This is a genomic window from Sphingomonas chungangi, from assembly GCF_013778325.1.
Lineage (GTDB): Bacteria > Pseudomonadota > Alphaproteobacteria > Sphingomonadales > Sphingomonadaceae > Solisphingomonas > Solisphingomonas chungangi.
In genome coordinates this window covers 1-114,413 of record NZ_JACEIB010000001.1, presented here as the reverse complement: position 1 = coordinate 114,413, position 114,413 = coordinate 1, and the positions used below count along the sequence as shown (strand labels likewise).

102 protein-coding genes (1 of these 102 running past the window's edge) are annotated in these 114,413 nt (G+C 67.2%); 53 read left to right on the top strand and 49 right to left on the bottom strand.

Annotated elements, in window-relative coordinates:
- The 7 genes from HZF05_RS00500 to HZF05_RS00470 form a co-directional block, all read left to right on the top strand.
- On the top strand, nt 1-2,231 hold the 3' portion of the coding sequence (locus tag HZF05_RS00500; protein ID WP_160364681.1) for a VirB4 family type IV secretion/conjugal transfer ATPase. It extends 169 nt beyond the left edge of the window; only the last 2,231 of its 2,400 coding nucleotides appear in the window; its start codon lies off the left edge, out of view; it ends in the stop codon at nt 2,229-2,231.
- A complete protein-coding gene (locus HZF05_RS00495) occupies nt 2,228-3,424 on the top strand; it encodes a type IV secretion system protein (RefSeq protein WP_160364680.1) in 1,197 nt (398 codons plus the stop codon). Before HZF05_RS00500 ends, HZF05_RS00495 begins: the two co-directional genes overlap by 4 nt.
- Nucleotides 3,421-4,182, top strand: coding sequence for a TrbG/VirB9 family P-type conjugative transfer protein (locus HZF05_RS00490; protein WP_160364679.1), 762 nt, complete (start codon nt 3,421-3,423; stop codon nt 4,180-4,182). The genes HZF05_RS00495 and HZF05_RS00490 overlap by 4 nt, the downstream gene beginning before the upstream one ends.
- Nucleotides 4,179-5,243, top strand: a complete 1,065-nt coding sequence (locus HZF05_RS00485) for a TrbI/VirB10 family protein (RefSeq protein ID WP_160364678.1) — start codon at nt 4,179-4,181, stop codon at nt 5,241-5,243. The genes HZF05_RS00490 and HZF05_RS00485 overlap by 4 nt, the downstream gene beginning before the upstream one ends.
- Nucleotides 5,243-6,226, top strand: coding sequence for a P-type DNA transfer ATPase VirB11 (gene virB11 / locus HZF05_RS00480; protein ID WP_160364677.1), 984 nt, complete (start codon nt 5,243-5,245; stop codon nt 6,224-6,226). Before HZF05_RS00485 ends, virB11 begins: the two co-directional genes overlap by 1 nt.
- A 104-nt stretch (nt 6,227-6,330) precedes the next feature.
- Entirely contained in the window at nt 6,331-6,786 is a 456-nt protein-coding gene (locus HZF05_RS00475) for a hypothetical protein (protein WP_181638757.1), read from the top strand.
- Between the two features lie 126 nt (nt 6,787-6,912).
- A complete protein-coding gene (locus tag HZF05_RS00470) occupies nt 6,913-8,070 on the top strand; it encodes a glycosyltransferase (RefSeq protein ID WP_343046797.1) in 1,158 nt (385 codons plus the stop codon).
- Nucleotides 8,071-8,420: 350 nt separating this feature from the next.
- Here the strand turns inward: HZF05_RS00470 and HZF05_RS00465 are convergent, their stop codons facing one another.
- From HZF05_RS00465 to gyrB, 4 genes are all read right to left on the bottom strand, one after another.
- Nucleotides 8,421-10,718: a TonB-dependent receptor gene (locus HZF05_RS00465; RefSeq protein ID WP_160364674.1), complete on the bottom strand. Its 2,298-nt coding sequence runs from the start codon at nt 10,716-10,718 to the stop codon at nt 8,421-8,423.
- A 5-nt stretch (nt 10,719-10,723) separates the two neighbouring features.
- The gene (locus tag HZF05_RS00460) at nt 10,724-11,671 is read right to left on the bottom strand and encodes a FecR family protein (protein WP_160364673.1); all 948 of its coding nucleotides are present in this window, start codon (nt 11,669-11,671) and stop codon (nt 10,724-10,726) included.
- Nucleotides 11,668-12,198: an RNA polymerase sigma factor gene (locus HZF05_RS00455; protein ID WP_160364672.1), complete on the bottom strand. Its 531-nt coding sequence runs from the start codon at nt 12,196-12,198 to the stop codon at nt 11,668-11,670. Before HZF05_RS00455 ends, HZF05_RS00460 begins: the two co-directional genes overlap by 4 nt.
- 681 nt (nt 12,199-12,879) lie before the next feature.
- Entirely contained in the window at nt 12,880-15,336 is a 2,457-nt protein-coding gene (gene gyrB, locus HZF05_RS00450; RefSeq protein WP_160364671.1) for a DNA topoisomerase (ATP-hydrolyzing) subunit B, read from the bottom strand.
- Nucleotides 15,337-15,443: 107 nt separating this feature from the next.
- Here gyrB and HZF05_RS00445 point away from each other — a divergent pair, with 107 nt between their 5' ends.
- Nucleotides 15,444-16,853: a M20/M25/M40 family metallo-hydrolase gene (locus HZF05_RS00445; protein ID WP_160364670.1), complete on the top strand. Its 1,410-nt coding sequence runs from the start codon at nt 15,444-15,446 to the stop codon at nt 16,851-16,853.
- 3 nt (nt 16,854-16,856) lie between these two features.
- On the opposite strand, the gene HZF05_RS00440 is transcribed toward HZF05_RS00445, so the two are convergent.
- Nucleotides 16,857-17,111: a hypothetical protein gene (locus tag HZF05_RS00440; RefSeq protein ID WP_160364669.1), complete on the bottom strand. Its 255-nt coding sequence runs from the start codon at nt 17,109-17,111 to the stop codon at nt 16,857-16,859.
- A 116-nt stretch (nt 17,112-17,227) separates the two neighbouring features.
- Here HZF05_RS00440 and HZF05_RS00435 point away from each other — a divergent pair, with 116 nt between their 5' ends.
- Nucleotides 17,228-17,779 (top strand): 2'-5' RNA ligase family protein, encoded by a 552-nt coding sequence (locus HZF05_RS00435; RefSeq protein ID WP_160364668.1) that lies wholly within the window; start codon nt 17,228-17,230, stop codon nt 17,777-17,779.
- A gap of 57 nt (nt 17,780-17,836) precedes the next feature.
- Here HZF05_RS00435 and HZF05_RS00430 read toward each other — a convergent pair whose 3' ends face one another.
- The 6 genes from HZF05_RS00430 to HZF05_RS22070 all read right to left on the bottom strand — a co-directional run bounded on the left by HZF05_RS00430 (nt 17,837) and on the right by HZF05_RS22070 (nt 22,445).
- Nucleotides 17,837-18,628 carry an OmpA family protein gene (locus HZF05_RS00430; RefSeq protein WP_160364667.1) on the bottom strand — a complete coding sequence of 264 codons (792 nt, stop codon included), beginning with the start codon at nt 18,626-18,628 and terminating at the stop codon, nt 17,837-17,839.
- A gap of 82 nt (nt 18,629-18,710) precedes the next feature.
- Nucleotides 18,711-20,324, bottom strand: a complete 1,614-nt coding sequence (locus tag HZF05_RS00425; RefSeq protein ID WP_160364666.1) for a phytoene desaturase family protein — start codon at nt 20,322-20,324, stop codon at nt 18,711-18,713.
- A 127-nt stretch (nt 20,325-20,451) separates the two neighbouring features.
- Nucleotides 20,452-21,624, bottom strand: coding sequence for an aromatic ring-hydroxylating oxygenase subunit alpha (locus HZF05_RS00420; protein ID WP_160364665.1), 1,173 nt, complete (start codon nt 21,622-21,624; stop codon nt 20,452-20,454).
- 61 nt (nt 21,625-21,685) lie between these two features.
- The gene (locus tag HZF05_RS00415; protein ID WP_160364664.1) at nt 21,686-22,045 is read right to left on the bottom strand and encodes a ribose-phosphate pyrophosphokinase; all 360 of its coding nucleotides are present in this window, start codon (nt 22,043-22,045) and stop codon (nt 21,686-21,688) included.
- Nucleotides 22,046-22,098: 53 nt separating this feature from the next.
- The gene (locus HZF05_RS00410; RefSeq protein WP_160364663.1) at nt 22,099-22,287 is read right to left on the bottom strand and encodes a PspC domain-containing protein; all 189 of its coding nucleotides are present in this window, start codon (nt 22,285-22,287) and stop codon (nt 22,099-22,101) included.
- 23 nt (nt 22,288-22,310) lie between these two features.
- The gene (locus HZF05_RS22070; protein ID WP_281367324.1) at nt 22,311-22,445 is read right to left on the bottom strand and encodes a hypothetical protein; all 135 of its coding nucleotides are present in this window, start codon (nt 22,443-22,445) and stop codon (nt 22,311-22,313) included.
- Between the two features lie 250 nt (nt 22,446-22,695).
- Between HZF05_RS22070 and HZF05_RS00405 the strand changes: the two genes are divergently transcribed.
- Nucleotides 22,696-24,525: an ABCB family ABC transporter ATP-binding protein/permease gene (locus tag HZF05_RS00405; RefSeq protein ID WP_160364662.1), complete on the top strand. Its 1,830-nt coding sequence runs from the start codon at nt 22,696-22,698 to the stop codon at nt 24,523-24,525.
- A 64-nt stretch (nt 24,526-24,589) separates the two neighbouring features.
- On the top strand, nt 24,590-25,594 hold the full coding sequence (locus tag HZF05_RS00400) for an aspartyl protease family protein (RefSeq protein WP_160364661.1): 1,005 nt from the start codon (nt 24,590-24,592) through the stop codon (nt 25,592-25,594).
- Here the strand turns inward: HZF05_RS00400 and HZF05_RS00395 are convergent, their stop codons facing one another.
- Nucleotides 25,595-26,110, bottom strand: coding sequence for a thioredoxin family protein (locus tag HZF05_RS00395; protein WP_160364660.1), 516 nt, complete (start codon nt 26,108-26,110; stop codon nt 25,595-25,597).
- A 112-nt stretch (nt 26,111-26,222) separates the two neighbouring features.
- Here HZF05_RS00395 and recQ point away from each other — a divergent pair, with 112 nt between their 5' ends.
- Complete coding sequence (gene recQ / locus HZF05_RS00390; RefSeq protein WP_160364659.1) at nt 26,223-27,989, top strand: DNA helicase RecQ; 1,767 nt, start codon at nt 26,223-26,225, stop codon at nt 27,987-27,989.
- Here recQ and HZF05_RS00385 read toward each other — a convergent pair.
- Complete coding sequence (locus HZF05_RS00385) at nt 27,986-28,282, bottom strand: hypothetical protein (protein ID WP_160364658.1); 297 nt, start codon at nt 28,280-28,282, stop codon at nt 27,986-27,988. The genes recQ and HZF05_RS00385 overlap by 4 nt on opposite strands.
- A gap of 81 nt (nt 28,283-28,363) precedes the next feature.
- Here HZF05_RS00385 and HZF05_RS00380 point away from each other — a divergent pair, with 81 nt between their 5' ends.
- A complete protein-coding gene (locus HZF05_RS00380) occupies nt 28,364-28,789 on the top strand; it encodes a protein tyrosine phosphatase family protein (protein ID WP_160364657.1) in 426 nt (141 codons plus the stop codon).
- A 195-nt stretch (nt 28,790-28,984) separates the two neighbouring features.
- Here HZF05_RS00380 and HZF05_RS00375 read toward each other — a convergent pair whose 3' ends face one another.
- Both HZF05_RS00375 and HZF05_RS00370 read right to left on the bottom strand, forming a co-directional pair.
- Complete coding sequence (locus HZF05_RS00375) at nt 28,985-30,460, bottom strand: ammonium transporter (protein ID WP_160364656.1); 1,476 nt, start codon at nt 30,458-30,460, stop codon at nt 28,985-28,987.
- A 14-nt stretch (nt 30,461-30,474) separates the two neighbouring features.
- Nucleotides 30,475-30,813, bottom strand: a complete 339-nt coding sequence (locus tag HZF05_RS00370) for a P-II family nitrogen regulator (RefSeq protein ID WP_160364655.1) — start codon at nt 30,811-30,813, stop codon at nt 30,475-30,477.
- A 191-nt stretch (nt 30,814-31,004) separates the two neighbouring features.
- Here HZF05_RS00370 and HZF05_RS22065 point away from each other — a divergent pair, with 191 nt between their 5' ends.
- On the top strand, nt 31,005-31,136 hold the full coding sequence (locus HZF05_RS22065) for a hypothetical protein (RefSeq protein ID WP_281367322.1): 132 nt from the start codon (nt 31,005-31,007) through the stop codon (nt 31,134-31,136).
- Here HZF05_RS22065 and HZF05_RS00365 read toward each other — a convergent pair.
- The 4 genes from HZF05_RS00365 to HZF05_RS00350 are packed head-to-tail and all read right to left on the bottom strand — an operon-like array spanning nt 31,133 to nt 33,189.
- Nucleotides 31,133-31,336 carry a putative signal transducing protein gene (locus HZF05_RS00365; RefSeq protein WP_160364654.1) on the bottom strand — a complete coding sequence of 68 codons (204 nt, stop codon included), beginning with the start codon at nt 31,334-31,336 and terminating at the stop codon, nt 31,133-31,135. The genes HZF05_RS22065 and HZF05_RS00365 overlap by 4 nt on opposite strands.
- Nucleotides 31,336-32,766 (bottom strand): metalloprotease TldD, encoded by a 1,431-nt coding sequence (gene tldD / locus HZF05_RS00360; protein WP_160364653.1) that lies wholly within the window; start codon nt 32,764-32,766, stop codon nt 31,336-31,338. The genes HZF05_RS00365 and tldD overlap by 1 nt, the downstream gene beginning before the upstream one ends.
- A 39-nt stretch (nt 32,767-32,805) precedes the next feature.
- A complete protein-coding gene (locus HZF05_RS00355; RefSeq protein WP_160364652.1) occupies nt 32,806-33,021 on the bottom strand; it encodes a zinc-finger domain-containing protein in 216 nt (71 codons plus the stop codon).
- Between the two features lie 24 nt (nt 33,022-33,045).
- A complete protein-coding gene (locus HZF05_RS00350; protein ID WP_160364651.1) occupies nt 33,046-33,189 on the bottom strand; it encodes a hypothetical protein in 144 nt (47 codons plus the stop codon).
- Nucleotides 33,190-33,326: 137 nt separating this feature from the next.
- On the opposite strand from HZF05_RS00350, the gene HZF05_RS00345 reads away from it, so the two are divergent.
- Both HZF05_RS00345 and nadB read left to right on the top strand, forming a co-directional pair.
- A complete protein-coding gene (locus tag HZF05_RS00345; protein ID WP_160364650.1) occupies nt 33,327-34,253 on the top strand; it encodes an ABC transporter ATP-binding protein in 927 nt (308 codons plus the stop codon).
- A 1-nt stretch (nt 34,254) separates the two neighbouring features.
- Nucleotides 34,255-35,850: an L-aspartate oxidase gene (nadB, locus tag HZF05_RS00340; RefSeq protein WP_160364649.1), complete on the top strand. Its 1,596-nt coding sequence runs from the start codon at nt 34,255-34,257 to the stop codon at nt 35,848-35,850.
- A 6-nt stretch (nt 35,851-35,856) separates the two neighbouring features.
- On the opposite strand, the gene HZF05_RS00335 is transcribed toward nadB, so the two are convergent.
- Nucleotides 35,857-36,531: a hypothetical protein gene (locus HZF05_RS00335; protein ID WP_181638756.1), complete on the bottom strand. Its 675-nt coding sequence runs from the start codon at nt 36,529-36,531 to the stop codon at nt 35,857-35,859.
- Nucleotides 36,532-36,722: 191 nt separating this feature from the next.
- On the opposite strand from HZF05_RS00335, the gene polA reads away from it, so the two are divergent.
- Genes polA through HZF05_RS00320 form a run of 3 tightly spaced genes read left to right on the top strand, consistent with a single transcriptional unit; the run spans nt 36,723 to nt 41,556 of the window.
- Nucleotides 36,723-39,542 carry a DNA polymerase I gene (gene polA / locus HZF05_RS00330; RefSeq protein WP_160364647.1) on the top strand — a complete coding sequence of 940 codons (2,820 nt, stop codon included), beginning with the start codon at nt 36,723-36,725 and terminating at the stop codon, nt 39,540-39,542.
- A 53-nt stretch (nt 39,543-39,595) separates the two neighbouring features.
- A complete protein-coding gene (locus HZF05_RS00325; protein WP_160364646.1) occupies nt 39,596-40,012 on the top strand; it encodes a hypothetical protein in 417 nt (138 codons plus the stop codon).
- Nucleotides 40,009-41,556, top strand: coding sequence for a lipopolysaccharide biosynthesis protein (locus HZF05_RS00320; RefSeq protein ID WP_160364645.1), 1,548 nt, complete (start codon nt 40,009-40,011; stop codon nt 41,554-41,556). Before HZF05_RS00325 ends, HZF05_RS00320 begins: the two co-directional genes overlap by 4 nt.
- 108 nt (nt 41,557-41,664) lie before the next feature.
- Here HZF05_RS00320 and purH read toward each other — a convergent pair whose 3' ends face one another.
- Genes purH through HZF05_RS00300 form a run of 4 tightly spaced genes read right to left on the bottom strand, consistent with a single transcriptional unit; the run spans nt 41,665 to nt 47,014 of the window.
- Entirely contained in the window at nt 41,665-43,254 is a 1,590-nt protein-coding gene (gene purH, locus HZF05_RS00315; RefSeq protein WP_160364644.1) for a bifunctional phosphoribosylaminoimidazolecarboxamide formyltransferase/IMP cyclohydrolase, read from the bottom strand.
- Nucleotides 43,255-43,267: 13 nt separating this feature from the next.
- Nucleotides 43,268-45,019: a heparinase II/III family protein gene (locus tag HZF05_RS00310; protein WP_160364643.1), complete on the bottom strand. Its 1,752-nt coding sequence runs from the start codon at nt 45,017-45,019 to the stop codon at nt 43,268-43,270.
- Nucleotides 45,020-45,021: 2 nt separating this feature from the next.
- Entirely contained in the window at nt 45,022-45,684 is a 663-nt protein-coding gene (gene rpe, locus HZF05_RS00305; RefSeq protein ID WP_425505596.1) for a ribulose-phosphate 3-epimerase, read from the bottom strand.
- A gap of 34 nt (nt 45,685-45,718) precedes the next feature.
- Entirely contained in the window at nt 45,719-47,014 is a 1,296-nt protein-coding gene (locus HZF05_RS00300; protein WP_160364642.1) for an RsmB/NOP family class I SAM-dependent RNA methyltransferase, read from the bottom strand.
- Here HZF05_RS00300 and HZF05_RS00295 point away from each other — a divergent pair.
- A complete protein-coding gene (locus tag HZF05_RS00295) occupies nt 47,013-47,195 on the top strand; it encodes a DUF1674 domain-containing protein (protein WP_160364641.1) in 183 nt (60 codons plus the stop codon). The two genes, HZF05_RS00300 and HZF05_RS00295, sit on opposite strands and share 2 nt — an antisense overlap.
- Here the strand turns inward: HZF05_RS00295 and HZF05_RS00290 are convergent, their stop codons facing one another.
- Nucleotides 47,196-48,182, bottom strand: coding sequence for an NAD(P)H-dependent glycerol-3-phosphate dehydrogenase (locus HZF05_RS00290; RefSeq protein ID WP_160364640.1), 987 nt, complete (start codon nt 48,180-48,182; stop codon nt 47,196-47,198).
- The gene (tsaD, locus tag HZF05_RS00285) at nt 48,179-49,213 is read right to left on the bottom strand and encodes a tRNA (adenosine(37)-N6)-threonylcarbamoyltransferase complex transferase subunit TsaD (protein WP_160364639.1); all 1,035 of its coding nucleotides are present in this window, start codon (nt 49,211-49,213) and stop codon (nt 48,179-48,181) included. The genes HZF05_RS00290 and tsaD overlap by 4 nt, the downstream gene beginning before the upstream one ends.
- Nucleotides 49,214-49,258: 45 nt before the next feature.
- Between tsaD and hemC the strand changes: the two genes are divergently transcribed.
- The 8 genes from hemC (at nt 49,259) to HZF05_RS00245 (ending at nt 57,755) form a co-directional block, all read left to right on the top strand.
- A complete protein-coding gene (hemC, locus tag HZF05_RS00280; protein ID WP_160364638.1) occupies nt 49,259-50,161 on the top strand; it encodes a hydroxymethylbilane synthase in 903 nt (300 codons plus the stop codon).
- Nucleotides 50,158-50,829, top strand: coding sequence for a uroporphyrinogen-III synthase (locus HZF05_RS00275; RefSeq protein WP_220129645.1), 672 nt, complete (start codon nt 50,158-50,160; stop codon nt 50,827-50,829). The genes hemC and HZF05_RS00275 overlap by 4 nt, the downstream gene beginning before the upstream one ends.
- 17 nt (nt 50,830-50,846) lie before the next feature.
- Complete coding sequence (locus HZF05_RS00270; protein WP_160364637.1) at nt 50,847-51,785, top strand: hypothetical protein; 939 nt, start codon at nt 50,847-50,849, stop codon at nt 51,783-51,785.
- 68 nt (nt 51,786-51,853) lie between these two features.
- Complete coding sequence (locus HZF05_RS00265; protein WP_246331441.1) at nt 51,854-53,254, top strand: glycosyl transferase family protein; 1,401 nt, start codon at nt 51,854-51,856, stop codon at nt 53,252-53,254.
- Nucleotides 53,251-54,312 carry a hypothetical protein gene (locus HZF05_RS00260; protein ID WP_160364636.1) on the top strand — a complete coding sequence of 354 codons (1,062 nt, stop codon included), beginning with the start codon at nt 53,251-53,253 and terminating at the stop codon, nt 54,310-54,312. The genes HZF05_RS00265 and HZF05_RS00260 overlap by 4 nt, the downstream gene beginning before the upstream one ends.
- 33 nt (nt 54,313-54,345) lie before the next feature.
- The gene (locus HZF05_RS00255) at nt 54,346-55,260 is read left to right on the top strand and encodes a sulfite exporter TauE/SafE family protein (RefSeq protein WP_160364635.1); all 915 of its coding nucleotides are present in this window, start codon (nt 54,346-54,348) and stop codon (nt 55,258-55,260) included.
- Complete coding sequence (locus HZF05_RS00250; protein ID WP_160364634.1) at nt 55,257-56,009, top strand: TIGR02186 family protein; 753 nt, start codon at nt 55,257-55,259, stop codon at nt 56,007-56,009. The genes HZF05_RS00255 and HZF05_RS00250 overlap by 4 nt, the downstream gene beginning before the upstream one ends.
- Before the next feature lie 69 nt (nt 56,010-56,078).
- Nucleotides 56,079-57,755, top strand: a complete 1,677-nt coding sequence (locus HZF05_RS00245; protein ID WP_160364633.1) for an ATP-binding protein — start codon at nt 56,079-56,081, stop codon at nt 57,753-57,755.
- A gap of 148 nt (nt 57,756-57,903) precedes the next feature.
- Here HZF05_RS00245 and HZF05_RS00240 read toward each other — a convergent pair whose 3' ends face one another.
- Nucleotides 57,904-59,346, bottom strand: coding sequence for a M23 family metallopeptidase (locus HZF05_RS00240; RefSeq protein WP_246331440.1), 1,443 nt, complete (start codon nt 59,344-59,346; stop codon nt 57,904-57,906).
- 225 nt (nt 59,347-59,571) lie between these two features.
- On the opposite strand from HZF05_RS00240, the gene HZF05_RS00235 reads away from it, so the two are divergent.
- The 6 genes from HZF05_RS00235 (at nt 59,572) to HZF05_RS00210 (ending at nt 65,247) form a co-directional block, all read left to right on the top strand.
- The gene (locus HZF05_RS00235) at nt 59,572-62,121 is read left to right on the top strand and encodes a helicase-related protein (protein WP_160364631.1); all 2,550 of its coding nucleotides are present in this window, start codon (nt 59,572-59,574) and stop codon (nt 62,119-62,121) included.
- Nucleotides 62,114-62,377, top strand: a complete 264-nt coding sequence (locus tag HZF05_RS00230; protein WP_160364630.1) for an RNA-binding S4 domain-containing protein — start codon at nt 62,114-62,116, stop codon at nt 62,375-62,377. The genes HZF05_RS00235 and HZF05_RS00230 overlap by 8 nt, the downstream gene beginning before the upstream one ends.
- A 189-nt stretch (nt 62,378-62,566) precedes the next feature.
- Nucleotides 62,567-62,905, top strand: coding sequence for a ferredoxin FdxA (gene fdxA, locus HZF05_RS00225; protein ID WP_160364629.1), 339 nt, complete (start codon nt 62,567-62,569; stop codon nt 62,903-62,905).
- 231 nt (nt 62,906-63,136) lie between these two features.
- Nucleotides 63,137-63,655 (top strand): CarD family transcriptional regulator, encoded by a 519-nt coding sequence (locus HZF05_RS00220; RefSeq protein WP_022690932.1) that lies wholly within the window; start codon nt 63,137-63,139, stop codon nt 63,653-63,655.
- Between the two features lie 183 nt (nt 63,656-63,838).
- Nucleotides 63,839-64,519, top strand: coding sequence for a head GIN domain-containing protein (locus HZF05_RS00215; RefSeq protein ID WP_160364628.1), 681 nt, complete (start codon nt 63,839-63,841; stop codon nt 64,517-64,519).
- Nucleotides 64,520-64,530: 11 nt separating this feature from the next.
- Nucleotides 64,531-65,247, top strand: coding sequence for a head GIN domain-containing protein (locus HZF05_RS00210; RefSeq protein ID WP_160364627.1), 717 nt, complete (start codon nt 64,531-64,533; stop codon nt 65,245-65,247).
- Nucleotides 65,248-65,250: 3 nt separating this feature from the next.
- Here HZF05_RS00210 and HZF05_RS00205 read toward each other — a convergent pair whose 3' ends face one another.
- Together HZF05_RS00205 and mgtE are read right to left on the bottom strand one after the other, a co-directional pair.
- Complete coding sequence (locus HZF05_RS00205; RefSeq protein WP_160364626.1) at nt 65,251-65,658, bottom strand: DUF1489 family protein; 408 nt, start codon at nt 65,656-65,658, stop codon at nt 65,251-65,253.
- A gap of 40 nt (nt 65,659-65,698) precedes the next feature.
- Nucleotides 65,699-67,114, bottom strand: coding sequence for a magnesium transporter (gene mgtE / locus HZF05_RS00200; RefSeq protein WP_160364625.1), 1,416 nt, complete (start codon nt 67,112-67,114; stop codon nt 65,699-65,701).
- Between the two features lie 108 nt (nt 67,115-67,222).
- On the opposite strand from mgtE, the gene HZF05_RS00195 reads away from it, so the two are divergent.
- Nucleotides 67,223-68,269, top strand: a complete 1,047-nt coding sequence (locus HZF05_RS00195) for an LLM class flavin-dependent oxidoreductase (protein ID WP_160364624.1) — start codon at nt 67,223-67,225, stop codon at nt 68,267-68,269.
- Nucleotides 68,270-68,301: 32 nt separating this feature from the next.
- Entirely contained in the window at nt 68,302-68,796 is a 495-nt protein-coding gene (locus tag HZF05_RS00190; RefSeq protein ID WP_160364623.1) for a peptidylprolyl isomerase, read from the top strand.
- Between the two features lie 102 nt (nt 68,797-68,898).
- Here the strand turns inward: HZF05_RS00190 and HZF05_RS00185 are convergent, their stop codons facing one another.
- Nucleotides 68,899-69,780 carry a LysR substrate-binding domain-containing protein gene (locus HZF05_RS00185; protein ID WP_181638780.1) on the bottom strand — a complete coding sequence of 294 codons (882 nt, stop codon included), beginning with the start codon at nt 69,778-69,780 and terminating at the stop codon, nt 68,899-68,901.
- A 322-nt stretch (nt 69,781-70,102) separates the two neighbouring features.
- Here HZF05_RS00185 and HZF05_RS00180 point away from each other — a divergent pair, with 322 nt between their 5' ends.
- On the top strand, nt 70,103-72,403 hold the full coding sequence (locus HZF05_RS00180; protein WP_160364622.1) for a CDC48 family AAA ATPase: 2,301 nt from the start codon (nt 70,103-70,105) through the stop codon (nt 72,401-72,403).
- A 4-nt stretch (nt 72,404-72,407) separates the two neighbouring features.
- Here the strand turns inward: HZF05_RS00180 and HZF05_RS00175 are convergent, their stop codons facing one another.
- On the bottom strand, nt 72,408-72,743 hold the full coding sequence (locus HZF05_RS00175; protein ID WP_160364621.1) for an antibiotic biosynthesis monooxygenase family protein: 336 nt from the start codon (nt 72,741-72,743) through the stop codon (nt 72,408-72,410).
- A gap of 188 nt (nt 72,744-72,931) precedes the next feature.
- Here HZF05_RS00175 and HZF05_RS00170 point away from each other — a divergent pair, with 188 nt between their 5' ends.
- Complete coding sequence (locus HZF05_RS00170) at nt 72,932-73,543, top strand: class I SAM-dependent methyltransferase (protein ID WP_160364620.1); 612 nt, start codon at nt 72,932-72,934, stop codon at nt 73,541-73,543.
- A gap of 3 nt (nt 73,544-73,546) precedes the next feature.
- Here the strand turns inward: HZF05_RS00170 and HZF05_RS00165 are convergent, their stop codons facing one another.
- The gene (locus HZF05_RS00165; protein WP_160364619.1) at nt 73,547-74,731 is read right to left on the bottom strand and encodes a phospholipase D-like domain-containing protein; all 1,185 of its coding nucleotides are present in this window, start codon (nt 74,729-74,731) and stop codon (nt 73,547-73,549) included.
- Between the two features lie 124 nt (nt 74,732-74,855).
- Between HZF05_RS00165 and rpoZ the strand changes: the two genes are divergently transcribed.
- Nucleotides 74,856-75,197, top strand: coding sequence for a DNA-directed RNA polymerase subunit omega (gene rpoZ / locus HZF05_RS00160; RefSeq protein WP_160364618.1), 342 nt, complete (start codon nt 74,856-74,858; stop codon nt 75,195-75,197).
- Between the two features lie 4 nt (nt 75,198-75,201).
- Here the strand turns inward: rpoZ and HZF05_RS00155 are convergent, their stop codons facing one another.
- Nucleotides 75,202-75,705 carry a winged helix-turn-helix transcriptional regulator gene (locus tag HZF05_RS00155; RefSeq protein WP_160364617.1) on the bottom strand — a complete coding sequence of 168 codons (504 nt, stop codon included), beginning with the start codon at nt 75,703-75,705 and terminating at the stop codon, nt 75,202-75,204.
- 144 nt (nt 75,706-75,849) lie between these two features.
- Between HZF05_RS00155 and HZF05_RS00150 the strand changes: the two genes are divergently transcribed.
- The gene (locus HZF05_RS00150; RefSeq protein ID WP_160364616.1) at nt 75,850-77,973 is read left to right on the top strand and encodes a RelA/SpoT family protein; all 2,124 of its coding nucleotides are present in this window, start codon (nt 75,850-75,852) and stop codon (nt 77,971-77,973) included.
- Here the strand turns inward: HZF05_RS00150 and HZF05_RS00145 are convergent.
- The 7 genes from HZF05_RS00145 to HZF05_RS00115 form a co-directional block, all read right to left on the bottom strand.
- Nucleotides 77,970-78,281 (bottom strand): DUF952 domain-containing protein, encoded by a 312-nt coding sequence (locus HZF05_RS00145; RefSeq protein WP_160364615.1) that lies wholly within the window; start codon nt 78,279-78,281, stop codon nt 77,970-77,972. The two genes, HZF05_RS00150 and HZF05_RS00145, sit on opposite strands and share 4 nt — an antisense overlap.
- Entirely contained in the window at nt 78,278-79,243 is a 966-nt protein-coding gene (locus HZF05_RS00140; protein ID WP_160364614.1) for a cation diffusion facilitator family transporter, read from the bottom strand. Before HZF05_RS00140 ends, HZF05_RS00145 begins: the two co-directional genes overlap by 4 nt.
- Before the next feature lie 59 nt (nt 79,244-79,302).
- The gene (gene edd, locus HZF05_RS00135; RefSeq protein ID WP_160364613.1) at nt 79,303-81,132 is read right to left on the bottom strand and encodes a phosphogluconate dehydratase; all 1,830 of its coding nucleotides are present in this window, start codon (nt 81,130-81,132) and stop codon (nt 79,303-79,305) included.
- Complete coding sequence (pgl, locus tag HZF05_RS00130) at nt 81,129-81,827, bottom strand: 6-phosphogluconolactonase (RefSeq protein WP_160364612.1); 699 nt, start codon at nt 81,825-81,827, stop codon at nt 81,129-81,131. Before pgl ends, edd begins: the two co-directional genes overlap by 4 nt.
- On the bottom strand, nt 81,820-83,313 hold the full coding sequence (zwf, locus tag HZF05_RS00125; protein WP_160364611.1) for a glucose-6-phosphate dehydrogenase: 1,494 nt from the start codon (nt 83,311-83,313) through the stop codon (nt 81,820-81,822). The genes pgl and zwf overlap by 8 nt, the downstream gene beginning before the upstream one ends.
- Before the next feature lie 104 nt (nt 83,314-83,417).
- Nucleotides 83,418-85,136 (bottom strand): M20/M25/M40 family metallo-hydrolase, encoded by a 1,719-nt coding sequence (locus tag HZF05_RS00120; protein ID WP_160364610.1) that lies wholly within the window; start codon nt 85,134-85,136, stop codon nt 83,418-83,420.
- Nucleotides 85,072-86,589, bottom strand: a complete 1,518-nt coding sequence (locus tag HZF05_RS00115; RefSeq protein ID WP_160364609.1) for a S10 family peptidase — start codon at nt 86,587-86,589, stop codon at nt 85,072-85,074. The genes HZF05_RS00120 and HZF05_RS00115 overlap by 65 nt, the downstream gene beginning before the upstream one ends.
- A gap of 166 nt (nt 86,590-86,755) precedes the next feature.
- Between HZF05_RS00115 and HZF05_RS00110 the strand changes: the two genes are divergently transcribed.
- Both HZF05_RS00110 and HZF05_RS00105 read left to right on the top strand, forming a co-directional pair.
- A complete protein-coding gene (locus tag HZF05_RS00110; protein ID WP_160364608.1) occupies nt 86,756-88,540 on the top strand; it encodes an autotransporter domain-containing protein in 1,785 nt (594 codons plus the stop codon).
- Nucleotides 88,541-88,609: 69 nt separating this feature from the next.
- On the top strand, nt 88,610-89,131 hold the full coding sequence (locus tag HZF05_RS00105; RefSeq protein WP_160364607.1) for a methylated-DNA--[protein]-cysteine S-methyltransferase: 522 nt from the start codon (nt 88,610-88,612) through the stop codon (nt 89,129-89,131).
- Here HZF05_RS00105 and HZF05_RS00100 read toward each other — a convergent pair.
- The gene (locus HZF05_RS00100) at nt 89,122-90,015 is read right to left on the bottom strand and encodes an SDR family oxidoreductase (protein ID WP_160364606.1); all 894 of its coding nucleotides are present in this window, start codon (nt 90,013-90,015) and stop codon (nt 89,122-89,124) included. The genes HZF05_RS00105 and HZF05_RS00100 overlap by 10 nt on opposite strands.
- A 96-nt stretch (nt 90,016-90,111) precedes the next feature.
- Here HZF05_RS00100 and HZF05_RS00095 point away from each other — a divergent pair, with 96 nt between their 5' ends.
- The 5 genes from HZF05_RS00095 (at nt 90,112) to HZF05_RS00075 (ending at nt 96,323) form a co-directional block, all read left to right on the top strand.
- Entirely contained in the window at nt 90,112-90,978 is an 867-nt protein-coding gene (locus tag HZF05_RS00095) for a helix-turn-helix transcriptional regulator (protein WP_160364605.1), read from the top strand.
- A gap of 527 nt (nt 90,979-91,505) precedes the next feature.
- Nucleotides 91,506-93,557, top strand: coding sequence for an FUSC family protein (locus HZF05_RS00090; protein ID WP_160364604.1), 2,052 nt, complete (start codon nt 91,506-91,508; stop codon nt 93,555-93,557).
- A complete protein-coding gene (locus tag HZF05_RS00085; protein WP_160364603.1) occupies nt 93,557-93,802 on the top strand; it encodes a DUF1656 domain-containing protein in 246 nt (81 codons plus the stop codon). Before HZF05_RS00090 ends, HZF05_RS00085 begins: the two co-directional genes overlap by 1 nt.
- On the top strand, nt 93,799-94,863 hold the full coding sequence (locus tag HZF05_RS00080; protein ID WP_160364602.1) for an HlyD family secretion protein: 1,065 nt from the start codon (nt 93,799-93,801) through the stop codon (nt 94,861-94,863). The genes HZF05_RS00085 and HZF05_RS00080 overlap by 4 nt, the downstream gene beginning before the upstream one ends.
- Nucleotides 94,860-96,323, top strand: coding sequence for an efflux transporter outer membrane subunit (locus HZF05_RS00075; RefSeq protein ID WP_160364601.1), 1,464 nt, complete (start codon nt 94,860-94,862; stop codon nt 96,321-96,323). The genes HZF05_RS00080 and HZF05_RS00075 overlap by 4 nt, the downstream gene beginning before the upstream one ends.
- A 236-nt stretch (nt 96,324-96,559) precedes the next feature.
- Here HZF05_RS00075 and HZF05_RS00070 read toward each other — a convergent pair whose 3' ends face one another.
- The 5 genes from HZF05_RS00070 to HZF05_RS00050 form a co-directional block, all read right to left on the bottom strand.
- Nucleotides 96,560-97,960 (bottom strand): aldehyde dehydrogenase family protein, encoded by a 1,401-nt coding sequence (locus tag HZF05_RS00070; RefSeq protein WP_160364600.1) that lies wholly within the window; start codon nt 97,958-97,960, stop codon nt 96,560-96,562.
- A 102-nt stretch (nt 97,961-98,062) separates the two neighbouring features.
- On the bottom strand, nt 98,063-99,364 hold the full coding sequence (locus HZF05_RS00065) for a cytochrome P450 (RefSeq protein ID WP_160364599.1): 1,302 nt from the start codon (nt 99,362-99,364) through the stop codon (nt 98,063-98,065).
- A gap of 154 nt (nt 99,365-99,518) precedes the next feature.
- Entirely contained in the window at nt 99,519-100,283 is a 765-nt protein-coding gene (locus HZF05_RS00060) for a MerR family transcriptional regulator (protein ID WP_220129643.1), read from the bottom strand.
- 83 nt (nt 100,284-100,366) lie between these two features.
- A complete protein-coding gene (locus HZF05_RS00055) occupies nt 100,367-101,413 on the bottom strand; it encodes an aromatic ring-hydroxylating oxygenase subunit alpha (RefSeq protein WP_160364597.1) in 1,047 nt (348 codons plus the stop codon).
- A 150-nt stretch (nt 101,414-101,563) separates the two neighbouring features.
- Nucleotides 101,564-102,343 carry an SDR family NAD(P)-dependent oxidoreductase gene (locus HZF05_RS00050; protein ID WP_160364596.1) on the bottom strand — a complete coding sequence of 260 codons (780 nt, stop codon included), beginning with the start codon at nt 102,341-102,343 and terminating at the stop codon, nt 101,564-101,566.
- Between the two features lie 237 nt (nt 102,344-102,580).
- Between HZF05_RS00050 and HZF05_RS00045 the strand changes: the two genes are divergently transcribed.
- From HZF05_RS00045 to HZF05_RS00025, 5 genes are all read left to right on the top strand, one after another.
- Entirely contained in the window at nt 102,581-103,897 is a 1,317-nt protein-coding gene (locus tag HZF05_RS00045) for a Rieske 2Fe-2S domain-containing protein (RefSeq protein ID WP_246331438.1), read from the top strand.
- A gap of 151 nt (nt 103,898-104,048) precedes the next feature.
- The gene (locus HZF05_RS00040) at nt 104,049-104,981 is read left to right on the top strand and encodes a PDR/VanB family oxidoreductase (RefSeq protein ID WP_160364595.1); all 933 of its coding nucleotides are present in this window, start codon (nt 104,049-104,051) and stop codon (nt 104,979-104,981) included.
- Between the two features lie 158 nt (nt 104,982-105,139).
- Complete coding sequence (locus HZF05_RS00035) at nt 105,140-106,492, top strand: MFS transporter (protein ID WP_343046796.1); 1,353 nt, start codon at nt 105,140-105,142, stop codon at nt 106,490-106,492.
- A 14-nt stretch (nt 106,493-106,506) separates the two neighbouring features.
- Nucleotides 106,507-108,135 (top strand): GMC family oxidoreductase, encoded by a 1,629-nt coding sequence (locus HZF05_RS00030; protein WP_160364594.1) that lies wholly within the window; start codon nt 106,507-106,509, stop codon nt 108,133-108,135.
- A 20-nt stretch (nt 108,136-108,155) separates the two neighbouring features.
- On the top strand, nt 108,156-109,643 hold the full coding sequence (locus HZF05_RS00025; RefSeq protein WP_220129641.1) for an aldehyde dehydrogenase family protein: 1,488 nt from the start codon (nt 108,156-108,158) through the stop codon (nt 109,641-109,643).
- 3 nt (nt 109,644-109,646) lie between these two features.
- On the opposite strand, the gene HZF05_RS00020 is transcribed toward HZF05_RS00025, so the two are convergent.
- Nucleotides 109,647-110,870, bottom strand: a complete 1,224-nt coding sequence (locus tag HZF05_RS00020; protein WP_160364592.1) for a LysR family transcriptional regulator — start codon at nt 110,868-110,870, stop codon at nt 109,647-109,649.
- A gap of 140 nt (nt 110,871-111,010) precedes the next feature.
- On the opposite strand from HZF05_RS00020, the gene HZF05_RS00015 reads away from it, so the two are divergent.
- Nucleotides 111,011-112,147: an acyl-CoA dehydrogenase family protein gene (locus HZF05_RS00015; RefSeq protein ID WP_160364591.1), complete on the top strand. Its 1,137-nt coding sequence runs from the start codon at nt 111,011-111,013 to the stop codon at nt 112,145-112,147.
- Between the two features lie 54 nt (nt 112,148-112,201).
- Here HZF05_RS00015 and HZF05_RS00010 read toward each other — a convergent pair whose 3' ends face one another.
- A complete protein-coding gene (locus HZF05_RS00010) occupies nt 112,202-113,389 on the bottom strand; it encodes a CaiB/BaiF CoA transferase family protein (RefSeq protein ID WP_343046795.1) in 1,188 nt (395 codons plus the stop codon).
- A 110-nt stretch (nt 113,390-113,499) separates the two neighbouring features.
- Nucleotides 113,500-114,243 (bottom strand): FadR/GntR family transcriptional regulator, encoded by a 744-nt coding sequence (locus tag HZF05_RS00005; RefSeq protein WP_160364590.1) that lies wholly within the window; start codon nt 114,241-114,243, stop codon nt 113,500-113,502.
- Between the last annotated feature and the right edge of the window lie 170 nt (nt 114,244-114,413).

Below are 114,413 nucleotides of genomic sequence, written 5' to 3'. Positions count from 1 at the left end.
CGCTCGATCATCACCTCGCCGTGCGCGAGACGATGCTGCGTTCGGTGCTCGATGCGCGCTTCGTGGTGTATCACCATGTCGTGCGTCGCCGGGTGCGGGTGACGCTAGACGGCGCGCCCGAGGAACCGTTCGCGGCGTTGCTCAACGATCGCTGGCAGCACCGGCTCGACACCCGCCGCCTGTTCGTCAACGAGCAGGTGCTGACCATCGTCCGTCGCCCCGCGCGCGGCAAGACCGGCTGGCCGGACAAGATCAGGCGCCTGATGGCCGGCAAGGATGCCGAGCCCGACACCGCCGACATCCGCGCGCTCGACGCCGCCGCGACCGCGCTGGTCGCCGCGCTTGAGGCTTATGGCGCACGCCAGCTTGGCACCTATCAGGGCGTCGGCGGCCTCTGCTCCGAGCTGCTGGAGATCCTCTCGGCCATCTACAATGGAGAGATGCGGCCGGTGCTGCTGCCGCCCGAGGGCACCGATCTCGGCCACCATATCCCCTATGCGCGCGTCAGCTTCGGCCTCGACGCGATCGAGACGGCGCAAGCCGGCGGCCGTAACTTCGCCGGCATGCTCTCGGTCAAGGAATATCCCGACGCCACCCGCGCCGGCTTGATCGACAACATCCTGCGCCTGCCGCACGAGCTGGTGCTGACCGAGAGCTTCGCGCCTGCCGATCGCCAGATCGCGCGCGAGCGGATCGATCTCGCCATCCGCCGCCTCCGCTCCGCCGACGAGGAAGCGGGTGCCGAGCGCCGCGAGATGCTCGCCGCACGCGACGCGCTGGGGGCCGGGCAGGCCGGCTTCGGCGACCATCACCTCTCGCTGCTGGTCCGCGCCGACGACCTGACCCAGCTGGACGGCGCGATGGCATCGGCCGGCGCGGCGCTCGCCGACATGGGCGCGATCGCGGTGCGCGAGGACGTCAACATGGAGCCGGCCTTCTGGGGCCAGTTCCCCGGCAACGAGGCCTATCTCGTCCGCCGTGCGCTGATCTCCACGGCCAATGCGGCGGGCTTCCTGTCGCTCCACGGCATGCCCTTCGGCAAGCCCGACGGCAACCATTGGGGCCCGGCCGCGACCGTCTTCGAGACGACCAGCGCGACTCCCTATTTCTTCAACTTCCACGAGGGCGACCTCGGCAATTTCACCGTCATCGGCCCGTCGGGCTCGGGCAAGACGGTGGTGCTCAATTTCCTCGCCGCCCAAGCGCAGAAGTTCGCGCCGCGCACCATCCTGTTCGACAAGGATCGCGGCGCCGAAATCTTCCTGCGCGCCTGCGGTGGCCATTATGCGCAGCTGCAGCCGGGCCAGCCGACCGGCTTCAACCCGCTGGCGCTGCCCGATACCCCGGTCAACCGCGCTTTCCTGCGTGACTGGCTCGGCGTGATGCTGGCGGCAGAGGGGCCGGACGAGCTGGCCGCCGTCGCGTCGGCAGTCGATGCCTGCATGGAGGCCGATCCCGGCTTCCGCCGCCTGCGCTATTTCCGCGAGCTACTGAGCGGGTCTCGCCGGCCCGAGGCGGGCGACCTCGCCTCGCGCCTCGATCCCTGGATCAACGCGGGCGAGCATGCCTGGCTGTTCGACAATGCCGTGGACGCACTCGATCTCGACGCCCGCACGCTCGGCTTCGACATGACGGCTTTGCTCGACAGCTCGACCTTGCGCACGCCGACTATGCTCTACCTCTTCCACCGCGTCGACGAGCGGCTGGACGGCGAGCCGACCGTGATCCTGATCGACGAGGGCTGGAAGGCGCTCGACGATCCGGTCTTCGCCGCGCGCATCCGCGACTGGCTGAAGACGCTGCGCAAGAGGAACGCGCTGGTCGGTTTCGCCACGCAATCGGCGCGCGACGCGCTCGACAGCCGCATTGCGGCGGCGATCGTCGAGCAGACCGCGACGATGATCTTCACCCCCAATCCGCGCGCCCGGCCCGAGGATTATTGCGAAGGCTTCGGCCTTTCCGAGCATGAGCTGGAGCTGATCCGCCAGCTGCCCGCGCACAGCCGCTGCTTCCTCGTCCGCCATGCCAATCATTCGGTGGTGGCACGGCTCGATCTGGCGGGCGAGCCCGATCTGCTGACCGTCCTGTCCGGCCGCGAGGCGAGCGTGCGCAAGCTCGATCGCCTGCGCGAGGAACTGGGCGATGCGCCCGCCGCCTGGTTCGAGGCGCTGACCGGCACGCCATGGCCCGTCACCGGCGACGAGCCGGCTTATTCGGAAGCGGCCGAGTGAACGCCTGCCCCGCCCTCGACATCGAGACCGGCGGCCTCGCGCAGGCGCTGCGCGCGATCGACTGCCGCACCGGCGAGGGCACCCAGATCGCCTTCGGTCGGCTGTTCGGCGATCACGGCGCGCTGATCCCGGCGCTGACCATCCTGTTGACACTGTACGTGGCAATCTTCGCCATCGGCCTGCTCACGGGCCGCTCGCGGCTCGGCATCGGCACGCTCACGCCCCGCATGCTGACGCTGGGCATGGTGCTGACCTTCGCGACCTCCTGGCTCGCCTATCAGAACGTGATCTGGACGCTGGCGGTCGGCGCGCCGGACCAGCTCGCGACGATCATCGCCGGCACCCACGGATCAGCGACGGCGGCCTTCGCCGACAAGCTCGATGTCGTGTTCCAGGCGATCGCCGACAGCACCCACCAGCAGACCCCCGCCGTTGCCACCTCGGCCGTCGGCGCCACTGCCAACGGCGCGTCGTCCACCGGCGTCTCGATCCTGTCCCCACAGGGTATGATGTGGATTTCCGGGCTGATGCTGCTGGTCGGCACGGTCGGGGTGCTGGTCACAGCCAAGGTGGCGCTGGCAGCACTGCTGGCGCTGGGGCCGGTGTTCATCACGCTCGCCATCTTCCCGGCGACGCGCGGCCTGTTCGAGGGCTGGCTGAAGGCGGTGGTGTCGAGCGCGCTGATCCCGCTCTTCACCGTGCTGATCGGCGGCGCGGCGCTGACCCTGATCACCCCGCTGATCCGCGACGCGCTGATGGATTCGACCGAGGTCGCCAGCAAGAGTGCGACTGCCCTGTTCCTCGCCGCCTGCGTCTATACCGCGCTGATGGTCATGGTGGCGCGCGTCGCGGGCGCGCTCGTCGCCGGATGGCGCATACCCTTCCTCCACGCCGAGGCGGCGACGTCTCCGGCGACATCGCAGCCGCCCGTCACAATCCTGCCTCCGATCGTGCCCGGTGCCGCCGGTGCGCGACCGACGAGCGAACGCGTGCGCGGCATGCTGGCCGCCCTGCCCCCATCCGAAAGCACTGCATTGGCCCCCGTTGCCGGCACCTCGCGCGCGCAGACCGTGGTGATGGGCATGGCACCCGCCGCCCCCCTCCCGCCGCCGCGCACCGACCGCCGCCTCGACGGTGTCGGCAGCGGCTTCCGCGCCCGTCCCGAGACACCCGCCAAGGCCCGCTTGTCATGACCCGTTTCCTGATCCTCACGGCGTTACTCGCGACGCCCGCTCTCGCCAGGGACCCGCGCATCGCGACGCGCCTCTACAATCCCAGCGATATCGTGACGGTGCACGGCCATACCGGCATCCAGTCGACCATCGAGTTCGGCGCGGACGAGCATATCGACAACATCGCGGTCGGCGATTCCGCCAACTGGCAGGTGACGCCGAACAAGCATGCCAGCCTCGTCTTCGTGAAACCGATGCAGCCGACCGCGCGCACCAACATGACGGTGGTGACCGATCGGCGCACCTATCTGTTCGATCTCGTCGCGACGCCGATGGGCGCCCCGCTCTACGTGATGCGCTTCACCTATCCGCCCGAGCCCAGGCCGGTGGTGGCGATCACGCCGGTGCCCGCACCGGCTCTGCCCGCAGCGCAGGTGGCCGAGAAGGCGCCCGAGGCGACGCCGGCCGATCTCCATTTCGACTGGGCGACGAGCGGATCGAAGCAGCTGCTGCCGATGCGCGCCTTTGACGACGGCAAGTCGACCTGGCTCGCCTGGCCCAAGGATGCGGCGATGCCCGCCATCCTCCAGCGCGAGCCCAATGGCGACGAAGGCCCGGTCAACTACCGCGTGCAGGGCGACTATGTGGTGGTGGACGGCGTGCCGCCGCAGCTCGTGCTGCGCCAGGGCAAGCTGATGGCGACGCTCACGCCCGCACCCCATCCGGCGTCCGACGCCGCGCCGCCCGCCGGCGCCCAGACCGCGAGTGCCCGGCCATGAGCACCACCACCCGCCAGCCGATCCTGCTGCGCCCAATCGAGGACAGCGATCCCCGCATCCTCGCCGAGCCGCGTGAGCTGCAACTTGCCAGCCGCAACGCCTATCCGCTGGTGGCACAGCAGGGCAGGAAATCGGACTCGCTGGGGCTTGCCGCCGGTGCCGGGATCGCGCTGTTGCTCGGCGGCGTGACATTCTGGTCGATGAGCGCACATCGCGCGCCGTCACCCGAGCCGCAAACCGTCACGGCGCCCGTGGTAGCGCCGCTTCCCGCGCCGATGGTTCCGCAGCGGCCGGTCGCCGTCCCGTTGCCGGTCGCGCCGCCAGCCGTTTCGGCGCCCGCGATCGCAGCAGCCGCCTCGCCGGCGTTGGTTTTCGATAATTCGCAGGCGCCCGCCTCACCCGCCGCGACGACGACGCCGGTGCCCGGCAAGACGGCGGATGGCAAGCAGCTCACCGGTGACGACAACGACCAGTTCGCGTTGCGCGTCGGCGGCTCATCCGATGTCGCGACCGCCGAGCCGATGACCTCGCCGTCCGACACGATCGCGCAGGGCACGCTGATCCCGGCCGTGCTGGAAACCGCGATCGACACCGATCTGCCCGGCTATGTCCGCGCCGTGGTAAGCCGCGACGTCAAATCCTTCGATGGCGCCAAGGTCCTGATCCCACGCTCCTCGCGGCTCGTCGGCCAGTACAAGTCCGGCCTCGCTGCCGGGCAGACGCGTGCCTATGTGATCTGGTCGCGGCTGATCCGGCCGGACGGCGTGTCGGTCGCGCTGGGATCTCCGGCGGTGGATTTCACCGGCGAGTCCGGCCTCTCCGGCAAGGTGGACAGCCATTTCTTCAAGCGCTTCAGTTCGGCGGTGCTGCTCTCGGTGGTCGGCGGCCTCTCCTCGATCGCAGGCAACGCCTCGGTGATCGTCTCGGGCGGGCAGAGCGCCGCCTCGGTCGCCGCCCAGCGCGACACCAGCATCGCGCCGACCGTGAAGGTGCCGCAGGGCCAGCCGATCCGCGTCTTCACGGCGCGCGACCTCGATTTCTCGTCCGCCACGGCCGGGTGATGGGGGCGATCGAGGCACTGCCGGCAAGCAACGGGGGCGGCGTCTATCTCGATGCCTATCTGGCGCCGCTGAAGCCCTGGCTGTCGTGCGAGGCTGTCACAGAAATCCTCGTCAATCGGCCCGGCGAAATCTGGGTGGAGGCGGCCGGCACGGGCATGAGCCGCTACGATCTGCCCGCGCTCGACGACCGCCATCTCCAGCGTCTGGCCGAGCAGATCGCACGGATCAGCCATCAGGGCGTCAACCGCGAGCGCCCCCTGCTTTCGGCCGTGCTGCCGGACGGCGCGCGCGTGCAGTTCGTGGCCCCGTCGGCCACGCGCGCCCACTGGGGCATGGCTATCCGCCGGCACCGACTCGTCGATCTCCCGCTCTCGGCCTACGATCACGGCCCTCTGTCGAGCGATACCGAGCGCGCGCCGATGCCCGATCCGCAGACCGATCCTGTCGGCTTCCTGTCACGCGCGGTACGCGAGCGGCTGACCATCCTGATCTCGGGCGGTACGTCGAGCGGCAAGACCACCTTCCTCAACGCGCTGCTGCGTGAGGTGCCGGCGGACGAGCGTATCGTCCTGATCGAGGACACGCCCGAAATCCGCCTGCGCCATGCCAACGGCCTGGGACTCGTCGCCGTGAAGGGCGAGCTGGGCGAGGCGCGCGTCGGCACCGACGACCTGCTGCAGGCCGCGCTGCGCCTGCGGCCGGACCGCATCGTCGTGGGCGAGCTGCGCGGCCGCGAGACCGTCAGCTTCCTGCGCGCGATCAACACCGGCCATCCCGGCTCCTTCTCGACGATCCACGCCAGCTCGCCGGCGGGCGCGCTCGAGCAGCTGGTGCTGATGGTCATGCAGGCGGGTCTCGGCCTGGGGCGGCAGGACACGCTCGCTTACGCCCGATCGATGATCGATGTGATCGTGCAGCTGGGCCGGTCGGACGGCCGGCGCGGCATCACCGCGATAGAATGGATTGCGCGCGAGCGACCGTAGCCGAAATCAAGTCGGAATCTTCACCCCTCGCTACGACGGCCTGAATATATCCGGGCCACCTGCATGGAGCCGGAAGGTACCAATCCCCGCGACCGTCGGCGCGTTTGCGATCGCAACCAGACGGCACCTGCGACGACGACGGCGCCTGCGTCGAGGGCAGTGGCGAGGATTTGAATGAGTTGTTCTACCGCCAGCAGAACGCGCGATTCCGGGGCATGGAGGGCCAAGCCTCCTATGCGCTGCTGAAGCACGGCGACAGCCGCTTCGAGATCAACGCTCTCGGCAATTATACCCGCGCGACGCTGGACCAAGACGGCAACGTGTCGCGCATCGTGCCCTATCGCCTGGGCGGCCGCTTCATCTGGAAGAGCGGGATGCTCGATGCGAAGCTGCTCTACCTCCATGTCGGCAGGCAGGACAAATACGGCGCGTTCGACACGCCGACGCCGCTCGATCGATGCGCAGCAGGTCCAATCCGAACGTCCAGCTCGCGATCGTCGGCCGGAACCTGGCCAACGACGTCCCGCGCGCGGCGACCGCACTCCACAAGGACGAGGTGATCATGCCAGGCCGCAACGTCCGCTTCGTGATCCGCTTCGCCAACTTCTGATGCTCTTCGCCGCCGTGCCCCCGGGCGCGGTGGCGGACTGACTGCGGACAACTGCACCGGGCGGCGTCTTCCGGTCGTGACTGGCGAAACCCTTGCTCTCTCGCCGTGGACCGACGGCAGCCCGCATGCACGGCCAGCGCCGCCCGCCGCCCGCATCGCGATCGTGTTCCAGGACTTTGCCGCTGGCGGCACCGAGCGGATCATGATCCGCCTGGCGAATCGGTGGGCGCGCAGCCGTGAGGTGATGATCCTGTGCGGGTCCGAACAGGGGCCTGCTCGATCGCTGGTTTCGCCCGATGTTGCCGTCATCGAAGTCTCCCCGGCGGTTCCGAGATCGATCACGTCGCGCTGGAAGATGGGCCGCAGGATGCAGCCCCTCCTTCAGGGCTGGCGACCGGACGTGATCGTCGGCCCCGGCAATCACGTTCTTCCGATTTTCCTGGCGGCCGGTCCCTCGATCGCGCCGGTCATATGCAAGCTTAGCAATCCGATCGACCTCCGGGGTTTAAGCATCGTGCCGCCCGCATTGCACGCCCTCGTCCGCCGCCGGGCATGCGTGCCCCTGGCGCGGATCGTCGCAATGAGCCCGGCGCTTCGCGACGAGGCAGCCCGCTACCTGAACACCGATCGCGTGAGCGTTGTCGGCGAGCCGATCCTGTCCGATCTTCCGCAGACGCGACGCCGTCGGCTGTCAACGAACCTGCGGCTGATCTTCGCCGGCCGCCTCGTGGCGCAGAAGAACGTCGCCCTGGCATTGCGGACGCTGGCGGCTCTTCCGCACGACATCAGCCTCACCATCGTCGGCGACGGCCCGGATCGCGCGCGGCTCGAGGCGATGAGCCGCAGGCTCGGACTGGCGGGGCGTGTAGTCTTCACCGGAATGGTGCCCGACATTCGGCCTTATCTGGAAGGAAGCGATCTGTTCCTGCTCCCCTCGCGCTTCGAAGGCTATCCGGCGGTCGTGATCGAAGCGCTGGCCGCCGGCTTGCCGGTGATCACGACGCCAAGCTCGCCCGCCATGCGGGAAATCCTGATCGATCACTCGTTCGGGCGCATCGTGCCAGCCGATCCGATCGCGCTCGCGACCGCCATCATGGCTCATGAAGGATGCGATGGCCCTGATCCCTGCCTGCTTCGGCCGCTTCTGGAACGACATCTTCTTCCGGCAAGCTCAGAATGCTGGCTGGAAATCCTGGATGCCGTCGCGTTCGACCATAAGGCCCGGCCGGAATGACCATGTCGTCCCGCAGGAGCACCTGGCATAAAAGACCGGCTTTTCGCCAAGTTCGACGGCTTCAGGCGCCTTCCAGATGGCTGGAGTGGCTGCGCCTGTGGTGGGACGGGCTCGACTAGTGGATACTACCCGCCCCCATTGGGGGCCGCTGCGGATTCCATCGCTTCGCGCCGTCTCCCTCCCATGAACGGACATCCATCCCGTGATACGATAGGTCATCGCAATCGTGCAACCAGACCACTTTCGCGCTTCGGTTGGGGAAACGGAAGCCCGTTCATGTTCAGCGTAGGACGATGGTTGATCTGGGCGCAGCGCCATTGCGTGGTCTGCGAAGATGCCGCGCGTCCCGATCAGAACCCCGTGGACAGGCCGAGCCGGAAAGTTCTCGGCCGGAAGGGCGTGATCTGGGTGCCGCCCGCGAGCTGAAACGGGTTGCCCAGCGCGAACTGATTGCGCCCGTCGTCGAGAAGGTTCGACGCATCGAGCGAAACACTATACCGCCCGCAATCCCATCGGACGCCGGCGTTGGTCGCGACATAATGTCCCTGCGGAAAGTCGAGGGCGGTGCCGACACCGAGCTTCGATCCGCCGACATATCGAAGCGCGCCATAGAAACTCAGGCTGTCGGCCTTGCCCAAAGGAATCCGGAGATTGGCGCTCGCCCGAAACCCGAGATCATCGACGTTGGGCAGTGAGGCATCTTTCTCGCCCGCAAAGCCCGGTGCCGGCCGGTAAAGCGTGCTATCGTTCAGGAAAAGCCCGCTTTCGATATCGAGGTCGCGCCAGGGACGCCACTGAACCGAGGCTTCAAGCCCGACGACCCGGCCATTGCCGACATTGGTCGTGAGCGGCAGCCCCTGGCCGTCGATCAGATCGGCCTGAATGTTCCGCCAGCGCGCGAAGGATATGGCGGAAGTCGCCTGCAGCCTGGATGACGGATACCCCATTCGCACGCCCAGTTCGACCGTCGACAGGCCGTCTCCGCGATAGCGCTCGACCGCGGTATCGGACACGGAAAGGCCGCCCGGCCGGAATCCCTCCTGATATCGCGCATAGAGCGCGAGATCGGGCGCGACCCGCCAGAGCGCGCCGATCGAGGGCAGGAACGCCACACGGCGGCGATCCGGCTCCGGCGCATCCTCGACATGATCGAGGGCTTCTCCCAGCACCCGGTTGTAGGCGACGCGTCCGCCCGCCGTGACGGAGAATGACGGTGCCAGAGCGACCGTGGCTTCGCCAAAGAGCGCCGCTTCGAAGACCTTGTTGCGGCTCCCCGAAATGGCTGCCGGGTTTGACGGCGCACCCAGCAATCTGCGTATCCGGTCGACATTTTGAAGCGCTTCCAGTCCTACGACCCAGGAACCGCCGCCGTCATACTGATGGGAAAGCCGCATCTCGTTGGTCACGAGGCTGATATGGTCGTTTTCGCGAAAGAGGCGCGGCGGCCCTCCGGCTTCGGTCGCGTCATAGGTAAAGCTGACGTCGTGGCGGACGATCGTGGTCGAGGAGACGAGTTCGGTCGCCCCCATCGTGTGCCGCGCCACGAGATTGGCGAGCGAATAGTCGTTGTCAAAGGGCTGGGAGAGTGTGCTGCGCCGCTGCAGTTTCGGCAGCGTCCTGTCCGCATAGTCCCCGTCGCGGGCGTTGATGTCCTGCACGACACCCGTCGCATCGATCGTCCAGGTGGGGGACGGTGCCACACGCAGCTCGAGGCGACCACCGTGGGTTCTTGTGCGGTTGATGTTGGAAAGCCCACGCCCCGGATCGTCGATATAGCCGCCGTCCGTCGACTCATAGACAAGGCCCCGAACCCCAATCACGTCCTTTTTGACCGGGAGATTGATCAGACCCGCCGCATCGGAACTCGCGGTCCCGTCGCGGGTGGTGGATGCACCGAGCGACAGTCCGTAACCGAATCGATCGAGATCCGGTCTCACGGGGTCGAGACGCACGATACCACCCAGAGTGCCGGCGCCGTACAGCGTACCCTGAGGCCCCTCCAGAACCTCCGTCTCGGCGATGTCGTACAAAGCGAGGTCGGGATCCGGCGCGTTGTAGGTCAGCCGAGCTTCGCCCAGATACTGGCCGACGGTGCTTTGGCTCGGTCCGTTGAAACTCGAATCCGCAATCCCGCGGATGAAAAGCTTGTTGCGGCCCGATCCGAGATGGGTCGAACTCAGGATCGGCAGCTCGGACACCAGCGCTTCCGATCCGTGGCTTCGCATGGCCAGCGGAATATCCGCGACCGACACGACGATCGCGGAACCGGGATAGGCGGCGAGCACCGTCCCGCGCTTGCTGCCCGTCACCACTATGTCGATCGCTTGCGGCTCCGGCCGGACCGTCGATCGCGGCGGCATCCGGGCGCGCTCGATGCGAACAACTCGGTCACCGGTGAAGCGCGCGACGGCGGACGTCCCGCGCAGAATATGCGCCAATGCGCGGGAGACCCGAGCGCTGCCGTGAAATGCGTGCACCCGGACATCGCCCAGCGTGGTGTCTCCAAGCCCGATGGTGAGATCCGCCTGTTCACCGATGACGACGACAGCCTGGGCGAGCGGTTGTGCATCGACGTCGACCCGGACGACCGGGCCATCGGCCGATGCCGCGCGCGCTTCTCCGGCCGAGGTCCCGGAGAAAGTCAGCATAAGCGCTAGCGCGGCGTCAGCAGCCAGCCTTCGCCTTTGCGGCTCGCCGAAAGCCCGGCGACATTCGCCACCCGCTGGATCGTCCGCGACCGATCGCGATCCAGAAAGATCACACCGGTAAAGCGGCGATCCGCCATCCGGGGATCGGCGGTTACCGAAACGCCGAGGGCGCGAGACAGGTCGATCACCACGTCGGTCCATGATGCTCCTTGATAGACCAGTCGACCGTCCCGCCAGCCGCCGATGGCGCTGCCCTGCTGCACCGACGTGCGGATTATCTCGCCGTCGACGCCTATCCTCGCTTCCTGGCCGGCGGCCAGGCGAATATTCTCCGCTTCCGGGTCGATCGCAACCGCACCCTCGCGCACCGACACGCGAGTGGAACCGGGCGATATCGAGACATCGAAGGCAGTCCCGACATCCTGGATGACACGCCCGCCGACCTGAAGCCTGAAAGGGTGATCGCTATGATGCCTGACCTCGAAAAAGGCTTCGCCGTCCAGCAGGGCGATGGATCGATCATTGTCGATCCGCATCCGGCCGGCACCGTTGAGCGCGATTTTCGTCCCGTCGGCCAGCGCGATGTCGCGCGGCACGCCCGGCGAGGTGGCGATCAGACGGGCGCCCCCCACGTCCGGTCGCGGCCAGAGCAGGAGCGCCGCCGCGATTGCTGCGATCGATCCGCTCACCCAAGTGCCGATCGCCCAATGCCGGCGCTTTCCCGCCGCGTGATTGTCGTTGGCCACAAGCGGCGCGGGCGGCGTGGGACCTGCGGCCGGCAAGCGGCTGGTGGCACCCTCCATCTCGAGGCTTACCCTATCGAACGTCTCGGCGTTGCACGGGTCGTCCTCCAGCCATTGGAGATGCGCGTCCCACGCTGAAAAGTCGGGATCGGTGATCCGGCGGACCCAGTCGAGCGCCTGCTGCTCACGCTCCATTTCGGGCAAGCTCATGACGTGCCCCTTTCCTTCTGGGCGACGAGCACGGCCTTATAGGCTTTCTGGAGATGCTTCTCGACAGCGCTTACCGTTATCCCGAGCTCGGCGGCGATGTCGCGTTGCGCGATCCCGTCGACACGGTGACGGCGGAAGATATGGTCGGTCCGTTCACCCAGCCGCTTCAGGACTTCCTGTATCGCATCCAGCGAGCGGCGCGCCTCCAGCACTCGTTCCGGCGTGGGCGAAGGGTCGATTCCGGTGATGCCTCCCTCTCCTTCCTCGATATAAAGGCGCTCCCGCACGCCGCGCCGCAATTCGGTCCGGCGCCTGTCGAGCATGAGATTGTGCGCCATCCGAAACAGATAGGAGGATGGATCGCTCACATCCGTATTCGGCGGCAAGGATACGACCTTGAACCAAAGTTCCTGGACCAGGTCTTCCGCCTGATCCCCGGCGCCCCGCGCACGCAGATAGCGTTCGAGCGTGCCGCGAATGCGGACGAACTCATCGCCGAGCAATACGCCGGAGCCTGCCGATGCCATCACGCAGCCGCCATAGGATAGGTCGGGCTGCGACGGAATAGGCCGCTCGCGCCAAGCGAATATCGGCGCACGCTCATCGTGCCAGTGTTCGCGCCGCTGCGGTTTGCCCACGAAGCAGGTCCATCAAGAGTGGCGCCTCATTGCGCCATTCCTATCGTGACGTCCTCCCGCCGGGCAAACCGCAGCGATGCGAGCGAATATTGGATGCGTTTCCACAAATTGTGGCGTGATAGCCACGCGTTATTGCGAAGCTTGCTTCGGCTTTCGGGGCTGGCATAGCGGCGTAAGGGCAGCGTACGACCGGGTTTGCGGCAAAGCTCCTTCGGCCGTGCGTGATCTACCGGAGCGTGCGTGAGCCCGCCTATCTGGAGACGATTTCAAGGTCGTCGATACGGGATGCGGGTCGGCCGAAGGCTACGCCCGCGAAGAACCCGGTCTCGATTCCAGGGCAGTGGCAACGATTCGCAGTGAACTGCTCGCCTGGTACAACATGCGCCAGGATTTTGGCGTTTGCCCCCTCTCACGACGATGGCACGCCGCAGGAAAGTCAGGTTCCCGCTGTGCCCCGCACAAACCATATCGCACCACACTTCCGCCCAAACCGGAAACGGAATGTCTTTGGTCGAAGCGGTCGATATGATTCCATTTTCGACCTCGTTGGCCCCGCAGACATGCACATGATCAGACGTCCAGATTGGCCACCGACAATGCATTTTCCTGGATGAACTCGCGGCGCGGTTCGACCACGTCGCCCATCAGGCGCGTGAAGATCTCGTCGGCGACATCCGCCTGAGAGACTTCCACCTTGAGCAGCGAGCGATTGGCCGGATCGAGCGTGGTTTCCCACAGCTGTTCGGCGTTCATCTCGCCGAGGCCCTTGTAGCGCGCGATCGACAGGCCTTTGCGGCCCAAGGCGAAGACCGCCTCCAGTAATTCGGACGGGCGGCCGACGACCGTGCCCTTGGGGTCGGCGGGCGCCTCCTCGTCCTCGGCGATCTCGGCCTTCTCCGCCGCCTTGATCGAGACGAGCCGCGACGGCGTGCCATAGGCATCGGCCTGCTCGGCGGCGAGTGCGTGCAGCTTGCGCGCCTCGGCAGAGCCAAGGAAGGCGGCATCGATCACATGATGATCGGAAACACCCCGCCACTTGCGCGCGAGGTGGTAGCCGCCGTCGTCCGTAGCCTCGCCCTTCCATTCAGCCTCGGCATCGATGCGGCCGAGCCACTCCGCGACGTTCGGCGCCAGCGCCTTGCGATCGGCGTCGGGCGCGAGCGCGCCGGTCAGCGCCAGCGCCTCGACGATGCCCGGCTCGTAGCGGCGCGGCACATAGCCCATCAGCGTTCGCACACGCCGCGCATGATCGATCAGTGCCTGCAGGTCGGCGCCGGTGCGGCGGCCTTCGGCGGTATCCAGCGCCAGCGTCGCCACGCCGGCATCGACCAGATACTGGTCCAGCGCCGGCTGGTCCTTGAGATAGACCTCCGACCGTCCCTTGGCGACCTTGTAGAGCGGCGGCTGGGCGATGAAGAGGTGCCCGCGCGTGATCAGCTCGGGCATCTGCCGATAGAAGAAGGTGAGCAGCAAAGTCCGGATATGCGCGCCGTCCACGTCGGCGTCCGTCATGATCACGATCTTGTGGTAGCGCAGCTTGTCCGCATTGAAGTCATCGCGCCCGATGCCGCAGCCGAGCGCCTGGATCAAAGTGCCGACCTCCTTGGAGGACAGCATGCGGTCGAAGCGCGCGCGCTCGACGTTGAGGATCTTGCCCTTGAGCGGCAGGATCGCCTGGTTGTGACGGTTGCGTCCCTGCTTGGCGGAGCCTCCGGCCGAGTCACCCTCGACGATGAAAAGTTCGGACTTGGACGGGTCCTTCTCCTGGCAGTCGGCCAGCTTGCCGGGCAGCGAGGCCACGCCCATCACCGACTTGCGGCTCGCCTCGCGCGCCTTGCGGGCGGCCTCGCGGGCGGCGGCGGCGTCGATGATCTTCTGGATGATCGTCTTGGCGTGGCCGGGATTTTCCTCCAGCCATTCGGCGAGCTTGTCGGCCATCAGGCTTTCGAGCGGCTGGCGCACCTCGGACGAGACGAGCTTGTCCTTCGTCTGCGAGCTGAACTTGGGATCGGGCAGCTTGACCGAGACGATCGCGGTCAGCCCCTCGCGCATGTCGTCGCCGGTGAGCGTGACCTTCTCGCGCTTCATCGCGCCTGATTTCTCGGCGTAATTGTTGAGCGTGCGGGTCAGCGCCGCCCGGAACGCGGCGAGGTGCGTGCCTCCGTCGCGCTGCGGGATGTTGTTGGTGAAGCAGAGGACCTGCTCGTAATAGCTGTCGTTCCATTCCAGCGCTACGTCGATGCCGACATCGTCGCGCTGGCCGTTGATCGCCACCGGATCGGGCATCAGCGGGGTCTTGGTGCGATCGAGATATTTCACGAAAGCCGCGATGCCGCCCTCATAGTAAAGCTCGACTTCCTTGCGCTCGGCATGGCGGGCGTCGACGAGGAACAGGCGCACGCCCGAGTTCAGGAACGCCAGCTCGCGATAGCGATGCTCCAGCTTCTCGAAATCGAACTCGGTGATCTTGAAGGTCTCGGCGGACGGCATGAAGGTGACGCGGGTGCCGCGCTTGCCCTCGGCCTTGCCGACCACCTTGAGCGGATCGACCGCATCGCCGCGCTTGAAGCGCATGTAGTGCTCCTCGCCGTCCCGCCAGATGGTGAGATCGAGGAAATCGCTGAGCGCGTTCACCACCGACACGCCGACGCCGTGAAGGCCGCCTGAAACCTTGTAGGCGTTGCTTTCGGACGTGTTGTCGAACTTGCCGCCGGCATGCAACTGGGTCATGATGACCTCGGCCGCCGAGACGCCTTCCTCGGGGTGGATGCCGGTCGGAATGCCGCGGCCATTGTCCTCGACCGAAACCGAGCCGTCCGGATTCAGCTGGATGATCACCCGGTCGCAATGGCCGGCCAGCGCCTCGTCGATGGCATTGTCCGAAACCTCGAACACCATGTGGTGAAGGCCGGACCCGTCGTCGGTGTCGCCGATATACATTCCGGGCCGCTTGCGCACGGCATCGAGGCCCTTCAGCACCTTGATCGAGGAGGCGCCGTAGTCGTTCGTCTCAGGGGTATCGTTCATGCCCATCATATAGGCATCACGAACGCGAAACTAAAGAGAAATGCGGCTTTCCGCGGGCGGCCGGCTTGTGCATTCTGCGTGCCGCCGGGGGGGCGCAGGGAGATCACATGAACCGCACCATCGGCATGCTGCTCGGGGCGTCCATGCTGGCGACGCCGGTCGCCGCGCAGGACATCCCGCTCCGCCCCGACCAGACCCGTTTCCGCGCGCTCTACCAGGAGCTGGTGGAGACCGACACGAGCATCACCACCGGCGACTGCACCGCGCTCGCCGCCAAGGTGGCGAGGCATCTGAAGCAGGCGGGCTTCACCGACGATCAGCTCACCCCCTTCTCGGTGCCCGATCATCCCAAGGAGGGCGGCCTCGTCGCCGTGCTGCCGGGGACGGACAAGGCGGCGAAGCCGATGCTGCTGCTGGGGCACATCGACGTCGTCACCGCCAAGCGCGAGGACTGGACGCGCGATCCGTACAAGATGGTGGAAGAGAAGGGCTATTTCTGGGGCCGCGGCAGCGCCGACATGAAGGCGATGGACGCGATCTGGATCGACAGCCTGATCCGCATGAAGGAAAGCGGGTACAGGCCCAGGCGCACGATCAAGCTGGCGCTGACCTGCGGCGAGGAGACCAGCACCGCCTTCAACGGCGCGCAATGGCTCAGCCAGAACAGGCCCGACCTGATCGCCGCCGAGTTCGCGCTCAACGAGGGAGGCGGCGGACGCACCGACGGGCACGGCAAGCTGCTGATCGCCAATCTCCATGTCGGCGAGAAGCTGGCGGTCAATTACCGGATCGAGGCGACCAATCCCGGCGGCCACAGCTCGGTGCCGATCCGCGACAACGCCATCTACGAGCTGGCCGACGCGCTGGCCAAGCTGCGCGACTACGATTTCCCGCTCCAGCTCTCCGACACCACCCGCACCTATTTCGCGCGGGCGGGTGCCGCGCGCGGCGACGATCTCGGCAAGGCGATGATGGCGATCGCGAAGAATCCCGGCGACAAGCAGGCCGAGGCGGTGCTCAACGCCGATCGCAGCTATCATTCGATGCTGCGCACCACCTGCGTCGCGACGCTGCTGGACGGCGGCCACGCCGAGAATGCGCTGCCCCAGCGCGCCGGGGCCAACGTCAACTGCCGCATCTTCCCGGGCACCTCGCCGCGACAGGTGCGCGACACGCTCGCGACGGTGATCGCCGATCCGCGCATGACGGTGAAGCTGACGGACGATCGCGGCGGCGTGGTCGCCAAGCCGCCGCCGCTCGATCCGAAGATCGTGGAGCCGGCCGAGAAGCTGCTGGCGAAATATTATCCCGGTGTGCCGCTGATTCCGGTGATGTCGACCGGCGCCACCGACGGCGTGTTCCTCGAACAGATCGGCATCCCGGTGTACGGCCCGCCCGGCCTCTATGGCGATCCGGACGGCAACGGCACGCACGGCCTCAACGAGCATGAGGCGGTGAAGGCGGTCTATACCGGCCGCGATTACCTGTTCGACCTGATCAAGGCCTATGCCGGCTGAGGCCTAGAGCTTCAGCGGGGTCAGCGAGACCGAGATGAAGGGTTTGCGATCGGAGCTGAGCGTGACGTTCAGCTCCGACAGCCCGCACGGGACCCGCCGGCCCGCGACGTGGGTGATCGCGACGCAGGCACGCTCGTGCACCTTGCCGACCGGCAGCGCCAGGATCGACACGAAGATCGCGCCGGCGAGCGCCAGCGTGGCGAGGACATCCCGACGCGCGGCACGGCGGCGATCGGACCTTGGGCGGCGCTGGCGCATGGGAACTTCCATCGTGGTGGAACGTCGCATGGGTAGCGCCAATATCCAGTCTTGACAAATAGGAACAAATAAAGAACATTGTCGGCGACTGGACGGAATCGTGAGGGACTGCCCCGATGCCTGATGCTCCGGATACCCGCCTCTATCTGTTCGCGATGCTCCCCGAAGGCGTGGGCGATCATCTCGCCGTGTCCAACGATATCGAACCCGCGCTGCCGGGCCTGAGGCTGGTATCCACCGCGCGGCGTCACATCACGCTCGCCAATCTCTCGGCGATCGACGTACCCGAGGATTACCGCATCCAATTGGCCCACTGGGTGATGGCGACGGTGCCGCCCTTCGCCTTCCGCGTGGTGTTCGACCAGCTGGTCGCCAGCGCGCGCAATACGCTGCTCAAGGCGAGCCAGCCGCTGGTCGGTGCGTTGGAGGCGCAGAACCACATCCTCGACATGCTACGCCACTACGGGCTCGATCTGCCCGACAAGGCGACGCCGACACCCCACGTGACGCTGGGCTACGGCCATCGCGACGCGGGCGGCGTCCAGCCGATCGACGGGATCAGCTGGCTGGTCGACGAGCTCGTGTTGGTACGCAGCTGGCACGGCCGCACCTGGCACGAGGAGCTTGGACGCTGGAAACTACCGATGCGGCAGAGCGCTGTGGCTTAGCGCGGCTCGACGCTAATATTCATCCTCCCCCGCCAGGGGGAGGATGAGGTGGGTGGCTTACTCGAACTCGCTCGCTCTGCGCCCCAGCAGCGTCACCTCCACCCGGCGGTTGAGACGCATCCCGTCGGCGGTGGAATTGGTCGCGACCGGATCGTTCTCGCCATGGCCGCGCACGCGGAAGCGCGCCTCGGTGACGCCCATCTGGTCGAAGGCATCGCGCACGGCATCGGCGCGGCGCTCCGAAAGACCCTGGTTGTGCTCGTCCGTCCCGCGCGAATCGGTGTAGCCGTCGATCGCGACGCGGACGCCCTCGTTGTCGCGCAGATAGCCAGCGAGCGCCTGCAGCTTGTCGATCGCATGCGGGCGGAGCACCGCGCTGTCGGTCTGGAACAGCACGTCCTCCTGCAGCGTCATCCGCGCGCCTTCGGGCGTGTCGCGGAAATGGTATTCTCGCATCGCGCCGCGATCCCACGGCCCCGGCCGGCCCGTGGAGATGTAGGGGGGCGGCGGAGCCGGCGGCGCGGCATCGACCACCGCCCAGTCGAAGCCCCGGCGATCGGGCACCGCCTCGGCGAAGGCGCGGTTGGCGGCCCGCGCCTCGCGCGGGGTGATGAAGCCATCGTGGCGCATATCGAAGTTGCGCAGCACGAAGGCGCGGCCGCGCGGCGTGTCGCGCAGTTCGGGGAACAGGATCGGCACGCCCGGCCCGCGCAGATCGTAGCCGCGCGCGTCTCCAGGGCGGCCGCCCGCCCAGTCCCAATGGCCCGGCACCCAGCGGCCCTGCGCGGACGCGGCACCCGCGCCTAGCGTGATCGCCAGCACGGCGACGAGATAATGGCTCCTGTTCATGACGCACTCCTCCATGTCCCCGCCATGGAGGCCTTGCCCTGCCGGGCTTGAACGGCGGGTGAGCGCGTCCGAAAGCTGAGGTTCAGGCCGCGCGCGTCATCCGGCGCCACAGGCCGCCGTCCGCCAGGATCTCGCGCGCGGCATTATGGCCCGGCGCACCGGTGACGCCGCCGCCCGGGTGGGTGCCCGCGCCGCACATGTAGAGCCCCTTGAGCGGGCCGCGATAGGCGCCGTGGCCGAGGATCGGGCGCGCCGACCAGAGCTGATCGAGGCTCATGTTGCCGTGCATGATGTCGCCGCCGGCGAGCCCGAACTTGCGCTCCAGATCGAGCGGCGAGTGGATCTGCCGCGCGATCACCGAGGCCTTGAAGCCCGGCGCCCACTTCTCGACCGTATCGATGATCAGGTCGGCCCCCTCCTCGCGCGCATCGTCCCACGAGCGGCCGTCGGGCAGCTCCGGCGCGAACTGCTGGCAGAAGAGGCTGGCGACATGGCTCCCGGCGGGCGCGAGGCTGTCGTCCACCGTCGAGGGAATCAGCATCTCGACGATCGGCGCCTTCGATAGGCCGGTCTGCTTGGCGTCGGTGTAGGCGCGGTCCATGTAGTCGAGCGTCGGCGCGATGATGATGCCAGACTGGTGATGCTCGCCCGCCTCGGGAAGGCTGGTGAAGCGCGGCAGCTCGGAGAGCGCAACGTTCATCCGGAAGGTGCCGGAGCCGACCTTGAAGCCCTTCACACGGCGGCGGAATTCGGCCGACAGGTCGCCCTCCGCGATCAGCCTGTCGTAAAGCAGACGCGGGCCGACGTTGGAGACGATCGCCTTGCCGAACACCTCGGCACCGCCCACCAGTCGCACGCCTACGGCGCGCTCGCCATCGACCAGCACCTGCTCGACCGCCGCATCGGTGGTAATCTCGACGCCGGCCTCCTCGCACGCCTGCCGCATCGCCTGGGTGATCGCGCCCATGCCGCCGATGGCGTGGCCCCACGCGCCCTTCTTGCCGTTCACTTCGCCGAAGACGTGGTGGAGCAGGACGTAGGCCGATCCCGGCGTGTCGGGCGAGGCGAAGTTGCCGACGACCGCGTCGAAACCGAACGCCGCCTTCACCGCCTCGCTCTCGAACCAGCCGTCGAGGAAGGTGCGCGCGGACTTGGTGAAGAGATCGAGCACGTCGCGCTGCTGCGCGAGGCTGAGCCTGGAGAGGCCCCGCCCCTGCTTCGCCGCCGCGATCAGCATGCCGATGCCGTCGCCGATGTTGGGCGGCGATTTCAGCGCCAGATCGCGCAGCACGTCGGCGACCGTGTCGAGCGTCTCGTAATAAGCCGGCAGCGTCTCGGCATCATGGCTCGAGAACTTCCGGAATTCCGCCTGCGTGCGCTCCAGCCCGCCGCCGAGCTTGAGGTAGCGCCCGTCCTGCTGCGGCAGGAAGTTGGAGATCGGCCGCTCGACGATGCGCAGTCCGCGCCCGGCGAGCTTCATGTCGCGGATGACCTTGGGCTGGAGCAGACTGACCGTGTAGCTCGCCACCGAATTGCGGAAGCCGGGGTGGAATTCCTCGGTTACCGCAGCACCGCCGACGATGTGCCGCCGCTCCAGCACCCGCACCGACTTGCCGGCGCGCGCGAGATAGAAGGCGCAGACGAGGCCGTTATGGCCGCCGCCGATGATCACCGCGTCGTAGCGCCTGCCGGTCATGTGTCTCGACTCCCAATTCCTCCCGTTCGCCCTGAGCTTGTCGAAGGGCTGCCCTTCTTCTTTCAACGCTCGAAGAAAGAAGGACAGGGCTTCGACAGGCTCAGCCCGAACGGGTTTGATGTTGCGTTCAAATGCTCTTCGGTCGCCGGCTCCAGCCGGGCGTGGGCGGGCGGTGCTGGCGCGCCTCGGGAATGGCATGACGAATCTTGCGGCAGAAGTTGCGCAGCGCGACCTCCTGCTCGCTGAGCGGGCCGACGGTGAAGCTCTTGGACGCCATGCCGCTCTGCACGCGCTCGATCAGCACGGTGTCTTCTGCATTCACCTGCCGGTTGATCCGCCAGTTGCAGTAGCGCGCCGCCTTCATCTTCCGCCGCTCATCCGGCAGCGCGTAGGCGATCTCGCGGATCAGGCATTGCGTCGGCGAGACCGGCAGCCACTGCATGAAATCGACCTGATCCGGGTAGATGTCGAAGGCGATGTTCGGCCAGAGCTTGAAATAGGTCCACAGCCGCTGCCGGTCGGCCGGCAGGTGCGGCACGCTCGGCAGGAAATGCTGATAGGCGCGCTCGGAGGGGTTGGCCGAGGGCTTGTCGAGGATCGGCCCCCACATCTTATCGACATGCGCGCTGGCCTCGACGCCGTAGCCATTGCCCATCAGCCGCTTGAGGCCGGGGTGGGCGACGGCGATGTGCAGGCCGTCCGAATAATTGTCGCCGACATTCTTCCAGTTCACGGCGCGCGGGCGCAGCGTCACCCGGCCGAAAGCGCGCAGATCCTCGAAGCGATAGGGCTCCACCTCCGCCTCATAAGGGGCCATCATCCTCGCGACCGACGGGCCGCCGTCATCCTCCAGCCGCACGAAGACGAAGCCGCGCCAAACCTCCAGATCGACGGTCTTCAGGCCGTGATCGGCCATGTCCATGGCGTAGGTCTCGCGCATCGGCAGGCCGGCCAGGCGGCCATCGAGATCATAGGTCCAGGCGTGATAGGGGCAGACGAGCTTCTTCGCGCAGCCCGAAGGCCCGTCGAGCAAGCGTGCGCCGCGATGGCGGCAGACGTTGGTGAAGGCGTTGAGGGCGCCATCGCGGCCGCGCACTACGACGACGCTCTCGCCGATATAATCGAGCGTATGGAAATCGCCCTGGTTGGGCACGTCGCTGACGTGGCAGACAATCTGCCAGGACGGGCGGATGACGCGGGCGACCTCGGCCTCGAAGAATTCCGGGTCCGAATAGGTCCAGGCAGGCAGGCTCCAGCCCTCATCAGGGTCGTTCGCGATGTGGGTCGCCGCTTCGGCCATTCCCGCCCTCCGGTTGCTGCACGATCGTACAACAAGCGCAGTGCAGGATGCAAGGGGCGACTCAGCGATCCTGCCAGTAGGCGAAGGCTTCGCTTTGCAGGGATCTGACGAAGGCCGTCGCCCTTGGTCCTTCCCACGGACCGTCATAGCCACGGATGAAGGCCTGCGCGCCAGCCCACCAGCCCTGCCCCGGCAGACCGTCCGATTCGCGAACGACCAGTACGGCAAGCTCGGGTTCGCCGGCCGCACGCCCTGCCTCGTCGATGACGTCGAGCGTCTTGCAGAGCGCGCGCATCTTGGGGCGGGTGAAACGGTGGCCGAGCAGGTTGAGGATCGAGGAATAGCTGATCGCCTCACCGGCCCGCGCGGACTCCAGCAGCAGGGCGCGCACGCGCGGAACGTCGGCGATGGCATCGGTCATGAGGGGGAATGTCGTCGGGCGGAGGGGCGACCGCAAGGGGCGGGCTGCGCCGTTCAGCGCACGCCCGCCAGCCAGCCGATCAGCACGTAGGCGACGATGCCCGGCAGGCCGAGGCCGAGGATGGTCAGCAGCACCAGAGCGGCGCGGACGAGGCCGACATCGGTGCCGGACCAGTCCGCGAAGCCCCGGCATACGCCGAGCCACAGCCCGCGGCGCCGATCGATCACGAAACGATGGGACATGAACGGTCTCCGTTCCACAAGAGTTAGAAGTGGAACAGCGCGGCGCTCGCCGAGGTGGCGGGCAGGACGGCGGCGGCGACCAGGACGGCCGAGCAGACCATGGCAGCAGTGGCCGAAACGACGGTGTCACGGACGGACGAAAGGTTGAAGCTGAACATTTTCTGTCTCCTGAGTGTGCGTTTCCGCCGGTGATCGGCGGGATGCCGTTACGTTTGCAGGGGGCGTGCCAAGTTCAGGAAATGGCGGATTCCCGACAGTTAGCGCAGATCGTCGAGAAGGCGTTGCGTAAATCTTGCGAATGCGCCGCGCAAAACGCCAATTCTCCGTGATATTTTCAGGGCGCCTGCGACAAGCCGAACATTTGGCGGTGCCATTGGCCAAATCGCCGGCGCCACCTATGTTGCGACCATGCCACCCGACCTGCCGGGCGGAACGCAGGTGAGCCGGGAGGCCGGCTTCGCCCTGCTCCGCCGTTTCCTGCCCTATCTCTGGCCCGCCGACGCTCCGATGCTTCGGCTCCGCATCGTCGTGGCGCTGCTGCTCGTCGTCGCCTCGACACTCGTCCAGTTTTTCGGCGCGCCTTACGCCTTCCAGGCGGCGATCGACGGCATGGGCGGCCACGCGAAGGCGAGCGCGGCGACGCTGATCATCCTGCTCGTCGCCGGCTATGCCGCCGCCCGCTTCTGCTCGACGCTGTTCGACAATCTGCGCAACGCAGTGTTCGAGAAGGTCGGGCAGGATGCCACCCGCCGGCTGGCGGCGACCGTGTTCCGCCATCTCCACCAGCTCTCGCTGCGCTTCCATCTCGAGCGGCGGACCGGCGCGGTCACCAAGGTGGTCGAACGCGGCACCAAGAGCATCGACACGATGCTCTATTTCATGCTGTTCAATATCGCGCCGACGGTGCTGCAGCTGGTCATCGTCCTCGGCATCTTCCTGACCAAGTTCGGCGTGCTGCTGGTCGCGACCACGCTGGTGATGGTGGGCGCCTACATCTGGTTCACCCGCGCCGTGACCGACTGGCGCGCGTCGCTGCGCACACGGATGAACGATCTCGATACCGGCGCCGTCGCGCATGCGGTGGATTCGCTGCTCAATTTCGAGACCGTCAAATATTTCAACGCCGAGGAGCGCGAGGCCACGCGCTACGAGAAGGCGATGATCGCTTATGCCGATGCGGCGACCAAATCGGAAAATTCGCTTGCCTGGCTCAACATCGGGCAGGCGCTGATCACCAACCTGATGCTCGCTTTCGGCCTCGCCTACGTGGTCTGGGGCTGGAGCCACGGCCGCTTCACCGCCGGCCAGCTGGCGTTCGTGCAGATGCAGCTGACCCAGCTGTTCCGCCCGCTCGACATGCTCGGCATGGTCTATCGCACGATCCGCCAGGGCCTGATCGACATGGCCGCGATGTTCGACCTGGTCGACACCGCTGCCGAGGTGGTGGACGCGCCCGATGCGCGACCGCTGGTCGTCGGTGACGGCCATGTCCGCTTCGAGGACGTGCGGTTCGGCTATGAGAACGAGCGGTCGATCCTCAACGGGATCGACATCGACGTGCCCGCCGGCAGCACGCTCGCCATCGTCGGGCCTTCGGGCGCGGGCAAGTCGACGATCGCGCGGCTGCTCTACCGCTTCTACGATCTCTCCGGCGGACGGATCACGATCGACGGGCAGGATATCGCCCACGTCACGCAGGCGTCGCTGCGCGCGGCGATCGGCATCGTCCCGCAGGACACGGTGCTGTTCAACGACACGATCGGCTACAATATCGGCTATGGCCGCGCCGGTGCGACGGCGGAGGATATCCGAGCCGCCGCCAAGGGCGCCGCGATCGACCGCTTCATCGATATCCTGCCGCAGGGCTACGAGTCCGAAGTCGGCGAGCGCGGGCTCAAGCTCTCCGGCGGCGAGAAGCAGCGCGTCGCGATCGCGCGCACCCTGCTCAAGGACCCGCCGCTGCTGATCCTCGACGAGGCGACCAGCGCGCTCGACAGCCGCACCGAGGCGGAGATCCTCGATACGCTGGGCGCCGTCTCGGCGCGGCGCACCACAATCACCATCGCCCACCGCCTCTCGACCATCGTCGACGCCAACCAGATCATCGTGCTGGAAGCGGGGCGCGTAATTGAGCGCGGTACCCATGCGGCCCTGATGGCGCGCGACGGCCTCTACGCCGAGATGTGGGCGCGCCAGGCGGCGGAGCGCGAAGCCGGCGAGGCGCTGGCGGCGGAATGAGACGGGCCGCTTGATCGCGGCGACAACCGGCGTAGCATCCCCCTAAAACAGCAGGAGGGGTGCTGTGGCGACATCGACGACCTTGGCGGGCCTGCTCGCTCTGCTCCAGGCGGCATCGGCCGCCCCGCCCCCGGCCGCGCCGGCGCCCTCCGCTCCGTCGGCGCTCGATCCGGCCAGCCTGCCGTCGCCGCTTCCGGTCGATTCCAGCACCCTGCCCGGCGCACCCGCCAGCACCGCCGTCAAATTGCGCGAGGTCGACACGCGGATGACGGTGCCGGTGCTGATCAACGGCAAGGGTCCGTTTCGCTTCATCGTCGACAGTGGTGCGACGCGCACCGTCGTCTCCAGCGCGCTCGCCGCTGAGCTCGGCTTGCCGTCCGCCGGCACCGTCCCGCTGCACAGCGTCGGCGGCGAGGCGCAGGTGCCCGCCGTGCACATCGATTCGCTCTATGTCGGCGCGCTGCCCGCCAAGGAGCTCACCGCGCCGGTGCTGGACGAGGCCAATCTCGGCGGTGCGGGAATCCTCGGCATCGACACGCTGCAGGGCAAGAAGGTGGTGATCGATCTCGTCCGCCACGCCATGTCGGTGGAACCCGCCGACAAATACGTGTCGCCTGCCGCCGATGGCGAGATCGTCGTCACCGCCCGAAGCCGCTTTGGTCAGCTCGTCCTCGCCGATGCCGATGCGGCGGGGCAGAAGATCTTTGCGATCGTCGATACCGGCAGCATGGTCACGCTCGGCAACATGACGCTGAAGGAGAAGCTGGTGCGCCGCAAGCGCGCCGATCCGAAGGATGTCACGATCACCGACGTGACCGGCCAGAAGATCGTCGCCAGCTATGCGCCGATCAACGAGCTGAGGCTCGGCGATCTGCACATGTCCAACGTCGTGATCGCCTTCGACGACGCGCATGTGTTCGATCGTTTCGGGTTGACGCAGAAGCCGGCGATGCTGCTCGGCATGGACATCATGCAGGCGTTCGATCGCGTCTCGATCGATTTCGCGCGACGCGCGGTCCGGCTGACCCGCAAGGCCGACAAGGGCTTGGTGACGAACCTGCTCTACTGATCAGGCGGCCCATTGCGCCAGCCAGTCGGCCAACCCCTGCGGCGTCATGTGGCGCGCATCGGCGAGCGCGAACAATTTGTCGCGGTTGAGCAACCGGTCGCGCACCGGATCGACGGCGAGCAGCGCAGGCACGCCGTCGAGGCGGCCGGCGATGCCGTAGTGGCCGGCGATGTCGCCATTCTTGTCGTACCGGCCGATATCCACCTTCACGATCACGAAATGCCGGTCGAGGAAGGGCTGGAGTTCGGGCAGCTCCATGATCCCCGCAAGCACGCGGCAATCGAGGCACCAGTTGCCGCCCAGATCGATCAGCAGGCGCTTGTGCTCCCGCTTCGCCTGCGCCCTGGCCTTGGCGACGGCGGCCTGCGCGTCGGCCTGCTCGTCATAAGGGAAAGGCAACGGCTGGGGCAGATCGTTGACCGTCGCGGCCGAGATGCGCGGCGCCTGCGGGACGGCGGTGGCGGGGCTCGCCAGCAGGGCGACGGCGAAGAGCGGATACGCAAGCGACTTGATCATGTCGCGAAATCTAGGGCGCGCCGGTTGCGCACGCCAGTCAGCTTCGCTTGGCGTGGTCTAAGTCCAACTTGGCGGGGTGACGGCCCCGGCGCTGCACGCTAACCCGGTTTCGATGCCCGCCGATCCCCTCGATATCCTGCGCACGACCTTCGGTTTCCCGGCGTTCCGCGGCGTGCAGGAGCGGGTGGTGGCACGCGTGATGGCGGGCGACGGCACGCTGGCTGTGATGCCGACGGGCGCGGGCAAGTCGCTCTGCTACCAGCTGCCCGCACTGGCGCGGCGCGGCACCGCAGTGGTGATCTCGCCGCTGATCGCACTGATGCACGACCAGGTGCGCTCCGCCGAGGCGTTCGGCATTCATGCCGCGACGCTCACCTCCGCCGATTCCGATCGCGACGAGACGATGCGCCGCTTCCGCGAAGGCGAGCTGGACCTGCTCTACGTGGCGCCCGAGCGGGCCTCCAATCCCGGCTTCCGCGAGCTGCTGCGCCTGACCGAGCTCTCGCTGTTCGCGATCGACGAGGCGCATTGCGTCAGCGAATGGGGGCACGATTTCCGCCCCGATTACCGCCTGCTCCGCCCGCTGCTCGATGCCTTTCCGCAAGTGCCCCGCCTCGCGCTCACCGCGACGGCCGACGAGCATACCCGCGCCGATATCCTCCAGCAGCTCGGATTGCCGCAGGACGGGCTGATCGTCGCCGGCTTCGACCGCCCCAACATCCAGTATCGCATCAGCCCGCGCGACGGCCTCGCCCAGCAGCTCAAGGCCTTCATCGCCGAGCAGGAGGGCGCGGGCATCGTCTATGCCCCCACCCGCGACGCTACCGAGCGACTCGCCGCCCAGATCGCCGAGGCGGGGCGGCCGACACGCGCCTATCATGCCGGCCTCGATCCGGCGGTCCGCGCGAAGAACCAGCGCGACTTCGTGGCCTCCGAGGACATGGTGATGGTGGCGACCATCGCCTTCGGCATGGGCATCGACAAGCCCGACGTCCGCTTCGTCGCGCATGCCGGCCTGCCCAAGTCGATCGAGGCTTATTATCAGGAGACCGGCCGCGCGGGGCGCGACGGCGAGCCGGCGGTGGCTCAGCTCTTCTGGGGTGCGGAGGATTTCGCACGCGCCCGCAAAAGGCTCGGCGAGGTGGACGATGCCCGCGTCGCCGGCGAGCGGACGCGGCTCAATGCCCTGGCGCAACTGGTCGAGACGAGCGAGTGCCGCCGCGCCGTGCTGCTCCGCCATTTCGGCGAGCATCCGGCCACCACGTGCGGCAATTGCGACAATTGCCTCTCGCCGCCCGCCACGGTCGACGTGACGACGGTCGCGCGGAAACTGCTCTCCGCCGCCTTCCGCACCGAGATGCGCTTCGGCGTCGGCCACCTGATCGACGTGCTGGCGGGGCGCGACACCGACAAGGTGATCAGCAACGGCCACAACCGCCTCTCCGTCTTCGGCATCGCAGACGAGGAGGAGCTGAAGCTGGTCCGCCCCGTCGCCCGCGTGCTGATCGCGCGCGATGCGTTGCGGGCGGACGATTATGGCGGGCTCTCCTTCGGCCCCTCCGCGCGGCCGATCCTGAAGGGCGAGGAATCGGTCGGCCTCGTCGTCCAGCCCAAGCGCGAACGGCGGCGCAAGCGCGCCGCGCAGGAGGAGTATCCGCACGATCCGCTGTTCGAGGCGCTGCGCGCGAGACGGCGCGAGATCGCGAAGGAACGCGGCGTGCCGCCCTACGTGATCTTCCACGATTCGACGCTGCGCGAGATGGCCGGGCTGCATCCGACGACGCTCGCCGGCCTGTCGCAGGTCACCGGCGTCGGCGAGGCCAAGCGCGAGGCCTATGGCGATGCCTTCCTTGAGGTGCTGCGGAACTGGCGAGGCTAGATCAGCGCCCGCTCACGCCGCAGCCACTCGCACCAGATGAAGAGCGCCATGAACGGCATCGCGAGCAAGGTTATGCCGCCGGGCAGGAATCGACCCGCCACCGCAATCAGCCCAAGCAGCAGCCCCATGTGCACCAAAGCCAGTGGCAGCAGCCTCAGCTTGCGGTCCCAGGCGAGATTCTCGATCAGCCACGTCGGCATGTGGAGCCCGACATAGCAGACCCAGAGTGTCATGAACGGCAGCAGCACGGTGGCGACGCCGAGGCCGGTAAGCGAGAGCCCGGTTTCGAGCATGGGTTTCCCTCAGGCCGAATCGGGCATAAGCCCGCAGCCGATGCGCTACCCCGGCGCGACCCTAGGATAGCGAGGTTGCCAATGGCTAAATGGCTCGACGAGACGATCGCGGTCTCCCCGCAGATCAGCGTGGAAGAGGTCGCGGAAGCGCAGGCAGAAGGCATCCGCACGATCATCAATAACCGCCCCGACGGCGAGCAGGCCGGCCAGCCGACCGCCGCCGAGATCGGCGCGGCGGCGAAGGCGGCGGGGCTGGGCTATGTGCACATCCCGGTCGATCATTCGGGCTTCTCGATGGATCAGGTCGAGGCGATGACAGCGGCGCTCGCCGGGCCGGGGCCGGTGCTCGCCTTCTGCCGATCGGGCACGCGCTCCACTTACCTCTGGTCGCTGGCGCGCGGCGCGGCGGGCGACGAACCGTCCGAGATCGCGGCGAAGGCGGCCAATGCCGGCTACGATGTCTCCGGCCTAATACCGATGATCGAGAGCCTGCGACCGAAGAACTGAGCAAATAGCAACGGTGCAGTGCGGCTTTGACCCGCAGGGTCCGCAAGCGCGAACGCGCGCCCGGACCGCGCGCAGGCGCGGGAGGCGCGGGAGGATAGCCAAGCGATGCGGACGCATCGCGCCGGCGCCTGAGGCCCAACAAAAAGAGGCCGGCAGGTTGCCCCGCCGGCCCAGGCTCTTCGCAGGAGGAAGCTCTTAGTAGTGGTAGGCCCGCTCGCCGTGCTCGGCGATGTCGAGGCCCTCATGCTCGACCTCGGGGGTGACCCGGAAGCCCCATACCTTGTCGATCACGAAGAAGAGGATGGCGGCGCCGACGCCCGACCAGACGAGGGTGATGGCCACCGCCTCGATCTGCGTGATGACCTGACTCACCATGTCGTAGGTGCCCGCGACCATGGTGCCCGGCTTGGTCGTGTAGTCCGCGATGCCCTGGCCGCCGAAGGACGGGGCGTCGAGGATGCCGGTCATGATCGCACCGGTGATGCCGCCGATGCAGTGCACGCCGAACACGTCGAGCGAGTCGTCGTAGCCGAATTTCGACTTCACCACGGTGACGAAGAAGAAGCAGATCGGCGAGACCATCAGGCCCAGGATCACCGAGCCCATCGTGCCGGCGTAACCCGAGGCGGGGGTGACGGCGACGAGGCCCGCGACGACACCCGAGGCGGCGCCGAGCAGCGAAGGCTTGCCCTTCACGGCCTGCTCGACGAGCAGCCAGGAGAGGCCGGCGGCGGCGGTGGCGATCATGGTGTTCATGAAGGCGACCGAGGCGATCGACGAGGCTTCGAGGTTGGAGCCGGCGTTGAAGCCGAACCAGCCCACCCACAGCAGCGAGGCGCCGATCATGGTCATGGTCAGCGAGTGCGGCGGCATCGGCTCGTTCGGGTAGCCGAGGCGCTTGCCGAGCATCAGGCACATGACGAGGCCTGTTATACCGGCGTTGATGTGCACGACGGTGCCGCCGGCGAAGTCCAGCGCGCCCTTGTTAAAGAGGTAGCCGGAGTCGGCGGAGACGGCGTCGATCGCGGCCTGGCCCTTCAGAGCGGCGGCGGCGAAGGCGTCAGGCCCATCCCAGCACCACACCATGTGGGCGATCGGGAAGTAGACGAAGGTCACCCAGAGCGCCACGAACAGCATCAGCGGCGAGAACTTGATGCGCTCCGCCACCGAGCCGATGAACAAGGCCGGCGTGATCATCGCGAACGTCATCTGGAAGAGGACGTAGGTGAGCTCCGGGATGTAGACCCCGTTGGAGAAGGTCGCGGCCGCGGCGTTCGAGTCCACGCCCTTCAGGAAGAGCTTGGTGAAGGGGTTGCCCACGAACGGGCTGAAGCTGGTGAAGGTCTCCGAATAGCCCCAGCACACCCAGATCACGCCGACCATGCAGACGATCATCAGCACCTGGGTGAGCACCGACAGCATGTTCTTGGTGCGGACGAGGCCGCCGTAGAACAGCGCAAGGCCCGGGATCGACATCATCAGCACCAGCAGGGTGGAGACGAGCATCCAGGTGTTGTCGCCCTTGTTCATGTTGGTGAGCGACGCGGTGGCGATTGTCGGCGCGGGCGCCGGAGCGGCGGCAGCCGCCGCCTGCGCGAAGGCGGGGTGGGTGAGCAGAGCGGCGGCGCCGACAGCTCCCAGCCCGGCCAATATCTTGGTCGAAAGCTTCATGGTTCCCCCTTCCCTCACAGCGCGGTTTCGTCGATTTCGCCGGTGCGGATGCGGACCGCCTGCGCGAGATCGAGGACGAAGATCTTGCCGTCGCCGATCGCGCCGGTATTGGCCGCCTGCTGGATCGCCTCCACGACGCGGCCCGCCAGATCGGAGCCGCACGCGACCTCGATCTTGATCTTCGGCACCATGTTCGTCGAATATTCCGCACCGCGGTAGATTTCGGTCTGGCCCTTCTGCCGGCCGAAGCCCTTGACCTCGGTCACGGTCATACCCGCGACGCCGATGCCCGAAAGTGCCTCGCGCACCTCGTCCAGCTTGAATGGCTTGATGATGGCTATGATCAGTTTCATGCCGCCTCCCTGCTTTTGCTCCCGAGGAACATTCGCAAGAGGCGTGCCAAGTAACGAATCCGCCTTATTCTGCGGCGCAACATGAATCGTGGGCGAAACGATCGCCCGACTCTTAGGCAGTTCGAAAGAACTGCTGCTTTTTTAGGCAAGCATATTGCTTGCAACGGAAATCCGGCATAAGCATCGCACAGATGGACGCGCAATCCGATCGCCGGCTCAGCCTCGTGCAATCCGCGCTCGTCCTGAGCGCGGCGTTCATCGTGCTAGGCTGGCTTTATCTGCTGCTGCTCGGCGTGAAAGAGCCGCTTCGACCTCGGGGCTAGGCTTCGGGCGACAGCAACCTGAGCGCCAGCGCCTCGTCCGCTTCCGGCACCATCAATCGCGCCGGCATCAGCCCGCCCAGGCCGATGCTGGCGACACCGCCGTCGAACAGCACCGCCTCGATCCCCTCCGCCATGAGCCGGGCGCGCGCGATTTCGGCGATCATCGCGTTCGGAAAGGTCTCGATTTCGACCAGCGCCATCAGGCCGAGGCCGTGCCGCCCACCGTGAGGCGGTCGATCAGCAGGGTCGGCTGGCCGACGCCGGCCGGCACCGACTGCCCGCCCTTGCCGCAGATGCCGATGCCCTCGTCCAGTGCCATGTCGTTGCCGATCGCCTGCACGCGGGTGAGCACGGAGGGTCCGTCGCCGATCAGGGTCGCGCCCTTGATGGGCTGCCCAAGCTGGCCGTTTTCGATCCGGTACGCCTCGGTGCAGGAGAAGACGAACTTGCCGGACGTGATATCCACCTGCCCGCCGCCGAAGCTCTTGGCGTAGATGCCGGTCTTCACCCGCCCGAGGATCCCGGCCGGATCGTCTTGGCCGCCCAGCATGAAGGTATTGGTCATGCGCGGCATCGGCGCATGGGCGAAGCTCTCCCGCCTGCCGTTGCCGGTGGCAGGCACGCCCATCAGGCGGGCGTTGAGGCGATCCTGCATATAGCCCTTTAGGATGCCGTCCTCGATCAGGATATTGGCTTGGGTCGGCGTGCCCTCGTCGTCGATCGACAGCGAGCCGCGCCGTTCGCCGATCGATCCGTCGTCGATCACGGTGACGCCGGGCGCCGCCACCCGCTCGCCGATGCGGCCCGAGAAGGCCGACGAGCCCTTGCGGTTGAAATCGCCTTCGAGCCCGTGGCCGATCGCCTCGTGGAGCAGCACGCCGGGCCAGCCGGGGCCGCACACCACGGTCATCTCGCCGGCCGGCGCCGCCACCGCCTCGAGATTGACCAAGGCCTGCGCCAGCGCCTCGTCGATCGCGCGCTCCCACGTCGCGGTCTCGAACAGGCGGTCGTAGAGATAGCGGCCGCCCAGCCCGAAGAAGCCCGCCTCGCGCCTGCCGTTCTGCTCGGCCACGATCGAGACGTTGAGGCGCACCAGCGGGCGCACGTCGGTGGCAAGGAAACCGTCGGGCCGCACGATCTCGACGACGCTCCACGTGCCCGACAGGCCGACCGAGACCTGCGCCACGCGCGGATCGCGGGCGCGGGCCATGGCATCGATGCGCTGGCAGAGATCGACCTTCTTCGCGAACGGCACCAGATCGAGCGGGTTCGCCTCGCCGTAGAGATGGCGGTTGGTGCGTGCCGGGGGAGCCGATTTCTGCCCCTTGGCGGGATCGAGCAGCCGCATCGTCTCGGCGGCGCGCAGGATGGCGCGCTCGCTGATTTCGTTGGCATGGGCGAAGGCGGTGGTCTCGCCCGAGACGCCGCGCAGGCCGAAGCCAGACTGTGTATTGAAGTCGGCAGTCTTCAGCCGGCCGTCGTCGAAGCCGAAGCTCTCGGACGCGAGATATTGCAAGTAGAGCTCGCCATCGTCGCAGGCGCCCAGCGTGGTCGCCGCGAGGCGCTGCGCCGCATCCGGGTCCAGCCCGTCGCGGTAGAGGAAGGAGCGGGGATCGGAAAGACTGGTCATGCCCGCCGATATAGGCGCGGGCACACGCACGTCAAAGGATCAGGCGGCTTCCGAACGATCCGCCGGGCCGCCGGCCAGCACGAAGCGGCGATCACAATAGCCGCATTCGACGAAGCCCGACTCGTCGATCTCAAGGAACACGCGCGGATGGCCGAGCGCGGCGCCGGTGGGAATGTCGCTCGCGCCGTCGCAGATGACGCGCGAGGCGGTGACGCGGATGGTTTCGGGCGGTTGGTTGCTCACGATCCGCCGCATAGCAAGCGGCCTGCCCCGGATCAATCAGGCGATGAGCGCGGACGCCTTGGCCGCGACCGGTGTCGCATGCGGCACCTCGACCACGGTGACGAGCAGCGCGAGCAGCACGGCGGCGGCAAACGCGAAGCGCGAGCGACGGGCGAAGCTGGGGAGGGCGGCCTGGGTCATGACCGTAATGATCGCCGCAAATGCCTAACGACTCGTGAAGGGGAAGGGTTAACGACCTCGGTCTTGGAGCCGGCCGGTGCCGCAGCAAACGAATGCGCCCCTAGCGGCACGGCGCCGTACGGACTATCTGCGCGGACATGACCGAAGCCGCCATCCGCATCGACAATCTCCGGAAGACCTATGCCGGCGGCAAGATCGCGCTCCACGGCGTCAGCTTCGACGTGCCGCGGGGCCAGATATTCGGGCTGCTGGGGCCGAACGGCGCGGGCAAGTCGACGCTGATCAACATCCTCGCCGGCCTCGTCAACAAGACCGGCGGCAACGCCGAGATCTGGGGCTTCGACATCGACGAGCACCCGCGCAACGCCAAGCGCTCGATCGGCATCGTGCCGCAGGAGATCCTGTTCGATCCCTTCTTCAGCCCCCGCGAGACGCTGGAAATCTATGCCGGCCTCTACGGTATCCCGAAGCCCGAGCGCCGGACGATGGAGCTGCTGCGCGCCGTCCACCTCGAGGACAAGGCCGATGCCTATGCCCGCACGCTGTCGGGCGGCATGAAGCGGCGGCTGCTGGTTGCCAAGGCGCTGGTCCACAATCCGCCGGTGCTGGTGCTCGACGAGCCGACCGCCGGCGTCGACATCGAGCTGCGCCAGCAGCTCTGGGCCTATGTGCGCGAGCTCAACGAGCGCGGCACGACGGTGGTGCTGACGACGCACTATCTGGAGGAGGCGCAGGAGCTGTGCGATCGCATCGCGATCATCAACCACGGTCGCCTGATCGCCAACGAACCGACGCCGCAGCTGCTTTCCAAGGCGCAGGAAAAGGTGGTCGAGGTGACGCTCGATCGCGACATCGCGACCGCCCCCGATTCCCCCATCTTCGAGAAGGCCGAGCTCAAGGGCGACCGGGTGATCGCGATCACGTACCACAAGGGCAAGGTGAATGCCGGCGAGGTGCTGACCGCATTGAACGGCGCGGGCTACAGCGTGGTCGATGTCTCCACCCGCGAGGCCGATCTGGAAGACGTGTTCCTCAGTCTCACCTCCGACAAGGCCGCCGCCTGAGATGGCGACGAGGCCGTTCGACGTCGTCATCGTCGGATCGGGCGCGGCGGGGCTGACCGCCGCGCTGAGTCTCGCCGAACGCTTCCAGGTGGCGGTGCTCGCCAAGGGCGGGCTTTCGGAAGGATCGACCAACTGGGCGCAGGGTGGCATCGCCGCCGTGCTGGAGGAAGGCGACAGCTTCGAGAATCATATAGAGGACACGATGATCGCCGGCGCCGGCCTCAACGACCGCGCCACCGTGGAATTCGTGATCGAGGGCGCGCCGGCCGCGATCGAGCGGCTGGTGCAGCTCGGCGTGCCGTTCAACCAGGAAGGCAATGCCCTCCACCTCACCCGCGAAGGCGGGCACAGCCACCGCCGCATCGCCCATGTCGACGACGCCACCGGCCACGCCGTACAGGTCGCGCTGGAGAAAGCCGCGGTCGCGCACCCCAACATCACCCTGATCCCCGACATGGCGGTGATCGACCTCGCCACCTCGCGCCATGGCGAGCGCTATCTCGGCAACGGCCACGTATGGGGCGTCTATGCGCTCAACCGGCGCAACGGCCAGGTCGAGCTGTTCACGGCCAAGGCGACGATCCTCGCCACCGGCGGCGCGGGGCGCACCTATCTCTATTCCACCGCCCCGCGCGGCGCGACCGGGGACGGCATCGCCATGGCGTGGCGGGCGGGTGCGCGCGTCTCCAACATGGAGATGATGCAGTTCCACCCGACCTGCCTGTGGAACCTCGAGGTCAAGAATTTCCTGATCACCGAGGCGATGCGCGGCGAGGGCGGGCGGCTCAAGCTGCCGCCGGGTGTGCCGGGCGCGGGGCACCGCTTCATGCCGGATTTCGATCCCCGCGAGGAGCTGGCGCCGCGCGACATCGTGGCGCGCGCGATCGACCATGAGATCAAGCGGCTCGGTTTGGACTACGTCCACCTCGACATCAGCCACCAGCCGCCGGAGTTCGTGAAGCAGCATTTCCCGACCATCTATTCAAAGCTGCTGACGCTCGGCATCGACATCACCACCGATCCGATCCCCGTGGTGCCGGCACAGCACTACACCTGCGGCGGCATCATCGTGGACCTGAAGGGCCGCACCGACCTGCCCGGCCTCTATGCGGCGGGCGAGTGCACGCAATCGGGCCTGCACGGCGCCAACCGCCTCGCCTCCAACTCGCTGCTCGAATGCTTCGTGTTCGGCGAGGCCGCCGCCGGGCACATCACCCGTCATTTCGACGAGATGCCGGCACCCCCGCCGATCCGCCCTTGGGACGAGAGCCGCGTCACCGATTCGGACGAAGAAGTGATCGTCCAGCACAATTGGCGCGAGATCCGCCGCTTCATGTGGGACTATGTCGGCATCGTGCGCACCACCAAGCGGCTGGAGCGCGCGCAGCACCGCATCAAGCTGCTCCGCCGCGAGGTGGAGGATTATTACGGCGAGTTCCGCGTCACGGCCGATCTGATCGAGCTGCGCAACCTCGTCGAGGTGGCGGACCTCATCGTACGGTGCGCGCTGGCCCGCAAGGAGAGCCGGGGCCTGCACTACACGCTGGATCATCCGGGGATGTTGCCGGAGGCAAAGGATACGATTCTCGTTCCCTGACGCGCTCTAGCGCCGGTGCTTGCGCACTCCCACCGGCCCGGCCGTCAGCACCGTGCCCAGCATCTTCGCGTAACGGCGCGAGAACGTGTGCAGGTCGATCTCCATCAGCACGTCGCCCGAATCGGCATCGACGATGAACGCCGCGAAGCTGCCGCGATCCGCGCAGCTCGACCGGCGCGGCACCTGCGCGGCGACGATCAGCCGCTGCCCGCTCGTCCAGCCGATCGCGCCGACATTGGGATCCTCGTCCTCCTCGCAATCCATGCGCGGCTTGAACAATTTGGCGACTCGATCGGTAATGTCGGTCTCGCGCCAGTGCCGGCCCTTGTCGGGTCGCGTCATGATCGAGACCTCGTACTGGCCGTCGATCCCGCCATTGTCCGACGTGACGGCGATCGCGTTCGAATCGGGCGCCCAGAGCAATTCGCCATTGGGGCCGCCGGGGAAATCGTGATCGTCCCCGCCGAGGAATACCGAGAGATGCCCGTCTGCCGAATCGGCGGCGGTATAATCCGAAAAGCGCGCGATCGCCCTCGTCCGGCCGTTGGGCGCGGTGACGGTCATCGGGCGCGGCTCGCCATGGATGTCGGCGACGCTGACCGCCTGCTTGCCGAACAGGCCAGCTGGCGCGGGCTGCGCCGCCAGCATGGCCAGCCCGAACAGCAGAGCAGATAGGATCATCCGGGCCAAGGCGTTATTTCGCCACCGCGCCGGCCATGGCGGCTCCCGCACCGAGCACGCGGGCAAATCCGGACATGACGCGCATGGACATCTTCCCTTCACTTCCCCGCCATGGCCGTTTCGCCACAGCTTGCCCCCCAAGCGCAAGCCCTGTCGCCATGAGAAGCGGCGCTTGCTAAGCGGGAGGGGTCATGGCGTCCAATCATCTCTATCTCGTCGACGGCTCGGGTTACATCTTCCGCGCCTATCATCAGCTGCCGCCGCTCACCAACCGCCATGGGCTGAATGTCGGCGCGGTGTACGGCTATACCGCGATGCTGTGGAAGCTGGCCGACGCGCTCCACAAGGCGGACGGTCCGAGCCATCTCGCCGTGGTGCTCGACAAGGGCAGCCACACCTTCCGCAACGACATGTACGACCAGTACAAGGCGCATCGGCCCCCTCCCCCCGAGGATCTGGTCCCGCAATTCCCGCTGATCCGCGATGCGACGCGCGCCTTCTCGCTGCCCTGCATCGAGGAAGAGGGGTTCGAGGCGGACGACATCATCGCCACCTATACCTGCCGCGCGGTCGAGGCGGGATGGAACGTCACCATCGTCTCATCCGACAAGGATCTGGCGCAGCTGATCATCCCCGGCCAGGTCGACATGCTCGACACCATGAAGAACGAGCGGCGATCGGTGCAGTATGTCGTCGACAAGTTCGGCGTCGGGCCGGAGCGGCTGGGCGACGTACTGGCGCTGATGGGCGACAGCGTCGACAACGTGCCGGGCGTGCCGGGCATCGGCCCCAAGACCGCCTCCAAGCTGATCACCGAGCATGGCGATCTGGAAGGCGTGCTGGCGGCGATCCCGTCGATGAAACCGTCCAAGATGCGCGAGAATCTCGAGAACAATGTCGAGATGGCGCGCCTCTCGCGCAAGCTGGTCGCGCTCCATTGCGACATGCCGCTGCCGCAGGATCTCGATTCGCTGAAGCTGGACGGCATCCCGCCGGAGCCGCTGCGCGAGTTCCTCGAGGATCAGGGCTTCAAGACCCTGCTCTCGCGGCTGACCGGCGAGCGACCGATGCCGCGCCCGGTCGATCTCCACGCGACACCGGTGACCGACGCGACCGCCCCCGCCGCCGAAGTCGAAGCGCGCACGGGCATGCCGGCGCTGCCCGAGCTGCCGCCGATCGACTGCACCGCCTACGCGACGATCACCGACGAAGCGGCGCTCGATGCGATCATCGCCGAGGCCTATGCGGGCGGCCTGCTGGCGATCGACACCGAGACCGACGCGCTCGACAGCGTCGCCTCGGGACTCGTCGGCATCAGCCTCGCCACCGCGCCGGGCCGCGCCGCCTATATTCCCGTCGGCCACGTCTCCAGCGACGACATGTTCGGCGAGAAGCCGCCGCAGCTGCCGCTCAGCGTCGTGGTGGACAGATTGCTGCCGGTGCTGAGCGATCCGGCGGTGCTCAAGATCGGGCACAACATCAAATACGACATCAACGTGCTGGCGCGGCATGGCCTGATCGTCGCGCCCTATGACGACACGATGGTGATCTCCTTCGATCTCGACAGCGGCAAGATGCTCGGCGGGCACGGCATGGACGTCGCGGCGAGCACCCACCTCGCGCACACCTGCACCAGCTTCAAGGACGTCACCGGCACCGGCAAGAAGCAGATCAGCTTCGCCCATGTGACGCTCGATCGCGCCACCGCCTACGCGGCCGAGGATGCCGACGTCACCTTCCGCTTGTGGACCCGCCTGAAACCGCGCCTCGCGCACGAGGCGGCGACGCGGGTCTATGAGCGGGTCGATCGCCCGCTGATCCCGGTGGTGGCGGGGATGGAGCGCGCCGGCATCAAGGTCGATCGCCACAAGCTCGCGCAGCTCTCCAGCCAGTTCACGCAAGAGATGGCGCGGCTGGAGGAAGAGATCTACGCCGAGGCCGGCCACCCCTTCACCATCGGATCGCCGCAGCAACTGGGCGTCGTGCTGTTCGACGAGAAGGGCCTGAAGGGCGGCAAGAAGGGCAAGTCCGGCGCCTACTCCACCGACGTGACGGTGCTGGAGAAGCTGGCCGCCGAGGGCAACGCCATCTGCCGGCTGGTGCTCGACTGGCGGCAGGTCGCTAAGCTCAAGTCCACCTACACCGAGGCGCTGCAGGCGCAGATCAATCCGGTGACGGGCCGCGTCCACACCAGTTATTCGCTGACCGGCGCGCAGACCGGGCGGCTCTCGTCGACCGATCCGAACCTCCAGAACATCCCGATCCGCACCGAGACCGGCCGCCAGATCCGCGACGCCTTCGTCGCCGAGCCGGGCCACGTCATCCTCGCCGCCGACTACAGCCAGATCGAGCTGCGCCTCGCCGCCCACATGGCCGACGTGCCGGCGCTCAAGGAGGCCTTCGCGGCCGGAGAGGACGTCCACGCGCGCACGGCGATGGAGCTGTTCGGCGAGGTCAACCGCGACACGCGCGGCCGCGCCAAGACGATCAACTTCGCGATCCTCTACGGCATCTCGCGCTGGGGCCTCGCGGGGCGGCTCGAGATCAGCGCCGACGAGGCGCAGGCGATGATCAGCCGCTATTTCGAGCGCTTCCCCGGCATCAGCGCCTATATCAACGAGACGACCGAGCACGCGCGCTCGAAGGGCTTCACCGAGACCCTGTTCGGCCGCAAGACCTGGTTCCCGCAGATCACCAACTCGATCCAGCATATCCGGCAAGGGGCGGAACGCGCCGCGATCAACGCGCCGATCCAGGGCACCAGCGCCGACATCATCAAGCGCGCGATGATCCGCATGGGGCCGGCGCTGGCCGAGGCAGGCCTGCCGAACGTCAAGATGCTCCTTCAGGTCCACGACGAACTGGTGTTCGAGCTGCCGGAAGGCGACATCGAGACCGCCAAGCCGGTGATCGAGCGCGTCATGGCCCACGCCGCCGAGCCGATCGTCCACCTCTCCGTGCCGCTCGGCATCGAGATCGGCACCGGCCCGAGCTGGGGCGCCGCGCATTGATGTTTCCACTTTTACTTGCGGTGCAGGCGGCAGGTTCGCTTTCGAACCCGCCGATGGACGAAGGAGGCGTCTTTCTCGCCAAGACCACAGGCCGCACCGAATATGTCATGGGTCTCGACGAGGCCGGGTTGGCGCCCGCCAACGCGATCACCGTCGGCGGCGTCATGCGCGTGAAGCTGTCTTCCGTCCGCCAGCTCAGCGGCAAGCCGCGCGCGGAACCGCCGCATGCAGTCTACATCACGATGGCGAGCGGCCGACCGGCATGGGCCGGCACGATTCTGGTGCGCACGCGGATGCACGGCCTATCCGATTCCTTCAACGACCCTCATCTCGCCAGCGCCGAATGGACCGAGATCCATCATAGCTGCCTGGATCAGGATGCCGTCGAAGACTGGAACGCCTCGGCGCTCTTCGGTGAGCCGGACAAAAAAGGTATCCGCTGCCTGAGCGCCCGAAAGGTATCGCGTTGAGCGCGCGCAAGGATCAGGACGGCCCCGGAGACATCGCAGCGCTCGCCAAGGGGGGACGGACCAACTTCCTCGGTTTCCTGCTGCGGCTGGCCGCGCGCCTGCCCTTCCTGTTCATCGCCGGGCGCTGGTATGGCGCAGCGGTGCTGGGGCGCTTCGCCTATGCCACGATCATCGTCGAGTTCGCCGCGCAGCTCGCCACGCTCGGGCTGAAGCGCGGCCTCGCGCAGCAGCTTTCCACCACCGAGCGGCCGCACGTCCATGTGGTGTGGGACGGAATCCTCGTCGGCTTCATCGTCTCGGTCGTCGCGTCGGGCGTGCTGATGATGTGGCCGATCCTGCTCTTTCCGAACTCCGAAGTGAACGGGTTCGACTGGCTGCTGCCGCTCACCGTCTTCGCCTGGACGGGATCGGACATCGCGCTCGCCGGCCTCGCCTATCGCGGCAATATCGGCGCGACCGTCACGGCGCGCTCGCTGATCGAGCCGTGGGCGATCAGCATCGCCGCCTTCGGCTTCGCTTTCTACTCGCTGCGCGACGGCCTGATCCTTTCCTACGCCATCTCGGCCATCGCCGCGCTCGCCGCCTCGATCTGGCCGCTGCTGCGCGAATACGGCCCGCCGCGCGGTTGGTCGCCCGAACCGTCGCAGATCCTCAAGATGATGAAGAAGAACCTGCCGCTGGCGGGTGCCGACGCGATCGAATGGGGTTCGCGGCGGCTCGACATCGCCTTGCTCGGCCTGTTCTTCTCGCCGGCGATCGTCGGCATCTATTATGTCGCGCAGCAGGTCGCGAGCCTGCCGCAGAAGCTCAAGACCAGCTTCGATCCGATCCTCGGGCCGGTGATCACCCAGAATCTCGCCGAGGACAACAAGGCGGCGGTGGCCAAGCAGGTGCGGCAGGTCGGCTTCTGGATCATCGCCGCGCAGGTCGGCATCGCGCTGGCGCTGGGCATCCCCGGCGAGGCGGTGATGGGGCTGGTCGGCCCGAAGTTCGTCGGCGGCACCGGCGCGCTTGCGGTCTTACTGGCGGCCGAGGCGATCGCGGCGACCGCCGTGGTGAGCGAGGCGGCGCTGATCTACATCGCCGCCAAGCGGAACCTCGCCATCTCGGTGGCGATGATCGTCGGGCAGACGATCCTGTCGGTGATCCTCGTCCACCTGTTCCGCCACGCGCTGCCGCCGCTGGTCGACTGGGGATGGATCGATCCGCGCCCCGATCCCAGGGACGACGCCATCGCGGCCGCCGGCCCCGCGATCGCGCTGATGATCATGCTAGGCGCGGCGTCGATCGCGAAATCGAACCTGCTTGCAAAGCTGCTCGGCCATCCGGTCTCGGGCTGGCGCTGGGCGCTGCTGCCGGCGGTCGCGGCGGGAACGGTGGTGGGCGTGGCCTTCACCTGGACGCCCGAGTGGGTGGAATTGGCGATCGGCGTCGCCGCGATCCTCGCCGCTTATGGCGCGGTGATCTGGTATCGCGGCTTCGGTGCCGAGGATCGGATGCTATTCAGCCTGAAACCGGGTGAGGACGCTCCGCAAGCCGCATAAACCCGTTCGCACTGAGCCTGTCGAAGTGCGTGCCAAGCAGGACATCGCCTGCTGCACGTCCTTCGACTACGCTCAGGACGAACGGAGTTCCTGCGGGCGAGCGCAGGCTCAATGCCGGAAGTGCCGCATTCCGGTGAACACCATCGCGAGGCCGGCCTCGTCGGCGGCGGCGATCACCTCCTCGTCGCGGATCGATCCGCCCGGCTGGATCACCGCCGTGGCGCCCGCCTCGACCGCCGCCAGCAGCCCGTCGGCGAAGGGGAAGAAGGCGTCCGAGGCGACCGCCGATCCGATCGTGCGCGGCTCGGCCCAGCCCGCTTTCTCGGCGGCGTCCCTGGCCTTCCACGCGGCGATGCGTGCGGATTCGAGGCGATTCATCTGGCCCGCGCCTACACCTGCCGTAGATCCGCCCCTGGCATAGACGATGGCGTTCGATTTGACGTGCTTGGCCACCGTCCAGGCGAAGAGGCAATCCTCCAGCTCCTGTGTGGTCGGCTCGCGCTTCGTCACCACCTTGAGGTCGTCGTGGCCGATGCGGCCATTGTCGCGCGACTGGACGAGCATGCCGCCCGCGATGGTCTTCAGCGTCAGGCCGGGCCGCGCCGGATCGGGCAGCTCGCCGGTGAGCAGCAGGCGCAGATTCTTCTTCTTCGCGAACACCGCCTTGGCGGCACCGTCAGCGGACGGCGCCGCAACCACCTCGGTGAAGATGCCCGAGATCGCTTCCGCCGTCGGCCCGTCGAGCGGGCGGTTGACGGCGATGATGCCGCCGAAGGCCGAGACGCTGTCGCATGCCAGCGCCGCCTCATAGGCCTCGACCAAGGTCGCGCCGGTGGCGACGCCGCAAGGGTTGGCATGCTTGACGATCACCACGGTCGGCGGGCCGTCGCGGAATTCGCTCACCAGCTCCAGCGCCGCGTCGGCGTCGTTGTAATTGTTGTAGCTGAGTTCCTTGCCCTGCACCTGTTCGGCCTGCGCGATGCCGCGGGCCGAGGGGCCGAGCGGCAGATAGAGCGCGGCCTTCTGGTGCGGATTCTCGCCGTAGCGCAGCTCCGCGCCCTTCTTGAGCGGCACCGAGAGCGAGGCCGGGAATCCCTCGCCCTGATCGGCGAAAGCGAACCAGCTTGAGATCGTCGCGTCGTAAGCGGCCGTGGCGGCAAACGCCTTGGCGGCGAGTCTGCGGCGCAGATCGAGCGTGGTGGCGCCGTCGTTGACGTCCAGCTCCGCGATGATCATGGCGTAATCGGCCGGATCGGTCGCGATCGCGACATAATGGTGGTTCTTCGCAGCGGAGCGCACCATCGAGGGGCCACCGATATCGATGTTCTCGATGATCTCGTCACGCTCGGCGCCCTTGGCGACCGTCTGCGCGAAGGGATAGAGGTTCACCACCACCAGATCGATCGGGGCGATGCCGTGCTCCACCATGGCCTGCGCGTGCTCCGCATCGTCGCGCACCGCGAGCAGACCGCCGTGGACCATCGGGTGCAGCGTCTTGACGCGGCCGTCCATCATCTCGGGAAAGCCGGTATGCTCGGACACGTCCTTCACGGTGAGGCCCGCATCGCGCAGCGCCCTGGCGGTGCCGCCAGTGGACAGCAATTCGACGCCATGGCGGGCGAGCGCCTGCCCCAGTTCCACAAGCCCCGCCTTGTCGGACACCGACAGGAGCGCCCGGGTGATCTTCACGTTCGACATGGTGTGTTCCCGATTAGCCGGCGCGTTTCAGCGCCCATGAGATGCTGGTGCCGCCGGCCGGCGTCTCGCCGGTGACGACGAGCTGGCTGGTCGAGGCGGGGCGGCCGTCGCCATCGATCCAGATGCTTTCCTCGATCGACAGCGCGCCACCCCGGCAGCGGAACTGCCAGAGCGGGCCGCCATCGACGCGCAGCAGCGCGCCGAGGCCGTCGGCGGTGGCGGTCGGCTCCACGCCCGGCGCGAGGTGGAAGCGCAGCGCGAAGGTGATAAGGCCGTTCGACTTGCGCGATCCGGAGGGCAGCAGTACGTCCTCGCCGCCCAACTCGCGGCCGTCGGCCGCGAGGGCCAGCTTGCGGCGATGCTGCAGACCCAGGCGGCGGACATAGCCGTCGTGCGTGCCTTCGATGCGGCTCGCCGTCTCTTCCTCGCGGCGATCGAGCTCGACCAGCGTCACGCCCTTGCCGAGCGAGCCGTCGGTGTGGATCGCGGTGGAATTGCTGTCCGCTAGCACCAGCGTCGAATGTGCGGCGCTGGTGCGCAGCGCCTCGGTGATCGCATGGGGTAGCGCGCCCCACGGCTTGTCGCCGCCGCAATTGACGATGATCCGCTGCGGTCCGTCCGAAAGCTCGAACGCCAGCGTCGAGGCGCAGCCGCCCCGCGCGAGGCGCGAGGCCGGCGGCGGCGCGCAATCGGCCACCACCACGGTCGCGCCGCCCGAAAGCCGCTGGAAACCCCATTCGCGCGACTGGCGCAGCGGCCGCGTGCGGATGCCTGAGGCCGCCACCGCGCGCGCGACACGCTCCGGCGTCAGGCCGCAGCCGCCCTGCCAGCTGGAGAGCGCGCCGTCGCCCATCGTCACACCGAGCAGCACCGGCACCGCCTTGGCGAGCGCATGGGCCACCGGCGTCGGCGGCTCGCGGCGCCGTTCCTCATAGACCGCCAGCAACTGCGCCAGCAGCTCGATCAGCTCGACCATCTCCACCGGCGAGCGGCTGACGATGCCGCCGTCCGGATGGACGCCGGTGCCCAGCGCCTTGGCGATGCCCTGCTCGCCATGGATCAGGCGCGGGTCGCCGCCGGGAATCAGCAGGCCCGCCGCGATGGTGCCGGCATAGGCCGCGATCCGGGGCAGGCCGATCGGCGCCTTGTCGGCGGTGCGATCGAGATGCCGCGCGCCCCGCGCCAGCGTGTTGAGCACGGTCGAGCGATAGACGAGGTCGCTGGAGGACAGGATCAACGGCGCATGCGCGGCCCAGTTGAGGATGCGGCGGCCCCAAAGGTCGGGCCGCCAGCCGGCCTCGTCCACCGCCTCGCCATGACGTGTCAGCCAGCGCTTCATCAGCCCTTCGGCATAAGGCGCGCTGTCGAGCCTCGTGCCAGCGGCGGCGAGATCGCGCAGCCAGGCGAAACTCTGCAGGTGATCGGCGAAGCCCGCCGGCCGGCCGGATGCCGCGAAATCGAGCGTCGCGGTGTCGGCGCGCTGGCGGCCGAGCGTCACCTCGCCGTCCATGATGTCGAGCCCCGCCTCGCGATCGCCGGGGATCGGATCGCGCGGCACACCGAGCAGCTTGAGCGGGAAGCGCCCGCGCAACCGGAAGCTGTGGAAGGGCGTGTTCCAGGTCAGCCGATTGAAATGCGCCGCCAGCCGCTCGGCGAGGCTCTGGCCCTTGTCGTCGCCGACGCGGATCAGGCGGCGGCCGGGCTCGATGCCGTCCTCGGCCGGGAGCGGCTCGGGGCCTTTCTCGATCCGGCGGGCGACGACCATATCTACTGACCCCTCAACGCGCGGATGTTGGCGGCATAGCGATCCGGCCCGCCCTTGAAGGTTGCGCTGCCCGCGACCAGCGCGTCGGCCCCCGCCTCGACGCAGAGCTTCGCCGTCTCGGCATCGACGCCGCCGTCGACCTCGAGATCGATGTCGCGGCCGGTGGCGTCGATCATCGCGCGCACCCGCTCGATCTTCCTGAGCTGCGAATGGATGAAGCTCTGCCCGCCGAAACCGGGGTTCACCGACATGATCAGCACCAGGTCGATCGTGTCGAGCAGGTAGTCGAGCGCGTCCTCGTTGGTGGCGGGGCAGAGCACCACGCCCGCCTGCTTGCCGAGCGCCTTGATGGTCTGGACGGTGCGGTGGATGTGCGGGCCGGCCTCGGGGTGCACGGTGATGTGATCGGCGCCGGCCTCGGCGAAGGCCTCCAGATAGGGATCGATCGGCGCGATCATCAGGTGGACGTCGAACGGCTTGGCCGTGTGCGGGCGCAGCGCCTTCACCACCGCCGGGCCGATCGTGATGTTCGGCACGAAATGGCCGTCCATGACATCGACATGGATCCAGTCGGCGCCGGCCGCGTCGATGGCGCGCACCTCTTCGCCAAGCCGAGCGAAATCGGCGGACAAGATGGACGGAGCGATACGAACGGGTTTCAACACGGTTAAAGCGCGTAGCCGGAAGCGGGGTCGCGCTTCAAGAGTCTCGACGCCAGCGGGCGATGAAGAAACCGTCGCACCCGCCGACCTGCGCCAGCGAACCGGGCGGGATGCGGAGGAAGCCCTGGTCGTTGGGGGCGAGGCCGGTGGGCAGTTCCTCCGGCCGGACGGGATCGATCGCGAAGCCCTGCGCGGAGAACGTGGAGGCCACGCCCTCCCCCTCCCGCGGCTCCAGCGAGCAGACGGCGTAAACGAGCACACCGCCGGGCTTCACCCACTGCCCCGCGCGCGCCAGCATCGCAGCTTGCACCTCGGCCAGTTCGGCGATGGCGCGCGGGCGGACGCGGTGGAGCACGTCGGGATGCCGGCGGAAGATGCCGGTCGCCGAACAGGGCGCATCGAGGAGCACCGCGTCAGCGGGCGCCTGCGGTTGCCATTGCATCACATCGGCTTCGACCAGATCGGCAGAGAGATTCATGCGGGCCAGATTCTCGGAAAGTCGTCCGAGACGCTTGGCCGCCATCTCGACCGCCGTTACCCGCCAACCGCTTGCGGCAAGCTGGAGTGTCTTCCCGCCCGGCGCGGCGCAGAGATCGAGCGCGGCACCATCCCCTCGCCCGATCAGGCGCGCAGGCAGCGAGGCGGAGAGATCCTGCACCCACCAGGCACCTTCCTCGAAACCCGGCAAGCCGGTCACGTCGGCATTGTCGAGACGGAGATGGCCCGGCATCAGGCTGGTCGCGCCGAGCTTTCCCGCCCATTCTTCTGTGGCAGAGGGATCGGCCAGTGTCAGATCGAGCGGCGGCCGGTCGGAGAAGCTGGCGCGCGCCGCCTCCGCAGCCTCCTCGCCCCATGCCGCCGACCAGCGCTCCGCCACGTCCGGCAGCAGGTGCGGCGGCTCGGGCAAGGTCGCGCCACTCCGCATCAGCGTGCCGAACACGCCATGGACCAATCGGCGCGGGCCGCCGTCGACCAGCGGCAGCGCGGTCGCGATCGCGGCGTGCGGGGGTGTGCCGAGCGCCAGCGCCTGCACCAGCGCGATGCGCAGCGCGAAGCGGGCCTTGGCATCGTCCGGCAGCACGCGGTCGGTCGTCTCGTCGATCAGCGCGTCGAGATCGGGCAGGCGGCGCAGCACCTCGGACGCGATGGCGCGCGCCAGCCCGCGATCGGACGGATTGGGCAGGCCGTTCGCCGCCCCCAAAGCCGCCTCCAGCGGCAAACCCTGGCGCAGCACCGCATCGAGCAGCTTGAGCGCCGCTCGGCGCGCGGGCGTGCCGGGCGGATCGGGTTCGGCTTGCACTTTGCCGGTGGGGCGCCGATCTGGTTTCCTCATGACGACACGCAAACCCGGCGAGCGCCCCGCGCATGTGAAGGCCCCGGCGCACCTTTCGCCCAGCCCGCCCGTGCCCGAGCCGCGGGAAGTCCCACCGCCTCCGCCCGAAGGCAATGGCGAACGCCGCGAACCCACACGCTACGGCGACTGGGAGAAGAAGGGCATCGCGATCGATTTCTGATCATGCGCGGTGCTCGGCGCCGAGCGGGCGGGTGAGCAGGCGCTCGACGACGGCGCCGACTGCGGCCTCACCGGCGAGCAGCGCGCAGACCGCATCGGCGATCGGCATTTCGACGCCGGCTGCCCGCGCCGCCTCGACGAGTACCGGTGCGGTGGCGGCCCCCTCGGCGACGGTGCGGCGGTCGGACAGCAGATCGTGCGCCGACCGGCCCTGCCCCAGTCCGACGCCCAGCGAAAAATTGCGTGAGCTGGTCGACGAGCAGGTCAGCACCAGATCGCCCAGCCCCGACAGGCCCGCCAGCGTCTCCGGCCGTGCGCCGCGCGCCATGCCGAAGCGGGTCATCTCCGCAAAGCCGCGCGCGATCAGCGCGGCGCGGGCATTCTGGCCGAGCCCCGCGCCCTCGACCACGCCGCAGGCGATCGCCAGCACGTTCTTCACCGCGCCGCCGATCTCGGCCCCGGAAAGGTCGGTCGAGACGTAGGGGCGGAAGGTCGGCCGGGCGATCAGCGCGGCGAGCGCCTTGGCGCGATCTTCGTCCTCCGCCGCCAAGGTGATCGCGGTCGGCAGGCCCGCCGCCACCTCGTGCGCGAAGGTCGGGCCGGAGAGCACCGCGATCGGCGAATAGGGATGCGCCTCCTGCGCCACCTCGTGGAGCAGCTTGTGCGTACCCGCCTCGATGCCCTTGGCGCAGAGGATCAGCGGTTGCGCATGCTGGCTCAAGTCGGCCAGCACCACTCGCATATGTTGCGCGGGCGTGACCACCAGCACCGCCTCGCCTTCTGCGACCCATGACAGATCGTTCGTAGCTCGAATCAGGGGGGAGAGCGCGATGCCGGGCAGAAACATGGAATTTTCGTGATGATCGTTGATCGCCGCAATGACCTCGGGTTCGCGCGCCCAGAGAAGCACCTCGCGACTGCCGCTCGCGATCACCTGCGCCAGCGCCGTGCCCCAAGCCCCGCCGCCAATAACACCGATCGGCTTCATGCCTTCACTCCTGCTCCACGCGCCTTTTCGGCATCGGGGTCGAGCGGCCAGCGCGCGCGCGCTGGCGTATCGAGCGGATCGTTCGCGCCGGCGCGGAAGCGCTCCAGCCCCGCCCACGCGATCATCGCCGCATTGTCCGTGCAGAGCCAGAGGGGAGGCGCCGAGAAAGGCAGTCCATATTGCGACGCCAGCGCCTCCAGCGCGCCACGCACCGCCTTGTTGGCCGCGACGCCGCCCGCAACGACCAATGCCGTGGCGCCGTCGATCGAATCGAGCGCGCGCCGTGTGCGATCGATCAGGCAGTCCACCACTGCCTGCTGGAACGAGGCGGCGATGTCTTCCGACTTGTGGATGCCGGCGTCGCGGGCGCGCAGCACCGCGCTCTTCAGACCCGCGAAGGAGAAATGCGGTTCGGCGGTGCCGACCAGCGGACGCGGAAGCGGCACCGCCTTCGGATCGCCCGACAGCGCCGCGCGCTCCACTGCCGGCCCGCCGGGGAAGCCGAGACCGAGCAGCTTGGCGGTCTTGTCGAAGGCCTCGCCCGCCGCATCATCGATCGTGGTGGCAAGTCGGCGATAGCGCCCGACCCCCTCCACGAAGAGCAATTGGCAGTGCCCGCCCGAGGTCAGCAACAGCAGGTACGGGAATTGCAGCCCGCCATCGGCGAGGCGCGGCGACAAAGCGTGGCCCTCCAGATGATTGACCGCGACCAGAGGCTTTCGCGCCGAAAGCGCGATGCCCTTGGCCATAAGCAGCCCCACCATGACGCCGCCGATCAGCCCCGGCCCGGCCGTCGCGGCGATCGCATCGACATCGGCGAGCGTCTTGCCCGCATCGGCCAGCGCCGCCTCGATCAGCGGCCCCAGCGCCTCGACATGCGCGCGTGCCGCGATTTCCGGCACCACCCCGCCGAACGGCGCGTGTGCGGCTTCCTGCCCGGCGAGGCGGTGGGCGAGAATATTGCGATCGCCGTCGACGAGCGCGGCGGCGGTCTCGTCGCAGGAGGATTCGAGTCCGAGGATCAGGGGCATCGCGCGCTTCCCTGCACCGCTTTCACCCTTTAGGGCAAATTTTCGATGACCCTCACCCGCCCCCTCCGCCTCGGTACACGTGGTTCGCCCCTCGCTCTGGTGCAGGCGAACATGGTCGCCGCCGAGTTGCGCCGCGCCCATGGCTGGAACGAGCAAGCGATCGAAATCGTCCCGGTGAAGACGACGGGCGATGTGGTTCAGGACCGCCCGCTCGCCGAGATCGGCGGCAAGGCGCTGTGGACCAAGGAGCTCGATCGCGCGCTGCTGGACGGCGCAATCGACTTCGCCGTCCACTCGATGAAGGATGTCGAGACGATCCGCCCGGAGGCAATCCGGATCGCCGCCATGCTGCCCCGCGCCGACGTGCGCGACCGGCTGATCGGGGCGGAGAGCATCGCGACCTTGCCCCACCGCGCCCGCATCGGCAGCTCCTCTCCGCGCCGCGCCGCACAACTGCGGCACCTGCGGCCCGATGTGTCGATCGTTCCCTTCCGCGGCAATGTCGACACCCGCCTGCGCAAGCTGGCCGAGGGCGAGGCCGACGCCACCCTGCTCGCCGCCGCCGGTCTCGATCGGCTGGCTCGGCCCGATATCGGCGCGCCGATCCCACTCGACGTCATGCTGCCCGCACCGGCGCAAGGCGCGGTCGGCGTCGAAGCGCGGGCAGGCGATGCGGCCACATTCGCCTTGCTGGCAGCGATCGATCACGCCGAAACCCACGGCTGCGTCGCCGCCGAGCGGGCCTTCCTCGCGGCGCTCGGCGCAGACTGCCACTCGCCGGTCGCAGCGTTGGCGACACCGGACGGCAACCTGCGCGCGGAGCTGTTCAGCGAGGACGGCGCCCTCCACATCACCGGCCACCGCCCGTCCGCCGAAGCTGCCGAGCTGGCCGACTGCCTGCTCGATCAGGCTCCCTCGGCGATCCGGAACCTGTTCGCGGGCCGATGATCCGGCCGCTGCTCGTACTCCGCCCCGAGCCGGGCGCCTCCGCCACGGTCGCGGCGGGGCGCATCCTCGGTCTCGACACGATCGCCGCCCCGCTGTTCGCGATCAAACCGATCGGCTGGACGCTGCCGGATTGGCGACCAGAGGCAGTGTTGCTCACCAGCGCCAACGCCGTGCGCCACGGCGGCGCGGCCTTGGCTGCGCTGGCCGATCTGCCGACCTATGCCGTCGGCGCCGCGACAGCGGAGGCTGCGCGAAACGCCGGCTTCACCCGCATCGTCAGCGGTGACGGCGATGTCGAGGTCATCCTCACGCTGGCGCAACGCGATGGCATCCGCTCGCTGCTCCATCCCACCGGGCGCGAGCATCGCGAAGTCGTGCCGGGCGATATCCGCATCGTTCGCCATATTGTCTATGCCGCCCAAGCGGTCGAGGTGCTGCCCGAAGCGGCTCGCGATGCGCTCCCGGACGCTGTCGCCCTCCTCCACTCGTCCCGCGCCGCGCGCCTGTTCGCCGGCTTCGTCGATCCGGCGGGCATCGCGATCGCCGCGATCAGCCCTGCGGTACTGGCCGCCGCCGGCCCCGGCTGGCGGCTCGCCGAAGCCGCCGACCATCCGACCGACGCCTCGCTGCTGGCGGTCGCCGCCAAGCTGTGCAATCACCTGTCCTGATGCAGACGGGTCCGTCCATGGAAAGCGATTACGATCTGGAGGAGCGCCGGTCGCGCACCTGGCTGTGGGTATTGATCGGCCTGCTGATCGCTTTTGCCGGCGGCATGGGCGCGATGGGCTATGCGGTGACGCACGATGCGCGCACCGCCGGCCTGCTGCATCTCGAGCCGATCGCCCAGGCGCAGGCCGAAAAGGCGCAGGCGACCCACGCCGTCGTCCAGCAGGCGCGGCAGATCATCACCCGCCAGGCCGCCGTGACGCCCCCCACACCCTCGCAGGCGCAGATGGCGACGCGCGTCGCGACGCTGGAAGACAAGGTCGACGACATCCAGGCGCAGGCCACCGAAGCGACCGGCGACGCCAGCCGCGCCGAGGGGCTGCTCGTCGCCTTCGCCGCGCGGCGCGCGCTCGATCGCGGTGTGGAGCTCGGCTATATCGAAGGTCTGCTCCGCCAGCGCTTCGGCGGCACCCAGCCGCAAGCGGTGGCGACCATCCTGTCCGCCGCGCATCAGCCGGTGACGCTCGCCGACCTACAGAACGGCCTCGATGCGATCGCGCCGACGCTGGCGGCCGGCGGCTCGCCCAAAACGAGCTGGTGGCAATCCTTCCGCAACGAGCTTTCGGGCATGGTGGTGGTGCGCCGCGCCGGCGAGCCCTCCGCCCAGCCGGCCGATCGCGTGACACGCGCGCAACGCATGCTGGAAGCCGGCCAGGTCGATACCGCGCTCGCGGAGATCGTGCGCCTGTCCGATCACAGCGCCGCCGACGGCTGGATCGTCGCGGCGCGGCGCTATCTCGCCGGGCGCGGCGCGCTCGACCAGATCGAGACGGCCGCCCTGCTCGATCCCGCGACCTCGGCCGGCGCTCCCCGCCCGGCGCCTGCGCAGACGCAAGCCCCGGTGAAAGTTCCTGGGGTCGCATCCGTTCACCCCGCAACGGCGAAGGCAACGGACTGAATTAGACCAAGAAGGAGTCGACACGACCCGCGCCTCGGCTAACGTCCCCGTAACGACAGGGGGCTGTCTTGGCAGGGTTCGATCCGATTCTCGCGTTGGAGGATTGCGCGCGCGAGCTGCTGCTGTTCGCTGCCGTCGGCTTCCTGATCGGCGGGATCGACGACTTGCTGGTCGACCTGATCTGGTTCGGCCGGACGCTGTGGCGGCGGATCGCAATCTACAGCCGACACGATAGGGCCACGGCGGCGAGCCTTCCCTTGCCCGCCGATCCCGGCCGCCTCGCCCTCTTCGTCGCCGCCTGGCAGGAGGAGACGGTGATCGGCGCGATGGTGGAAACGGCGCTCGCCCGGCTGCGCCATCCCGATTGGCGGCTCTATATCGGCTGCTATCCCAACGATCCCGGCACGGTGGCCGCGATCGAGCAGGCGGCGCGGGGCGACCCCCATGTCCGCGTCGTGGTCGGCGACAGGCCCGGCCCGACGACCAAGGCGGGCTGTCTCAACTGGATCTGGCAGGCAATGCTGGCAGAAGAGGCGGAAGCCGGCATGCCTGTGAAGGCCGTGGTGCTGCACGACGCCGAGGATATCGTCCATGCCGACGAGCTCGGCGTCTATGACGCGCTGATCGAGCGCTTCGCGCTGGTGCAGATCCCCGTCCACGCGCTGCCCGTGCGTGGCTTCGGGCGCTGGGCCGAGCTGGTGTCCGGCCATTATTGCGGCGAGTTCGCGGAGGCGCACGGCAAGCAGGTAGTCGTACGCGAGGCGGTCGGCGCGGCGGTGCCATCGGCCGGTGTCGGCTGCGCCATCGCGCGGCGCGTGCTCGCGACCATCGCCGAGGGGCATGACGGCCCCTTCGATCCCGACAGCCTCACCGAGGATTACGAACTCGGCCTGCGTATCGGCGCGATGGGCGAACGTGGCGCGCTCATCCGTCTGCCTGCCGCCGACGGGCACGGCATGGTCGCGGTCCACGCCTGCTTCCCGCACACGCTGATGGGCTCCGTCCGGCAGAAATCGCGCTGGATCACCGGCATTTCTCTCGCCGGATGGGACCGCCTCGGCTGGCGGGGCGGGATCGCCGAGCATTGGATGCGGCTGCGCGACCGCCGGGCGCTGCTCGCGGCCATCGTGCTGGCGGCTGCCTATGCCGCAATGCCGCTATGGGCCATCGCCCGGGCCGCGGCGTTATTCACCCATCGGCCGATGGATGTCAGCATGCCGCTGCCGATGACGATCGCCAGCGCCTTGCTTCTCGGCTGGCGAATCGTCCTGCGCGCGGCGATCACCGGCCGATCGCACGGACGGCGGATGGCGGCGCTGACGCCGGTCCATATGCTGATCGGCAATGTCGTCGCGATGCTGGCGGCATGGCGCGCGCTCGGCCTCTATGCCGGGCTCGTGCGCCACGGCCGGCTGCGCTGGGACAAGACCGCGCACGTCTTCCCCGCCTCGGGCACGGCGGCGCCTTGAGCGGATCGCTCTCCCGTGCCGCGCCGGTCCGCTTCCTGATCGCGGTGGCGGCGGTGTGGACGACGGGGCGTGGTGTCGCGCTGTTCGGCTGGGGGCCGCCTTCAACGCTGCCATCCCAGCCTCGCCGCATCGTCGCGAACATGCCGACCGTTCCCTCGCTGCTGGCCAGGAGGTCTCCACCCCTCTTCCAGGGGTTGGCGCGCCGGCCCTTCCCGTTCCTGCTGCGGACAGCGTATCGCGCTCCAGTCCCATCGGTGATCTCGCCAATGTGGCGGAGCGCGAGCGAGCCTCTGCGATCGCTCGCCGACGAGGATTATCGCGCCAGCCAGTTGCTGATGCTGGCCGCCTACTCGTCCGGCTCGGGCCGTATCTACCGTCGATCGAGCGGCTTGTCCGAAGCGGCCGCCAGCGTCGGCCAGCCTTCGGACAAGCGCTTCTCCGGCTCGGCCTGGGCGTTCCTGCGCGGCGGCGGGCGGGCCAACAGCCTCTCGCCCGGCCAGATCGGCGGCGGGCAGTCCGGCGCGCGCATCCTCTACCGGATCGACAGGCATCTGTCGGCGGCGGCGCGCATATCGACCGCGATCGGCGGCGCGCGGCAGACCGAGGCGGCGATCGGGTTCGACTGGAAGCCGATCGACGCGCTGCCGATCCACCTGATGGCGGAACGTCGCATCGCGATCGACAGAGGCGGCCGCAACGCCTGGACGCTGGGCGCGGCCGGCGGCGTCGACGATGTCCGCATCGCGCCGGGCTGGCGGCTCGACGCCTATGGCGAGGCGGGCGCGGTCGGCGCGCGCAGGCGGGATCTTTACGCCGACGGCGCGGCGCGGATCGCCCGTGCGATCGATCTCGGCGGCGGCAAGTCGCTCGCGATCGGTGGCGGCGCGTGGGGCGCGGCGCAGCCCGGCGCCTCCCGGCTCGACATCGGCCCGTCGGTGGTGCTGCGCCTGCCGGTGGAGCGCCATGCCGTCGCCGTCGCGCTCGACTGGCGCGAGCGGGTGCTGGGCCACGACAACCCCGGATCGGGGCCGGCGCTGACGATCGCCACCGACTTCTAGCCCTCGGGCGCGCAATGGGTTAGCCCTGTTCCCATGCACATCTACCTGCCCATCGCCGGACTATCGGTGAACATGCTGGTGATCGTGCTGCTCGGCGGCGGCGTCGGGTTGCTGTCCGGCATGTTTGGGGTGGGCGGCGGGTTCCTGACCACGCCCCTCCTCATCTTCTACGGCATCCCGCCCACCGTCGCGGTCGCGTCCTCCGCCACCCAGATCACCGGCGCCAGCGTGTCGGGCGTGCTCGCGCAGATGCGGCGCAACGGCGTCGACTTCCAGATGGGCGGCGTCATGGTCGCGGGCGGCATCCTCGGCTCGGGGCTCGGCGTACTGCTGTTCCGGCTGCTCGAGCGGCTGGGTCAGATCGATACCGTGATCTCGCTCACATACGTGCTGATGCTGGGATCGATCGGCGGGCTGATGGCGCGCGAGTCGATCGCGACGATTCTTGCCCAGCGGCGTGGCGAGAAACCGCGGCGCATGGCCCGGCGCCATAATCCGCTGATCGCGATGCTGCCGGGGCGCTACCGTTTCTATCGTTCGGGTCTCTATATCTCCCCGCTCGCGCCCTTCCTGCTCGGCGTGCTGACTGGCGTGCTCACCGTCAGCCTCGGCGTCGGCGGCGGCTTCGTGATGGTGCCGGCGATGATCTACCTGCTCGGCATGGCCGCGCAGGTGGTGGTGGGCACCTCGCTCTTCCAGATCCTGTTCGTCACCGCCGCGACCACGCTGATCCATGCCGTCACCACCGAGGCGGTCGATATCGTGCTGGCGCTCCTCCTGCTGGTCGGATCGGCGACGGGCGCGCAGATCGGCAGCCGCTTCGCGATGACGATGAAGCCCGAATATCTCCGCCTGATGCTGGCGCTGATCGTGCTGGCGGTGGCGGTGCGCATGGCGATCGGGCTGACGTGGCGGCCAGGCGAACTCTACAGCGTGGAGCTGGGATGAGGCAGCGCCTTGCAGCGCTCGCCGCCCTTCTCTGCCTGGGCGCCGCCAAGCCGGTGCTGGTGCCAGACGTCTCCGACAGCCAGGTGCAGATCGTCTACAGCTTCACCGGCGCCGAACTGCTGCTGTTCGGCGCGATCCTCTATCCTCACGGCCGCCAGCCCGATCACCCCGCCGATGTCGCGGTGGTGCTCAAGGGGCCGACCCAGTCGATCCTGGTGCGCGAGAAGCAGAAGGTCGCCGGCATGTGGCTGAACGCGGACAGCGCGCGCTTCCGCTCCGCCCCCACCTTCTATGCGATCGCCAGTTCGCGGCCTCTCAGCCAGCTGGTCGACCAGCGCACGGCCGCCATCTACGAGCTTGGGCTGGACAGTCTCCAGATGTCCCCCGCCTCGGGCGCCGAGCCCGCCGAACAAGCGCGCTTCGAGAACGGGCTGGTCGATCTCAAGCGCCGATCGGGCCTCTACGTGGAAGACAGCCATGGCGTCGCGATCCGCGAGGGCGCGCTCTATCGAGCCCAGATCGCCATCCCCGCCCGCGTGCCGGTGGGCCGCTACGTCGCAGAGACCTTCCTGATCCAGGACGGCAAGGTGGTGGCCGGTGCGGTGCGCGAGGTCGACATCGGCAAGGAGGGGTTCGAGCGCTTCGTGACGCTGGCCGCACACCATTGGCCCTTCACGTACGGCCTTGTCGCGGTGGCTCTTTCGCTCGCCATCGGCTGGGGCGCGGGCGCGCTGTTTCGGCGGAATTAACCCTTCTCTCAGTCATTTCTTTACCCATGCCCGGCTAGACGTCGTCCTTCCGAGGGGAAAGGAACAAGCGTGGACGGATTGGCTTGGCGCGGTTTTGCCGAGGAGACTGCCGCGCCGGCGGCAGCGGAGCCCCGCCGCGATTCCCCGCTGACCGAGATCGGCTTCGTGCTGGACGTGGGCGGCGGCTCGGCCCGCGTGATCTTCGACGCGCGCGCCATCCAGCGCCTGCATGACGGGGCCGACACGGGCGGCGGCATCGCGCTGGCCGGCGAGGTCGGCAGCCAGATCAAGATGCGCTGCGGCGATCTGTGGCTGGCCGCCAACGTCCGCTCGCTGGCGCTCGAACGCGGCGACGGTGACCGCATCGCCGCCGAGATCGACTTCCTGGGCGAAGGCCGGATCTGCCCGACCACCGGCAAGATGCTGGAATTCCGCCGTGGCGTGACACGCTACCCGATGCCGGGCGTGTCGGTCTATCCGGCGGGCCATGCCGACATGATGCAGATCTTCGCCGCCGAGGATCGCCCGCATATCGAGATCGGCACCGTCTATCCGACATCCGACGTGCGCGGATCGCTTTATATCGATTCGCTGCTCGGCCGCCATTTCGCGCTGGTCGGCTCCACCGGCACCGGCAAGTCGACCAGCCTCGCCCTCATCCTCCATCGCATCTGCGAGATGGCGCCGCAGGGCCATGTCGTCATGATCGATCCGCACGGCGAATATCCGGCGGCGTTCGAGGGCTATGGCGAGCTGTTCGACGTCGAGAACCTCCAGCTCCCCTATTGGCTGCTCACCTTCGAGGAGCATGCCGAGGTGATGCTCAACACCGAAGGCGCCGAGCGCCAGCGCGACATGGACGTGCTCGCCAAGTGCCTGCTCGCCGCGCGTCAGAAGAGCCGCGCCGCCGAGGGTCTCAGCAAGGTCACGGTCGACAGCCCGATCCCCTATCTGCTGTCCGACCTGCTCAACTTCATCGTCACCGACATGGGCAAGCTCGATCGCGCCGGCGACACCAGCTCGCACATGCGGCTGAAGACCAAGATCGAGGAGCTGCGCGCCGATCCGCGTTACGGCTTCATGTTCTCCGGCATGCTGGTGGCGGACACGATGGCGGCGACGATCGCCCGCCTGTTCCGCCTGCCGACCGGCGGCAAGCCGATCTCGATCATCGACGTGTCGGGCGTGCCCTCCGAGATCACGTCGGTGGTGGTCGCGCTGCTGAGCCGCCTCGTCTTCGATTACGCGATCTGGTCCCGCCACGAGACGCCGCGTCCGATCCTGCTCGTCTGTGAGGAGGCGCACCGCTATATCCCGTCCGATCGCGTGCCGGGCCAGTCGGCGGTGCGGCGCGTTCTCGAGCGGATCGCCAAGGAAGGGCGTAAATACGGCGTCTCGCTGGGCCTGATCACACAGCGTCCATCGGACCTTGCGGAGGGCGTGCTTTCCCAGTGCGGCACGATCATCGCGATGCGCCTCAACAACGAGCGCGACCAGGCGCATGTGAAGGCGGCGATGCCCGAAGGCGCTCGCGGCTTCATGGAGACGATCCCGGCGCTCCGCAACCGCGAGTGCGTGGTGTGCGGCGAGGGCGCCTCGATCCCGATGCGCATCGCCTTCGACAATCTCGAGGAGAACAAGCGCCCGGCGTCGGGCGATCCGCTCTTCTCCGTGCTGTGGAAGAACCAGGGCGGCGAGGCGGAGATGATCAACCGCGTCATCGCGCGCTGGCGCAAGGGGAGGTAATTCTTGCAACAAGAGCACCGTTCGCCCTGAGGGGGGACTGAGCGAAGTCGAAGGCCCGTCTCGAAAGGTGTTGCGCGAGAGCGTACTTCGAGACGCCGCTTCGACGAGCTCAGCGGCTCCTCAGCACGAACGGTTGGAGTGACGGGGCTCAGCCCTTGGCCAGAACTTTCGCCCGCGCCGTCTGCGCGCCGCCGCCAACGGGCAGCCCCGCCAGCCTTCCCATCATCGCCTTGAACTTCGCGAGCGCGCCGCCGCCGATCCGCTGAGTCATTTCGAAGCTGGCGCTCGCCGGATCGATCACCTGGCCGCCCCGATAGACCTCGAAATGGCAGTGCGGCCCGGTCGAGAGGCCGGTCGATCCGACATAGCCGATCAACTCGCCCTGTTGGACCGCCTCGCCCGGCCGCACGATGAAGCGGCTCATGTGGCCGTAACCGGTGCCCATCCCGCCGTCGTGCGCGAGCTGGACGAAGTTGCCGTGGCCGCCATGCCAGCCGGCGAAGCGCACCACGCCGTCCGCCGCCGCGACGATCGGCGTGCCGTAGGGCGCGGCGAGATCGACGCCCTGGTGCATCCGGCTGAAGCCGAGGATCGGGTGGAAGCGCATCCCGAAGCCCGAGGACATGCGCGCGCCCGACACCGGCATGGTGAAGCCGTCGCGCCGCTCGCCCTCTCCGCTCGCGTCGAACCACTGCTCGCGCCCGCCGAGCGTCCAGCGCGCCAGCCGCAGCGTCTCGCCCTGGTGGACGATGCCGGCATAGAGCAGGCGCCCGGTCTGTACCTCGCCGGTGGCGGCGCGCCTGTGCTCGAACGCCATGTCGAAGCGGTCCGACGCCATGATGTCGTCGATCGGCATGCGCGGCGCGATCGCCTTGATGTAATCGGCCACCACCGAAGGCGAGGCGCCGGCATTCCGTTCGGCCTCGTAGAGGCTCGTTCCGATCGCGCCGGTCAGCCGCATGGGCGTGTCGTCCACCGCGATCGGCTGGCGCCGGAGGGTGAGCGCGCCGTTCACGCGGGTCAGGCTCAGCGCGAGATCGAAGCGAGCACGGAAGGTGAGGGCGTCGAGCGGACGATCCGCCGCGCGGCTCGGGCGGCGGCCGAGCGTGATGGCGAGCCTGGTGCCCGCCGCGATATCCGACAGCGGCACTGCGCCGGCGACGAGGCTCGCGGCCTTGACGGCATCGTCATGGGCCGCGCCCTCGCGCTCCAGCACACGGGCGAGGCCGTCGCCGAGGCCGATGGCGGACTGAATGTCGAGCTCGGGCCGCTCGGGGGTCGAGGTCAGCGGCTGCGCGCGATCGGTCGGCGCGAGGCGGCGGCCAGTATCCGCGCCATAGGCGATCGGTGCGATCGAGAGCGAGCGCATCTCGTCATACTGTGCCGATGCCATGGCGGCAGGCACGGGGACGGTCAGCGGCTCGATGCCGGGCGCCAGCCAGATCGTCCCGCCGATCAGCGCGCCCAGCGTGCCGAGCCCGCGAAACCATTCACCGGTGCCGATGCGCGAGCCGAGATCGACGACGAGATCGACGGTCGCGAAGCTCCGGCGCGGTTTGGGCGCGGCGCGGCCGAAGCCGGACGGACTCAAGGCGATCGCCCCTGCGCCGCCCGTTCCAAACCCGTGCTCCTCGCGCTGGTACAAAGCGCTCCGTCCCCTTTTCGATGAAGCGGCGATTCTGCCCCAACAGGGTTAAGGTCAAGTTGACCCTCCCTATGGTGCGTCGAACGATTCGGGGAATGCGACGAAGCGAATCCCTCTGTGACTCAAGGACTCTTGCCTTCGCACACGCAAAACCCCACCTTGCTTTTCGGGATGGGTGGCTTGGTCAATGAGCGGCTGATCGCCGTGTTGGGCCCGACGAATACGGGCAAGACCCACTATGCGATCGAGCGGATGGTGGCCCACTCCTCCGGCTGCATGGGCTTCCCGCTCCGCCTGCTCGCCCGCGAGGTCTATGACCGGGTGGTCGCGATCAAGGGCAAGGATCAGGTCGCGCTGCTGACCGGCGAGGAGAAGATCCTGCCGCCGCAAGCCCGCTACTTCCTCTGCACCGCCGAGAGCATGCCGACCGATCGTGATTTCGCCTTCGTTGCGCTCGACGAGGCTCAGTTGGCGGCCGATCCGGAGCGCGGCCACGTCTTCACCGATCGCCTGCTGCGCGCGCGGGGTCGCGAGGAGACCCTGATCCTCGGTTCCGAGACGCTGCGGCCGATGCTGCGTGCGCTGACGCCCGATGCCGAGATCATCGGCCGGCCGCGTTTCTCGACGCTCAGCTATGCCGGCCCGAAGAAGATCTCGCGCCTGCCCAAGCGCTCGGTCGTCGTCGCCTTCTCGGCGGAGGAGGTCTATGCCGTCGCCGAAATGCTGCGCCGGCTGCGCGGCGGGGCGGCGGTGGTGATGGGCGCGCTCAGCCCCCGCACCCGCAACGCGCAGGTCGCCATGTATCAGGCGGGCGAGGTCGATTATCTCGTCGCTACCGACGCGATCGGCATGGGCCTCAATATGGATGTCGCCCACGTCGCCTTCGCGTCGCTGCGCAAGTTCGACGGCAAGCGCCCGCGGCGGCTGACCATCCCTGAGATGGCGCAGATCGCGGGCCGCGCCGGCCGCCACCAGCGCGACGGGACGTTCGGCACGCTGGGTTCGGACGGATCGAGCGCGAGCTTCGATCCCGAGGAAGTGCTGGCCATCGAAGGCCACCACTTCAAGCCGCTCGACCATATCTACTGGCGCAACGGCACGCCCGATTTCTCCAGCGTCGGCAGGCTGATCGGCGGCCTGGAGGCGCGTCCCGACCGCGACGGCCTGCGTGCCGCGCCGGAGGCGATCGACCTCTCCGTCCTCAAGCGCCTTGCCGCCGAGCCCGACATCGCCCACCGCGCCCGCGGACAGGCGATGACCGAGAGGCTGTGGGCAGCCTGCGGCCTCCCCGATTTCCGCAAGACCGGCAGCGAGGCGCACGCCCGGCTGGTGGCGCGCGTCTTCCAGCACCTTTCCGAGGGCGATCGCAAGCTTCCTGCGCAATGGTTCGCCGACGAGATCGCCCGGCTCGATACCGTGCAGGGCGACGTCGAGACGATCGCCGACCGCATCGCGTCGGCGCGCACCTGGGCCTATATCGCCCACCGCGCCGACTGGCTGGCCGAGCCCGCGCTCTGGGCCGAGCGGACGCGCCAGCTGGAGGAGAAGCTCTCCGACGCGCTGCACGAGCGGCTGACCCAGCGTTTCGTCGATCGCCGCACCTCGGTGCTGCTGCGCGATCTGGACAAGAAGGGCGCGGAGATGCTGCCAGTCACGATCGGCGCGGACGGCGAGGTGAGCGTCGCCGACGAGCCGATCGGCCACCTCACCGGCTTCCGCTTCGTCGCCGATGCCAATGCCCGCCACGCGGACATGAAGCGGCTGATGGCGGCGGCGGAGCGTCGCCTCGGCGACGAGCTCGCGCGCCGGGCCAAGGCGCTGGCGAGCGATCCGGACAAGGCCTTCACGCTGGCCACCGACATCGGCCGCCCGGTCGCGATCTTCTGGCGCGGCGACGTGGTCGCGCGGCTTGGCAAGGGTCGCTCGCTCGCCGAGCCACGCCTGACCCTTCATCGCACGCTCGATCCGCTCTCGGCCGAGAACAAGGCGAAGGTCGCCGAGCGGCTGGAGCGCTGGCTCGCTGCCTCGATCGGACGCCATCTCGCCCCGCTCGCCGCGATCGGCGCCGCCGCGCGCGACAAGGCGACCGCATCGGCGCTGCGTGGCCTGCTCGCCCCCGTCGCGGAGGCCGGCGGAATCGTCTCGCGCGACTCCGTCGCCGCCTCTCTCCCCGCGCTCGACCGGGATCAGCGCCGGATCGCGGCGAATCTCGGCCTCAAGATCGGTACGCTCGACCTGTTCGTGCCGGCCCTGCTCAAGCCCGAGCCGATGCGCTGGCGGCTCGCCTTGCTGGCCGCGCGCGCCAACGCGACCATGCCACCTCTACCGGCACCCGGTTCGGCGATGATCAACCTCCCCGATCCCGTTCTCCGCGCCGCCGCCTGCCGCGCGGGTTTCCGCGATCTCGGCGACCAGATGCTGCGCGTCGATCTCGCCGAACGGCTCGCCCGTCATGCGCATGACGCACGCGAAGGGCATCGTCCGTTCGTGCCCGATCCCTCCCTCTCCACCTCGCTGGGCCTGAAGCCGCCTGCGGTCGCGCGGCTGATGCGCACGCTCGGCTTCGCCCAGCACAAGAGAGGCGAGGGAGAGGCCGCCGTCGCCTGGCTGTGGCGCGGCCGCCGCCCCGATCGCGCCGATGCGCCGCGTGCCCGGCCGGGCAATGCGTTCGGCGCGCTCGCCCGACTTCTTCCACCCCAAGCCCAAGGTGCCCATGGCTGACACGACGCTGCGTCTCGACCAGTTTCTCTGTTTCGCTCGCTTCGCCCGAACGCGAAGCATCGCCCAGGCCCTGATCGGGGAAGGGCATATCCGCCTCGACGGGCGGGCCATCCACAAATCGTCGGCGCAGGTGAAGGTCGGCTCCGTGCTGGGCCTGCCGGTCGGCGGCCAGGTGCGGGTGGTGCGCGTCGAGGCGATCCCCGACCGGCGCGGCCCGGCGCCCGAGGCGCAGGCCTGCTACCGGGATTTGGTTTAGCGGATCCCGCCCCGCTCCCCCGCTTGGTCTCCCGATGCCTTAAAATGTCGTCGGGAAGCGGCGTGGGGGAGCGGGCCGGTGCGAAACCTCAACCAAGAATCATTCGCAAAGACATTCGTTGACGAACGCCGCCGCACGCGCCTAGCAGGTCCCGTTCGTCACCCGTTCGGAACAATCGGAAGAAGAGCCATGACCTACGTCGTCACCGATGCCTGCATCCGCTGCAAGTATATGGACTGCGTGGAAGTGTGCCCCGTGGACTGTTTCTACGAGGGCGAGAACATGCTCGTCATCAACCCTAACGAGTGCATCGACTGTGGCGTGTGCGAGCCGGAATGTCCGGCCGAGGCGATCCTGCCCGATACCGAAGGCGGGCTGGAGAAGTGGCAGGAGCTCAACTCCACCTTTTCGTCGCAATGGCCCAACATCACCCGCAAGCGCGAAGCGCCCGGCGACGCCGACGAGCATAAGGGCGAGGAGGGCAAGTACGACAAGTATTTCTCCGCCGAGCCCGGCCAGGGCGACTGAGCCCGCTCGGTCCGGCGCAAGTCCCGGACCGAATCCCTACACATTGCGCTAAAACTATGTTACAAGCCGTGCCCGTGGGGGGCGGCTTGCGATTGCTTGCGCATCGTGGGTTCCGCCCCCACTTTTCATCTGTGGTGGTCATCGGATCGCCGGCGGCGGCAGAACTTGGACAATCGAAGGACTGCGGACCGTGAGGGCCGACCGACCGTAACTTTACCGGAAAGGTACAAAATGGCTGCAAAGGCGCTGAGCTTCGATGTCGGCGACTATGTCGTCTATCCCAAGCATGGCGTGGGCCGCGTGATCGAGCTCCAAAGCCAGGAAATCGCTGGCGCCAAGCTCGAGCTGTACGTGCTGCGTTTCGAGAAGGAGCGGATGACGCTCCGGGTCCCGACCAACAAGGCTGAATCCGTCGGCATGCGCAAACTCTCCTCCTCGGTCACGCTGAAGGAGGCGCTGGAGACGCTGAAGGGCAAGCCCAAGGTGAAGCGTACCATGTGGTCGCGCCGCGCCCAGGAATATGAAGCGAAGATCAACTCGGGTGACCTCGTGTCGATCGCCGAGGTGGTGCGCGACCTGTTCCGTGCCGAGGACCAGCCCGAGCAGAGCTATTCCGAGCGCCAGATCTTCGAGGCCGCGACCAGCCGCCTCGCCCGCGAGCTGGCCGCGATGGAAGAGACCGACGAGCCCCGCGCGCAGCAGAAGATCATCGAGATCCTCCGTGAAGCGGCGGTGGCGCTCGCCAAATAAGACGATCCATCAATCTAAGTGCGGGAAGGGCGGCTTCGGCCGCCCTTTTCTTTTTCGGAATTCTGGCCGTCCGCGCCTTTGCGGGATCCTGGGGGCGTTCGAGTGGGTGCTTCATCCTCCCATCCGTGCTTGCGTTGTCAGGCGCTTGCCGTATTATAAAAGCAATACACTAGAGAGGTCCCAATGCGCATCCTCCCCACCTTGATCCTGACCGTGCTCGCCGCCGCGCCGGCTGCCGCCGCGACCCGCGATTATCCCGCGCAGGGGTTTAGCAAGATCGAGCTCAAGTCGGCCGCGACGGTGACGGTCACCGCCGGCCCGCGCTTTTCGGTTCATGCCGAGGGCGATCCGGCGCTGCTCCGCCGCCTCACCGCCGACGTCCGGGGGGATACGCTGATGCTCGGCTGGCTGCAGGGCGGATCGATAAACGGCAACAACGACATCCACGTCAACATCACCATGCCGCGCGTTTCCGGCGCTGGCATTTCGGGCGCGGGCACGATGACGATCGATCACGTCGACGGGGCGGACTTCGCCGGCGACGTCAGCGGGGCGGGGACGATCCGCATCGCCCAGTTGCGCGTGCCGCATACCGCGCTCGCCATGGGCGGCACCGGCCAGATCGTCGCTGCCGGCCACACCGGGCGGCTCGACGTGCACGTCTCGGGGGTCGGCTCGATCGATGTGGCCAACCTCGCGGCCGATGCCGGCACCTTCGACATGTCCGGCACCGGCCATATCAGCGCACGCGTCAACGGCGCGGCGGCGGTGAACCTGTCCGGCATGGGCAGCGTCGTGGTGGCGGGCAATGCGCGCTGCGTGGTACGCAAGAGCGGCCTCGGCAGCGTCCGCTGCGGCCAGTAAGGAGAATGCCCATGTCCCGCATCGCCATCCTGGCCTCTCTGGTGGCGCTGCCGATTGTCGCCGCGCCGGCCGACGCCGCGATGCAGAATTACGGCCTGTCCGGCTTCAACCGGATGCGCATTTCCGGCCCGTTCGACGTGCACGTCCGCGTCGGCGGCGCGCCCGGGGCGCACGCGACGGGGCCGAAGGAGGCGCTCGATCGCCTGTCGATCGAGAATAATGACGGCACGCTGGTGATTAAGGCGCTGCCCGGCGGCTGGGGCGGCTGGCCGACCGGACCGCATGGCAACGTCGTGGTCGAGGTGTCCGCGCCCGAGCTGGTCGGAATGTCGATCACCGGATCGGGCGACACGACGATCGATCGGGTGCGGGGCGACGCGCTCGATCTCGCGCTATCGGGATCGGGATCGCTGGATGTCGGCGCCCTCGACGTCACGACGCTACGAGCGGTGATGACCGGATCGGGCGACATGAGCCTCGCCGGCAGGGCGCGCACCACCGCCGCGACGGTCACCGGATCGGGCGACCTTAAGGCGACCAGCCTGATCACCGACGACGCCCAGGCCAAGCTGGTGGGATCGGGCGACCTGTCGCTCGGCGCGCGTCACGCGGTGAAGGTCGTGCTCGCCGGATCGGGCGACGTGACGATCGCGGGGCCGGCCGCCTGCGCCGTCACCCGCACCGGATCGGGCGACGTGCGCTGCGCGAAGGAAGGCACGACGGATTGAGTTTCAGATGAGCGCGAGCGCCGCCAGCTCGGCCGCCATCGCGCCGGGGAGGGCGGAGAGCCCCTCCGCCTCGGCGCCGCCGAGATCGGGGGGTGCGTCAGCGGCTGGCAGGTAGCGCCAGCCCTGATGCGCGCGCTTCGGATGCGCGCGGACGGGCCGCAACTCGGCGGAGAGGAGGATGCGGCAGCGCTTGCCGTCCGGATCGTCCGTGAAGCCGAGGATTTCCTGCCGCGCGACGAGCCGGTGCTTGATGATCCAATAGACCGATCCGCCGACCAGTTCGCTCTCGCGCTTCGGCCGGAAGCGGGTAACGAGATAGGTCTCGCCATCGTCCGCACGCCCCTCCATCCGCGCGCGCAGCGTGTCGAGTTCGGTGCAACCGACCGCGACCTTGGTGATGTGAAGCGTCATCAGCCCCTAGACATGGGGGTCACGGGCCGCTCCGGCAACATCACGATACGTTGAAGGCGGTGGCCAGCCCGAGCAGCGCGAAGAAGCCCATGCAGTCGGTCATCGTCGTCACGAACACCGTGGAGGTGACGGCGGGATCGACCTTGAGCTTCTCCAGCCCCAGCGGGATCAGCACGCCGGCGAGGCCCGCATTGATGCTGTTGATGATCATCGCGGCGAACAGGATCGCCGACAAACCGAGGTCATGGTAGTAAAGCTGGCAGCCGAGCGTCATCAACGCGCCCAGCCCGATGCCGTTGGCCACCGAGATCCACCATTCGCGGCCGATCATCCGCCAGGTGTTGGACGAGGTCAGCTGGTTGGTGGCGAGCGCGCGCACCGTCACCGCCATCGTCTGCGTCGCAGCGTTGCCGCCCATGCCCGAGACGATCGTCATCAGCGCGGACAAGGCCACCAGCTTCTCGATCGCGCCCGAGAAGGCGCCGATCACTGAAGCCGCGAGGATCGCGGTGCCGAGGTTGATCAGCAGCCAGATCATGCGCGATCGGATGGTGCGCGGCAGCGGCTCGTTGATGTCGCCGTCGCCGGCGCCCGACATGGCGAGGATGTCCTCGCCCGCTTCCTGCTGGATGATGTGGACGACGTCGTCGACCGTGATCATGCCGACCAGCCGGCCGGCGGCATCCACAACGGCGGCCGAGATCAGCGCGTATTTCTGGAAGCGGAGGGCGACCTCCTCCTGGTCCATGTCGACGGGGATCAACGTCTGCTCGCGCTGCATCACATCGGCGATCGCGATCGAGCGCGGCGTACGAAGTACCCAGCTCAGTTTGCAGGTGCCGACCGGATGATGGGTGTGATCGGTGACGTAGATTTCCCAGAAATCGGTCGTCAGGTCCTCGTTGCGGCGGAGATAGTCGAGGACATCGCCGACGGTCCAATGCTCGGGCACCGCGATCAGGTCGCGCTGCATCAGGCGACCAGCGGATTCCTCCGGGTAGGACAGAGCCTCCTCGATCGCGGCGCGATCGTCCGGGTCCAGCGCGCGCAGAACCTCGCGCTGATCCTCGATGTCCATGTCCTCGATGATCGCGACGGCGTCGTCGGTATCGAGTTCGGTGGCGAGTGCCGCGACCTGCCGCGCCGAGAGCGCCTGCAGCACCTCGTCGCGCACCCAGTCGTTCATCTCGGCAAGCACGTCGCCGTCGAGCAGCTCGGCCAGCGCGCTGGCGAGCGGCGCGCGGGCGTCGGCCGGGGCGAGCTCGAAAAGGTCGGCGATATCGGCGGGGTGCAGAGGCCGCACCAGCGCGCGCGCCTCTTCATTTTCGTCCTGCTCGACATGCTCGACGACGGTGTCGACGAAGTCGCGGGTGAGGCGGTTGTCCTCGTCGTGGCTGGGCTCGGCGGCCTCCACCTCGGCGATCGGTTCGGGAGCCTCGAGGTCGGTGTCGCTCATGGGCCGCCTCCTTTTTGGGACCGAAACAAAAGCCTTTTGCGCCCTTAGACGCGACGCAGCGCAATGTCAGCCCTTTCATCGGCGCGGCGCGACCCTAGATGATCGGGCATGAACGCTTCCTATCGCCTGTCGGTGCTCGACCAGTCGCCGATCGCCGCCGGCTCCACTGCCGCCGAGGCCCTGCAGAACACGCTCGATCTCGCGCGGCTGTGCGACGGTCTCGGCTACCACCGCTACTGGATGGCCGAGCATCACGCGACGCCCGCACTGGCCGGCGCCGCGCCCGAGGCGCTGATCGGCCCCGTCTCGCAAGTAACCCGGCGGATGCGGATCGGATCGGGCGGGATCATGCTGCCGCATTATTCGCCCTTCAAGGTGGCCGAGACCTTCAAGATGCTGGCGGCGCTGGCGCCGGGGCGGATCGACCTGGGGCTAGGGAGGGCGCCCGGCAGCGACCAGCGCACCGCGCTCGCCATGCGGCAGGATCGCTCGCGCGGCTTCGGCGCGGAGGATTTCCCGGCCGCGCTGAACGAGCTGCTCGCCTATCTCGACGATCGCAAGGAAGACGGTGCCGGTCTGCCGCCCGAGCATGTCTTCGCCCCACTGCGCGCAACGCTGCCGAGCGGAGGAGAGGGTGTGCCCGTCTGGCTGCTCGGGTCCTCGCCGGACAGCGCAGTGCTGGCGGGGCGGCTGGGCTTGCCTTACGCCATCGCCGACTTCATCAATCCGGATGGTATCGAACTCGCCAGGCTCTATCGCGACATGTTCGTCCCCTCCCATCATCTCGACAAGCCCGAGGTGCTGGCGACTGTCTGGGCGATAGCCGCCGATACGGACGAAGAAGCGCAGCGTCTCTCCGCGCCCGCCGCGATGATGTTCGCGCATCTGGTGCGTGGCATCCTGATCCCGGTGCCGAGCGTAGCCGAAGCCGTCGACTGGCTGGCGAGCATGCCCGGGGCGCGGGCGACGCGGCGACGGCGGACGATCACCGGCACCCCGGCGCATGTCAGAAGCGAGCTCGATCGCGTGGCGAACGCTTACCGGGCCGACGAGATGATGATCGTCAATATCATGCCCGATCACATGGCCCGCCGCCGGTCCTACGAGCTGGTCGCGGCCGAATATGGGCTGGCGGCCGCCGCCGTCGCCGCCTAGAGCGCCCCCGACAATAAGCAGGAGACTCGACCATGCTGCACCCCACCCCCGGCTCCGGGCCCCATGCCGACACGCTCACCCTCACGCTCGATACGGGCGACGGCAAGGGCGGCGACGTGGTGATCAAGCTGCGGCCCGATCTCGCGCCCGGCCATGTCGAGCGGATCAAGGAGCTCGCCGGCGAGGGTTTCTACGACGGCGTCGTATTCCACCGCGTGATCCCAGGCTTCATGGCGCAGGGCGGCGATCCGACCGGCACCGGCATGGGTGGCTCCAAGAAGCCGGACCTGAAGGCCGAGTTCAATGCCGAGCCGCACGTGCGCGGCGTCTGCTCGATGGCGCGATCGTCCAATCCGAACTCCGCGAACAGCCAGTTCTTTATCTGTTTCGACGACGCCCGCTTCCTCGATCGCCAATACACCGTCTGGGGCGTGGTGACCGAGGGCATGGAGCATGTCGACGCGCTGCCCAAAGGCGAGCCGCCGCGTGCGCCGGGCAAGATCGTCAAGGCGACGGTCGGCGCCTAACCTCGGATTTCGCCCCTTCGGGCTGAGCCTGTCGAAGCCCTGTCCTTTCTTCTTGATCGAGGAACAAGGGCGGCACTTCGACCGGCTCGGCGCGAACTGCGATTATGTGTCCGAACTGCCCACCAGCCAGTCGTGGAACAGCCGCACCGGCCGTCGCGACAGGGCCGGGCGGCGGCAGACGAACCAATACTGCGATTCGGCCTCGGCCTCCTCGGCGAACAGCTTGATGAGGCGGGGATCGCTGGCGCCTTCCAGGTGAAAATCGAGCATGAAGGCGACGCCGAGCCCTTCGGCGGCCGATTCGAGGATCAGCTGACCCGAATCGAACATGTCGATCGCGCGCGGCTCGAGCGTAGGCATGCCGATCGCCTGCCGCCACAGCGTGAAATTGTCCTGCATGTCACGGTGGAGCAGGATCGTCTCCTTCGCCAGCTCGGAAGGATCGGTGAGCGGATTCGGCCCCTTCTGACGCGCCCGGTTGCCGATCGCCACGATCCGGTTGCGCCCGAGCTTGCGCCCGTAGAGCGGCGGCTCGATCTCGCGGGCCAGCACGATCGCCGCATCCAGACCGTCGCCTAGTCGTGCCAAGGCGTGCGCGCCGGTATCGATGTCGATGTGCAGGTGCGGATAGCGGGTGCGAAGATCGGGGAGGCGATGGATGAGCTGTCGCGACGCGTAGAGCGGCAGCACGCCGAGCTTGAGCCGCATCAGTTCCGCCTCGCCGGTCACCTGCTCGATCGCCTCGCCCAACGCATCAAGAGCAGGTGCGATACGCGACAGCAGCATCTCACCGTCGCCGTTGAGCAGCATCGCCTGATGGCGGCGCGCGAACAGGGGACGGCCGATGAACCGCTCCATCGACTGTACGCGCCGGCTAAGCGCCGGGGAAGAAAGGGCTAACTCTTCAGCAGCGGCCTTGACGGAGCCCAGGCGAGCGACCTGAACGAAGGCTTCGACAGCTGTCAGCGGTGGCAATCGTCGCATCGGCAGCCTCGCTCGGACCCGTTCTTGGCCGCATTTGTTGTGCGTCGCAAATAGGCTAATCCGTCCAATCTTGCAACGATTCTGCCGAAAACTCCCGCGACTCAATGCGCACGGTTGCAAACTATGCAATTACCGAACAAGTATTTCGCACTTGCACAAATTTGTGTGCAGGTGCACAACGAACCTGCCTTTCAGGCATCCTCTCCTAAAACTTCAGGCCGTCCTTCGGGGCGGCCTTTTTTTTATCCGCCGCCTGCCACTCGCAGAAGCGACGTGCGTTGCCTATGTTTCCGGGGCCTCCAACCATAACGGAGCGGGAACGATGGCCGACGCCGAGACACTCGATCAGACCAAGGCCGCGCGCCTGCAGGTCGCCAATGCGCGACCCGACGACAGCGGGCATGGCCTCGCACGCCTGCCGCGCGGCGCGATGCAGACGCTGGGCGTGGTGGAGGGCGACGTCGTCGAGATCGTCGGCAAGCGCTCCACCCCGGCGCGCGCCGTCCAGCCTTATCCCGAGGACGAAGGTCTCGACATCCTGCGCCTCGACGGTCTCCAGCGCGCCAATGCCGGCGTCGGCTCGGGTGACTTCGTCGAGGTCCGCAAGGCCGAATCGAAGCCCGCGCAGCGTGTCGTGTTCGCGCCGGCGCAGCAGAATCTCCGCCTGCAGGGATCGGGCGCCGCGCTCAAGCGCAGCTTCCAGATGAAGCCGATCACGGCGGGCGACGTCGTCGCCACCACCGGCCAGCAGCGCGTAACGCAGGAGGATCTGCCGCCGCAGCTGCGCCAGATGCTCAATCGCCCCGCTTACTCGCTGCAGGAAATCCGGCTGGTCGTCGTCTCCACAACGCCCAAGGGCATCGTCCATATCGACCAGAATACCGAAGTCGAGTTGCGCGCGGAATATGAGGAGCCCAAGGAGGCCCGCCGCGCCGACGTGACCTACGACGATCTGGGCGGCCTCGGCGACACGATCGACCAGATTCGCGAGATGGTCGAGTTGCCGCTGCGCTATCCCGAACTGTTCGAGCGTCTCGGCGTCGAGCCGCCCAAGGGCGTGCTGCTCCACGGCCCGCCCGGCACCGGCAAGACGCGCCTCGCCCGCGCCGTCGCCAACGAGAGCGACGCCGAATTCTTCCACATCGCCGGCCCCGAGATCATGGGATCGGCCTATGGCGAGAGTGAGCAGCGGCTGCGCCAAGTGTTCGAGGAGGCGACCAAGGCCGCGCCCTCGATCGTCTTCATCGACGAGATCGATTCGATCGCGCCCAAGCGCGGCCAGGTGCAGGGCGAGGCCGAAAAACGGCTCGTCGCGCAGCTGCTGACGCTGATGGACGGGCTGGAGAAACGGGTGAACCTCGTCGTCATCGCCGCCACCAACCGGCCCGAGGCGATCGATGAGGCGCTGCGCCGTCCCGGCCGCTTCGATCGCGAGATCGTGATCGGCGTGCCGGACGAGCGCGGCCGCCGCGAGATCCTGGGCATCCACACGCGCGGCATGCCGCTCGGCGACAAGGTGGACCTCAAGGAGCTGGCGCGCACCACCTACGGCTTCGTGGGTGCCGATCTCGCCGCGCTGTGCCGCGAGGCAGCGATCGAGGCGGTGCGACGGATCATGCCCAAGCTCAACCTCGAAGAGCGCACTATCCCGCCCGAGGTGCTGGAGGAGCTCAGCGTCACCCGCGAGGACTTCCTGGAGGCTCTGAAGCGCGTCCAGCCCTCCGCCATGCGCGAGGTGATGGTGCAGGCGCCGAACGTCGGCTGGGACGATGTCGGCGGCCTCGACACCGCGCGCGAGAAGCTGCGGGAGGGCGTGGAGCTGCCGCTCAAGCATCCCGACGCCTTCCGTAGGATGGGCATCCGCGCGGCCAAGGGTTTCCTGCTCTACGGCCCGCCCGGCACCGGCAAGACCTTGCTCGCCAAGGCGGTAGCGCGCGAGGCGGAGGCGAACTTCATCGCCACCAAATCGAGCGACCTGCTCTCCAAATGGTATGGCGAGAGCGAGCAGCAGATCGCGCGGCTGTTCGCCCGTGCGCGGCAGGTGGCGCCGACCGTGATCTTCATCGACGAGCTCGACAGCCTTGTCCCCGCGCGTGGCGGAGGCCTGGGCGAGCCGGCGGTGACGGAGCGGGTGGTCAACACCATCCTCGCCGAGATGGACGGACTGGAGGAATTGCAATCGGTCGTGGTGATCGGCGCGACCAATCGGCCCAATCTCGTCGATCCGGCGCTGCTGCGGCCGGGCCGGTTCGACGAGCTGGTCTATGTGTCGGTGCCCGACGAGAAGGGCCGGCGGCATATCCTCGGCATCCATACGGCCAAGATGCCGCTGGCCGGCGACGTCGATCTCGACGCGCTGGCGACGCGGACCGATCGCTTCACCGGCGCCGACCTGGAGGACCTCACCCGACGCGCCGGCCTGATCGCCTTGCGCACCTCGCTGGAGGCCAAGGACGTCACCATGGCCGATTTCGAGAGGGCGCTGGATGAGACCAGGGCCTCCGTCACGCCCGAGATGGAGCGTGAATACGAGCAGATGGCGGCGCGGCTGAAGCAGGACGCCATGGCGCTGGAGCCGATCGGCTTCGTCTCGCCCGGCATGTTCAAGCCGCGCGAGGATTGATCCGTCAGTCGTCGCCGGTCGGCCGCGTCCAGCCATAGGCGCGGTCGACCGTCGCGACGATCACGCGATACCAGTCGTACCAGACCGCCCGGCCGGAGTCGCGGATACGCGCGTGGTCGGGATCGTCGCGCCAAGAAAGCGCCGCCGCCTCGTCCCGCCACCAGCTGATCGTAATGCCGACGCCGTCCCCGTCACGCGTAGAATCGATGCCGAGATAGCCGTCCATCCGCGAGGCGGCGAGTTCCATCGCCGCCGCCGCTTCCCCGTAGCCTTCCGGATCGGCAGCGCTTCGCCCCGACAGGAAGATCACCGCAATCGCGCCGGGAGGAGGGCTGAACATGCCAGGCGGGATAGACCGGCCCGCGCCCGCGATGAAGCGGAAATTCCGCCGATACCGTCACTTGCCGGACACGGCTCTGAAACCGCATAGTCGCTTCTTCGTCACGAAGGCTTGCCTTCAGGGCGCGGGCTTGCCAACGCTGCATGCGAGGGTGTTCGACGAGTGCCGGGCCCTGGGTTGGAGAGAACATGACCGGTTTTTCGGCGGAGCAGGCCGCGTATCGCAAGCGTAAGGGCATGCTCGGCCCCATGGCGATGTTCTTCCGGGGCTTCCTCAAGCATCCGGTGATGGTCGGCTCGATCATCCCGTCTTCCAGGGCAACGATCGACCGGATGCTGGCGCCCGTCGATTGGGCGAGCACCAATCTGATCGTCGAATATGGCCCGGGCGTGGGTACCTTCACACGCCCGATCCTCGAGCGCCTGGCGCCCGACGCGACGCTGGTGGCGATCGATACCAACCCTGATTTCTGCGACTATCTGAAGCGGTCGATCCCGGATTCGCGACTCCAGATCGTCAACGGCTCTGCTGCGGACGTGAACGATATCCTGGGCCAGCTCGGCTTCGGGAAAGCCGATTACGCGATTTCCGGCCTGCCTTTCACGACCCTGCCTGCCGGCGTTGGGCCGGCCATCGCCAAAGCGACGGCCGAGGCGCTCAGGCCTGGCGGCACCTTCATGGTCTATCAGTTCCGCCCGAAGGTCCGCTCGATCGTCGAGCCATTCTTTGCCCGTGTCGATCAGGAATTCGAGTTCTGGAACGTGCCGCCTGCCCAGCTCTGGTGGTTCCACAAGGACTGACCGTCAGGTAATTTCGGCGCCGGGATTGCGGAAGTTCAGGCGGCGCGTGACGGTATAGTCCAACACCGCCACCAGGAAGTAGGCGAGCTTCCATTTGGCGCGCATCCACCAGCCTGCCCGCTCCCGAAGCAACTCCAGGCTCGCCTCGCGAGACTGGTCCGTCTCGTCCTCGAAATGGCGATGCAGCCGATCGGCGAGCGCCCTGTCCTCGATCCGCAGCATGATCTCACAGTTGATGTAGAGGCTGCGCATGTCGAAGTTGGACGAGCCGATATAGCTCACGTCGTCCGCGACGAAGAGCTTGGTGTGCAGCTTTTGCGGCTGATATTCCCAGATCTGCGCGCTGCGCCGGAGCAGGCGCACGTAGCAGTTGCGCGCCGCTGCGATCGTCATCGTATTGTCCGAATGCGCCGCCGAGATGATCCGCAGCGTACCGCGCTGCGCCAGCCGGCCAATGCGGCGCAGCGTACCGGGGTTCGGTGCGAAATAGGCAGCGATGATATCGAGCCGGCGACTCTTGCCGATGTCGCTTTTCAATGCACGCGTCCAGGGCGAAAGCCGCTGGGTCGGCCCGCCGAACAGCCAGCGTAGCTGCCCGCGTTTCTGGCTGTAGCGCCTCAGGCCACGAGTCAGGTCTCGCATCTTCGCCTTAGGTTCGTGCGCCCAGCCGAAGACCATGTCGAAATAGCCTTCAAGATGCCCGGCCGCCGGCCCTTCCACCAGCATGCCGAGATCGCGCCAGTCCGTCGGTGCCGGTCCGAAATAACCGGAGGCCACGTTGAAGCCGCCGATCAATGCCTTGCCGCCATCGGCCAGCGCGATCTTCTGATGGTTGCGCAGCAGATAGCGGCGGCCCTTGCGCGGCAGGAATCGGCAAACCGACCCGCCCGCATCCCGCAGCGGCTCGAAAAAGCCGTCCGCCGTGCGCTCGCTGCCGAAGCCATCCACCAGCAGCGACACCTTCACGCCGCGGCCACGCGCCGCCACCAGCGCATCACGAACCTGTACACCCACCGGATTGTCCCAGAAGATGTAGTAGAGCAGGCGCAGCTCGGCCTGCGCCTCGCCGATCAGGTCCAGCAGCGCCTTCAGGCGGATCTCGCGGTCGATCAGCAGGTGCAGGCGATTGCCGTCGACCTCGAACAGATCATTCGCGTCCGCTTTGCTCTTCGCCGCTTCGGTGGCCATGCCCTCAGATGCGCCACCTCGGTATATGGTTGCAAGCCGGCGTGCTTTCATTGACAAAATGGCAGCCTATCGCTACCTGCCCGCCTTCATCTCACATTCCGTCCCAGCTATTTACGGAGCCCATATGGCGCGCGTCACCGTCGAGGATTGCGTCGACAAGGTCCCCAACCGTTTCGATCTGGTGCTGCTCGCCGCGCACCGTGCCCGCCAGATTTCGGGCGGCGCCGAGCTGACCATCGATCGCGATCGGGACAAGAATCCGGTCGTCGCGCTGCGCGAGATCGCGGACGAGACGGTCACGCCGAACCATCTGTCCGATTCGGCGATCTCGAATCTGCAGCGCGTGCAGATCGACGAGGACGACGCGATCGACGAGATGGGCTCGCTCGCCCAGTCGGCCGAGGCGCTGCGCCTCACCGCCGCAGCCCCGGCGCGCAACCAGAATGTCGGGCCGGATTACGAGTGAGTGATCAGCCGGCCGCGGCGACGCGGCCGGTTCCCGATGGCGAGACCTCCGCCTCGTCCTGCTCCAGCACCACCCATTTGACGTCGTGCAGGCCGAGCCTGCGACCGTCGGCGGCAAGCACGCCGACCTCCTGAACGGGCAAGCCGTCGCGCTTGTCCACAAGCCGCGTGTTGGCCGGCTGACAGGCCGTCCAGCGCGCGCCCCACTGGCGCAGCGATACCAGCACCGGCATCAGAGCCTCGCCCTTCTCGGTCAGGCGATATTCCACCTTGCGCTTGTCGTCGGTGCAGGGGCAGCGCTCCATCATCCCGTGCGCCACCAGCCGCGAGAGCCGGTTGGCGAGGATGTTGCGCGCGATACCAAGCGTCGACTGGAACTGCTCGAAATGGCCCAGGCCGTTGAAGGCCCCGCGCAGGATCATGAAGGACCATCGCTCGCCCACCACCTCCAGCGCCGCGGTCAGGCTGCAACCGGTCACGATCCGGCGAATGACGTCACTGTCCTCCAAAGTCCCTCTCCTCCGTACCTATAGATAGGGCGAGTCGGGTAAAAACCCAAATGCCGTCGCGCGGGTGCCACTGGCGCGAAGAAAAAGCGCGCGGCGCCGCGCTTTGCCTTGCCTTGCACCCCGCAAAACCCACATCATGCCGTGGTGCTGAGACAGTATGAACTTGTCGAGCGGGTGCGCCGCTACGATCCCGAGGCGGACGAGGAGCTGATCAACCGCGCCTACGTCTTCTCGATGCAGGCGCATGGCAGCCAGAAGCGGGCCTCAGGCGATCCCTATTACAGCCACCCGATCGAGGTGGCGGGTATCCTGACCGATCTCCGGCTCGACGACGAGACGATCGCCACCGCCATCCTCCACGACACGATCGAGGACACGGTGGCGACGCCCGAGCAGATCGAGAAACTGTTCGGCCCGAACGTCGCGCGCATGGTCGACGGCGTCACCAAGCTCTCCAAGATCGAGGCGCAGTCCGAGAACGAGCGCGCCGCCGAGAATCTGCGCAAGTTCCTGCTGGCGATGTCCGACGACATCCGCGTGCTGCTGGTGAAGCTGGCCGATCGCCTGCACAACATGCGCACGCTCCATTACATCCCGAGCGAGGCCAAGCGCCGCCGCATCGCCAAGGAGACGATGGACATCTACGCGCCGCTGGCCGAGCGCGTGGGCATGTACGAGTTCATGAAGGAGATGCAGACGCTCGCCTTCCAGCAGCTCGAACCCGAAGCGTACGAATCGATCACCAAGCGGCTGGAGCAGCTGAAGGAAGGCGGCGGGGACCGGATCGCCCGCATCGCCTCCGGTTTGACGTTGCTGCTCGGCCGCCACGGCATCCAGGCCGAGGTGACGGGGCGCGAGAAGCATCCCTATTCGATCTGGCGCAAGATGACCGAGCGCCACATCAGCTTCGAGCAGCTTTCCGACGTCATGGCCTTCCGCGTCGTCGTCGCGGATACCGAGCAATGCTATCGCGCGCTGGGCCTCGTCCACGAGCGCTGGCCGATGGTGCCCGGCCGCTTCAAGGACTATATCTCGACGCCCAAGCGCAACGGCTACCGTTCGCTGCACACCAGCGTGATCCACAACGAGAAGGTGCGGATCGAAATCCAGATCCGGTCCGAGGCGATGCACGCGCAGGCCGAATACGGCTATGCCGCGCACTGGGCCTACAAGCAGGGTACCGCCGCCGACGTGGGCGGCACCAAGGTCAGCTGGATCCGCGACCTCGTCGAGATCCTCGACCATGCCGACAGCCCCGAGGAGCTGCTCGAGCACACCCGCATGGCGATGTACCAGGATCGCATCTTCGCCTTCACCCCGAACGGCGAGCTGATCCAGCTGCCGAAGGGATCGACGCCGATCGACTTCGCCTACGCCGTCCACACCGATCTCGGCAACCAGGCGGTGGGCGCCAAGGTCAACGGACGGCTGGTGCCGCTGCGCACGCCGATCCAGAACGGCGACCAGGTCCAGATCCTGAAATCCGCCGCGCAGAAGCCGCAGCCGGAGTGGATGAACTTCGTCGTCACGGGCAAGGCCAAGGCGACGCTTCGCCGCTTCGTCCGCCAGAAGGAGCGCGTCGAGCTGATCGCGCTCGGCCGCAAATTCTACGACGAGATCGTCTCCCGCCTGCCCGCGCCGCTCAAGCCCGATGCGCTGGCCGAGGCGGTGAAGCGGCTCCATCTCGGCGACGAGAATGCGCTGATGGAGGCGATCGCGCGCCGCACCATCGACGATGCGGCGGTGGCAGAGGCCCTGATGCCCGGTGCCGAGGCCGGATCACGCCCGGTGCCCCGACGCGACAAGGTTTCGATCAAGGGCCTGACGCCGGGCGTCGCCTTCCGTCTCGCCGATTGCTGCCATCCCGTGCCGGGCGATCGCATCGTCGGGCTCCGCCGACCGGATGCTCCGGCGGAGGTGCACGCCATCGACTGCCCGACCTTGGCCGCTGGACCCGAGGATGCCGATTGGGTCGATCTCGCCTGGGGTGACCAGTCCGACGGCGGCACCGCGCGGCTAGCCGTGATCATCCGCAACGAGCCGGGATCGCTCGCGACGATGGCGGGAATCCTCGGCCAGCATGCCGCGAACATCCTCAATCTGTCGCTGGTCCACCGCGATTCGAGCTTCCATACCTTCCATGTCGATCTGGAGGTGCACGATCTGGCTCACCTGATGCGGATTCTTGCGGCGCTCCGCGCGGCCGATGCGGTGAGCCAGGCGGAACGGATCCGGATCGGTGAAGAGGAGAGATGGGAGGCGGCTTAATCCGCGTCGGGGATCACTCGGGCATCCATGACTGCGTTCAGCGGGATCGTGCCGTAGACATGCGGAAAGAGCTGGCCGCCACGCGACGGCTCCCACACCACCGCATCGCCCAGTTGATCGAGATCGACCTCGGCCAGCACCAGATCGTGCAGCCCCTCGAAATGCTTGGCGTGCGTCTCCGCCACTTGCTCGGCGGCGGAGAGGTGGATGTAACCGTCCTCGATGTCGATCGGCGCGCCAGCGAACTCGCCGCGATCCTGCCATGCCGCCCACTGGCCCGCCGTCAGGATCTTGTACGCCTTGGTCATGGATGCAGATGCCCCGTCTCGCAGCACGGCCCTTGCTCGAGCTGGAGAGTCACATGGCGAACCGAGAAGCGCTCGTCCAGCATCCGGATCAAAGCCACCCGCACGCCTTCCGGTTCCGCATTTTCGACCAGCTCGACGTGCGCGGTGAGCGATGCGTCGTCTCCAGCCAGCGACCAGAGATGAAGATCGTGCACGCCGCCGACGCCCTCGTGCTCCGCCAATGCCTCGCGCACCTCATTGAGCGACAGACGTGCGGGAACGCCTTCGAGCAGGATCTGCGTGGTGTCGCGCAGCAGCGACCAAGTGCGTGGCAGCACCCATAGCGCGATGCCGATGCCAATCAGTGGATCGAGCCATTGCTGTTTGGTCAGATAGATTAAGCCGGCGCCGACGATCACCGCCAGCGCGCCGAGCGCATCGGCCATCACCTCCAGATAGGCGCCCTTCACCGCCATCGAGTGGCCGCGCCCGCCCGACAGCACCGCCATCGCGGCGATGTTGGCGACCAGCGCGAGGCCCGCCACCGCCATCATGCCGAACGAGGCGACCGGCACCGGATCGAAGAAGCGGCGCACGCCCTCCACCAGCACGAAGCCGCCGACGACGAACAGAAGCACCGCGTTGAAGGCGGCGGCGAGGATCTCGAAGCGGCGGTATCCGAACGAACGCTTGTCGTCGGCCGGGCGCTTGGCGATGGCGAGCGCCGCCAGCGCGATGGCGAGCCCGGCGGCATCGGTGAACATGTGCGCCGCGTCGGACAGCAACGCGAGGCTGCCGAAATACCAGGCGCCGAAGAGCTCGGCACCCAGCACCGACAGGTTAAGCGCGAGCGCGATGGCGATGCGGTTGGCGCTGGCACCAGCGGCGTGATCATGGTGGCCACCCGGGCCATGGTGATGGTGGCCGTGGTCATGACCGTGATGGTCGTGGCCATGATCGTGGTCGTGCGCATGAGCGTTCATGTTCAGCCCCTTAGCGCAAAAGCCCCGCAAAGGGCATTACAAGCCCTCCACCTCCCGCATCAGACGATCGCATCCATTGCGGCCAGCATCGCCGATCCGCCTTTCTCCGCATCGTCCGCGCCGCTGCGCATGAAAGCGAACAGCTCGCGGCCGGTGCCGATCGCGGGCGGGGGGGCATCCGCGATCTGGCGCGCCTCCCATTCGTCGAAATCGACGAGAGCCTCCAGCGATCCTTCCTCAGCGGAGAGGCGCACCATGTCGCCGTCGCGCAGCTTGCCGAGCGGGCCGCCGCCCAACACTTCGGGCGAGACGTGGATCGCCGCCGGCACCTTGCCCGATGCGCCGGACATGCGCCCGTCGGTGACGAGCGCCACCTTGAAGCCCTTGTCCTGCAGCACGCCCAAGGGCGGGGTGAGCTTGTGCAGTTCCGGCATGCCGTTGGCGCGCGGGCCCTGGAAGCGGACGACGACGATCACGTCGCGATCCAGCTCGCCGGCCTTGAAGGCGTCGAGCACCTGCGACTGATCGGAGAAGACGCGCGCCGGTGCCTCGATCGTCCAGCGCGCCGGATCGACCGCGCTCGTCTTGATGATGGCGCGGCCGAGATTGCCCTTCACCAGCCGCATGCCGCCATCCGCCTGGAAGGGATCGGACGCCGGGCGCACCATGTTGGCATCGAGCGGCTCGGCGGGCGCCGGCTCCCACACCAGATCCTCGCCGTCGAGGCGAGGATCGGCGGTGTAGTCGGCGAAACCGCCCTTTGCGATCGTCAGGATGTCGCCGTGGAGCAGGCCATGCTCCAGCAAGGTCCTGGTGATGAAGGCGAGGCCGCCGGCCGCCTGGAAATGGTTCACGTCGCCCGAACCGTTGGGATAGACGCGCGCCAGCAGCGGCACGGTGGAGGAGAGGCGGTCGATATCCTCCCAGTCGATCACGATCCCCGCCGCGCGCGCGATGGCGGGCAGGTGGATTGCGTGGTTGGTCGATCCGCCGGTGGCGAGCAGGCCGATCGCGGCATTCACCACCGCCTTCTCGTCCACCACTCGGCCGAGCGGACGATAATCGTCGCCATCCCAGCCGATTTCCGCGACGCGGTGGACGGCGGCGCGGGTCAGCGCCTGCCGCAGCTTGGTGCCCGGATTGACGAAGGCGGACTGCGGCACGTGCAGCCCCATCATCTCCATCATCATCTGGTTGGAGTTGGCGGTGCCGTAGAAGGTGCAGGTGCCGGCGCCGTGATAGGAGGCGCTTTCGCTCTCCAGCAGCTCGTCGCGCGAGCATTTACCCTCGGCATAGAGCTGGCGGATGCGCTGCTTCTCCTTGTTGGCGAGGCCCGACGGCATCGGCCCGGCGGGGATCAGCAGCATCGGAATATGGCCGAAGCGCAGCGCACCGATCAGCAGGCCCGGCACGATCTTGTCGCAGATGCCGAGCATCGCCGCGCCCTCGAACATGCCGTGGCTGAGGCCGATCGCGGTGGAGAGCGCGATCGTGTCGCGGCTGAACAGGGAGAGCTCCATGCCGGCATAGCCCTGCGTCACGCCGTCGCACATCGCCGGCACTCCGCCCGCCACCTGCGCGGTGGCGCCCACTTCGCGCGCCCAGAGCTTCATCTGCTCGGGGTAGCGATAGTAAGGCTGATGGGCCGAGAGCATGTCGTTATAGGCGGTGACGATGCCGATGTTCATCGCCGCCCCGCCCCGGATCGCCGCCTTGTCCTCCCCCGCCGCCGCGAAGCCGTGCGCGAGGTTCGCGCAGCCCAGCCGCGAGCGATCGACGCCGGCGTCGCGCTGCCGCTCGATCAGATCGAGATAGCGCGCGCGCGTCGGCTTCGAGCGCTCGACGATGCGCTGGGTGACGGCATGGACGGCGGGGTGGAGGGTGGTCATTTTGCTCGCCAGTGGATGTCGATCGACTGCTCGGCGTCGGCCAGCACGCGGCCGATCGGCCATTGCGACTTGTCGCCCTGCTCCAGCGCCTCTTCGAGCACGCGCTTCTTCTCGTCGCCGTCGATGGTGATGAGGATCGAGCGCGCGGACAGGATCGCCGAGCGGGTGAGCGTCACGCGCGCCACCGGCGCTTCCGGCGGCAGCGGATCGGGGATGAGGCCGATCGCGCGCTTCTTGGACGACAATGCCTCGTCATAATCCGGGCCGTGGAAGATCGAGGCGGTGTGGCCGTTGGTGCCCATGCCCAGCCACACGATATCCGGCGGCCAGTGCAGATCGGCGAGCCGCGCGTCGGCCGCCTCACCCGCCTGCTTGACGCCCAACTTGCCCGCGGTGAGCGGCACGACGCGCGCGCCCAGCGGCATGAAGTTGCGCGCGAGCAGGTTGGCGTTGCTCAGCGGATCGGTGACGTCGACCAGCCGGTCGTCGCCCGGCACGATCGTCACCTTCTTCCACGGGAATTTCTGCGCCTTGAGCCGCTCGAACACAGGGATCGGCGACTTGCCGCCCGGCAGCACCAGCAGGCACTCGTTGCGCGCGTCGATCGCGCTTTCGATGATGAAGCCGATATCGCCGGCCAGCTGCTCGGCCAGCTCCTCGGCATCCTCATAATCCCACCATTCGGCCTCAATCATTCCAGTGCACTCCATCGCGTTCCGTCAGCGCAATCGCGGCGGACGGCCCCCAGGTTCCCGCAGAATAGGGCCGGGGTGTGACATTGGCGGCTTCCCAGCCGTCTCGGATCGCGTCGATCCATTCCCATTGCGCCTCCACCTCGTCGCGGCGGACGAACAGAGTGGGATCGCCCTCGATCAGATCGAGCAGCAGCCGCTCATAGGCGATGCGGCGGCGGAAGCCGGCGAAGGCGGTGGTGAGCGAGAGATCGAGCGGGACTTCTCTCAGGCGAATCCCGTCGCGATCGAGGCCCGGCTCCTTGGCCATCGTCATCAGCCGGATATTCTCCTCCGGCTGGAGGCGGATGATCAGGCGGTTCGACTGCAGCACCGCGCCGCGCCCGGCGAAGATCGAATGCGGCACCTCGCGGAACTGGATCACGATCTCGCTATGGCGATTCGGCAGCCGCTTGCCGGTGCGCAGGTAGAAGGGCACGCCATGCCAGCGCCAATTGTCGACATGCGCCTTCACCGCGACGAAGGTCTCGGTGTTCGACGGTTGCTTCAGCTCGTCGATATAGCCCGGCACCGCCTTTCCGCCGACCGCACCGTCCGTATATTGGCCGCGCACCGTTTCATGGGCGGCAGTCGCGCGATCGATCCGGCGAAGCGAGCGGAGCACCTTCACCTTCTCGTCGCGCACCGATCGCGGGCCGAAGCGGGCAGGGGGCTCCATCGCCACCAGCGCGAGCAGCTGGAGCATGTGGTTCTGCACCATGTCGCGCAGCGCGCCGACGCCGTCATAGTAGGAGACGCGGCCTTCCAACCCGACCGTCTCCGAGACGGTGATCTGGACATGCTCGATATTCTCGGCATTCCACAGTGGCTCGAACATCCGGTTGCCGAAGCGCAGCGCGAGCAGGTTCTGCACCGTCTCCTTGCCGAGATAGTGATCGATCCGGAAGGTCTGGCCCTCGGCATAAGCCGCCGCCACCGCATCGTTGATCACCGCCGAGGAGGCGAGATCGTGGCCGAGCGGCTTTTCGAGGCCGATGCGGCAGTTCGGGCCGTCGAGCCCGGCGCTCTGCAGGCCGGCGATGGTCGATCCGAACAGCGACGGCGCGGTGGAAAGATAGATAGCGGTATGCTGGTTGGGATCGCCGCCCATCATCGCGTTCAGCGCCGAGAAGCTTTCGGGCTTCGACGCATCGAGCGGCACATAGTGCAGGCGATCGAGGAAGGACGGGATCGCGTCCGGCACCCGCGCCTCTGGCGAGAGGAACTTGTCCAGCGCCTCGGCCGCAGCGGCGCGGAAGGTCTCGTCGTTGAGCTCGGACCGGGCGGTGCCGATGATCCGGAGGTCCGGCCCGATCAGCTTCTCGGCATGAAGCGAGAAGAGCGAGGGCAGCAGCATGCGCTGCGACAAATCCCCGGTCGCGCCGAAGAGCAGCAGGCGTTGCGCCGGAAGTACGGCAGTGGACGGGGTACGGGCGAAAGCGTCGGTCATTCGGGCTCCCTCGACGCGGCTTCTGGCGGGCGCGGCTCCCCTTTGGCGCAAGCGCGACCAAAAGGCCAGATGTCCAGCGCTGTCTTTCGCTCAGGGGTGTGAAGTCAGGGTTTGCGCTGATCCGCCGTCTTGGCGCGGACGCCCGCAAACTCGGACCCGGAATTCCACGTCGGCCATTCGCGCGACCAGGCGAGTCGCTTGCCGAGATCATAGAACAGACTCACGTCCGCCGCTGCGCCCGTGAGGTCCCAGTCCGCCGACCAGGTGTCGCAGGTCTGGTGATAGCAATGCGCGGTGTAGTCGGTGACCCACTGGTCGCCGGCCGCGCGGCCGCCCTTCACCAGATCGGCGCCGCCGCCCGCCCCCATCAGCAGCAATGTCGGCACGCCACGCTTGGCGAGCGAGAAATGATCGGCGCGGTAGAAGAGACCGCGTTCGGGCTTGCTGTCCGGCGTGATCGTGCGGCCCTGAATCGCGGCGACCGTCGCGAGGTCCTTTTCCAGGCTGTCCTGCCCGGCACCGATCAGCACCACGTCCTTCGCCGCGCCGGCGGTCTGGAGGATGTCGATGGTCAGCACGCCCACCGTCTTCGCCACCGGGAAGACCGGGTTCTGCGCATAATATTCGGAGCCGAGCAGACCGCGCTCCTCCGCCGTCCAGAAGCCGAACGCGATCGTCCGCTGCGGAGGCGGTCCGGCCTTGTACGCCTTGGCAAGCGCGAGCAGGCCGGCGACGCCGAGGCCGTCGTCATTGGCGCCGGGGCGGATCGTGCGGCCCTGCGCGTCGGGCGCGCCGACGCCATAGGCATCCCAATGCGCGCCGAACATCACCGTTTCGTCGGGGTGCGCGGTGCCGGGGATCGCGGCGAGCACATTGTGGCTCTCGATCTTCTCGGATTTCACCGGCATGTCGGCGAAGAATCGGGCGCCGGTGATTTCGACTGGATGGAAATCCGCTTGCCGTGCCTTTTTCTTGAGCGTTTCAAAATCGAGGCCAGCCGCCTTGAACAGCTTGTCCGCGAAAGGACGGCTGATCCAACTCTGCAGCGCAACCGGCTGCGGCTGCCCCGCTGCGACCGGGAGCGCATAAGTGCCGCCGACGGTGTTGGCCGCGACGTTCCAGCCATAGCCGGCCGGTCCATCCTCATGCACGATCAGCGCCGCGATGGCGCCGCGCCGCGCCGCTTCCTCGTACTTGTAGGTCCAGCGGCCATAATAGGTCATCGCCTTGCCGCCGAACTTGCCATAGGCGCCGTCGCCCGGCTGGGCCTCGTAGTCCGGATCGTTGACGAGGAAGACAGCGACCTTGCCGTGCAGGTCGACGCCCTTGAAGTCGTCCCAGCCGCGTTCCGGCGCCGACGCACCGTAGCCGACGAAGACCATCGGCGCGTCCTTTATCGTGACCTCATCCGTCGCGCGCGTTGTGCTCGGGGCGATATCCTCGCCGACAACGGGCGAGAGAAAGGAGTCGCCCCACCAGATTTTTAGCTCCTTGGGCGCGCCCGCGACATTGTGGATCATCGGCACCAGCTGGGTCCACTGCCCGCCCGACCCCGCAGGCTTCAACCCCATCGCCTTCAGCCGACCGACCAAATAGTCGATCGTCTTCGTCTCTCCCGGCGTGCCCGGTGCGCGGCCCTGATAGGGCTCCGAGGCAATCTCCTTCACCGTCGCGGACAGCTCGGCCGGGGTCACCGGCGCGGGCGCTGCCGCGACGAGGAGGGGGAGGGCGGCGGCGGCGAGCAGCGCGGCCCTCACCTCACATCGCCCCGTAGGACGCCATGATGTCGTGGCGCAGCGCCGCCCCACTGTCCGGCCGCGCATAGAACATGTGGCCGCCCGGATACATGTGGAGTTGCACCCGGTTCGCGCTGCCATAGCTCGGCATCTGGTCGACGATCAGGCGCGAGGCGAAGAAGGGGCAGGAGAGATCGTCCCAGCCGTGGACGATGTTGACCGCCATCTTGGGATCGATCGCGATCGCGCGGCGCAGATCCCGGACCGGCGCGTCATTGTTCACCGAATCGCGATCCCACGCCTCGCCGACCGCATCGGACAGCGCTTCGTAATGGCCGTCCACCTTCCAGCCGACCTGATTGACCACGAAGTCCGACATCGCCGAGGTTGTGGGCGCCAGCAGGGCCTCGAGCAGCGGATCGTGGAAGCCGCGCGGATTGTTGTCCGCCGGGAAGGGATCGTAGGCGGTCACATTCGAATCATAGACCGATCCGATCAGCCCCTGCGACTTGCGGATCTCGCGCAGATACGTGCCAATGTCGACGCGCCCGTCCATGCGGCGGACCAGCGCCGGATCGAGGCCAGTCAGCTCGGCGACCTTGGCCGAGAGGCGATCGGTCGCCTCCTTGTTGCGGACGCCGGCAAGATAGTCGGTCACGAACTGGGTGCGGTCATACTGCTCGACCGGCGCCAGCGCCGCTTCGGTGAGCGGCTGGCCGTCGCGCTCGATCTTCCCCGCCGCCATCGACGGCAGGTTGATCATCCACGGCAGCGGCGAGAGAGAATCGTCGTCGCCCGTCGCCGGCGGATCGAGATAGGGCGAGACCATCGTGATGCCGGAGAGGCCGACACCCAGCGTCGTCTGCAGATAGTAAGCGAGGCGCGGCACGCGGTAGCCGCCATAGCTTTCGCCGACGAGATATTTGCGGCTGGTCATCCGGCCGTTCTGCTGCAGCCAGTCATAGACGACGCGGCTGAGATAATGGATGTCCTCGTCCGCCTTGAAGAACAGTTTCTTGCTCTGGTCTGCATCGACGCGGCTGCGCGAGAAGCCGGTGCCGATCGGATCAATGAAGACGAGATCGGTGAAATCGAGCCAGCTGTTGGCATTGTCGTGCAGCACGGCGAGATCGGAGGGCGCATCGCCGTTGCGGCCGAATTCCACCTTCTTCGGGCCGATCGCGCCGAGGTTCAGATAGACCGAGGCCGCGCCCGGCCCGCCGTTGAACGCGAAGGTCACCGGCCGGCCCGGGCCGCGACCCGGCACGGTGTAGGCGGTATAGACCACCTCGCCGGTCACCTTGCCCTTTTCGTCTTTCACCGGGATCGAGCCGACCGTCGCGACATAATCCACGCGCTTGCCGCCGATGATGGCGCTCTGCTTCAGCGATTTGGGAGCGGGGAAGGGCGTGAGATCGCCGTCGGGCTTCGGCGCATCCTTGCTCGCCTCCTTGGCGTCGCCTCCCTTGTCGGCGGCGAAGGCGGGCGAGCCGAGCGCCATGAGCACGGAAACGCAGGAAACGAGCGGCAGGATACGCATGAAAGGAAACCCCTTGGCAGGCGGCGCGTTTCGCGCCTCGCGAAGGGGGTGTCTTAGATCACGCATACAGCGAGGCCGCAAGCGCATCGAGCACTTGTCACCCAAGCGAGAGATAGTTTACCAATAGGGAAAGGCGCGAAACAGCGCTCGATCAGAGGAGGTTGCTTTGCAGGGGATTTCGAAGGCGGCGCTGGCCGCGATGCTGGCATCGTGCGCGTTCGCCGCGCCGGCCATGGCCCGCGATTTCGACAAGGTCGTCGCGTTCGGCGATTCCTATGCCGACATCGGCAACGTCGCCGCGCTCGCGCCCGGCCTGTTCAACTTCACCGTCTATCCGACCGGACGTTTCTCGGGCGGCACCAACTTCGTCGACACGCTCGCTACCCATTACGGCGTGCCGGAAGCGAACTTTGCCTTCGGCGGCGCACAGGCGGGATCTGCCAACATCGCATCCCCGCTGCTGCCCGGCTTCGCGCAGGAGGTGCAGCTGTTCGAGACGACGGCGCCAGGCACCTTCTCGCCCGACGACCTGCTCGCCATGTCGGTGGGCGGCAACGATGCGCGCGCCTACCGGATCGGCGGCGGCACGCTCGCCGGCGTCGATGCCGCGACCACCCAGACGGCGACCGACGCGATCACCGGCGTGCGCCAGCTCGTCGGCAAGGGCGCCAAGCACATCGTCTGGATCGCGGGCGATGCCGGGCAACTGCCCGAGGCGCTCGGCCAGCCCTCGGCTGCGGTCGGCACCGCGTTCAGCGATGCCTACAACGCCAAGATGCAGGCGCTGCTCGCGCCGATCGCCAACAATGGCGTGCAGATCGCCTATGTCGACATCACCACGATCGGCAACGTCGTGCGCGCCGATCCCGGCCGCTTCGGCTTCATGGACGTGACGACCGCCTGCCCGCTCACCTGCATCGGCAATCCTGCGCTCCAGCAGCAATATTTCTTCTACGTCGACGGCGTCCACCTGACCTCGGCGGCGTTCGATCTCGTCGGCCGCTATGCGGTCAACCAGCTGGAAGCGCCCTACAGCTTCCGCGCCAACGGCGATCTGGTGAATCAGGCCGCGCAGGATTTCAGCCGAACGATCACCGGCCGACTCGATCTGGCGAGGGGGAGCAAGGGGCCGGACGGGCTCTCCGTCTATCTGCAGGGCACCGGCAACCGCAGTCATTACGACTTCGACGCCACGTCCGACGGTTATCGCACCCGCTCGTGGGGCGCGGCCGGCGGCGTCGAGTGGAAGCAGGCGGGGCTGACCGCGGGCGGCATCTTCAGCTGGACCAAGTCGCACGCCGACAGCAGCAGCGTCGCCGGCGACGACGCGCACGCCAAAAGCTATCAGGTCGGCGGCTATGCGGCCTACGACACCGGCAGCCTCTTCGCGCAGGTCTATGGCGGCTATGGCTGGCACCATCTCGACATCCACCGCACCGGCGTCGCCGATCCGCTGACCGCGCATCCGCACGCCACCAGCATCGTCGCGGGCGGTCGCGCGGGCTGGCTGGTGCCGACGGGGATGGGCCGGATCGGGCCGGTCGCCGGCATCGCCTGGGCGCATGCGAAGCTGGACGGCTATACCGAAGCTGGCGACGCAGCGGCGGCGCTGGTGGTCAACAGCCAGAAGGTCGACACGGTGGTGGGCTCGGCCGGCCTCGAATGGCGGCCCGATCTCGGCCCCGCCATCACGCCGTGGCTGCGCGCCACCGCCGAGAAGAGCGTCCATGGCGACAAGCGCGACCTGCTTTACGCGCCCGCCGACGCCGCCACCGTAATCAACCGCTTCGAGATCAGCAGCGCCTCGGACAAGGTGTATGGAGATGTGGCGGGCGGCATCTCGGCGCGGATCGGTAGCCGCGTCGCGCTCGAGGGCACGGTGCACACCACCTTCTCGCGTGCGGAAGGCAACGATTATGGCGGCTTCGCGGGCGTGAAATTCTCGCTTTGAAAGCAAGGCGCGGGAGGTAACGGCGCGGGCGATCGCCTACATGGGATGCAGACAGTCGGAGATGCCACGATGACCCTGCACCGCAAGACGATCGCCTCGCCCGTCGGCGCGCTCACCCTAGTCGCCTCGGACGACGGGCTGGTCGCCATCCTGTGGGAAAACGACACGCCGGACCGGGTGCGGCTCGGCTTGCTGGCCGACACGCCCGATCATCCCGTACTTGTCCAGACGGAGCGCGAGCTCGGCGACTATTTCGTCGGGCGCCGCACCGCCTTCTCTGTGTCGCTCGACATGCGCGGCACCGATTTCCAGCAATCGGTGTGGCGGGCGCTGCTGACCATCCCGTTCGGCGAGACACGCAGCTATGCCGACATCGCCCAGCAGATCGGGAAGCCCACCGCGACGCGTGCCGTGGGCACCGCCAATGGCCGCAACCCGATCTCGATCATCGCGCCATGCCACCGCGTGATCGGCAGCAACGGATCGCTGACCGGCTTCGCGGGCGGTCTGAAGGCGAAGGAATATCTGCTCGGGCTGGAGAGCCCAGGGACGCCTCGTCGCCTGACGGCTCCGCCGCACCATCAGCGGTAGTAATAGTCCCCGCCGATATCCTCGATGAAGCCGGGACCGGTCGGCGCCCAGCCGATCCTCTCGCGGGTGAGCGCGCTCGACGCCGGCATGTCCATGCCCGCGAACATCCCGAACCAGGTGAAATAGTCCGCGGCCTCTTCCGGTGTCTTCGAGACCACCGGCACGCCCAGCCCCTTGCCAATCGTCTCGGCGATGCGGCGGAAGGGAACGCCTTCCTCGTCGTCGATCGGATGATAGGCATGCGCGGTCACACCCGTTTCCAGCACGAGGCGATAGCAGCGCGCCGCGTCGTCGCGGTGGACGCCGCACCAGCGGTTCAAGCCGTCGCCGATATAGGCAGCCTCGCCCTTCTCCCGCGCGAGGTTGATCAGGATGGGAATGAAGCCGTGGTCGCCCTCTCCGTGGACGGACGGGGGCAGGCGCACCGCCGCCCCGCGCACGCCGTCCGCCGCCAGCGCCTCGGCCGCAGCCTCCGACGCGCGCGGCCAGCGATCGGAGACGGGCGGGGCGGGCATGTCCTCGGTCGCGATCCGCCCCGGTGCGAGCAGGCCGAGGCCGGAGGTCACTACGATCGGCCGGTCGCTGCCCTTGAGCACGGAGCCCATGGTCTCGATCGCAACGCGGTCCTCGGCGGCGTTGGCGGCGAAGCGCGAGAAATCATGGTTGAACGCGGTGTGGATCACCGCATCGGCTTCGCTCGCGCCTTTGCGTATCAGGTCGAGATCGCCGACCATCCCGAGCAGTACCTCGGCGCCATCCGCCGCAAGCCCGGCCGCCTTCTCTTCGGACCGGCTGAGGCCCACCACCTTGTGGCCGTGGGCGATCAATTCCCGCACCACCGCCGAACCGACCCAGCCGGTAGCGCCCGTCACGAATACACGCATGATCATTCTCCTTGTGTTGCGTGGCGATCTAGGAGGTGGCATCATCCTGTTACAGTAGTGACTTTATTCTGGTATAAACTCTAGCAGGCTGACGGCATGGCAACGGACGCAAACCGGCTCGGCGACTATCTGAAGACGCGGCGGACCAAGCTCGATCCCACCTCGTTCGGCTTCTCCACCCGACGCCGGCGCACGCCGGGTCTGCGTCGCGAAGAGGTTGCCCAGCGCGCCAACATCAGTCCGACCTGGTACACTTGGCTGGAGCAGGGAAGGGGCGGCAACGCGTCGGCCGACGTACTCGATCGCATCGCGCGCGCGCTGATGCTGACCGAGGTGGAGCGCGAGCATCTCTTCCTGATCGGCCTCGGCCGCCCGCCGGAGGTCCATTATCGCGGCGGCGACGGCTTCACGCCCCGCCTCCAGCGGCTGCTCGACGCGATGCCCTACAGCCCCGCCATCGTCCGGACCGCGACGTGGGAGGTGATCGCCTGGAATCGCGCCGCCGCCGTGGTGCTGACCGACTATGGCACGCTTCCGCCGGGCCAGCGCAACATCCTGCGCATGATCTTCCTGAACCCGCACGTGCGCGAGATCCAGTTCGATTGGGAGAGCGTGGCGCGCGGCGTGGTCGCCGCGTTTCGCGTCGATGCGGCGCGGGGCGGCGCCGATCGCGAGGTGGCGCCGCTGGTCGAGGAACTTTGCACCAAAAGCCCGGACTTCGCGAGGATGTGGCGCGAGAATGACGTCCAGCTGCGCGGCGACGGCGTCAAGCGTCTGCGCCATCCGGTGCTGGGAACGATCGCGCTCGAATATTCGTCCTTCGCGATCGACGGGCGGCCGGATCTCGGCATGGTCGTCTACACGCCGACGACCGGCGCCGATCGCGACGCGATCCGCTCGCTGGTGGAGCCGGGGCCTGGAATTGTGGGCGGGATGGACTGGGCACGTAGCTCGACGCGGTGACGAATGGCGGCGAGATCGAGATTTTATGGGGCTTGTGTCGGCTCGCGACGTCTGTTGCGTGAGGAAGGTTGCGATGCGTCGAAAATACGCACGAACCGTGCAGGTGTGCCTGCGGCCCTGCCGAGCCTGTCGGCGAGTTCGAGCGCGAAGATCGCGGCACCGCCGATGCCGGCGCAATCTCTCTCGATCTCGAGGAAATTTTGATGCCCTGCGGCCAACGCCTGCCGCCGTCGGCACCCTAACCACCAGCTCTTGAATCGTTGGGACAGCGGCTTGGCGGCTGTGCGCCCAATGTCAGCCGTTCCGAGCCCCTAACCCTGGCCTCACAGCCTGCCGTCCACTCATTGCCAAGATGACGGTGCCGGAACCATTGCTTTGGGACAAGGCTTACCGCTGCGTATTTACTACAGCGCGAGGAAGCGGCCTTCAGCGCCGGCTTTTTGCTTCCTTGGGGCGGCCAATCTTCGTAACCCACTGGCATGGCGGCACCACCTCTGAGTTTCCGCGGCGTTTATGACTCGCTGCGTGTGCCGACGCTTCGCGATCTGGTTTTTTCGGCGAAGGCCTATCTCGCTACCGCCCTGGCGCTGATCGTCGGCTTCAGCCAGAACCTCCAAAATCCCTATTGGGCGGTGCTGACCGTCTACATCGTGCTGACCCCGCCCGAATCCGGGGCGATCCGGTCGAAGGCGCTTTTCCGTTTCTTCGGGACCATCGGCGGCGGCACGCTGATGATGGCCCTCACAGGCTTGTTCGGCGATCAGCTCGGAGTTCTCGTCACGGTTACGATCGGCGTCATCGCGGGAGCGACTTTCCTGCGACAGATTGATCGGACCCCGGCCAATTATCTCTGGTTTTCGGGTGGGGTGACCGCCGGCGTCGTCGGCCTGACCAATCTGATGCAGCCGACCAACGTCTTCGATTACGCGACCGCGCGGATGGGTGAGATCTCGCTCGGTATCCTTGCCATCACCGCAATCGACAGCCTGTTCTGGCCGCGGCCGATGACGCCCGACTTCGTGGCGACCATGGCGGATTGGCGCGAGCAGGCGGGCGCCTGGGTGGTCGACGCGCTCGGGCTTACGGCGACCCAATCGCTTGACGAGCAGCGACGGCAAAAGGTGCGCCAAGGCCTGCGCGATCTGGCGAAAGCGGTCGGCGCGATCGATGCCAAGGCCGTGCAGCTGCCGTTCGATATCGTCGCCATGGCGCCGCGCGGCCGCACCCTCAATCTCGTCAGGCGGCAGATCGTCGAACTGATAGCCGACCTTGCCGGGATCGAGATATGGGCGCGCGCGCTGCGCCACGATCGCACTCTCCACACGGACCTCGGCCGTTCGCTCGATGCCGTGACGGTATGGGTGGCCGATGCCCCCGATCGATCGGATCCGGCGACCGACACCCACGTCGCACGCGGCGATGCCCTCATCGACGAACTGGAAACCGCGCGCAGCGCGCTCGATCCGGCGCTGGGCCGCGTCGTGGTGATGGAACGCGGGCTCCTATCCCGTCTCGTCGCCTTCGTCAGGGACTGGTCGGACCTGTCTCTCGCGCTCCGCGCGATCGAGACCGGCAGAAGGCTGCCGCCTCGGCTCGACCGGATGGCGCGACGCGCCAAGCCGGTCCGCAGCGTCGATTATCTGGGCGCAGCACTCGACGTGGCGCCGATGGTCCTGTCGATGACCTTCACCACCCTGCTATGGTATTTCACCGCATGGAGTTCCGGCGGAGGCGCGTTGCTCTTCTCGTTCGTCGGGTGCGTTTTCCTGATCGGTCAGGGGCAGATATTGCGATCGAGCGCCGGTCTGCTCGCCTGGGTGCTGACCGCCTTCGGATTTGTCTTCCTGTATCAATATGCGATCCTGCCTCGCGTCACGGACTTTCCCGTATTGATCGCGGTGCTGGGGTGCGCGATGCTGCCGTTCGGGCTGATGATGACGATGAGCATGGCCGGCATGTTGATCTGCGTCTACATCTTCGCCTTCCTCGGGCTGCAGAATGCCTATGCCGCCGATTTCAACCAGAGCCTTCAGACGCTCAGCGCCTCGCTGGTCGGCCTGCTGATCGCGATCGCCTGCCTCTACCTGTGTGGCTACGATCACGCGCGCTTTGCCGTCCGCCGGCTCGTCCGGGCGGTGCGGCGGGACATTATCGACCTCGCCCGCAGCCGCCGGGTGCCCGATCGGGAAAGGTTCCTGTTTCTGGCGATCGACCGGCTCGCGCTCTATTTCCCGGCTGCCGAGCAGGTCTCTGCAGGCGGGCCGATCGCGCGCCTCCGGATGATCGACGACTTCGGGATCGGCATCAACCTGCTGACGCTGCGGCAAATCGAGGGCGACGTTTCCCCGCACGTCCGGAGCATTATCCTGCGGCTGCGTGAGCGGATCGCCACCAGTTACCGAAGCAAACTTGCCGAAACGCCCGACGATAGCGCGTTGCGCGCCATGGTGGACGCCGACCTCGAAGATCCGGCGGTTCTCGCGGAGCCTGCCCATGGGCGGTTGCTCGAAGCGCTGGTGGGCATGCATCTTGCGCTCGAGGATGAGCATGCGCCACCACCGGGAGAAGCGATACCGTGATGACGCATGATTTCCTGATCGGCGGCATCATTCTCTCACCGATCGTGCCGGAGTTGCTGATTGCGCTGCTACTGACCGGATTACTTTCGGTCCTGCTGATGCGGCTCGGTTTTTATCGCCTGGTGTGGCATCGGCCGCTGGTGGAGCTCTCCATGTTCTGCATCATTCTGGGGACGATAGTGGCGTTTACACCGGATGACCGGCCCTTCTGGCACGTGACGGCGCCCGCCGGGTCCGTACGATGACGCGGCTGTTGCCGACGATCGGGCGAGTCGCCCTCACCCTGCTGCTGATCGTCGGCGCGATCGTAGCGCTGGTGATCGTCTGGCGGCATTACGAGGATGATCCATGGACGCGCGACGGCAGCCTCCAGGCGGACGTGGTTCAGGTCAGCGCCGACGTTTCCGGGCTGGTCACGCAGATCCGCGTGCATGACAACCAGCTCGTCCATGCCGGCGACATTCTCTTCACGGTCGATCAGGAGCGCTATGCCGCCCAGCTTGCCCAGGCGCAGGCGGCGGTGGTGAATGCGCAGGCCTCGATCGAGAATGCCCAAGCCACCATCGTCAACGCCACGGCAACGCTGAACAACGCGCTGCGTGAGGAGAAACGATATCTCGCGCTCGGCGATCTCGTCAGCCAGGAGGTGCGCGACGAGCGCGTGACGGCGGTCGAGCAGGATCGGGCGGCCGGCGTCCAGGCCCAGGCGGGACTCGATCAGGCGAAGGCCGGCCTCAAGCAAGCGGAGGCCAATCGCCGGCTGGCGGAAGTCAACATGGAACGCTCGGCGGTCCGTGCCGGGGTCAACGGCTATATCACTGGTTTCTCGATGCGGCCCGGCGACTATGTCTCAGCCGGTAGCCCGCAATTCGCCCTGCTCGACACCGACAGCTTCTATGTGCTCGGTTATTTCGAGGAAACCAAGCTGCACCGCTTCGCGCTCGGTGATCGCGCGCGCATCAATCTGCTCGGCGACAGCCGCCCGCTCTGGGGCCATGTCGACAGCCTTGCCGCCGGCATCACCGACCGTCAGCAGAACGCCTCGGGCGTGCTGCTGCCTAACATCACGCCGACCTTCAGCTGGATTCGCCTGGCCCAGCGCGTGCCGGTTCGCGTCGTGATCGATCGGGTGCCGCCGGGCATCCGCCTCGTCGCCGGGCGCACCGCCACCGTGACGATCCTGCCGACGCTGGCCCCGGTGGCACCGCGCGCAATCCCGGCTTCCGCGATGATACCCAACACCGCGCCCGTGAATCGCGCTCCGCCGCCGCCGATCGGCCGCCCCGGGACTGCCGCCGCGCAATGAAGCGCCTAGTTCTATCCTGCGTATCCGCCATGCTGCTTGCCGGATGCACGGTCGGCCCCGATTATCGGCGGCCTGCTATCCTTTCCGGAGCGACGCCAGCGCCGGAACTCGCCAGTGGGCATGAGGCTACGTTCGATGGCGCGGCGCCGCTTCCGCCACGTTGGTGGCAACTCTACGACGATCCGCTGTTGAACGGGCTCGAGGAAAAGGCGCTTGCCCGCAATACCGACCTGCGCGTCGCGCTCGCCAGTCTCGAGCAGGCGCAGGCATCGTTGCGCGGGGTCGAGTTGCAGCGAACCCCGCAAACCAGCCTGACCGTCGATCCGACCTACGGCCAGGCCTCGGGTGATGCCAACGGCTCGCCCGTCGCGCTCAAGCCCGGCGCCGTTTATGACGCGATGGAGAGCATCTCCTACGACCTCGATCTGTTCGGGCGCCTGAGACGTTCGATCGAGGCCGGCAGGGCAGATGTCGGAGCGGCCAAGGCAGCGCTCGATCTCGCGCGCGTCAACGTCGCCGCATCGACGGCGGAGGCCTATGTCTCGGTCTGCTCGGCGGGCCTTGAGATCGCGGTCACCAACCGGTCGATCGAAGTCGCCCGACAGGCCCTCGATGTCACGCAGCGGCGCTTCGATGCGGGCATTGCAGGCATCAACGACGTGGTTCGCGCACGCACGTTGCTCCGCCAGACGGCCGCCACGCTCCCGGCGCTGGTGACTCAGCAGCGCAGCGGGCTGTTCACCCTCGCAACGCTGACCGGCGACGCGCCCGAGGCTCTGCCAGCCGGTGTCGCGGCCTGCGCCTCGCCGCCCTTGATCCGCACGCCTATCCCGATCGGCGATGGCGCCAGCCTGCTCGCGCGCCGGCCCGACGTCCGCCAAGCCGAGCGGAAGCTGGCCTCGGCCGTGGCCGAAATTGGCGTGAGTACCGCGGCGCTCTATCCTTCGATCAGCATTGGCGGGGGGTTCGGCACCACCGCCACGCGCCTGCCGGACGTCGTTCGCGATCGGGCCTTCCACTGGAATGTCGGCCCGCTCATCACCTGGAACATCCCCAACCTCAGTGTCGCGCGCGCACAGGTGGCGACATCGAATGCCGCCGCGCGCGGTGCTTTGGCGCAGTTCGACGGCACCGTGTTGACAGCCCTGCGCGAGACCGAGACGGCACTCGTCACGCTCGCTCGCCAAATCGATACCGAGCGGGAACTGGCAGCCGCGCGCGACGACGCGGCCACCGCCAACGCCAACACCGCGAAACTCTATTCGGGTGGTGTCGGAGAGTTCCTCGACACACTGGATGCCGAGCGAACGCTGATCCAGGCGGACAACTCGCTGGCCAGCGCAACCGCGCAAGTATCGCAGGACCAGATCGCGCTGTTCATGGCGCTTGGCGGCGGCTGGCAGGACACGCCCGCCATAGCCGAAACATCGTTGCGGCGCATCGCCATGCCGAAACGCTGACGATCGCTGCCATCTTCAATCTGATTCGAGGTGGAAACGGGCACGGAGGTGGTGATACAACAATGATCTTTTCTCGGTCTTACCCGTGCCCTCGATCGAACCCCATTCGGCATGAGGGCAGGCCGTATCTTTGAAGGCTGCCGTTCGGGGGCGACACCTTGCTGCGGTGCCCGGGCCGCCGTCCGCGGGATCGGCGGTGGTGGCGATACGACACCACCCCGCCTGTCCCGCGTTTGTTACTTCGCCACGTTGACGATCTTGACCTGCGTGAACTCCTTCACGCCTTCAATGCCGAGCTCCCGGCCGAGACCGGACTGCTTCACGCCGCCGAAGGGTACGTCGAACGGGGTATCGAGGTGCTTGTTCACCCACGTCGTGCCCGTGTCGATCCGCATGGCGATTTCCGTTCCGCGCTTCGGGTCCGCGGTCCAGATGCTGGCACCAAGACCGAAGTCGCTGTCGTTGGCTCGGGCGACGACCTCATCGATCGTGTCATAGCCCAGAACCGGGAACACCGGCCCGAACTGCTCCTCACGCACCAATCGGACCGATTCCGAAAGATCCCGCATCACCGTCGGCTGGATGAAGTAACCGTCGCGGTCCATGGCCCCGCCTCCGACGACGACCGTGCCGTGCTGCTTGGCGTCGTCGATAAGCTCGAGCACCCGCTCATATTGCTGGCGGTTCTGGACGGGTCCGATCTGGGCGCCCTGGTTCTGACCGGCATCTACGACCGTCTCGCGACCGATGCGGGCGAATTCATCGCACAGGGCATCCACCATGTGATGCGGCGCATAGATGCGCTTCGCGGCAAGGCAGGTCTGGCCGGCATTGACCATCGCGGCATCGAACACCTTCTGTGCCACGACCTTCACGTCGGCATCGTCGAGAATGATGGCCGCATCGTTGCCGCCCAGCTCGAGAGTCAGGCGCTTGAGATTGGTCGCCGCCGCGGCCATCACGCGCCTTCCCGTCGCGGTCGAGCCCGTGAAGCTGATCTTCGCGACATCGGGATGAGCGCTCAGTGCGGCACCGAGATCGTTGTTGTCGACGACGACGTTGAACACGCCGGCGGGCAGTATCCCCGCGCAGAGCTCGCCGAGCAGCATTGTCGTCAGCGGGGTCGTCGGAGCGGGCTTCGCAACGACGGTGTTACCCATAACGAGAGCGGGCACCATCTTGTAGATCAGGAGGATGACCGGAAAATTCCATGGCGTGATCGCGCCGATGACACCGAGCGGGGTCCTGTGCTCGATGATGAGATCGGTGTCGGTATCGCGCAGCACCTGCGGCTCGACAGTCATCGCTGCAAGCGTGCGGATCGCGAGGACCGATCCACCGATTTCGAACTGCGACTGGGCCAGCGGCTTGCCCTGTTCGCGTGTCAGCAGCGCGCAGAACTCGTCGAGGCGAGTCTCCATCGCGTCGGCTAGGCGGTCGAGATAGGATCGGCGCTCCGCCTGCGGCAAAGCGGCCCATGCCGGAAAGGACCGCTTCGCGGCAGCCACCGCTTCTTCGAGCTGTGCCTGGTCCGCGCGCGCGCACGTCTCGAACGGGGCACCGGTGGCGGGGTCGACGACGTCGAGCGTCGACGCACCCTCGCGCAGCTTGCCATCGATAAGCATCCGATACTTCATGTCACACCACCTCGAAAAGGATGCAGAGGGGCTCCGGGGAAACTCCTCCGCAGGGGGGAATAGCCAGTCCGCCGAGAACTCGATGCACGCGACGAGGCGTGCTCACGCCTTCTCGAAACGGATCGGAAGGCTCTTGTAGCCGCCGACGAAGTTGGTCTCGACGAACCGCGGATCGCCCGCGAGTTCGACCGACTTCAGACGGGGGAGCAACTCCTCGAAAAGCACGCTCATTTCGAGCTTCGCGAGATGCTGGCCGAGACACATGTGCGGACCAAAGCCGAACGCAACGTGCAGATTGGGCGACCGGCGGATGTCGAAGCGGTTCGGATCCTCGAACACCTCCTCGTCCCGGTTGCCGGACGGATAGCACATCATCAGGCGCTCCATCGCGCCGATCGCCTGACCGCGTACCTCGGTAGCCTCGGTAGAGTTGCGCATGAAATGCTTGACCGGGGAGGTCCAGCGGATCGCCTCGTCGACGAGGCCGCTGATTGCCGTCGGATCGGATTTCGCCAGCGCGAACTGCTCGGGATCGCCGATCAGGCCGTGCATCCCGCCGGCCGTCGACGACGAGGTCGTGTCATGGCCCGCGGTGGCGATCGCAACATAATAGCCGTTCGCCTCATCGCGCGGGATCGGCTGACCGTTCACCGTCGAGTTGGCGATGAGCGAGAGCAGATCATCCTTGGGCTCGCGACGACGATCCTCGCTGAGCTTATCAAAATACGCGTAGAAATCCTGGAGCGATGCATACCACATCTTCGCTGCCGCAACCGGATCGGCGACCATTTCAGGCCGTTGCTCTTCGGGGTCGTGGACCCCAAAAAACTCCTGCGTGAGCTTGAGCATCATCGGTTCGTCCTCAGGCGGCACCCCGAACAGCGTCATGATGACACGCAGCGGGTAGTGCAGTGCGAAATCCTTCACGAAATCGCACTCGCCATCGAAGCTCAGCAGATGCTCGACCGACTGACGGGCAAGCGCCCGGATCTGTTCCTTGAGCTTCGAGATGCGGCCGGGCAGGAACCAGTTCGAGGTGATGGTCCGGAACGCGCCATGTTCGGGCGGGTCCATATAGGTCAGCGACGAAATGACCTTGAGAGACCCATTGTTGATCGAGCGGGTGAATTCGTCGCCGGCGCGCTCCGTCAGGATCGCGTTGAAGTCTGCATTGTGGAACAGCTTGCTGTTACGCTCGATCATTCTGATGTCGGCATGCTTGGTGACGAGCCAGATCGGATCGTATCCCTCCACCTCGGCAACACCGAGAGGCATGTTCTCGCGCAGCCATTTGAAGGCCGGGTAGATCACGTCGTCATTCGCATACGACTTCGGGGAGATCACAATACGCGCGATATCGTCCGGCACGCGCGGACGGGACTGCGCACTGGCTTGAACGTCCATTAATAGCCTCTCCGCTCGCTGGAGCTGGAGACAATCACCGCCCCTATATGCGTATATCAAATACGCACTTTGCCGAGTGTTCTGTCAAAGTGGAAATTGGCAAGCGAGCCGAAGCATTATTCAATAACCGGAATAGCGCTCACCACAGTCAGTATCAGCCTCGCGTCCGTCCTCTCGTAAGCCGGGCCTTACCTGGAGGAGACGTAGAAAGCGCGTCGGGGGATGCGCTGGCATGTCGTTTCCGTCCATCGGTCGCAATGTTGCGCATGAATGCCTTCATCCGCAGCAAGCCGAAGAAATTGAGCATCAACGGCAACGAATGCTGCACCATCACCGCCGCCGCATCCTCCACGATCCAGCCTTCGGTGCGATCGAGAAACGTTCGCGCTTCCCACCCCGCCACGAACTCCGCGGCCTCGACATAGAAGTCGAGCATCTCCGGCCGGAATTCGAGCGCTTCGTCGAAGCCGAGCGCGCGCATGTCACCCCAGATCGACACGAGCTCGGCATCGGTGAGGCTGAGCGCCGGGCCGTCCTCAGCCAGCACGATCCGCACAATGCCCACAGCCGCGAGCGAGCGCGCATCCCGGCGCGCCTCGGGATATCTCGAGACCAGCGATGCGATCGGGACCAGATGCCCGTCGATCCCGACACGGGCGGCGACGAGCGTTTCGAGATGTGAGAAAGCGTTGGCACCGGTCCGCCGGTCGCTCGCGCCGCTCATCATCGCCTGGATTTGCGGGAGCGTGTAGCGGCTGTCCTGCTGGAGCCGGCGTACCGCAATCACCGCCTCGACATGCTCCTCGCCATAGTCGGCGACGTTGCGACGGGGACGCACCGGCTGCGGGATGAGACCATAGCGGAGATAGACGCGGATGGTCTCCCGATGGACTCCTGTCCGTGCCTCTAGCTCGCGCATCTTCACCGCGCAGCTAACAGCACGGCATCATCGGGGCGGCAAGAGAGCATGCGGCATCGGGCGCGAACGCCGCGCCCGCTCGATCAGGCCGCAACCTCGCGCCCGCCGACCTCGGCGTCGTGGAGGCCCTCGAGCAGGCGGCGCGCCTGATTGACCGCGCCGTCGCTCGCGATGCCAACGAACTTGCGATCGGGCGCCTCGTCGATCCGCGCCTGCTGCGCCTCGAGCGTCACCTCATCCTCAGTGATCGTATCGTAGAATTGCGAGAAGAGCACGTCGGGCACGCCCGTTTCCTTCGGCGCGGTCGTGCAGATCGTCCAAAGATAGTGGCTCGTGGTCTCGGTTTCGGGTGTCACGAAGTGGTTGTTGGCAAGCATGAAACCGTGGTCGCGCTTACCTTCATAAGCACCGGTCCCGGCGTCGCAGCCGCCGGCGTTGACGCGCAGGGTCATGCCGCGCGCAGGTTCGAAGCGCACCTCCTGCCAGCGATCCACACGCCCTTTGAAGCCGCCGGCGTCGATATAGGATCGGGGCGGCACCGAGTTCGGCATGTGGCGGATCAGCGTGACCTTACGACCATCGAAATCGACTTTGGTGTCCGCGTTGTAATGCTGTTCGGGATTGCCGCCGATCGTGCGCGCATGGATGTATGGCACGTGGGTCAGGTCCATGATGTTGTCGATGATCAGCTGCCAGTTCGACTTCACCGAGAAGTTGAACTCCTTCCACGTCCAGCGTGGATCGTCATGCTCGGGCGTATCGATGATCGTCGTCGGGTCGGCGGCTTCGGCTTCGCCCATCCAGATCCAGATAAGGTGATCCTTCTCGACCACCGGATAGGAGCGGACGTTTGCCGCCGCCGGGATACGCCCCTGGTTCGGGATGCGGGTGCAGGCGCCGCGCTTGTCGAACTCGACGCCGTGATAGCAGCAGCGGATGATCTCGCCTTCGACATGGCCGGCGCTGAGCGGCATCGCGCGGTGGCTGCAGCGATCTTCCAGCGCAGCGATCTCTCCGGACTCGGTGCGGAACAAGACTACCGACTCGCCGAGATATTTACGGCCGACTTGCTTGCCGGGCGCGATCTCGTCGGCGAAGGCGGCGACGTACCAAGTATTGCGAATGAACATGCTGCTCTCCGAAAACCGTCCTGCTATTCTCGAACTCAAGGCCCGACTGCTTGATCCCACGGTACGCCCGACCCCAATTCCCGCGAAATTACAATCTCGCAACGCCATTCGAAAATCGGATAAAGAACGTAGATAAGTGATCGCTTGCCCTTATCGCAGGTATAGACCGCCATTCATGTCGAGCGTCGCGCCAACGAAAAAGCCGCCACGATCGGAAGCCAGAAGCGCGGTCGCCGCGGCGATCTCGGAGACTTCCATGAAACGCCCGATCGGCACCTCGCTCTCAACACGCGCGATCTGCTCGGGAGACAACCGCCCCTTGGCCGTGGCGATCGGGCCCGGAGACACAGCGTTCACGGTGACGCCCGAGCCTGCGAGATAGCGCGCGAAATACTTGCTCAGCATGATCGCGCCCGCCTTCGACGCGGCATAATGCGGCGAGGCCACCGTCCCGCCATTCTGCCCGGCGAGCGAGGTGATGTTGACGATGCGGCCATAGCCCCGTGCCTTCATATGCTCGGAGAAAAGCTGGCAGCTCAGGAAAACGCTTCGCATGTTGATCGCGACGATCTGGTCGAACTCCTCCGGAGAGATGTCCTGCGTGGGCGTGCGCTTGGCGTACCCGGCGTTGTTGACGACGATGTCGACACCGCCCCATTTGCCGACGAGGGCCACAAGCGCAGCCTCGAAATCCGACTTCTCCCGCACGTCGAGAGAAAGGGCGAAGGCGGTTTCGCCCGAGGGATCGAGATCGCGCGCGACGGCTTCGGCGGCCTTCGGGTCGACGTCGCTGACCGCTACACGACCACCACCCAAATGGATTTCGCGCGCGACGGCCTCGCCAACGCCACGCGCCGCGCCGGTCACGAGGGCAGTTCGCCCGACAAAAGAGAAGCTCCCATTCGCGGGCAGCGCGAATTCCCGATCCATGTCGTTCCTACTCCTGGCTGCCAGCCGCTTCGCGCGGGGCCGATGCGACGGGAAGAAAGCATTCCGGCCGCACAAGCAACCCACTCTCCCGGTTTTCGAATAGATAGAACCGCTTTTCTATAGGGTTTTCGGGGCCGAGGCCCTAGCGGCGCATTCGCACGTCAATTATTGCCTATGCGGTATCGCGATGGACCACCTCGCGCCCGGCACACAACAAAAAGCGGAAAGAGACCTGAGATGCAGCCCAATGACAGTGCCGACCTCACCCGCGTCGGCCCGGGAACGGTGATGGGGCAGTTCATGCGGCAGTATTGGCTGCCGGCGTGCCTGTCCTCCGAGGTTAAAGCCGATGGCGACCCCGTCCGGCTCAAGATCCTGTGCGAGAAGCTGGTCGCCTTTCGCGATAGTTCGGGCCGCGTAGGGATCATGGATCATCGCTGCCCGCACCGCTGCGCCTCGCTCTTCATGGGGCGCAACGAGGAAGGCGGCATCCGCTGCGTCTACCACGGCTGGAAGTTCGACGTAGACGGCAAGTGCCTCGACATGCCGAGCGTCCCCTCGCACCAGGACTTCAAGGACAAGGTTCATGCCAAGGCCTATAAGACATACGAGGCGAATGGCCTGATCTGGATCTATATGGGCGAGAGCCAGGACGCTCCGCCGCCGCTTCCCGAAATTGAGGCGACGATGCACTCGGAGGCGGAGATCTGGTGCCTCCAGCGCGACTGCAACTGGCTCCAGGCACTCGAGGGCGACATCGACACCAGCCATGTCGGCTTCCTGCACGTTGGCTCGCTCCAGCCTGACGACCTCACAGAAGACCATCCGATGCGCCCGACCGTGCTCAACCGCGCCCCCGAATACGAGGTCGCGCAGTCCGACTGGGGCGTGATGTACGGCGGCTACCGCCCGAACGACGACGGCCAAACTTCGTGGCGCGTCGCGCACTACATGTTTCCGTTCTGGACGCAGACGCCCAACAACCGCTTCGTCACCCGCGCCATCGCGCGCGCCTGGGTCCCGATGGACGACGAGCATTCGATGCTGTTCGACATCACCTGCGGCGTCGATGCCGGCAACCCGGCCTATACCTCGACCCTCAAGGACGGCACGCCGCTGTTCGCGCCGCTCGAATATGCGCCGACGACGACCGACTGGTTTGGCCGCTGGCGGTCGCCCGACGGCGAGAAGAACGATTGGGGCATCGATCGCGACTCGCAGCGTAACGGCACCCAGTTCACCGGCATCGCCAACATCACGATGCAGGACCAAGCGGTGACCGAGAGCATGGGTCCGATCACCGATCACAATTTCGAGAATCTCGCGCCGACCGACCAGATGATAGCCCGAGTCCGCCGCCGCGCACTGATCGCAGCGCGCGCCTTCGCAACCAAGGGCACGGTGCCGCCGGGCGTGCAGGATCCGTCGGTCTTCTATCGCGCGCGGGCGGGCTCGTTCCTGCACGAACCAGGGGCCAAGCTCGCCGATGCCTATCAGGCGGCGCTCGGCAAGGCGGTGCGCTGGCCGGCCCGCGAGGTCGAGGCGGCCGAGTAGCGACGTGGGGCATGGCGGCCGATCCCTGCCCGCCATGCCCTGCCATTCCGAGGCTTGACGAGAGACATAACGAGCTGCCGCGTCGCCCCGCCGATCCATCGCGGGGTCGGCGACGCCGACAAGCGCGCGAATGACCTGGGAGAGAGATTGAATGCGCGCACGACTTCGCACGATCCGCTGGGAGGCGGAAGGCATCAACAGCTACATCCTCGAGCCCCTGAGCGGCGAAACGCTGCCGGCCTTCACGCCCGGCGCCCATATCGACCTGCAACTCGCGCCAGGGCTGAGCCGCAGCTATTCGCTCGTCAACGATCCCTCGGTCCGAGACTATTACGAGATCGCTGTCCACCACGCGATCGACGGACGCGGTGGATCGCGCCACATCCACGAGACGTGGCGCGCCGGCGACATCCTCGAGATTTCCGAGCCCAAGAACAATTTTCCGCTGGAGGAGAGCGCCGAGCATACGGTGCTGATCGCCGGTGGCATCGGAGTCACGCCGATGCTACCGATGATCGCGCGGCTGAACGCGCTCGGCCGCAGCTGGTCGCTGCATTATGTCGCCGCGACACCCGAGCGCGCCGCCTATGTCGGCCGGATCGAAGGGCTCGGCGACGTAACCATCGCCTATGACGGCATCGAGGGCGGTCAACGCCTCGACCTCGAAGGCATCGTCGATGCCGCACCCGCCGACGCGCACCTCTATTGCTGCGGGCCTTCGGGTATGCTCGACGCCTTCGTCGCCTTGTGCGCCGATCGCCCAAAGGGGCACGCCCATATCGAGTACTTCTCCGCAGATACCGAGCTGGCGACCGGCGGCGGCTACACGCTCGAACTCGCCAGGAGCGGCCAGACCATCGCGGTCGAGGAAGGCGAGACGATGCTCGACGCGCTGCTCGGCGCCGGCATCGACGTCGGCTTCGCGTGCGCCGAGGGCGTGTGCGGCACCTGCCGCGTCGGCGTGCTCGACGGCGTGCCCGACCACCGTGACCATTTCCTCACCGAAGAGGAAAAGGAATCCAATACCGCAATCATGGTGTGCTGCTCGGGTTCGCGCACGCCGAGCCTGACGCTGGATCTGTAGGCCGGATCGGACGTGGCGGTTTTCTTATGGGGTCGACAAGTCCGAATGCCGCGCCGGCACCGTTCGAGCCGATGATCGGGCGATATGCAGTGACGACGAAGCCCCGCGAAGAGGGCACCGCCGGGAGTCGATGGCCCGAGAGGAGAATGGAATTGGCGGTGGCTTCGGTATCTGATCAGGAGGTCGGCTTGCTCGACGAGCTACCTCTCTCCCGATACCAGGCGGCCGCGCTGCTGATGATCGCTGCCACCGTGATCCTCGACGGGCTCGACAACCAAATGCTTGGCCTTGCGGCGCCGGCGCTGCTCAAGGAATGGGGCATCGCCAAATCCGCGCTCGGTAATGTGTTCGCGCTCGGCTTCGTCGGCATGGGCGTCGGCACGCTGCTGTCGGGCTGGATCGGTGATCGCTATGGCCGGCGCTGGGCGCTGCTGATCGGCGTGTTCGTGTTCGGGGTGGCGACGCTCGCCAGCGGCCATGCGGCATCGGTTGCGCAGATCGCCATGTTCAAGACCGTCGCCGGAATCGGGCTCGGCGGAGTACCGGGCACAGCGGCGGCGATGATCGCGGAGTTCACGCCCAAGCGCTGGCGGAGCCTCGCGGTGACCTTCGGCGTGGTGTGCGTGTCGCTCGGCGGTTTGCTGGGGGGCGGTATCGCCACGCTGATCCTGCCGGCGTTGGGCTGGCGTGCGCTCTTCTATTGCGGCGGCGGCGCCACGCTCGGCTTCGTGCTGCTCATGCTGGCCGCATTGCCGGAGTCGCCCCGCTACCTCGCCGAACTGCCCGACCGTCGCGCCGAACTCGAAGCGATGCTGCGCCGGATCGGCCACCCGGCCCCTGATTTCGATCCTCGCGCTGTCCGGACGCAGCCGGCGCCGACCAAGGTGCCGATGGCGACGCTCTTCTCGGCCGATCTGATCCGCGACACGCTCGCGCTCTCGGCGGCGATGCTATCGGGCATGTTCCTGATCTACCTGATGTTCAACTGGGCGCCGACGATGCTGGCGAGCGCGGGCTTCGAGCTCGGCTCGGCGAGCCTCGGCCTCACCGCCTTCAATCTCGGCGGCACGGTCGGCGCGATCGCCGCCGCCGCCGTGGTGCTGCGCTGCGGCTCGCGCGCGCCGCTGATCGTGATGGCGCTGGTCGGCGCGGGCCTGTGCGCTTTCCTCGCCACGCTGCCGATCGCGGATGCGCATAATCTCGAGCCGCTGCTGATCGGATTGTGCGGGCTCGGCCTTTTCGGCAGCGCTGCGCAATCTGCGATGTTCTCGGTCGGCACGCACGCCTTCCCGACGGCGGTCAGGGCACGAGGCATGGGCGTGATGGGCGCGGCCGGCCGGGTCGGCGCGCTGCTCAGCGCGCTGATTGGCGCCGCGCTGATCGGCGCGGGCAGCCTCGGCTTCTTCGGCGCGCTATGTTTCCTGATGCTAGTTAATGCCGCCGGGTTCGTCGCGGTGCGCAACCATGTTCCGCCGGCCCCGCGCGACGCGCGCGTGCCTGCGCTGGTCTGAGAGAAGGTTTGAGAATGGCGCAGGCGTTCGACTACATCGTGATCGGCTCGGGCTCCGCCGGAGCGGTGGTGGCCAATCGGCTCTCCGCCGATCCTGCCGTCCGCGTGGCGTTGATCGAGGCCGGCCCGTCGGACCGGCGCTGGCCGGTCAATCTCAAGACCGCACTGCCGGTCGGCAACATCTTCCTGATCCCGCACGCCAAGTACAATTGGCAGCATCAACTCGCCGGCAATGACGCCGTCGGCAACCGCATGATCAACTTCCCCCGCGGCAAGCTGTTCGGCGGGTGCAGTGCGATCAACGGCGGCGTCTACATCCGCGGGCAGCGTGCCGATTATGACGCCTGGGCCGAGGCCGGCGTAGAGGGCTGGTCGTACAACGACGTGTTGCCGGCCTTCAAGGCGCTCGAGAACTACGCGGGCGGGAGCACGCCCTTCCACGGGACCGGCGGCGAGCTCGACGTGCAGAAGCCGCGCGAGGTCAATCCGCTCACCCTCGCTTTCGTCGATGCTGCCGCGCAGGCCGGCCACTACCGCAACGACGACTTCGCCGGCACGCGGCAGGACGGGTTCGGCCGCTACGATCTCAATCAGCGCAAGGGCGTGCGGCTGAGCAGCTCGCGTGCCTTCCTCCATCCAGCACTCAAGCGCCCCAACCTCACCGTGTTCGACATGACGCTCGTGCGCCGGATCGTCACCGACCGCGGCCGCGCGGTGGCGGTCGAGGTGGTGCAGGGCGGCGCGCAGAAGACGCTGCATGCCGCGCGCGAGATCGTGCTCAGCGGGGGCGCGATCAACTCGCCCCAGCTCCTCATGCTTTCGGGCATCGGGCCCGAGGCGCATCTGCGCGCGCACGGAATCGAGGTCGTGCAGCCGCTACCGGGCGTCGGTGCGCATCTCCAGGACCACCCCACCGTCCACATCGCGATGGAGAACCCGTCGGCCGAAAGCTACGCGATGTCGCGCCGCTCGCTCCCGCGCATGGCTATGAGCCCGCTTCGCTACATGTTGCGTGGCGACGGCATGCTCGCCTCGAACGTCGCGGAAGCCGGCGGCTTCGTTTGTACAGACGGATCGGGGCGGCCCGACATCCAAATGACCTTCCTGGTCGGGCTCAAGTCCAATGCGCGGACGATACCGTCTGACCACGGCTACATGCTGCTAGTCCAGCTTCTGCGCCCGAAGAGCGTCGGATCGGTGCGGCTCGCGAGCGCGGATCCGGCGGACAAGCCCGTCATCGATCCGAATTTCTTCGACGACCCCTACGACATGCAGACTCTGATGGCGGGCTTCCGCGAGGCGAGGCGAATCCTGGCGCAGCCGGCGCTCGCCCCCATGACCGGGGGCGAGATCGAACCGGGTGCCGCGCTCACCACCGATGCTGACATCGATGGCGCACTACGCCGCTACGTGAACACGGCCTATCATCCGACCGGCACCTGCAAGATGGGCGCCGGCAGCGATCCGATGGCAGTACTCGACGAGCGCTTTCGCGTACGCGGCGTCGCCGGCCTTCGCGTCGTCGATGCTTCCGCCATGCCCGAGATCATCAGCGGCAACACGAGCGCGCCGACAATGATGTTCGGCGAGCGCGCCGCACGCTTCATCCTCGACGACGCCGTCCGATCCAACGTCGCCGCCTGAACAAGACACGGAGAGAAATGATGGACACCCCCGCCGCCCTGTCGCGCCCCGCCATGCTCGCCAATCCCGATGTGGACATGCTCATCGACGGGAAGCGCGTTCCAGCCCTTTCCGGCGAGCGGTTCGAAACCCGGAACCCGGCGACGGGAGAGCTGCTCGCGCGGGTCGCTTCCGGCGGAGAGGACGACGTCGACGCAGCCGTCGCGGCCGCCCGCCGGGCTTTCGAAGGGCCCTGGAGCCGGATGAAGCCTGCCGAGCGCCAGCGGATCATGCTGCGCTTGGCCGATCTCGTGGAGGCGAACTACGACGAGCTCGCGCTCCTCGACACGCTCGATCTCGGCGCGCCGCTGTCGCGCACCCGAGCGGGCAAGGCACGGGCCGGCGCGCTCCTGCGCTATTATGCCGGACAGGCGACGCTGATCGCCGGAGAGACACTCGGCAACTCCGCCGCCGGCGATGTGATCTCAAGCACGCTCAAGGAGCCGATCGGCGTAGTCGCGGCTATCAATCCGTGGAACGGTCCTATCGGCATGTCGGTATGGAAGGCCGGCCCGGTGCTCGCATCCGGCTGCACGATGGTGATGAAACCCGCTGAGCAGACGCCACTTTCCGCGCTGCGCTTCGGCGAGCTCTGCCTCGAGGCCGGGGTGCCCGAGGGCGTCATCAACATCCTGACCGGCCTTGGCGAGGCGGGCGCGGCGCTCTCCTCCCATCCCGGCGTCGACAAGATCGCGTTCACCGGCTCGACCGGGGTCGGCGAGAAGATCCTGCGGGCGGCCGCAGGCACAATGAAGCGCGTAACGGTTGAGCTCGGCGGAAAGTCGCCGAACATCGTGTTCGCCGACGCCGATCTCGATAAGGCCGTGCCCGGCGCAGCGATGGCGGTCTTCGCCAATGCGGGCCAGATCTGCAGCGCGGGCACCCGGCTTTACGTCCAGTCGCCGATCCACGAAGAGTTCATGGAGCGGCTTGCGGCCTTCACCAAGACGATCAAAGTCGGCGATCCGCTCGCCGAAGACACACAGATCGGCCCGGTCGTGTCGGACAGGCAGATGACACAGATCCTCGGCTACATCGACGGCGCTTCGGCCGAAGGCGCCGAAGCCCTAGTCGGCGGAAGGCGGATGGCCGGGGCACCCTACGATGCCGGCTATTTCATCGAACCGACCATCTTCACCCGCGTCGCCGACACGATGGCGATCGCACGCGAAGAGATCTTCGGGCCGGTGCTCTCTGCCTTTAGCTTCGAGACGGTCGACGAGGTGCTGACGCGCGCCAACGCCACCGAATTCGGCCTCGGCAGCGGCGTGTGGACCAAAGACCTGTCGACTGCGCATCGCATGGCGCGCGGCATCCGTGCCGGTTCGGTCTGGATCAACTGCTACCAGATGCTCGATCCCGGCGTGCCCTTCGGCGGCTACGGGATGAGCGGGTTCGGACGCGAGTCGGGCCCTCACCACATCGAGGATTATCTCGAGACCAAGTCGGTATGGATCAACCTCGAATGATCGTCAGATCCAGCCGGAATCGCGCAGACGGTTGGTATCGCCGCCCTTCTCGCCGGCACCGACCTCGGCCAGCAGCGTGATGAAGCGCCGCTGCATCGCGGTCGGGCGCCAACTGCGGCGGGTCGTGATGCCGATCATGCGGGTGCTGTCCGCGATGGGCTTGCCCACGGTGGCGAGAAGACCCATGCGGATCTGCAGGGCGACCTGATCCGGGGACAACAGGGTGAGGAATTCGCCTTCGGTGAGCAACCGGCCGATGATCATCACCGAACTGCATTCGATCGGCGTGCGAGGCAGTTCGCGTCCTTCGAACATCTGTTCCCATATCCCCCGGAGCGGCGACGTCGGCGCCGGCACGATCCACGGATACGAGGCCAGCACGTCGAGCGATGGCTGCGACGGGCCGGCGAGAGGGTGATGGCTTCCCGAGGCGATCACCAGCCTGTCCTCATAGAGTGGCTCTTGATGAATGTCGGTTACGTCGAACGGCCTGACGGCCCCCACGATCAGATCGATCCGTCCGTCGCGCAGCGGCTCGATAACTTCTCGCCAACTGCCTTCGATGACCTCGAATCTCGCCTGCGGCTGCTCCTTGGCGAGTTGCGCCATCGCCGCAGGGACGAGAAACGGCCGCGCGAGCGGAAGGGCGCCGAACGCGATCTTCTCGCCCTCCCCCTCGAGGCCCAATTCCGCGATGGCGGCGTGAAGTTCATTGACCGCCAAGCGGATCCCGCGGGAAAGCCGCTTGCCGGCCGCGTTCAGCCAGGCGCCACGACCGCGCCTGTCGACAACCTCGCCGCCGATGACCTGTTCGAGATCGCCAACCGCGCGGTGCACCGCGGTCTGGGAGAGCCCCGTGATCTTGGCAGCGGCAGTGAAACTTCCGGCATCTGCGAGCGCGAGAAACGCACGCAACTGCGTCATCGTCATGAGCCGCTCAGGATGATTGAACACCCGGGTAAGGCCGCGAGCGCCTGCGGTCAGATGGTCTATGGCGGTCCGCACGCGTTCGAGGACGATGACGCCGACGGGGGTGATGACCATGCCGTCGGACCGTCGCTCGAACAGGACATATCCGAATTGGCGCTCGAGCTTGGCAAGCCCTTGGGTGAGTGCCGGCTGCGACAGGCTCACCGCGTCGGCGGCGACGGTGATGCTGTTGTGGTCCTGGATCGCGAGCAGTGCGCGCAGGTGCCGCAGGTTCAGGTCGAAGGGATCAACCGCCATTTAGCCTAACCCAGTAGCGGCCCGTCGTTCGACGCCCGGACCCGACAGGTGCCACCACTTATCCGCTTTATCAATGGACTGCTTCATGCCGAAATGGTAGGACCATTTAAGATCAAGTGCAAATGAGTCGAGGAGGCCTCATGGATTTCGAACTGCCCGCCGATGTCGCGGAATTCCAGCATGTCACGCGTGAAATCGTGCGCGATCTGCTCACCTATGAGCTCGAGTTCGTCGAGAAGGGCACCGTTAATCCGATCGTACGCAAGACGCTGGTCGAGAACGGCTATTTCGGCCTCGGCCTGCCGGAAAGCTATGGCGGGCTCGGCATGGGCGCGCTCGCCCAATGTGTGGTGCAGATTGAGCTCGGCCGCCTCCCCCCTCAATTCTGGACCGAGCTGCGGCCGCTGATGGGCCCGGGCGCCAAGAACATTCTAAATCACGGCAACGAGAAGCAGAAGGCAGAGCTCATCCCCGGCATGTGCGACGGCACGGTGCCGATCGCCTTCGCGCTCACCGAGCCGCATTGCGGATCCGACCTCGCCTCGATGCGCACCACCGCGACCAAGACCGCCGACGGCTGGGTCATAAACGGCAGCAAGACCTACATTTCGAACGGCAAAAACGCGAAGTGGATCATCGTCTACGCCTATACCGACAGGTCGGCGGGACGAAACGGCATATCCGCCTTCCTCATGCCGTCCTCTACCCCGGGCTTCTCGGTCGACGGCACGATCCCGCTGATGGGCACCGCCACCCCCGGCGTCTACGAGATCTCTTTCAACGAGTGCCATGTCCCCGCCGAGGGCCTGCTCGGCGAAGAGGGCATGGGCTTTAGATATGCGCTCGAAGGGCTGAACGAAGGCCGGCTCAACGTCGGGGCGACCGCGGTCGGCATGGGCGAATATGCGCTCGAGCTCGCCATCGACCAGGCCAAGACGCGCCCGGCCTTCGGCGGCGTGATAGCAGACTTCCAGGCGATCCAGCACTATCTCGCGGTAATGGCGACCGACATGCGCGCGGCGCGCCTCCAACTGCTCGAAGCCTGCTGGCGCTACGATCAGGGCGACAAACGCCGCGAGATCGCCTCGATGGCCAAGTTGTTCGCCACCGAGGCGGGCAGCCGGACGGTTGACACCGCGGTGCAGATCTTCGGCGGCTCGGGCTATTGCAGGGGTTTTGCCGTCGAGCGGCTCTATCGCGATATCCGCATCACGCGAATCTACGAGGGCTCCTCGGAAATCCAGAAGAACACGATCGCGCGCGAACTGCTGCGCTGATCGGGACCCGGGCGCAGGCTCGCCTCCGCCCGGCCACCCCTTCAAGGGCTTGGACTAGCCGAGCACACCCGAGGCGCGGAGCCCCGCGATCGCAGCCTCATCCATGCCGAGTTCCGCGCGTAGCAGATCGGGGCCGTCGCCTCCGAGCGTCGACACGTGGTTTCGAGCCTCCGCCCGCGAACCTGACATGCGGAACGGAGGGTTGGTGACGCGCAGCTCGCCGCCGCCGTCGCAGATCGTCGCGAAAGCCCCTCGCGCCTCCAGTTGCGGATCCTCGAGCACCTCGGCCACCGAGCAATAGCGCCCGCAGGGCACGCCATGTTTGGCCAATTGGGCCTCGGCGTCGACCGACGAGAAGCCGAGCGTCCATTCCTCGACCAGACCCAGCAGCACGTCCCAGTTGCGGTTGCGATCGACATTCGTGCGGAAACGGGGATCGTCGCGCCACTCGGGATGGCCGACCGCGTCGGTCAGCTGCTCGAAATTGCGCGGGCTGGTCGGCGCGACCATAACGAATCCGTCAGTGGTCCTGAGCGGGGTGTAGAGCGGGCGCCGCGGCGCATTGAACTGTGCCTGCTGCGTCTCGAACACCAGCATGCCCACCATCGCCTCAAGCATCGACACGTCGATGAACTGCCCGCGGCCGGTCCGCTCGCGCTGGTACAAGGCCGTCTGGATCGCGCCGAACGCGTGCGTCCCGCCGAGCACATCGGCGATGAAGATGCCGTTGTTGGCGGGCCGGTCGACGGCACCGTTCTGATAGTCCATCATCACCATGTCGAAGCCGCTCGCTGCATGGACGACAGGCGCATAGGCCGGCGCCAGCGCCTTCGGCCCGGTCTGGCCATAGCCCGAGATCGCGCAGTAGATGAGGTTCGGGTTGATCGCCGCGAGTGTCTCGTAATCCAGGCCGAAGCGCCTCATCACACCGGGACGGAAATTTTCGACGACGATGTCGAACCGGGCGACGAGATCCTTGACGATCGCGACGCCCTCGCTCGACTTCAGGTCGAGCGCGATGCTGCGCTTGCCGGCGTTGAGGTGCGCGAAATACGCGCTGGCATCGTCGCGCAGCGGCGGCCGCGCGCGCACCTGGTCACCTTCAAGCGATTCGATCTTCACGACGTCGGCACCGAGGTCCGCCAACATGCGCGTCGCGTACGGACCCGCCATGACGATGGTGAAATCCAGCACCCGCACCCCTGCAAGAGCGTCTTCCCGATGTGCCTGATCACTCTCCACGCCGTTCCTCCCTCAGGGAGCCAACACCGTTTTGGCACTCCCTATTTATGGTAGGACCAAATATCGTGTGGATGGCCGTGTCAATCGGAAACCGGCGGCTTATGGCGACATTAGTTCGACAGGGTCGCCCGGGCCTTCACGTTTTTCCGAACGTGACGATGGATGCGCTCGAGGTGCTTACGCATCTCTTGGGCAGCGGCATCGGCGTCACGCGCTCGCAGATGCTTCACGAGCTTCAACCGGGACTGGATCAGGCTTTCCTGCAGCGTCTCGTAGCCAGGGCCCTGAACGAATTTGTGCAGGATCGAGGAAAGAGCGTCGACGAAGATACCAAAGACGCGGTTGCGCGTCGCACGCGCAAGCACGGTATAGTATTCGACGGCATATTTGTACCGAGTCTCGACATCGGACACTTTCTGAGTCTTCTCCGCGATCACCTCGAGTTCCGCGAGATCGACGTCGCTCGCGCGTTGACATGCAAGTCTGACGATGACGTCCTGCATCGCTATGCGGGCCTCGGTCAGTTCGTCGAGCGTGATGTCGCCCAGGCTGACATAGTCCTCCATGGCTTGGGTCACGCGTTCCGGGTCGGCATATTTGACGAAGGCGCCTCCCTTCGCGCCCTTCGCGTTCCGAATGATGCCTGCCACTTCGAGACTGCGCAGCGCCTCTCTGAGCGCGTTGCGACTGACGCCCAGCTGCACCGCGAGGTCGCGTTCGGCCGGCAGCTTGTCGCCGGCCTTGAGGGTTCCGGCCGCAAGCTCGCCGCGAATCTGCTCACAGATCATCTCGAACGTCCGCAACGTCTTTACGGGCGTGAAATTCGGGCCTTCGGCGGTTGAGCCTTGCGGCATGGCGGCGTCCCCTCGTTCCTTTGGACCAAGGGCGTACCCGACCCAGCGGCGGCCTTCAATGGTACGACATTTACCGAATGACCCAACTCACAGTTTCTCGGTCAGCTCGGGCACGATCTTGAACAGGTCACCGACGAGGCCGATGTCCGCCACCTGGAAGATCGGCGCGT

Coding starts and splice junctions, on each gene's coding strand:
- HZF05_RS00490 (WP_160364679.1), top strand. CDS start 3,421: ATGACCCGTTTCCTGATCCTCACGGCGTTACTCGCGACGCCCGCTCTC.
- HZF05_RS00485 (WP_160364678.1), top strand. CDS start 4,179: ATGAGCACCACCACCCGCCAGCCGATCCTGCTGCGCCCAATCGAGGAC.
- virB11 (WP_160364677.1), top strand. CDS start 5,243: ATGGGGGCGATCGAGGCACTGCCGGCAAGCAACGGGGGCGGCGTCTAT.
- HZF05_RS00465 (WP_160364674.1), bottom strand. CDS start 10,718: ATGCTGACTTTCTCCGGGACCTCGGCCGGAGAAGCGCGCGCGGCATCG.
- HZF05_RS00460 (WP_160364673.1), bottom strand. CDS start 11,671: ATGAGCTTGCCCGAAATGGAGCGTGAGCAGCAGGCGCTCGACTGGGTC.
- HZF05_RS00455 (WP_160364672.1), bottom strand. CDS start 12,198: ATGGCATCGGCAGGCTCCGGCGTATTGCTCGGCGATGAGTTCGTCCGC.
- gyrB (WP_160364671.1), bottom strand. CDS start 15,336: ATGAACGATACCCCTGAGACGAACGACTACGGCGCCTCCTCGATCAAG.
- HZF05_RS00445 (WP_160364670.1), top strand. CDS start 15,444: ATGAACCGCACCATCGGCATGCTGCTCGGGGCGTCCATGCTGGCGACG.
- HZF05_RS00440 (WP_160364669.1), bottom strand. CDS start 17,111: ATGCGCCAGCGCCGCCCAAGGTCCGATCGCCGCCGTGCCGCGCGTCGG.
- HZF05_RS00435 (WP_160364668.1), top strand. CDS start 17,228: ATGCCTGATGCTCCGGATACCCGCCTCTATCTGTTCGCGATGCTCCCC.
- HZF05_RS00430 (WP_160364667.1), bottom strand. CDS start 18,628: ATGAACAGGAGCCATTATCTCGTCGCCGTGCTGGCGATCACGCTAGGC.
- HZF05_RS00425 (WP_160364666.1), bottom strand. CDS start 20,324: ATGACCGGCAGGCGCTACGACGCGGTGATCATCGGCGGCGGCCATAAC.
- HZF05_RS00420 (WP_160364665.1), bottom strand. CDS start 21,624: ATGGCCGAAGCGGCGACCCACATCGCGAACGACCCTGATGAGGGCTGG.
- HZF05_RS00415 (WP_160364664.1), bottom strand. CDS start 22,045: ATGACCGATGCCATCGCCGACGTTCCGCGCGTGCGCGCCCTGCTGCTG.
- HZF05_RS00410 (WP_160364663.1), bottom strand. CDS start 22,287: ATGTCCCATCGTTTCGTGATCGATCGGCGCCGCGGGCTGTGGCTCGGC.
- HZF05_RS22070 (WP_281367324.1), bottom strand. CDS start 22,445: ATGTTCAGCTTCAACCTTTCGTCCGTCCGTGACACCGTCGTTTCGGCC.
- HZF05_RS00405 (WP_160364662.1), top strand. CDS start 22,696: ATGCCACCCGACCTGCCGGGCGGAACGCAGGTGAGCCGGGAGGCCGGC.
- HZF05_RS00395 (WP_160364660.1), bottom strand. CDS start 26,110: ATGATCAAGTCGCTTGCGTATCCGCTCTTCGCCGTCGCCCTGCTGGCG.
- recQ (WP_160364659.1), top strand. CDS start 26,223: ATGCCCGCCGATCCCCTCGATATCCTGCGCACGACCTTCGGTTTCCCG.
- HZF05_RS00385 (WP_160364658.1), bottom strand. CDS start 28,282: ATGCTCGAAACCGGGCTCTCGCTTACCGGCCTCGGCGTCGCCACCGTG.
- HZF05_RS00380 (WP_160364657.1), top strand. CDS start 28,364: ATGGCTAAATGGCTCGACGAGACGATCGCGGTCTCCCCGCAGATCAGC.
- HZF05_RS00375 (WP_160364656.1), bottom strand. CDS start 30,460: ATGAAGCTTTCGACCAAGATATTGGCCGGGCTGGGAGCTGTCGGCGCC.
- HZF05_RS00370 (WP_160364655.1), bottom strand. CDS start 30,813: ATGAAACTGATCATAGCCATCATCAAGCCATTCAAGCTGGACGAGGTG.
- HZF05_RS22065 (WP_281367322.1), top strand. CDS start 31,005: ATGGACGCGCAATCCGATCGCCGGCTCAGCCTCGTGCAATCCGCGCTC.
- HZF05_RS00365 (WP_160364654.1), bottom strand. CDS start 31,336: ATGGCGCTGGTCGAAATCGAGACCTTTCCGAACGCGATGATCGCCGAA.
- tldD (WP_160364653.1), bottom strand. CDS start 32,766: ATGACCAGTCTTTCCGATCCCCGCTCCTTCCTCTACCGCGACGGGCTG.
- HZF05_RS00355 (WP_160364652.1), bottom strand. CDS start 33,021: ATGCGGCGGATCGTGAGCAACCAACCGCCCGAAACCATCCGCGTCACC.
- HZF05_RS00350 (WP_160364651.1), bottom strand. CDS start 33,189: ATGACCCAGGCCGCCCTCCCCAGCTTCGCCCGTCGCTCGCGCTTCGCG.
- HZF05_RS00345 (WP_160364650.1), top strand. CDS start 33,327: ATGACCGAAGCCGCCATCCGCATCGACAATCTCCGGAAGACCTATGCC.
- nadB (WP_160364649.1), top strand. CDS start 34,255: ATGGCGACGAGGCCGTTCGACGTCGTCATCGTCGGATCGGGCGCGGCG.
- HZF05_RS00335 (WP_181638756.1), bottom strand. CDS start 36,531: ATGATCCTATCTGCTCTGCTGTTCGGGCTGGCCATGCTGGCGGCGCAG.
- polA (WP_160364647.1), top strand. CDS start 36,723: ATGGCGTCCAATCATCTCTATCTCGTCGACGGCTCGGGTTACATCTTC.
- HZF05_RS00325 (WP_160364646.1), top strand. CDS start 39,596: ATGGACGAAGGAGGCGTCTTTCTCGCCAAGACCACAGGCCGCACCGAA.
- purH (WP_160364644.1), bottom strand. CDS start 43,254: ATGTCGAACGTGAAGATCACCCGGGCGCTCCTGTCGGTGTCCGACAAG.
- HZF05_RS00310 (WP_160364643.1), bottom strand. CDS start 45,019: ATGGTCGTCGCCCGCCGGATCGAGAAAGGCCCCGAGCCGCTCCCGGCC.
- HZF05_RS00295 (WP_160364641.1), top strand. CDS start 47,013: ATGACGACACGCAAACCCGGCGAGCGCCCCGCGCATGTGAAGGCCCCG.
- HZF05_RS00300 (WP_160364642.1), bottom strand. CDS start 47,014: ATGAGGAAACCAGATCGGCGCCCCACCGGCAAAGTGCAAGCCGAACCC.
- HZF05_RS00290 (WP_160364640.1), bottom strand. CDS start 48,182: ATGAAGCCGATCGGTGTTATTGGCGGCGGGGCTTGGGGCACGGCGCTG.
- tsaD (WP_160364639.1), bottom strand. CDS start 49,213: ATGCCCCTGATCCTCGGACTCGAATCCTCCTGCGACGAGACCGCCGCC.
- hemC (WP_160364638.1), top strand. CDS start 49,259: ATGACCCTCACCCGCCCCCTCCGCCTCGGTACACGTGGTTCGCCCCTC.
- HZF05_RS00275 (WP_220129645.1), top strand. CDS start 50,158: ATGATCCGGCCGCTGCTCGTACTCCGCCCCGAGCCGGGCGCCTCCGCC.
- HZF05_RS00270 (WP_160364637.1), top strand. CDS start 50,847: ATGGAAAGCGATTACGATCTGGAGGAGCGCCGGTCGCGCACCTGGCTG.
- HZF05_RS00255 (WP_160364635.1), top strand. CDS start 54,346: ATGCACATCTACCTGCCCATCGCCGGACTATCGGTGAACATGCTGGTG.
- HZF05_RS00250 (WP_160364634.1), top strand. CDS start 55,257: ATGAGGCAGCGCCTTGCAGCGCTCGCCGCCCTTCTCTGCCTGGGCGCC.
- HZF05_RS00235 (WP_160364631.1), top strand. CDS start 59,572: ATGGGTGGCTTGGTCAATGAGCGGCTGATCGCCGTGTTGGGCCCGACG.
- HZF05_RS00230 (WP_160364630.1), top strand. CDS start 62,114: ATGGCTGACACGACGCTGCGTCTCGACCAGTTTCTCTGTTTCGCTCGC.
- fdxA (WP_160364629.1), top strand. CDS start 62,567: ATGACCTACGTCGTCACCGATGCCTGCATCCGCTGCAAGTATATGGAC.
- HZF05_RS00220 (WP_022690932.1), top strand. CDS start 63,137: ATGGCTGCAAAGGCGCTGAGCTTCGATGTCGGCGACTATGTCGTCTAT.
- HZF05_RS00215 (WP_160364628.1), top strand. CDS start 63,839: ATGCGCATCCTCCCCACCTTGATCCTGACCGTGCTCGCCGCCGCGCCG.
- HZF05_RS00210 (WP_160364627.1), top strand. CDS start 64,531: ATGTCCCGCATCGCCATCCTGGCCTCTCTGGTGGCGCTGCCGATTGTC.
- HZF05_RS00205 (WP_160364626.1), bottom strand. CDS start 65,658: ATGACGCTTCACATCACCAAGGTCGCGGTCGGTTGCACCGAACTCGAC.
- mgtE (WP_160364625.1), bottom strand. CDS start 67,114: ATGAGCGACACCGACCTCGAGGCTCCCGAACCGATCGCCGAGGTGGAG.
- HZF05_RS00195 (WP_160364624.1), top strand. CDS start 67,223: ATGAACGCTTCCTATCGCCTGTCGGTGCTCGACCAGTCGCCGATCGCC.
- HZF05_RS00190 (WP_160364623.1), top strand. CDS start 68,302: ATGCTGCACCCCACCCCCGGCTCCGGGCCCCATGCCGACACGCTCACC.
- HZF05_RS00185 (WP_181638780.1), bottom strand. CDS start 69,780: ATGCGACGATTGCCACCGCTGACAGCTGTCGAAGCCTTCGTTCAGGTC.
- HZF05_RS00180 (WP_160364622.1), top strand. CDS start 70,103: ATGGCCGACGCCGAGACACTCGATCAGACCAAGGCCGCGCGCCTGCAG.
- HZF05_RS00175 (WP_160364621.1), bottom strand. CDS start 72,743: ATGTTCAGCCCTCCTCCCGGCGCGATTGCGGTGATCTTCCTGTCGGGG.
- HZF05_RS00170 (WP_160364620.1), top strand. CDS start 72,932: ATGACCGGTTTTTCGGCGGAGCAGGCCGCGTATCGCAAGCGTAAGGGC.
- HZF05_RS00165 (WP_160364619.1), bottom strand. CDS start 74,731: ATGGCCACCGAAGCGGCGAAGAGCAAAGCGGACGCGAATGATCTGTTC.
- rpoZ (WP_160364618.1), top strand. CDS start 74,856: ATGGCGCGCGTCACCGTCGAGGATTGCGTCGACAAGGTCCCCAACCGT.
- HZF05_RS00145 (WP_160364615.1), bottom strand. CDS start 78,281: ATGACCAAGGCGTACAAGATCCTGACGGCGGGCCAGTGGGCGGCATGG.
- HZF05_RS00140 (WP_160364614.1), bottom strand. CDS start 79,243: ATGAACGCTCATGCGCACGACCACGATCATGGCCACGACCATCACGGT.
- edd (WP_160364613.1), bottom strand. CDS start 81,132: ATGACCACCCTCCACCCCGCCGTCCATGCCGTCACCCAGCGCATCGTC.
- pgl (WP_160364612.1), bottom strand. CDS start 81,827: ATGATTGAGGCCGAATGGTGGGATTATGAGGATGCCGAGGAGCTGGCC.
- zwf (WP_160364611.1), bottom strand. CDS start 83,313: ATGACCGACGCTTTCGCCCGTACCCCGTCCACTGCCGTACTTCCGGCG.
- HZF05_RS00120 (WP_160364610.1), bottom strand. CDS start 85,136: ATGCGCGGCCGGACAGTGGGGCGGCGCTGCGCCACGACATCATGGCGT.
- HZF05_RS00115 (WP_160364609.1), bottom strand. CDS start 86,589: ATGCGTATCCTGCCGCTCGTTTCCTGCGTTTCCGTGCTCATGGCGCTC.
- HZF05_RS00105 (WP_160364607.1), top strand. CDS start 88,610: ATGACCCTGCACCGCAAGACGATCGCCTCGCCCGTCGGCGCGCTCACC.
- HZF05_RS00100 (WP_160364606.1), bottom strand. CDS start 90,015: ATGCGTGTATTCGTGACGGGCGCTACCGGCTGGGTCGGTTCGGCGGTG.
- HZF05_RS00095 (WP_160364605.1), top strand. CDS start 90,112: ATGGCAACGGACGCAAACCGGCTCGGCGACTATCTGAAGACGCGGCGG.
- HZF05_RS00085 (WP_160364603.1), top strand. CDS start 93,557: ATGACGCATGATTTCCTGATCGGCGGCATCATTCTCTCACCGATCGTG.
- HZF05_RS00080 (WP_160364602.1), top strand. CDS start 93,799: ATGACGCGGCTGTTGCCGACGATCGGGCGAGTCGCCCTCACCCTGCTG.
- HZF05_RS00075 (WP_160364601.1), top strand. CDS start 94,860: ATGAAGCGCCTAGTTCTATCCTGCGTATCCGCCATGCTGCTTGCCGGA.
- HZF05_RS00070 (WP_160364600.1), bottom strand. CDS start 97,960: ATGAAGTATCGGATGCTTATCGATGGCAAGCTGCGCGAGGGTGCGTCG.
- HZF05_RS00065 (WP_160364599.1), bottom strand. CDS start 99,364: ATGGACGTTCAAGCCAGTGCGCAGTCCCGTCCGCGCGTGCCGGACGAT.
- HZF05_RS00060 (WP_220129643.1), bottom strand. CDS start 100,283: ATGCGCGAGCTAGAGGCACGGACAGGAGTCCATCGGGAGACCATCCGC.
- HZF05_RS00055 (WP_160364597.1), bottom strand. CDS start 101,413: ATGTTCATTCGCAATACTTGGTACGTCGCCGCCTTCGCCGACGAGATC.
- HZF05_RS00050 (WP_160364596.1), bottom strand. CDS start 102,343: ATGGATCGGGAATTCGCGCTGCCCGCGAATGGGAGCTTCTCTTTTGTC.
- HZF05_RS00045 (WP_246331438.1), top strand. CDS start 102,581: ATGCAGCCCAATGACAGTGCCGACCTCACCCGCGTCGGCCCGGGAACG.
- HZF05_RS00040 (WP_160364595.1), top strand. CDS start 104,049: ATGCGCGCACGACTTCGCACGATCCGCTGGGAGGCGGAAGGCATCAAC.
- HZF05_RS00030 (WP_160364594.1), top strand. CDS start 106,507: ATGGCGCAGGCGTTCGACTACATCGTGATCGGCTCGGGCTCCGCCGGA.
- HZF05_RS00025 (WP_220129641.1), top strand. CDS start 108,156: ATGGACACCCCCGCCGCCCTGTCGCGCCCCGCCATGCTCGCCAATCCC.
- HZF05_RS00020 (WP_160364592.1), bottom strand. CDS start 110,870: ATGGCGGTTGATCCCTTCGACCTGAACCTGCGGCACCTGCGCGCACTG.
- HZF05_RS00015 (WP_160364591.1), top strand. CDS start 111,011: ATGGATTTCGAACTGCCCGCCGATGTCGCGGAATTCCAGCATGTCACG.
- HZF05_RS00005 (WP_160364590.1), bottom strand. CDS start 114,243: ATGCCGCAAGGCTCAACCGCCGAAGGCCCGAATTTCACGCCCGTAAAG.